The organism is Pseudomonas sp. CROZ-RG-20F-R04-15 (assembly GCF_022662375.1).
Lineage (GTDB): Bacteria > Pseudomonadota > Gammaproteobacteria > Pseudomonadales > Pseudomonadaceae > Aquipseudomonas.
This window is the reverse complement of the sequence record NZ_JAKNQL010000019.1, coordinates 1-107,487: the sequence shown is the minus strand read 5'-3', so window position 1 is coordinate 107,487 and position 107,487 is coordinate 1. Positions and strand designations below refer to the sequence as shown.

The 107,487-nt window shown below is 59.3% G+C and carries 82 protein-coding genes, 2 tRNA genes and 1 riboswitch; of the genes, 23 read left to right on the top strand and 61 right to left on the bottom strand.

The features are described 5' to 3' along the window. Positions 1-107: 107 nt before the first annotated feature. Together rlmB and rnr are read right to left on the bottom strand one after the other, a co-directional pair. Complete coding sequence (gene rlmB, locus L8H52_RS22910; RefSeq protein ID WP_242208805.1) at positions 108-875, bottom strand: 23S rRNA (guanosine(2251)-2'-O)-methyltransferase RlmB; 768 nt, start codon at positions 873-875, stop codon at positions 108-110. After that, positions 872-3,502: a ribonuclease R gene (rnr, locus tag L8H52_RS22905; RefSeq protein WP_242208806.1), complete on the bottom strand. Its 2,631-nt coding sequence runs from the start codon at positions 3,500-3,502 to the stop codon at positions 872-874. Before rnr ends, rlmB begins: the two co-directional genes overlap by 4 nt. Before the next feature lie 226 nt (positions 3,503-3,728). Here rnr and L8H52_RS22900 point away from each other — a divergent pair. From L8H52_RS22900 to L8H52_RS22885, 4 genes are all read left to right on the top strand, one after another. Further along, positions 3,729-3,815: transfer RNA gene (locus L8H52_RS22900), tRNA-Leu, on the top strand. Positions 3,816-3,995: 180 nt separating this feature from the next. Then, positions 3,996-4,082: transfer RNA gene (locus L8H52_RS22895), tRNA-Leu, on the top strand. Positions 4,083-4,274: 192 nt separating this feature from the next. After that, a complete protein-coding gene (locus tag L8H52_RS22890) occupies positions 4,275-5,285 on the top strand; it encodes an extracellular solute-binding protein (protein WP_038360376.1) in 1,011 nt (336 codons plus the stop codon). After that, positions 5,285-6,850, top strand: a complete 1,566-nt coding sequence (locus tag L8H52_RS22885) for an iron ABC transporter permease (protein ID WP_242208807.1) — start codon at positions 5,285-5,287, stop codon at positions 6,848-6,850. Before L8H52_RS22890 ends, L8H52_RS22885 begins: the two co-directional genes overlap by 1 nt. A gap of 115 nt (positions 6,851-6,965) precedes the next feature. Here the strand turns inward: L8H52_RS22885 and L8H52_RS22880 are convergent, their stop codons facing one another. From L8H52_RS22880 to L8H52_RS22825, 12 genes are all read right to left on the bottom strand, one after another. After that, complete coding sequence (locus L8H52_RS22880) at positions 6,966-8,900, bottom strand: methyl-accepting chemotaxis protein (protein WP_242208808.1); 1,935 nt, start codon at positions 8,898-8,900, stop codon at positions 6,966-6,968. 140 nt (positions 8,901-9,040) lie between these two features. Next, the gene (locus L8H52_RS22875) at positions 9,041-10,330 is read right to left on the bottom strand and encodes an adenylosuccinate synthase (protein ID WP_008078328.1); all 1,290 of its coding nucleotides are present in this window, start codon (positions 10,328-10,330) and stop codon (positions 9,041-9,043) included. Positions 10,331-10,384: 54 nt separating this feature from the next. Then, entirely contained in the window at positions 10,385-11,572 is a 1,188-nt protein-coding gene (locus L8H52_RS22870) for an ATP phosphoribosyltransferase regulatory subunit (protein ID WP_242208809.1), read from the bottom strand. A 313-nt stretch (positions 11,573-11,885) separates the two neighbouring features. Continuing rightward, positions 11,886-12,755 carry a protease modulator HflC gene (gene hflC, locus L8H52_RS22865; protein ID WP_242208810.1) on the bottom strand — a complete coding sequence of 290 codons (870 nt, stop codon included), beginning with the start codon at positions 12,753-12,755 and terminating at the stop codon, positions 11,886-11,888. Further along, entirely contained in the window at positions 12,755-13,927 is a 1,173-nt protein-coding gene (gene hflK / locus L8H52_RS22860; protein WP_034151640.1) for an FtsH protease activity modulator HflK, read from the bottom strand. Before hflK ends, hflC begins: the two co-directional genes overlap by 1 nt. A gap of 96 nt (positions 13,928-14,023) precedes the next feature. Beyond that, positions 14,024-15,325, bottom strand: a complete 1,302-nt coding sequence (hflX, locus tag L8H52_RS22855) for a ribosome rescue GTPase HflX (RefSeq protein WP_053116772.1) — start codon at positions 15,323-15,325, stop codon at positions 14,024-14,026. A 12-nt stretch (positions 15,326-15,337) separates the two neighbouring features. Next, positions 15,338-15,598 (bottom strand): RNA chaperone Hfq, encoded by a 261-nt coding sequence (hfq, locus tag L8H52_RS22850; RefSeq protein WP_007902656.1) that lies wholly within the window; start codon positions 15,596-15,598, stop codon positions 15,338-15,340. 94 nt (positions 15,599-15,692) lie between these two features. Continuing rightward, a complete protein-coding gene (miaA, locus tag L8H52_RS22845; RefSeq protein WP_242208811.1) occupies positions 15,693-16,664 on the bottom strand; it encodes a tRNA (adenosine(37)-N6)-dimethylallyltransferase MiaA in 972 nt (323 codons plus the stop codon). After that, the gene (mutL, locus tag L8H52_RS22840) at positions 16,664-18,565 is read right to left on the bottom strand and encodes a DNA mismatch repair endonuclease MutL (RefSeq protein ID WP_242208858.1); all 1,902 of its coding nucleotides are present in this window, start codon (positions 18,563-18,565) and stop codon (positions 16,664-16,666) included. The genes miaA and mutL overlap by 1 nt, the downstream gene beginning before the upstream one ends. A gap of 8 nt (positions 18,566-18,573) precedes the next feature. Further along, positions 18,574-20,004, bottom strand: a complete 1,431-nt coding sequence (locus tag L8H52_RS22835) for an N-acetylmuramoyl-L-alanine amidase (protein ID WP_016985708.1) — start codon at positions 20,002-20,004, stop codon at positions 18,574-18,576. Next, positions 20,005-20,475 carry a tRNA (adenosine(37)-N6)-threonylcarbamoyltransferase complex ATPase subunit type 1 TsaE gene (gene tsaE, locus L8H52_RS22830; protein WP_160055339.1) on the bottom strand — a complete coding sequence of 157 codons (471 nt, stop codon included), beginning with the start codon at positions 20,473-20,475 and terminating at the stop codon, positions 20,005-20,007. It abuts the gene before it with no gap. Continuing rightward, positions 20,463-21,962: an NAD(P)H-hydrate dehydratase gene (locus L8H52_RS22825; protein ID WP_242208812.1), complete on the bottom strand. Its 1,500-nt coding sequence runs from the start codon at positions 21,960-21,962 to the stop codon at positions 20,463-20,465. The genes tsaE and L8H52_RS22825 overlap by 13 nt, the downstream gene beginning before the upstream one ends. Before the next feature lie 63 nt (positions 21,963-22,025). On the opposite strand from L8H52_RS22825, the gene queG reads away from it, so the two are divergent. Then, positions 22,026-23,096 carry a tRNA epoxyqueuosine(34) reductase QueG gene (gene queG, locus L8H52_RS22820; protein ID WP_242208813.1) on the top strand — a complete coding sequence of 357 codons (1,071 nt, stop codon included), beginning with the start codon at positions 22,026-22,028 and terminating at the stop codon, positions 23,094-23,096. Between the two features lie 78 nt (positions 23,097-23,174). Here the strand turns inward: queG and L8H52_RS22815 are convergent, their stop codons facing one another. From L8H52_RS22815 to orn, 8 genes are all read right to left on the bottom strand, one after another. Continuing rightward, entirely contained in the window at positions 23,175-24,701 is a 1,527-nt protein-coding gene (locus L8H52_RS22815) for a hypothetical protein (RefSeq protein ID WP_242208814.1), read from the bottom strand. Positions 24,702-24,942: 241 nt separating this feature from the next. Next, positions 24,943-29,730, bottom strand: coding sequence for an RHS repeat-associated core domain-containing protein (locus tag L8H52_RS22810; RefSeq protein WP_242208815.1), 4,788 nt, complete (start codon positions 29,728-29,730; stop codon positions 24,943-24,945). A gap of 100 nt (positions 29,731-29,830) precedes the next feature. Further along, a complete protein-coding gene (locus tag L8H52_RS22805) occupies positions 29,831-30,775 on the bottom strand; it encodes a hypothetical protein (RefSeq protein WP_242208816.1) in 945 nt (314 codons plus the stop codon). 47 nt (positions 30,776-30,822) lie between these two features. Then, entirely contained in the window at positions 30,823-31,176 is a 354-nt protein-coding gene (locus L8H52_RS22800) for a hypothetical protein (RefSeq protein ID WP_242208817.1), read from the bottom strand. 417 nt (positions 31,177-31,593) lie between these two features. Then, a complete protein-coding gene (locus L8H52_RS22795; RefSeq protein ID WP_242208818.1) occupies positions 31,594-32,628 on the bottom strand; it encodes a hypothetical protein in 1,035 nt (344 codons plus the stop codon). 174 nt (positions 32,629-32,802) lie between these two features. After that, entirely contained in the window at positions 32,803-33,414 is a 612-nt protein-coding gene (locus tag L8H52_RS22790) for a trimeric intracellular cation channel family protein (RefSeq protein ID WP_137217697.1), read from the bottom strand. 222 nt (positions 33,415-33,636) lie between these two features. Beyond that, entirely contained in the window at positions 33,637-34,497 is an 861-nt protein-coding gene (locus tag L8H52_RS22785; protein WP_242208819.1) for a hypothetical protein, read from the bottom strand. Positions 34,498-34,839: 342 nt separating this feature from the next. Then, positions 34,840-35,382 carry an oligoribonuclease gene (orn, locus tag L8H52_RS22780; protein WP_242208820.1) on the bottom strand — a complete coding sequence of 181 codons (543 nt, stop codon included), beginning with the start codon at positions 35,380-35,382 and terminating at the stop codon, positions 34,840-34,842. Positions 35,383-35,489: 107 nt separating this feature from the next. Between orn and rsgA the strand changes: the two genes are divergently transcribed. Further along, the gene (gene rsgA / locus L8H52_RS22775) at positions 35,490-36,521 is read left to right on the top strand and encodes a small ribosomal subunit biogenesis GTPase RsgA (protein ID WP_038360332.1); all 1,032 of its coding nucleotides are present in this window, start codon (positions 35,490-35,492) and stop codon (positions 36,519-36,521) included. A 48-nt stretch (positions 36,522-36,569) separates the two neighbouring features. On the opposite strand, the gene L8H52_RS22770 is transcribed toward rsgA, so the two are convergent. From L8H52_RS22770 to motA, 3 genes are all read right to left on the bottom strand, one after another. Further along, positions 36,570-37,733: a sterol desaturase family protein gene (locus L8H52_RS22770; protein WP_141127342.1), complete on the bottom strand. Its 1,164-nt coding sequence runs from the start codon at positions 37,731-37,733 to the stop codon at positions 36,570-36,572. A gap of 91 nt (positions 37,734-37,824) precedes the next feature. Continuing rightward, positions 37,825-38,901, bottom strand: coding sequence for a flagellar motor protein MotB (gene motB / locus L8H52_RS22765; RefSeq protein ID WP_242208821.1), 1,077 nt, complete (start codon positions 38,899-38,901; stop codon positions 37,825-37,827). 3 nt (positions 38,902-38,904) lie between these two features. Then, on the bottom strand, positions 38,905-39,756 hold the full coding sequence (motA, locus tag L8H52_RS22760) for a flagellar motor stator protein MotA (RefSeq protein ID WP_007915795.1): 852 nt from the start codon (positions 39,754-39,756) through the stop codon (positions 38,905-38,907). Between the two features lie 166 nt (positions 39,757-39,922). Here motA and L8H52_RS22755 point away from each other — a divergent pair, with 166 nt between their 5' ends. Genes L8H52_RS22755 through asd form a run of 3 tightly spaced genes read left to right on the top strand, consistent with a single transcriptional unit; the run spans position 39,923 to position 43,199 of the window. Then, entirely contained in the window at positions 39,923-41,461 is a 1,539-nt protein-coding gene (locus tag L8H52_RS22755; protein WP_242208822.1) for an HDOD domain-containing protein, read from the top strand. A 42-nt stretch (positions 41,462-41,503) separates the two neighbouring features. Next, entirely contained in the window at positions 41,504-42,319 is an 816-nt protein-coding gene (gene rhdA / locus L8H52_RS22750) for a thiosulfate sulfurtransferase (protein WP_242208823.1), read from the top strand. Between the two features lie 19 nt (positions 42,320-42,338). After that, positions 42,339-43,199 carry an archaetidylserine decarboxylase gene (gene asd / locus L8H52_RS22745; RefSeq protein WP_008079215.1) on the top strand — a complete coding sequence of 287 codons (861 nt, stop codon included), beginning with the start codon at positions 42,339-42,341 and terminating at the stop codon, positions 43,197-43,199. 67 nt (positions 43,200-43,266) lie between these two features. On the opposite strand, the gene L8H52_RS22740 is transcribed toward asd, so the two are convergent. Beyond that, positions 43,267-43,668 (bottom strand): lectin OAA, encoded by a 402-nt coding sequence (locus tag L8H52_RS22740; RefSeq protein WP_242208824.1) that lies wholly within the window; start codon positions 43,666-43,668, stop codon positions 43,267-43,269. Between the two features lie 220 nt (positions 43,669-43,888). Here L8H52_RS22740 and L8H52_RS22735 point away from each other — a divergent pair, with 220 nt between their 5' ends. Then, a complete protein-coding gene (locus L8H52_RS22735; RefSeq protein WP_242208825.1) occupies positions 43,889-45,637 on the top strand; it encodes a molecular chaperone in 1,749 nt (582 codons plus the stop codon). 119 nt (positions 45,638-45,756) lie between these two features. Here the strand turns inward: L8H52_RS22735 and serB are convergent, their stop codons facing one another. Next, positions 45,757-46,971 carry a phosphoserine phosphatase SerB gene (serB, locus tag L8H52_RS22730; protein WP_008079219.1) on the bottom strand — a complete coding sequence of 405 codons (1,215 nt, stop codon included), beginning with the start codon at positions 46,969-46,971 and terminating at the stop codon, positions 45,757-45,759. Between the two features lie 134 nt (positions 46,972-47,105). Here serB and L8H52_RS22725 point away from each other — a divergent pair, with 134 nt between their 5' ends. Beyond that, positions 47,106-48,602 (top strand): AhpA/YtjB family protein, encoded by a 1,497-nt coding sequence (locus L8H52_RS22725; RefSeq protein WP_242208826.1) that lies wholly within the window; start codon positions 47,106-47,108, stop codon positions 48,600-48,602. Between the two features lie 318 nt (positions 48,603-48,920). Here the strand turns inward: L8H52_RS22725 and L8H52_RS22720 are convergent, their stop codons facing one another. The 10 genes from L8H52_RS22720 to L8H52_RS22675 all read right to left on the bottom strand — a co-directional run bounded on the left by L8H52_RS22720 (position 48,921) and on the right by L8H52_RS22675 (position 59,709). Continuing rightward, on the bottom strand, positions 48,921-49,631 hold the full coding sequence (locus L8H52_RS22720; protein ID WP_064117177.1) for an ABC-type transport auxiliary lipoprotein family protein: 711 nt from the start codon (positions 49,629-49,631) through the stop codon (positions 48,921-48,923). Between the two features lie 177 nt (positions 49,632-49,808). Continuing rightward, positions 49,809-52,073, bottom strand: coding sequence for a DNA topoisomerase IV subunit A (parC, locus tag L8H52_RS22715; protein ID WP_242208827.1), 2,265 nt, complete (start codon positions 52,071-52,073; stop codon positions 49,809-49,811). Positions 52,074-52,080: 7 nt separating this feature from the next. Next, on the bottom strand, positions 52,081-52,605 hold the full coding sequence (locus L8H52_RS22710; RefSeq protein ID WP_242208828.1) for a TIGR02281 family clan AA aspartic protease: 525 nt from the start codon (positions 52,603-52,605) through the stop codon (positions 52,081-52,083). Positions 52,606-52,607: 2 nt separating this feature from the next. Further along, positions 52,608-53,609, bottom strand: a complete 1,002-nt coding sequence (locus L8H52_RS22705; protein ID WP_242208859.1) for an esterase-like activity of phytase family protein — start codon at positions 53,607-53,609, stop codon at positions 52,608-52,610. A gap of 323 nt (positions 53,610-53,932) precedes the next feature. After that, complete coding sequence (locus tag L8H52_RS22700) at positions 53,933-54,922, bottom strand: esterase-like activity of phytase family protein (protein ID WP_242208829.1); 990 nt, start codon at positions 54,920-54,922, stop codon at positions 53,933-53,935. Then, positions 54,922-56,829, bottom strand: coding sequence for a DNA topoisomerase IV subunit B (gene parE, locus L8H52_RS22695; RefSeq protein ID WP_141128523.1), 1,908 nt, complete (start codon positions 56,827-56,829; stop codon positions 54,922-54,924). Before parE ends, L8H52_RS22700 begins: the two co-directional genes overlap by 1 nt. Before the next feature lie 41 nt (positions 56,830-56,870). Further along, positions 56,871-57,479 (bottom strand): YqiA/YcfP family alpha/beta fold hydrolase, encoded by a 609-nt coding sequence (locus tag L8H52_RS22690; protein WP_242208830.1) that lies wholly within the window; start codon positions 57,477-57,479, stop codon positions 56,871-56,873. Between the two features lie 254 nt (positions 57,480-57,733). Next, entirely contained in the window at positions 57,734-58,549 is an 816-nt protein-coding gene (cpdA, locus tag L8H52_RS22685; protein ID WP_242208831.1) for a 3',5'-cyclic-AMP phosphodiesterase, read from the bottom strand. Between the two features lie 99 nt (positions 58,550-58,648). Continuing rightward, on the bottom strand, positions 58,649-59,101 hold the full coding sequence (locus L8H52_RS22680) for a DUF1249 domain-containing protein (RefSeq protein ID WP_016985685.1): 453 nt from the start codon (positions 59,099-59,101) through the stop codon (positions 58,649-58,651). After that, the gene (locus L8H52_RS22675) at positions 59,092-59,709 is read right to left on the bottom strand and encodes an NUDIX domain-containing protein (protein WP_093430152.1); all 618 of its coding nucleotides are present in this window, start codon (positions 59,707-59,709) and stop codon (positions 59,092-59,094) included. The genes L8H52_RS22680 and L8H52_RS22675 overlap by 10 nt, the downstream gene beginning before the upstream one ends. A gap of 227 nt (positions 59,710-59,936) precedes the next feature. Here L8H52_RS22675 and L8H52_RS22670 point away from each other — a divergent pair, with 227 nt between their 5' ends. Beyond that, complete coding sequence (locus L8H52_RS22670) at positions 59,937-60,683, top strand: RsiV family protein (RefSeq protein ID WP_242208832.1); 747 nt, start codon at positions 59,937-59,939, stop codon at positions 60,681-60,683. Here L8H52_RS22670 and cytX read toward each other — a convergent pair. Then, complete coding sequence (cytX, locus tag L8H52_RS22665; RefSeq protein WP_242208833.1) at positions 60,652-61,944, bottom strand: putative hydroxymethylpyrimidine transporter CytX; 1,293 nt, start codon at positions 61,942-61,944, stop codon at positions 60,652-60,654. The genes L8H52_RS22670 and cytX overlap by 32 nt on opposite strands. Before the next feature lie 147 nt (positions 61,945-62,091). Further along, positions 62,092-63,981 (bottom strand): phosphomethylpyrimidine synthase ThiC, encoded by a 1,890-nt coding sequence (gene thiC / locus L8H52_RS22660; protein WP_007915736.1) that lies wholly within the window; start codon positions 63,979-63,981, stop codon positions 62,092-62,094. A 146-nt stretch (positions 63,982-64,127) separates the two neighbouring features. Beyond that, positions 64,128-64,233: riboswitch (TPP riboswitch) on the bottom strand. 206 nt (positions 64,234-64,439) lie between these two features. Between thiC and L8H52_RS22655 the strand changes: the two genes are divergently transcribed. Next, positions 64,440-65,873: a TolC family outer membrane protein gene (locus tag L8H52_RS22655; protein WP_242208834.1), complete on the top strand. Its 1,434-nt coding sequence runs from the start codon at positions 64,440-64,442 to the stop codon at positions 65,871-65,873. Between the two features lie 82 nt (positions 65,874-65,955). On the opposite strand, the gene waaA is transcribed toward L8H52_RS22655, so the two are convergent. Together waaA and L8H52_RS22645 are read right to left on the bottom strand one after the other, a co-directional pair. Continuing rightward, positions 65,956-67,230 carry a lipid IV(A) 3-deoxy-D-manno-octulosonic acid transferase gene (gene waaA / locus L8H52_RS22650; RefSeq protein ID WP_242208835.1) on the bottom strand — a complete coding sequence of 425 codons (1,275 nt, stop codon included), beginning with the start codon at positions 67,228-67,230 and terminating at the stop codon, positions 65,956-65,958. A gap of 11 nt (positions 67,231-67,241) precedes the next feature. Further along, positions 67,242-68,144: a LysR family transcriptional regulator gene (locus L8H52_RS22645; RefSeq protein WP_242208860.1), complete on the bottom strand. Its 903-nt coding sequence runs from the start codon at positions 68,142-68,144 to the stop codon at positions 67,242-67,244. 103 nt (positions 68,145-68,247) lie between these two features. On the opposite strand from L8H52_RS22645, the gene L8H52_RS22640 reads away from it, so the two are divergent. The 4 genes from L8H52_RS22640 to L8H52_RS22625 all read left to right on the top strand — a co-directional run bounded on the left by L8H52_RS22640 (position 68,248) and on the right by L8H52_RS22625 (position 71,761). Beyond that, positions 68,248-68,580, top strand: coding sequence for an SMR family transporter (locus L8H52_RS22640; RefSeq protein ID WP_007915730.1), 333 nt, complete (start codon positions 68,248-68,250; stop codon positions 68,578-68,580). Positions 68,581-68,782: 202 nt separating this feature from the next. Beyond that, positions 68,783-69,958 (top strand): FAD-dependent oxidoreductase, encoded by a 1,176-nt coding sequence (locus L8H52_RS22635; protein ID WP_242208836.1) that lies wholly within the window; start codon positions 68,783-68,785, stop codon positions 69,956-69,958. After that, positions 69,955-70,767, top strand: a complete 813-nt coding sequence (locus L8H52_RS22630) for an aldo/keto reductase (RefSeq protein WP_242208837.1) — start codon at positions 69,955-69,957, stop codon at positions 70,765-70,767. The genes L8H52_RS22635 and L8H52_RS22630 overlap by 4 nt, the downstream gene beginning before the upstream one ends. Before the next feature lie 31 nt (positions 70,768-70,798). Next, positions 70,799-71,761, top strand: a complete 963-nt coding sequence (locus tag L8H52_RS22625) for a hypothetical protein (protein ID WP_007915727.1) — start codon at positions 70,799-70,801, stop codon at positions 71,759-71,761. A gap of 4 nt (positions 71,762-71,765) precedes the next feature. Here L8H52_RS22625 and L8H52_RS22620 read toward each other — a convergent pair whose 3' ends face one another. From L8H52_RS22620 to msbA, 7 genes are all read right to left on the bottom strand, one after another. Continuing rightward, the gene (locus tag L8H52_RS22620) at positions 71,766-72,566 is read right to left on the bottom strand and encodes a hypothetical protein (protein WP_242208838.1); all 801 of its coding nucleotides are present in this window, start codon (positions 72,564-72,566) and stop codon (positions 71,766-71,768) included. 58 nt (positions 72,567-72,624) lie between these two features. After that, positions 72,625-73,311 (bottom strand): hypothetical protein, encoded by a 687-nt coding sequence (locus tag L8H52_RS22615; protein WP_242208839.1) that lies wholly within the window; start codon positions 73,309-73,311, stop codon positions 72,625-72,627. Further along, on the bottom strand, positions 73,312-74,286 hold the full coding sequence (locus L8H52_RS22610) for a glycosyltransferase (RefSeq protein WP_242208840.1): 975 nt from the start codon (positions 74,284-74,286) through the stop codon (positions 73,312-73,314). A gap of 130 nt (positions 74,287-74,416) precedes the next feature. Then, positions 74,417-75,838 (bottom strand): bifunctional D-glycero-beta-D-manno-heptose-7-phosphate kinase/D-glycero-beta-D-manno-heptose 1-phosphate adenylyltransferase HldE, encoded by a 1,422-nt coding sequence (gene hldE, locus L8H52_RS22605; protein WP_242208841.1) that lies wholly within the window; start codon positions 75,836-75,838, stop codon positions 74,417-74,419. A 64-nt stretch (positions 75,839-75,902) separates the two neighbouring features. Continuing rightward, positions 75,903-77,303, bottom strand: coding sequence for a PIG-L family deacetylase (locus L8H52_RS22600; RefSeq protein WP_242208842.1), 1,401 nt, complete (start codon positions 77,301-77,303; stop codon positions 75,903-75,905). 4 nt (positions 77,304-77,307) lie between these two features. After that, positions 77,308-78,204 (bottom strand): GNAT family N-acetyltransferase, encoded by an 897-nt coding sequence (locus L8H52_RS22595; RefSeq protein ID WP_242208843.1) that lies wholly within the window; start codon positions 78,202-78,204, stop codon positions 77,308-77,310. Then, the gene (gene msbA, locus L8H52_RS22590) at positions 78,198-80,024 is read right to left on the bottom strand and encodes a lipid A export permease/ATP-binding protein MsbA (RefSeq protein ID WP_242208844.1); all 1,827 of its coding nucleotides are present in this window, start codon (positions 80,022-80,024) and stop codon (positions 78,198-78,200) included. The genes L8H52_RS22595 and msbA overlap by 7 nt, the downstream gene beginning before the upstream one ends. Positions 80,025-80,149: 125 nt before the next feature. On the opposite strand from msbA, the gene L8H52_RS22585 reads away from it, so the two are divergent. After that, positions 80,150-80,803 carry a lipopolysaccharide kinase InaA family protein gene (locus L8H52_RS22585; protein WP_242208845.1) on the top strand — a complete coding sequence of 218 codons (654 nt, stop codon included), beginning with the start codon at positions 80,150-80,152 and terminating at the stop codon, positions 80,801-80,803. 3 nt (positions 80,804-80,806) lie between these two features. On the opposite strand, the gene L8H52_RS22580 is transcribed toward L8H52_RS22585, so the two are convergent. The 12 genes from L8H52_RS22580 to glnE all read right to left on the bottom strand — a co-directional run bounded on the left by L8H52_RS22580 (position 80,807) and on the right by glnE (position 95,814). Further along, the gene (locus L8H52_RS22580) at positions 80,807-82,246 is read right to left on the bottom strand and encodes a hypothetical protein (RefSeq protein ID WP_242208846.1); all 1,440 of its coding nucleotides are present in this window, start codon (positions 82,244-82,246) and stop codon (positions 80,807-80,809) included. A 74-nt stretch (positions 82,247-82,320) separates the two neighbouring features. Then, positions 82,321-83,229 (bottom strand): glycosyltransferase family A protein, encoded by a 909-nt coding sequence (locus L8H52_RS22575; protein ID WP_242208847.1) that lies wholly within the window; start codon positions 83,227-83,229, stop codon positions 82,321-82,323. Beyond that, positions 83,222-84,976 (bottom strand): carbamoyltransferase, encoded by a 1,755-nt coding sequence (locus tag L8H52_RS22570; RefSeq protein WP_077570529.1) that lies wholly within the window; start codon positions 84,974-84,976, stop codon positions 83,222-83,224. Before L8H52_RS22570 ends, L8H52_RS22575 begins: the two co-directional genes overlap by 8 nt. 171 nt (positions 84,977-85,147) lie before the next feature. Further along, positions 85,148-85,483, bottom strand: a complete 336-nt coding sequence (locus tag L8H52_RS22565; RefSeq protein WP_242208848.1) for a YceK/YidQ family lipoprotein — start codon at positions 85,481-85,483, stop codon at positions 85,148-85,150. Positions 85,484-85,607: 124 nt separating this feature from the next. Continuing rightward, positions 85,608-87,059 carry a lipopolysaccharide kinase InaA family protein gene (locus L8H52_RS22560; protein WP_242208849.1) on the bottom strand — a complete coding sequence of 484 codons (1,452 nt, stop codon included), beginning with the start codon at positions 87,057-87,059 and terminating at the stop codon, positions 85,608-85,610. Beyond that, a complete protein-coding gene (locus tag L8H52_RS22555; protein ID WP_242208850.1) occupies positions 87,059-87,811 on the bottom strand; it encodes a lipopolysaccharide kinase InaA family protein in 753 nt (250 codons plus the stop codon). Before L8H52_RS22555 ends, L8H52_RS22560 begins: the two co-directional genes overlap by 1 nt. After that, complete coding sequence (locus L8H52_RS22550; RefSeq protein WP_242208851.1) at positions 87,808-88,542, bottom strand: lipopolysaccharide kinase InaA family protein; 735 nt, start codon at positions 88,540-88,542, stop codon at positions 87,808-87,810. The genes L8H52_RS22555 and L8H52_RS22550 overlap by 4 nt, the downstream gene beginning before the upstream one ends. Further along, the gene (rfaP, locus tag L8H52_RS22545) at positions 88,542-89,348 is read right to left on the bottom strand and encodes a lipopolysaccharide core heptose(I) kinase RfaP (RefSeq protein ID WP_016985660.1); all 807 of its coding nucleotides are present in this window, start codon (positions 89,346-89,348) and stop codon (positions 88,542-88,544) included. Before rfaP ends, L8H52_RS22550 begins: the two co-directional genes overlap by 1 nt. After that, a complete protein-coding gene (locus tag L8H52_RS22540; RefSeq protein WP_242208852.1) occupies positions 89,348-90,469 on the bottom strand; it encodes a glycosyltransferase family 4 protein in 1,122 nt (373 codons plus the stop codon). The genes rfaP and L8H52_RS22540 overlap by 1 nt, the downstream gene beginning before the upstream one ends. Beyond that, positions 90,469-91,530 carry a lipopolysaccharide heptosyltransferase I gene (gene waaC, locus L8H52_RS22535; protein WP_064117144.1) on the bottom strand — a complete coding sequence of 354 codons (1,062 nt, stop codon included), beginning with the start codon at positions 91,528-91,530 and terminating at the stop codon, positions 90,469-90,471. Before waaC ends, L8H52_RS22540 begins: the two co-directional genes overlap by 1 nt. A gap of 1 nt (position 91,531) precedes the next feature. Continuing rightward, positions 91,532-92,566 (bottom strand): lipopolysaccharide heptosyltransferase II, encoded by a 1,035-nt coding sequence (waaF, locus tag L8H52_RS22530; protein ID WP_242208853.1) that lies wholly within the window; start codon positions 92,564-92,566, stop codon positions 91,532-91,534. Positions 92,567-92,874: 308 nt separating this feature from the next. Beyond that, positions 92,875-95,814: a bifunctional [glutamate--ammonia ligase]-adenylyl-L-tyrosine phosphorylase/[glutamate--ammonia-ligase] adenylyltransferase gene (gene glnE, locus L8H52_RS22525; RefSeq protein WP_242208854.1), complete on the bottom strand. Its 2,940-nt coding sequence runs from the start codon at positions 95,812-95,814 to the stop codon at positions 92,875-92,877. A gap of 384 nt (positions 95,815-96,198) precedes the next feature. Here glnE and aceE point away from each other — a divergent pair, with 384 nt between their 5' ends. The 5 genes from aceE (at position 96,199) to msrA (ending at position 106,315) form a co-directional block, all read left to right on the top strand. Continuing rightward, entirely contained in the window at positions 96,199-98,844 is a 2,646-nt protein-coding gene (gene aceE / locus L8H52_RS22520; protein ID WP_007915682.1) for a pyruvate dehydrogenase (acetyl-transferring), homodimeric type, read from the top strand. A gap of 11 nt (positions 98,845-98,855) precedes the next feature. Continuing rightward, the gene (gene aceF, locus L8H52_RS22515; RefSeq protein ID WP_242208855.1) at positions 98,856-100,832 is read left to right on the top strand and encodes a dihydrolipoyllysine-residue acetyltransferase; all 1,977 of its coding nucleotides are present in this window, start codon (positions 98,856-98,858) and stop codon (positions 100,830-100,832) included. Positions 100,833-101,109: 277 nt separating this feature from the next. After that, positions 101,110-102,513, top strand: coding sequence for an alkaline phosphatase D family protein (locus L8H52_RS22510; protein ID WP_242208856.1), 1,404 nt, complete (start codon positions 101,110-101,112; stop codon positions 102,511-102,513). Between the two features lie 246 nt (positions 102,514-102,759). After that, complete coding sequence (locus L8H52_RS22505; protein WP_242208857.1) at positions 102,760-105,456, top strand: GGDEF and EAL domain-containing protein; 2,697 nt, start codon at positions 102,760-102,762, stop codon at positions 105,454-105,456. 193 nt (positions 105,457-105,649) lie between these two features. Next, positions 105,650-106,315 carry a peptide-methionine (S)-S-oxide reductase MsrA gene (gene msrA / locus L8H52_RS22500; protein WP_093430120.1) on the top strand — a complete coding sequence of 222 codons (666 nt, stop codon included), beginning with the start codon at positions 105,650-105,652 and terminating at the stop codon, positions 106,313-106,315. Positions 106,316-106,445: 130 nt separating this feature from the next. On the opposite strand, the gene rlmJ is transcribed toward msrA, so the two are convergent. Beyond that, positions 106,446-107,285 (bottom strand): 23S rRNA (adenine(2030)-N(6))-methyltransferase RlmJ, encoded by an 840-nt coding sequence (gene rlmJ / locus L8H52_RS22495; RefSeq protein ID WP_064117137.1) that lies wholly within the window; start codon positions 107,283-107,285, stop codon positions 106,446-106,448. Positions 107,286-107,487 lie beyond the last annotated feature (202 nt).

Genomic DNA, 107,487 nt, shown 5'->3' with positions numbered 1-107,487 from the left:
ATCGAGTGGCATTCGCCCTGATGAAAAGTCAGGGCGAATACCGATTAGCCTGAGATTTTAGGGTTGCTGGGCAACATAGAATCTCCCACATTTGAATCGTGTACGACTCAGGACTTCTTCGCGGCAGCCTTGGCTTTGGCACCGCGCTGACGCTGGGCTTCGAACAGGCACACGCCCGTCGCAACCGAGACGTTGAGGCTGCTGACGCTACCAGCCATCGGCAGCTTCACCAGATAGTCGCAGTGTTCGCGAGTCAGGCGACGCATGCCTTTGCCTTCGGCGCCCATGATCAGGATGGTCGGGCCAGTCAGGTCCTGGTCGTAGATACTGACTTCAGCTTCGCCGGCAGTACCGACAATCCACAGACCGCGCTGCTGAAGTTTTTCCAGGGTGCGAGCGAGGTTAGTCACGGCAACCAATGGAATCACTTCTGCCGCGCCGCAAGCGACTTTTCGCACGACCGGCGTCAAAGTTGCCGACTTGTCTTTCGGCACAATCACCGCCAGCGCACCGGCCGCATCGGCCGAGCGCAGGCAAGCGCCGAGGTTGTGCGGATCGGTCACGCCGTCGAGCACCAGCAACAGTGGCGCGCCGTCAGTGCGATCAAGCAGCTCGTCGAGCATTGCTTCGCCCCAGACCTGACTCGGACTGACTTCCGCGACCACGCCCTGGTGCACACCTTCAACCCAGGCGTCCATTTCGCGGCGCTCGGCCTGGCCGACCTGGACGCGATTTTCGTTAGCCAGCTCAACCAGCGTCTGCACGCGCGGGTCGTTGCGGCTTTCAGCCAGCCAGATCTGCTTGACGCGTTTCGGGTGGTGACGCAGCAACGCTTCTACCGCGTGAACGCCGTAGATTTTTTCCAACTGACTCATGACTTCGCCTTCGGTTTACGTGCCCCGCCACTTTTGGCTGGAGCCGAACCCGCTTTTGGCGGGCCTTTACGGTGTTTGCTCGGTTTCGCTGGCTTGCCGCCGGAGGCCTTTTCAGGCGCCGACCGCCCGGTCTTTCCCCCAGGCGCCGCTTTACCACCGTTTTTGGCGTCGGAAAGCAGAGCCTTCTTCATTTCACGGCTTTTACGCAGCTCGGCGTTTTTCGCCACAGCGTCGCTTGGACGATAGGCTTCGGCAGCTTTCTCTTTGGCAGGACGACGGCCGGCGGTTTTTGCCGGGGCCTTGTCTTCCGAAGCCTTGGCAGCAGGCGCAGCGGTTTCAGCGCCACGCTTTTTCCGACCGATCGGCGCGCTGATGGTTTTTTCAGCCATCTCGAAGTCGATCTTGCGTTCGTCGAGGTCAACGCGCATCACGCGCACTTCAACGGTATCGCCGAGACGGAAGCTGCGGCCGGTGCGCTCGCCCGCCAGACGGTGATGCACAGGATCGAAGTGGTAGTAATCGCCCGGCAGCGCGGTGACGTGCACCAGGCCTTCGACGTAGATATCGGTCAGTTCGACGAACAGGCCAAAACCGGTCACTGCGGTGATCACGCCCGGGAACGATTCGCCCACGCGATCCTTCATGAACTCGCACTTGAGCCAGTTCACCACGTCGCGGGTCGCTTCGTCGGCACGGCGCTCGCTCATCGAGCACTGCTCGCCGAGTTGCTCCAGCGCCGCCTCGTCGTACGGATAGATGCGCGCCTTCGGAATGGTCATCGCACCGGCACGGCGAACGTGCGGGGTGTCCTGTTTCGAATGGATCACGCTGCGGATTGCGCGGTGCGTGAGCAAGTCCGGGTAACGACGGATCGGCGAAGTGAAGTGGGTATAGGCTTCGTAATTCAGGCCGAAGTGACCCTGATTGTCGGCGCTGTACACCGCCTGGCTCAGCGAACGCAGCATTACGGTCTGGATCAGGTGGAAATCCGGACGATCCTTGATGCTCGCCAGCAGTGCCTGGTAGTCCTTCGGCGACGGGCCGTCCTTGCCTTTGTGCAGGGACAGACCGAGCTCGCCGAGGAAGGCACGAAGTTTTTCCAGACGCTCCGGTGGCGGACCATCGTGGACGCGGTACAGCGCAGGAATTTCGTGCTTCTTGAGGAATTCGGCGGTGGCCACGTTGGCCGCCAGCATGCATTCTTCGATCAGCTTGTGCGCGTCGTTGCGGGTGGTCGGACGGATTTCGGCGATCTTGCGCTCGGTACCGAAGATGATCCGGGTTTCCTGCGTTTCGAAATCGATCGCGCCACGGACGTGACGGGCGGCCAGCAGAACCTTGTACAGCGCATAAAGCTGCTTGAGGTGCGGCAGAACATCGTTGTACTCACCGCGAAGCTGACGCGCCTCGGTGATTTTCGGCGTTTCCAGCATCGCGCTGACTTTGTTGTAAGTCAGACGAGCGTGGGAATGGATCACCGCTTCATAGAAGCAGTAGTCGGTCATTTCGCCGGACTTGGAGATGGTCATCTCGCAAACCATGGCCAGACGATCAACGTGTGGGTTCAGCGAGCACAGGCCGTTGGACAGCTGCTCAGGCAGCATCGGCACGACGCGCTCGGGGAAGTACACCGAGTTGCCGCGCACTTGCGCTTCGTTGTCGAGTGCCGAACCGATCTTCACGTAGCTGGAAACGTCGGCAATCGCCACGTACAACTTCCAGCCGCCGGAGAACAGGCGCAGTTTGCCCGGCTTGGCTTCGCAATAAACCGCGTCATCGAAGTCGCGAGCATCTTCGCCGTCAATGGTGACGAACGGCAGATGGCGCAGGTCGACGCGCTTCTCTTTGTCTTTTTCTTCGACTTCCGGCTTGAGCTTGGCGGCTTCTTTCAGCACGGCTTCAGGCCAGACGTGCGGAATATCGTAAGTGCGCAGGGCGACATCGATTTCCATGCCCGGCGCCATGTAGTTGCCGACCACTTCGACCACATCGCCTTGCGGCTGGAAGCGCGGCGTCGGCCAGTGGGTGATTTTCACCTCGACGAACTGACCGATCTGCGCGTTGGCGTTGCGGCCCGGGGTAACCAGCACTTCCTGCTGGATCTTCGGGTTGTCCGCGACGACGAAGCCGATGCCGCCTTCTTCAAAGTAGCGACCGACGATGGTTTCGTGAGCACGCGAGACCACTTCAACGATCACGCCTTCGCGGCGACCGCGACGGTCGAGACCGGAAACACGGGCCAGCGCACGGTCACCGTCGAATACCAGACGCATTTGCGCCGGGCTCATGAACAGGTCGTCACTGCCATCGTCAGGAACGAGGAAGCCGAAACCGTCACGGTGACCGCTGATGCGGCCGAGGATCAGATCAAGTTTATCCACCGGTGCATACGTGCCACGGCGGGTGTAGATCAGTTGAGCGTCGCGCTCCATGGCGCGCAGACGGCGGCGCAGGGCTTCGATCTGGTCTTCTGTGGTCAGACCAAACTCTTCGACCAGTTGCTCGCGGGCAGCAGGCGAACCCCGATCGGCGAGATGCGCCAGGATCAGTTCGCGGCTAGGAATAGGGTTTTCATATTTTTCCGCTTCACGAGCGGCCTCGGGATCGAGGGACTGCCAATCGGCCATTAGAGAGTTTTCACCTTGTCTATATGCGGGTTAGTTTGGCATAGGCGCCATGAAACGGGAAATTTCCGACTATATAAGGCCCAACAGAGGCCCTGTATCGACACTGAGAAGCCGTTTTGAACACCGCTGGTAAAAAAAATCATGTTTTTTGCTGACAGGGGTTTACAGTTGAAAAGACGCTCCGTATAGTGCGCGCCATCGACGACGTACAAGCGTTGCCGATACTGCCCAGATGGTGAAATTGGTAGACACGCCAGCTTCAGGTGCTGGTGACCTTACGGTCGTGGAAGTTCGAGTCTTCTTCTGGGCACCAATTTCGAGCTTGAGACTAGATCAGTTTCAAGGCTCATACAAAACCCGCGAAAGCGGGTTTTTTGCATTCTAAGCCCGGGTTTTCTTAAAACTGATTTATTAAAATTAAATCAGGGGTTTACAGATCAAAAGGCGCTCCGTATAGTGCGCCACATCAACAGCGGCAACGCTTGCGATGATTGCCCAGATGGTGAAATTGGTAGACACGCCAGCTTCAGGTGCTGGTGACCGCAAGGTCGTGGAAGTTCGAGTCTTCTTCTGGGCACCAATTCAAATTCAAGGTTAGGGCCTTGGATTTCACAGAAACCCGCGAAAGCGGGTTTTTGCGTTTCTGGCTTCCAGAAAACCCTCACCACTTCCGCCAATCAAAACCTCAACCCCACCGCAAGGCGCATCTGAGAAACAATATCGTTTATCATTGTTGCAAGTTTTTGCAATGCGACAGTGAGGAACCCTGCGAATGACGTTTCGAAATACCCTGCGCCGAGGCTTGACCTTTACCCTCCTCGGCCTGGCGCTCGCCACTCCCCTCACCCAGGCTGCCGATGCGGTTTCCCTGACTCTCTACAACGGCCAGCACAAGGAAGTCGGCGACGCGATCGCCAAAGCCTTCGAAGCCAAGACCGGCATTCACGTCAACGTGCGCAAGGGCAGCAGCAATCAGTTGGCCAGCCAGATCATCGAAGAAGGCGACCGCTCTCCCGCCGACGTGATCTACACCGAAGAGTCGCCACCGCTGAACAATCTCGGCGAACTGGGCCTGCTGGCCAAGACCGATGACGCGACGCTGGCCGTTCTGCCGGAAAAATATGTCGCCGGTAACGGCACCTGGATCGGTGTGACAGCGCGGGTTCGCGTGGTCGCCTACAACCCGAAACTGGTCGACGAAAAAGACCTGCCAAAATCGGTGATGGAGTTTTCCGATCCGCAGTGGCAGGGCAAGGTCGGCTTCGTACCGACCAGCGGCGCCTTCCAGGAACAAGCCGTAGCGATCATCAAGATGCACGGTCGCGATGCCGCTGAGGAATGGCTGACCGGCCTGCGCGCCTTCGGCAAGACTTACAGCAACAACATGGTCGCCCTCAAAGCTGTGGAAAACGGCGAAGTCGCTACCGTGCTGGTGAATAACTACTACTGGTTCGCCCTGCAACGCGAGAAAGGCAAACTGGATTCGAAACTGCATTACTTCACCGGCGGCGACGTCGGCGGCTTGATCACCGTGTCCAGCGCTGCCGTGCTGAAATCCAGCAAGCATCCAAAAGAAGCCCAACAATTTCTTGCCTACATGGCCAGCGAAGAAGGTCAGCGCGTGATCACTCAGACCACCGCCGAATATCCTTTGCACAAAGGTATGGAGTCGGATCGCGGACTCAAGCCGTTCAGCGAGCTGGAAGCGCCGAACGTCACACCAGCCGATCTGGGCAATGCTGAAGAAGCGCTGGAACTGGAACGCGAAGTTGGCTTGAACTGATGGCCGCATCGTTATCCGCCCCCGCCGCGCGCGGGGGTTACGTACCAAAGCGCAAGCGACCATCGATCTGGCTGGTGCTGCCGGTATTGCTTTTGGTGGTGATGAGCCTGTTGCCGCTGGCCTACGTCGGACTGAAAGCCTGGCAGGCCGGTTGGGCCGAAGCGCTGCACTTGTTGTGGCGTCCGTATGTGTTCGGCCTGCTGCGCAACACCTTGGCATTGATGGTTGGCGTAACCCTCACCTGCGGCGTGATCGGTCTGTCGCTGGCCTGGCTACTGGAACGCAGCAATTTGCCGGGGCGCCGTCTGTGGGGAGTGATTTTGTGCCTGCCGTTCGCGGTGCCGGCATTTGTCAGCAGCTTTACCTGGGTTTCTCTGAGCGCGCAGTTCGAAGGACTTGGCGGGGCGATTCTGGTGATGAGCCTGTCGAAATATCCGCTGATCTTTCTGCCGGTGGCCGCGACACTGCGCAATCTTGATCCCTCCCTCGAAGAATCGGCCCGCACCCTCGGGCAGAATCGCTGGGGCGTGTTTTTCCGCGTCACTCTGCCGCTGCTCTGGCCTTCACTACTGGCCGGTTCGCTGCTGATTGCCCTGCATATGCTGGTGGAGTTCGGCGCACTGTCGATCATCGGCCTGCAAACCTTCACCACAGCGATCTATCAGCAATTCGAACTGGAATTCAGCAACGCCAACGCAGCGATGCTTTCGGCCGTGCTGCTGGCGCTGTGTCTGGTGCTGCTGTGGCTGGAGTTGCGCGTACGCGGCAAGGGCCGCCATGTGCGCACCGGGCAAGGTGCAGCGCGGCAGGCTGAACAGGTTCGACTCGGACCATGGGCAGCGGTCGGCCAGTTGTACTGCCTGACGCTGGCGGTGGTTGGCAGCGGGATTCCACTGGGGATGCTGGCCTACTGGCTCGCAGTTGGTTCCTCGGCGGCATTCCCGGTGGCGGCGATCACTGAGGCACTGTTGTCGTCGCTGGCGCTGTCGCTCGGTGGCGCGGCGCTGTGTCTGGTGCTCGCGGTACCGGTCGGATTGCTGGTGGTGCGCTACAAAGGCCAATTGGCGATCTGGGCCGAGCGCCTGCCGTATCTGCTTCATGCTCTGCCAGGTTTGGTGATTGCGCTGACGCTGGTGTATTTCGCCCTGCACTACGTGCCGGCGCTGTACCAGACTTCGGGATTGCTGCTGATCGCTTATGCGTTGTTGTTTTTGCCGCTGGCGCAGGCGCCGATTCGAACTGCGTTGAACAAGGCTTCGCCGCAGCTGGAAGAGGCTGCGCGCACACTGGGCGCTTCGTCGTTCACGGCGTTTTGCCGGGTGACGCTGCCGATCATCTTCCCGGCATTGGGCGCGGCGTTTGCGCTGGTGTTTCTGGATGCGATGAAGGAATTGACGGCTACGTTACTGCTGAGTCCGACCGGGCTTAATACGCTTGCGACCGAGGTGTGGGCGCATACGGCGAATGTCGAGTTTGCGGCGGCGGCACCTTATGCGGCGTTGTTGATTCTGGTTTCCGGGTTGCCCGTGTATCTGTTGACGACGCGGATGTATCTGAGCCGCTGATACCGCTTTCGCGAGCAGGCTCGCTCCTACAATGATTGTTGGCGAACACAAAATCTGTGTACACCTCCAACCTGTGGGAGCGAGCCTGCTCGCGAAGAGGCCTGATCAGACAACATCAAGCCCGGAACTGCCCCAGACTCGCCTTGAGCTGCGCAGCCAATCCGTCCAGCACCTTGCCACTGGCCGTGGTTTCCACCACCGCCTGCGCCGCTTTCTCGGCCTGGGCATGAATCGTCTCGACCCGCCCACGCACTGCCTGCGCGCCTTGCGCTTGATGCGCCGCTGCCTGCGTTGCCAGACCAATCGCCGCATGCACTTGCTCGACCGACGTCTGCACCGATTGCTGCAACCGCGCACTGTCGCGCAACACCAGCAAACCTTCGCTGGCCTGGCGCCCGGCCTGACCGATCGCCTCGACAGCCTCACGTGCGCCCTGCTGTAGAGCGACGATGTGCGCCTGAATGTCGCCGGTAGAGCTTTGTGTCTTGCTCGCCAGTGCACGTACTTCGTCGGCCACCACGGCGAATCCACGCCCGGTCTCGCCCGCGCGCGCCGCTTCAATGGCAGCGTTGAGCGCCAGCAGGTTGGTCTGCTCGGCAATTCCGTGAATCACCGTCAACACCACTTCAATCTGCTCACTCTGCTGGGCCAGCCGCTCGATGACTTTCGCCCCGGTATCGACCTGCCCCGCCAGCGCTTCGATCAGGCTGCCGACCTTGGCGGAGGTGCGAGTGTTTTCGTCAGTCGCCTGGCGAATATCCACAACCTGCTTCAACGCTGCCTGCATCGCATGGCTTTCCGACTGCGCCTCATCAGCCATTTGCGACAGCGCGCGCAGGCTTTCCGCCACTTCATCACGCTGCATGCCCGCCGCCGCATCGGCACCGGCATTGCGCAGGGTCATCGCGCCGATTTCTACGCCGGTACGCTGCGCGACATCCCCCGCCTCGCGCACGATCGGCTGCAACTTATCCACAAAGCGATTGACCGCCGAGGCCATGTCGCCGATTTCGTCCTTGCTGTTGATCTGCACACGCTTGGTCAGATCGCCCTCGCCCGCCGCCAGGTCATCCATGGCTGCGTTGAGCATCTTCAGGCGATTGACCACGCGATGGCCCAACACTACCGCCAGCAACAACAGCACACCGCAACCGACCAGCGCCAGACCCAGGCCAATGCGCCAGCGCAAGGTTGCCGCTGCTTCCTGAACGGTATTGGCGGTATTGGATTTCATCTCGGTCGCGGTGGACTGCGCCGATTGCAGGCGCGACTGCATGGCTTTGGCACTGTCTGCGGCAGCGCCTTTGAGACTGTCGCCGACCAACTGATCACTGCTGGCGATCAACGCCGAGAAGCGCTTGTCCAGCGCCGCCAGATCGGTTTCCACCGAGGCCGTGGACACACCCATCAACACTTTGCCGATTTCCACGCCATTGGGATTGATCGAGGCTTCGAGGTAGTAAACCGACGGATCGTTTTTGGCCGCATCCAGCACTTTATCCAGCGCACGCTCGCCTTGGCCTTTTTCCAGCAAGGCCTTGTTGATCGGGTTTTCGCGGTTGAGATAGCGAGTCAGGTGCTGGCCGGTGGCGTCGTCGTAGACCACGAACAACACATTGGGATTGCGCTGGGCCCGGCGGGCGAACTCGGACAGGGTCGGCACGTCGCTGTCCCACATGGCGCGCGGCGCCACCGAGGCCAACAATTGCGCCATGTCATTGGCCGAATCCTTCAGATCCTTTTCCAGCGTCGCACGCAACTGCGCCTGCTCGTCCTTCAAACGCGCTGACAAACCAGCAGTCAGGCGCTGACGGGTACTGGCAGACAAGGCGTCGAGGCTCGACGTGACTTCACGCCCGGCCTGCTCCAGTTCGCCCGAGAGTTTCTGGCTGTCGGCGCCGAGGCGCACCGCCAGATCAGCTTCCAGCGCCGTGACGGTGCTCCGCGTCAGGGCAACGGCCACCAGCACCTGCACCAAAAGGGCGATACCAAGGGTAACGAACACTGGGCGCAACAAACGGCTTTGTAACAGTGAGAGAACGGCCGACACTGTGAATACCTCTACTTCTGACGCCATTAATTTGATGGCACTCTTGTAGACAGATTCACAGCAAAGGTCATGCCGTCCAACAGGCATAAACGACAAAGGCCCCGATGAAGGGGCCTTTGTGTTTTTACATCAACGACTTATCAAGCAAACGGATGACGCAGAACGATGGTTTCGTTGCGGTCCGGGCCCGTCGAAATAATGTCGATCGGTGCGCCGATCAACTCTTCAACGCGCTTGATGTAGGCACGAGCGTTAGCCGGCAGCTCTTCCAGGGTTTTTGCACCCACGGTCGATTCGGTCCAGCCCGGCACTTCTTCGTACACAGGCTGCAGGCCCACGTAGCTGTCAGCGTCGGTCGGAGCAACGGCGTTGCCCTGCGCGTCTTTGTAGCCGACGCAGATATTGATGGTTTCCAGGCCGTCGAGTACGTCCAGCTTGGTCAGGCAGATACCCGAGATGCTGTTCACATCGATAGCGCGACGCAGGATAACGGCGTCGAACCAGCCGCAACGACGGGCACGGCCAGTAGTGGCGCCGAACTCGTGACCTTGCTTGGCCAGGTGTGCACCAACGTCGTCAAACAGTTCAGTCGGGAACGGGCCCGAACCGACGCGAGTGGTGTAAGCCTTGGTGATGCCCAGGATGTAATCGAGGAACATCGGGCCAACGCCCGAACCGGTCGCCACGCCACCGGCGGTGGTGTTGGAGCTGGTCACGTACGGGTAGGTACCGTGGTCGATATCGAGCAACGAACCCTGGGCGCCTTCGAACATGATGTCTTTGCCGGCGCGACGCAGGTCGTGCAGCTCAGCCGTCACGTCGAGCATCAGCGGTTTGAGCAGCTCAGCGTATTCCTTGCACTCGGCGAGGGTTTTTTCGAACTCGATGGCCGGTTCTTTGTAGTAACCGACCAGCATGAAGTTGTGGTAATCCACCAGTTCACGCAGCTTGTCTTCGAAGCGCGGCATGTTCAGCAGGTCGCCAACACGCAGGCCACGACGAGCAACCTTGTCTTCGTAAGCCGGGCCGATGCCGCGACCGGTAGTACCGATCTTCAGCTCGCCACGGGCCTTTTCACGGGCCTGGTCCAGCGCCACGTGGAAGGACAGGATCAGCGGGCAGGAGGGGCTGATACGCAGACGCTCGCGCACCGGTACGCCTTTCTCTTCCAGCTTGGTGATCTCGCGCAGCAGGGCGTCAGGTGCAACCACCACGCCGTTGCCGATCAGGCACTGCACGCCTTCGCGCAGCACGCCCGACGGAATCAGGTGCAAAACGGTTTTTTCGCCGTCGATCACCAGGGTGTGACCAGCGTTGTGGCCACCTTGGTAGCGCACTACGGCGGCAGCATGTTCGGTCAGCAGATCAACGATCTTGCCTTTGCCCTCATCACCCCATTGGGTGCCCAGGACTACGACATTCTTACCCATAACACTTGTCCTCATTCGCGCAAACTTGGTGCCGGCGATGGCCGGCAGGAAAACTCAAGAAGCCAGTGGCGATACTTGCCAAAGCCCGTTCTGCTGAATCAATTGCCGGTCGCAGTCCGCATCACGGGCGGCGGCCAAAGGTTGTCCAGGCAAGGCCTGAACGACACGCTGACCCTCACTGCGCAACTGGCAAACCTGCTGCCAGAGTGCCGCATCCGTACTGTCAGGCATCCAGATACCGCCAGACGGTAGCTCGATCTCAGCACGCCCCAGGGTCACCAGGGTTTTCAAATCGGTGGAGAAGCCCGTTGCCGGACGCGCGCGGCCAAAATCCGCGCCGATGTCGTCGTAGCGACCGCCCTGAGCGATGGACTGGCCAACGCCCGGTACGAACACTGCGAACACCACACCAGTGTGATAGTGGTAGCCACGCAGCTCGCCCAGATCAAAGTACAGCGGCAGCTCGGGGAAGCGCGCCGACAGGCGCTCGGCGATCGCCAGCAAGTCTTCCAGTGCTGCCAGAACCGGCGCCGGCGCATTGGCCAGACGCTCACGGGCAGCGCTCAACACTTCACGGCCGCCACACAGATCAACCAGCGCCCGCAGCATGCCGGACAGGTCGGCCGGCAAGCCTTCGGTCAAGGTAATGACCTCGTCGATGGCCTTGCGTTGCAATGCATCGAACAACTGCTGCTCGACTTCACCGGACAGACCGGCGGCACGCGCCAGACCACGGTAGATGCCGACATGACCGAGGTCCATGTGCACATCCGGCACATCGGCCAGTTGCAGCATAGCCAGCATCAAGCTGATCACTTCAACGTCGCTGCTCGGGCTGGCGTCGCCGTACAACTCGGCGCCCAACTGGATCGGGCTGCGCGAGGACGACAGTGCACGCGGCTGCGCATGCAGCACACTGCCGGCGTAGCACAGACGGCTCGGGCCTTCGCGACGCAGGGCGTGCGCATCGATGCGCGCCACTTGCGGCGTGATGTCGGCACGGAAACCCATCTGCCGGCCCGACTGCGGGTCGATGACCTTGAAGGTACGCAGATCCAGGTCCTGGCCCGCGCCGGTCAGCAGGGATTCCAGGTACTCGATATGGGGAGTCACGACAAACTCGTAACCCCAGCTCTGGAACAGATCCAACACCTGACGACGCGCGACTTCAATGCGCGCCGCTTCCGGTGGCAGTACTTCTTCGATGCCATCTGGCAGCAGCCAGCGGTCTACCGTTGCCATTACGCCATTCCCCTTTGATCCGGGCGGCCAGCCTGCGGGCGAGCCTTGAGTGAAGCAGAAAATGACCGGTCCGTTCAAAACGCACGCGCATGAACGACGCGGCGAAAGGCCTGTTACCGGCTTCGCCCATCACTTTCCTCGAAATACTCTCGGGTCATTCAACCCGATGCCTGCAACAAAAAACAGCAATCAAACGTGCAGACGCAAAAAAGCCGGGAATTTCCCGGCTGCCGCATCATACACACGTTTTCCCAAAGGATCACCCCGCCCGAGGTATTAGCCGCCGGGCGGAATGATTCAGGTCAACGCCGTATCAAGGTTTGGCCTTTTCCAGGTAACGGAAAAAGTCGCTGCTCGGGTCGAGGACCAACACGTCGGATTTGTTCGCAAAGCTTTCACGGTAGGCGCGCAGGCTACGGTAGAAACCGTAGAACTCCTGATCCTGACCGTAGGCCTTGGAGTAGATCGCCGCCGCCTGGGCGTCGCCATCACCGCGAACCTCTTCAGATTCACGATAGGCTTCAGCCAGCAGCACGCGGCGTTGACGATCGGCGTCGGCACGGATGCCTTCAGCCAGTTCGTTACCCTTGGCGCGGTGCTCGCGAGCTTCACGCTCACGCTCGGTGCTCATACGTTCGAACACGCTGCGGTTTACTTCTTTCGGCAGATCGATGGCTTTGACCCGGACATCGACAACTTCGATACCCAGCTCTTTTTCCGCCATCTTGTTCAGCGATGCAGTGATGTCAGCCATCAGCGCATCACGTTCACCCGACACTACTTCGTGCAGGGTGCGCTTGCCGAACTGGTCACGCAGACCGGATTCCAGACGACGGGACAGACGCTCGTCGGCGATCTGCTTGAGGCCGGAAGTCGCGGTGTAGAAGCGCTCGGCATCTTTCACGCGCCACTTGGCGTAGGCATCGACCATCACGGCTTTCTTTTCCAGGGTCAGGAAACGCTGTGTCGGTGCATCCAGCGTCATCAGACGTGCGTCGAATTTACGCACCTGGTTAACGTAAGGCACTTTCACATGCAGACCTGGCTGAACATCGGCCTGAACCACACGACCGAACTGCAGCAGCACCGCACGCTCGGTCTGAGCGACGATGTAGAAGCAGTTCCAGCCCACCAGCACGACAACGACGCCAACAATAAGGGCGATCAGCGATTTATTGCTCATCAGCGGGTCTCCCTTGTACGCGACTGCGGCAGGTCAGTGACATGCGGCGCGACATCCGTGTTGTTACTGGCGGCGGCCGAACCGGTGACCGGCGCATTGCTGCCCGAACTGTTCTGAATCATTTTATCCAGCGGCAGGTAGAGCAGGTTGCTCTGGCCGTTCTTGTTACCGGTCACGAGTACCTTGCTGGTGCTGCTGAAGACTTCCTGCATGGTGTCCAGGTACAGACGCTGGCGGGTAACCTCAGGCGCCTTGCGGTACTCGGCGACCAGTTTGGTAAAGCGATCCGCTTCACCCTTGGCGCGCGAGACCGTTTCGTCGCGGTAACCGTTGGCATCTTCGAGGATGCGCTGGGCCTGACCACGGGCTTCCGGCACGACGCCGTTGGCGTAGGTTTCAGCCTGGTTGCGCGAACGCTGCTCGTCTTCACGGGCGCGGATCACGTCGTCAAAGGCTTCCTGCACTTCACGCGGTGCTGCTGCGCTCTGTACGTTGACCTGAGTGACGGTGATACCGGTGCGATAGGTATCGAGGAAACGTTGCAGACGCTCCTTGATTTCGCTGGCCATCAGTTCACGACCTTCGGTCAATACCTGGTCCATGGCGGTGGAACCCACCACGTGGCGCAGGGCACTGTCGGTCGCGTGCTGCAGACTGATTTCCGGCTGATCAACGTTCAGCACGAAATCCTGCAGGTTGCTGATCTTGTACTGCACGGTCAGCGGCACTTCGACGATGTTCTCGTCTTCGGTCAGCATCTGGCCCTGTTTGGTGTAGGCACGCTCACGCGTGACGTTTTCCATGTACTTCTTGTCGATCGGCGGGAAGTAGATGTTCAGGCCCGGGCCGACAGTCTCGTAGTACTTGCCGAAGCGCAGCACCACGGCTTGCTCCTGCTCGTCCACGACATAGACTGCGCTGTACAGCCAGACAGCCGCCAGCACGACGAGGCCGATGCCGAGCAGACCGCCGAAGCCGCCACTGCTCTTGCCCGAACCACCGCCGTCATCACCACGTTTCTTACCACCACCGAACAACCCGTTCAGGCTTTCCTGCAGCTTTCGGAAGGCCTCGTCGAGATCCGGTGGCCCCTTGCGGTCGCCGTTATTGCGGCGCTTGCCACCCCAAGGATCCTGATTATTCGAGTTGCCACCCGGCTCATTCCAAGCCATAGCGCTCTCCATCTGATAAAGCAAAGACGCACCCACGGCGCGCCGACCAATGCTACAGAATGCCTGCCGTTGCGGCACAACCGCTTTTTCAGGCTTTTATTGCAAAGTGTGTTGCTCGATGAATTCCATCGGCTGCAATCCTTCGCGGCTGACCAGTCGATTCAACTCGACACGGGGCAAACGAACGGCCAGCAGGCTGATGCCTTCTTCGTCATGCTCTTCTTTTTGCACCGCACCGAGTTCGAAAAACTGCGCACGCAGTCGCGCGAATCGTTGCGGCAAGCGCAGGGTACCGACAAACAAATCACTGCCGAGTAATTCGGCGATGGCTTGTTCAAGCAATTCCAGACCGCTGCCATCTCGCGCCGACAGCCAGACCCGCTGGGGCTTGCCGTTTTCGTCGCGCTGGATTTGTGGCTCAACGCCTTCAAGCAAATCGAGTTTGTTATAGACCTCGAGGATCGGCAAGTCCTGGGCACCAATCTCGCCCAGCACTACCATCACCTGCTCGATCTGCAACATGCGATCCGGTTCGGCCGCATCGATCACGTGCAACAGCAGATCGGAATTGCTCGACTCTTCGAGGGTAGACCGAAATGCTTCGACCAGCTTGTGCGGCAAGTGACGAATGAAGCCCACCGTGTCCGCCAGAACGATCGGCCCCAGGTCGTCAATATCGAGACGGCGCAGGGTCGGATCCAGTGTGGCGAACAATTGGTCAGCCGCGTAGACGTCGGATTTCGTCACGTTGTTGAAGAGTGTGGATTTACCGGCGTTGGTGTATCCCACCAGAGAAACGGTAGGGATGTCCGCACGGGAGCGACCACGTCGCGATTGCTCGCGCTGGCTGCGCACCTTCTCCAGACGACCCTTGATCTGCCGCAGACGAACCCGCAGCAAACGACGGTCGGTTTCGAGCTGGGTTTCACCCGGCCCGCGCATGCCGATGCCACCACCCTGACGCTCAAGGTGAGTCCAGCCACGAACCAGCCGCGTGCTCATGTGATCAAGCTGGGCCAGTTCGACCTGGAGCTTGCCTTCATGGGTACGGGCGCGTTGGGCGAAAATATCGAGAATCAGGCCGGTACGGTCGATCACGCGACACTCGAAAACACGTTCGAGGTTACGTTCCTGACTGGGCGTGAGGATGTGATTGAAAATCACCAGATCGGCTTCTTCAGCTTTGACCAGGTCGCGCAGTTCCTCGACCTTGCCGCTGCCGATCAGGTATTTGGCGGTTGGCCGATGACGCGGCACGTTAAAAAACGCAACGGTCTCGGCGCCGGCCGAATTAGCCAATTCCTGAAACTCCTGCGGATCTTCGCGCGCCTCAGGGTCCTGTCCATCCAAGTGAACGAGGATCACTCGCTCACCACCACCGTGGCGCTCAAAGAACAAAGGAGACTCCTATCAGGCGTTACCTGGCTCAGCGTCACCTGCTTCGGATTCGGTTGCGCTAGGCAGACGAATTGGACGAACCGGCACTACTGTCGAGATAGCGTGTTTGTAAACCATCTGGCTCACGGTGTTTTTCAGCAGGATCACGAACTGGTCGAACGACTCGATCGTGCCTTGCAGTTTGATACCGTTGACCAGGTAGATGGAAACCCCAACTTTCTCTTTACGTAAAGTATTCAAGTAAGGGTCTTGTAGCGAATGCCCTTTTGACATGTGCCGCACTCCTTTAAGGATTCAATAATAAAAATAGGTAATTCAGATGGCTTTGGCCGTCACACCCCCAAGGATAGACGGCAATTGCAAGGACTCAGCTCAATATGGAGATGGTCCCAAGGTATTTCAAGGCGCGTGGCAGATTGTCGCAATCAAGACTGTCCAGCCAGTGTATATCTTCCCAACTGCGCAGCCAGGTGAACTGGCGTTTGGCCAATTGGCGCGTGGCGATGATGCCGCGCTCCTGCATTTCGGCCAACGTCAGCTTGCCATCCAGGTAGTCCCAGACTTGGCGGTAGCCTACCGCACGTATAGACGGCAACCCCGAATGCAGGTCACTTCTTTTACGCAGGGCTACGACCTCGTCGATGAACCCCTGTTCCAACATATTTGTGAATCTTTGTTTAATGCGCTCGTGCAATACCTGACGATTTGCCGGGGCAATGGCCAAGTTCGCGACAGTATAGGGCAATTGTTGCAGTCCCGAAGCGGCTGCTTCAGTACTTTGCGCAGATTGTTGCTGGCGCAGTTCGGTCATGCTCTGACCACTGACCCGATAAACTTCCAGCGCGCGACTCAGGCGTTGCGGATCGTTCGGATGAATCCGCGCCGCTGACACCGGGTCGATGATTGCCAGTTGGTCGTGCAAGGCTTGCCAGCCAAGGCGTGCAGCCTCTTCTTCGATCTGCGCGCGGACTTCGGGGTCGGCGGCTGGCATGTCTGCCAGGCCTTCGACCAACGCCTTGTAATAGAGCATCGTGCCACCGACCAGCAGCGGAATTTTTCCGCGCGCGGTGATCTCGGCCATGGCTTGCAGGGCATCGCGACGGAAATCCGCAGCCGAATAGGCTTCAGCCGGATCGAGAATATCGATCAAACGGTGCGGATATTCGGCCAGCAACTCTCTCGACGGTTTGGCGGTGCCGATGTCCATGCCGCGATAGACCAGTGCCGAATCGACACTGATCAGCTCGCACGGCAGCACCTTGGTCAGCTCGATGGCCAGGTCGGTTTTGCCCGCAGCGGTCGGGCCCATCAGAAAAATCGCTGGAGGGAGCTGGCTCATCAACGACCGCGCAGGAACAGTTTGTCCAGATCGTCCAGGCCCAGTTGGGTCCAGGTCGGTCGGCCATGGTTGCATTGACCGCTGCGCTCGGTGTTTTCCATGTCGCGCAGCAGGCCGTTCATTTCCGGCAGGGCCAGGCGCCGGTTGGCGCGAATCGCGCCGTGGCAGGCCATGGTGCCGAGCAATTCGTTGAGATGCGCCTGAATCCGGTCGCTGGTGCCGTACTCCATCAGGTCCGACAGCACGTCGCCGACCAGACGGTTCGCTTCGGCCTGCTTCAACAACGCCGGAATTTGACGAATCGCCAGGGTTTCCGGGCCCAGACGCTGCAATTCAAAGCCCAGACGCTGGAACCACGCCGCATGTTCCTCGGCGCAATCGGCTTCACGCTGACTGACCGCCAGCGATTCCGGCACCAGCAACGGCTGACCACTGAGACCTTCGCTGGCCATGGCGATTTTCAGGCGCTCATACATGATCCGCTCATGGGCGGCATGCATATCGACCAGCACCAGACCTTGGGCGTTCTCGGACAGAATATAGATGCCTTTGAGCTGCGCCAGTGCGTAACCGAGTGGCGGAATGTCTTCCTGACCGGCCGGCAATGCGTTGGCATTGGCCTCAGGCAGCGGCGCGAAGAACTCACGATACGCGGCTTGCGCCTCGGCGGCCGGCGGCATCGCCGATTGTGGGCGCGGTGTGTATTGATACTGATAGGCGCCGCCAGCGCTGGCACCGGACGAGGTATTGAACGCCGGTTGCGCCTGCGGTTGCTCCAGCAGCGCATTGGCCGCCAGGCGCATTTCACCCTGCGGACCGAACTCACCGGCATCGAGGCCGGTCGGGCGAACGACGGCGGTGGTGACGGAACCGGCAAGCTGATCTTCAGGACGCACATCGCCCAACGCGCGGTGCAGCGTGCCGTAAAGGAAGTCATGCACCATGCGCCCGTCACGGAAGCGCACTTCGTGTTTGGTCGGGTGTACGTTAACGTCGACCGCCGCCGGATCAACCTCGAAAAACAGCGCAAAGGTCGGATGACGGCCGTTGAACAGCACGTCGCGATAAGCCTGCCGCACCGCATGAGCGACCAGCTTGTCGCGCACCGCCCGGCCATTCACAAAGAAATACTGCAAATCCGCTTGGCTGCGATTGAAGGTCGGCAGACCGACCCAGCCCCACAGGTGCAAGCCGTTGCGCTCGATCTCGATCGGCAACGCCTGTTCGAGGAAACCTGAGCCACAAATTGCCGCCACACGCCGCGCGCGGGCCGCATCATCGTGGGCCTCGTGCAGACTGAGGATGGTTTTGCCGTTGTGTCGCAGATGGAATGCGACGTCGAAACGCGCCAGCGCCAGACGTTTGATCACTTCTTGCAGGTGATCGAATTCGGTTTTTTCGGTTTTGAGGAATTTGCGTCGCGCGGGGGTGTTGAAGAACAGGTCGCGCACTTCCACCGAGGTGCCGACCGGATGCGCCGCTGGTTGAACCCGAGGCGCCATGTCACGACCTTCGGTTTCCACCTGCCAGGCTTGATCGGCATCGCGAGTACGCGAGGTCAGGGTCAGGCGCGCCACGGAGCTGATCGACGCCAGTGCCTCACCACGGAACCCGAGACTCATCACCTGCTCAAGGTCTTCCAGATTGCGAATCTTGCTGGTGGCGTGACGGGCCAGGGCCAGCGGCAGGTCGTCGGCGGAAATTCCGCTGCCATCGTCACGAACCCGCAGTAGCTTGACGCCACCCTGCTCGACGTCGACATCAATGCGTTTGGCGCCGGAATCGAGGCTGTTTTCCAACAGTTCCTTGATCACCGAAGCCGGGCGTTCAACCACCTCACCGGCGGCAATCTGGTTCGCCAGCCGAGGGCTGAGCAGTTCGATGCGGGCGGCAGCGCTCAACACTTCGTTCATTCTTTGGACGCCAGTTCGGTGCCTGGAATGGTCAAGTGCTGACCGACTTTCAACTCATCGCTTTTCAGGTTGTTGGCGGCACGCAGCGTGGCCGGCGACACCTGATAGCGCACGCCGATCATCGCCAGCGTTTCACCTGGGCCGACGCGGTGATCGCGCGGGCCCTGGGCGATCTTGCCGGAGTCACGCAGCCAGGCGATGTAAGTGCCCGGTGGCGGGTTCTGCTGGAAGAACTGGCGCACGCCGCTGCTGATCGAGCGGGCCAGCGCCTGCTGGTGGCTCGAGGCCGAAAGCTTGTTGGCTTCGTTGGCGTTGGAGATGAAGCCGGTTTCGACCAGGATCGACGGGATGTCCGGCGACTTCAGCACCATGAACCCGGCCTGTTCCACACGCTGTTTGTGCAGCGGCGTGACGCGACCGATGTTGGTCAGGACTTTCTGGCCGACGTTGAGGCTGGAGGTCAGCGAGGCAGTCATCGACAGGTCGAGCAGCACGCCGGCGAGCATGCGGTCCTTGTCGTCGAGACTGACGTTACCGGCACCACCGATCAAGTCGGAACGGTTTTCGCTGTCGGCCAGCCAACGGGCGGTCTCCGACGTCGCGCCGCGATCAGACAGCGCAAACACCGACGCACCGAAGGCCGCCGCTGATGGTGCGGCGTCGGCGTGAATCGAGACGAACAGGTCGGCGCCCTTCTTGCGGGCAATTTCGGTACGGCCGCGCAACGGGATGAAATAGTCGCCGGTACGGGTCAATTCGGCACGGAAACCTTTCATGCCGTTGACCTGACGCTGCAGTTCACGGGCGATCTGCAATACCACGTCTTTCTCACGCTGGCCGCGCGAGCCGGACGCACCCGGGTCTTCACCACCATGGCCGGCGTCGATCACGACAATAATGTCGCGCTTGCCGGCCGGCGCTGGCGGCAACTTGATGGCCGGTTCAGTCGGGGTCACCGGCACTGCCGGCACGGTCGCGACCTGCGGGGTTGGCGCAGGCGGCGGTGCGGCGTCGGCCGGGTTATCGAACAGGTCGACCACCAATCGGTTGCCGTACTGCGCGTTCGGCGCCAGCGAGAAGCTTTTCGGGGTGACGGCTTTCTTCAGGTCGATGACCACGCGCAGATCGGTCGGCGTGCGTTGGGCCGAACGCATTGCAGTAATCGGTGTGTTCGCGGTCTGCACATTCAGCGGCGCACCGAGGGTGGCGCCGTTGATGTCGATGACCAGTCGATCCGGAGCGGTCAGGGTAAACACGCTGTGCTGCACCGGACCGCTCAGGTCGAAGACCAGTCGCGTGTTATCCGGCGCCCGCCACAAGCGCACGCTGTTGACCTTTGAATCGGCCACAGCGTTGACGGTTACTGCCATCAACAACAGTCCAGCGGCAGCCACCAACGCGCGAAAGCGCATACCTAACCCCATCATTTAATTGGATTCCAATGCCAAAGCGGCACACCAGGCCTCGCCACGCGAGCCCTGGGATAAAATTTTCAGCGAACGCCCGCTGTCTTGCGGGCTAATGGTAATGGTCAGGTCAGGCTTTGGCAAAAAGCCTGCACCTTTATCGGGCCACTCGATCAGGCACAGGGCATCGTCTTCGAAATAGTCGCGGATGCCGAGAAACTCCAGTTCTTCCGGATCGACCAATCGATACAGGTCGAAGTGGAAGGCGCGGATGTCACCGATTTCGTAGGGTTCGACCAAGGTGAAGGTCGGACTTTTTACCGAGCCGACATGACCCAAGCCGCGAATGATGCCCCGTGAGAGCGTGGTTTTGCCCATCCCCAGGTTGCCTTCGAGAAAAATCAGGCCATGGCCCTGGGTCACGCGGGCGATCCGTGCGCCAAAGTCGCTCATGGCCTGTTCATCGGCCAGGTACAGGGTTACTTCAGACACGGTGCTTGCTCCTCCAACAACTGACGAATGGCTGGAATCAGATCACTGGCCGCCAGCCCACGGCCGAATTTTCCTTGCTGCATACCGGCATTGGCGTGCAGCCAGACCGCCAGACACGCGGCATCGAAGCCGTCCATGCCTTGCGCCAGCAATGCACCGGTCAAACCTGCCAGCACATCGCCGAGTCCGGCGCTGGCCATGGCCGGATGGCCCTGATGACACAACGCCAGGCGTCCGTCGGGATGCGCGATCAGGCTGCCAGCGCCTTTCAACACCACAACCGCTGTATATTTTTTACTCAATGCCAGCGCTGCCGCCGGACGATCGACCTGCACTTCAGCGGTGCTGATTCCCAGCAGACGCGCGGCTTCGCCCGGATGCGGCGTGATCACGCAATCCTTGGGCAACTCGACCAGACCACTGGCCAACAGGTTCAACGCGTCGGCGTCCCAGACTTGCGGCAGTGCTGCGTTGGCTGCCGCCGACAACAGCGCCCGCCCCCAACTGGCCTGTCCCAACCCCGGACCAACCACCAGTACAGAAACCTTCTCCAGCAAGCCCATCAACTGATTGGCCGACGAGGTTCCGAGCGCCATGGCTTCCGGCACTCGCGTCAGCGTCGCCGGGACGTGTTCAGGACGGGTTGCCAGCGACACCATGCCCGCGCCGCTGCGCAGGGCCGTTTCCGTGCTGAGCAAAATCGCCCCGCCAAACCCGTGATCGCCGCCGATGAGCAACACATGGCCTAGACGGCCCTTGTGTGACGTCGGTGCTCGCGGTGCCAGTCGCGGAAGATTAGCCGTGTTGAGCCGTTGGGCGATGACCGGAATGTCACGATAAATGTCGGCGCTGGCCTGCAGATCATTGAACAGCAACGAGCCGATGTGATCCGCCGCATCCCCGGTGAACAGGCCGAGCTTCAGTCCGATAAAGGTCACCGTCAGATCGGCCTGCACGGCGACACCCAGCACGTGTCCAGTATCGGCACACAATCCAGAAGGGATATCGACGGCGGTCACCGGCAAACCGCTGGCGTTGATGGCTTTGATCGCCGACACGTAAGGCTCACGCACATCCCCGCTCAGCCCCGTGCCGAGCAATGCGTCGAGAATGACCCCGCGCAGTTCACTTTGAACCTGCCAACCCTGCACCGCGACACCTTCCGCCAAAGCTTCGGCATGGGCCTGCGCGGCATCGCCCTGCAAACGCTGCGGATCGCCGACCGCCAACACCCGCACCGGCCAGCCTGCTCGTTGCGCCATGGCCGCGACCAGATAACCATCACCGGCATTGTTGCCATGCCCGGCCAGCACCGTCAGTTCAGTGGCTGCGGGCCATTGCCGAACCAGCGCGCGCCACGTTGCATGCGCCGCGCGCTGCATCAATTCGAAGCCCGGCGTACCGGCGGCAATCAGCCGTGCATCGAGTTCGCGCACCTGTGCGGCGCCATACAGCGCGTCGGGTAATTGATCTTTCGTGTGCGGCATGCGTCTTCAGGCTCCGATGTCTGGCAGAATTATACGCACCTCAGCTCCGGTTTCTCTCGTCTCATGTCCGCCACCACCACAGACCTGCCCGCCCTCGCCCAATCGATCAAGGATTGGGGCCGCGAGCTGGGCTTTCAGCAAGTCGGCATCAGCGGTCTCGATCTGGCCGAGCATGAGCAGCACCTCGCGCGCTGGCTCGAGGCCGGCTACCACGGCGAAATGGACTACATGGGCGCCCATGGCAGCAAACGCTCGCACCCCGAAGAGCTGGTGCCGGGCACGTTGCGCGTGGTTTCGCTGCGCATGGACTACCTGCCCGGCGATACGCAAATGGCGCACATGCTGACACAACCGGAAAAAGCCTACGTGTCGCGTTATGCCTTGGGCCGCGATTACCACAAATTGATCCGTAAACGTGTTCAACAATTGGCCGACAAGATCCAGGCCGAAATCGGCCCGTTCGGTTTCCGCGCGTTTGTCGACAGTGCCCCGGTGCTGGAAAAAGCCATCGCCGAACAGGCCGGGCTGGGCTGGATCGGCAAAAACACTCTGGTGTTGAATCGCAAGGCTGGCAGTTACTTCTTTCTCAGCGAATTGTTCGTGGATCTGCCATTGCCGGTAGATGAACCGCACAGCACTGAACATTGCGGGCGCTGCACAGCATGTCTGGATATCTGCCCGACCAACGCCTTCGTCGGCCCGTATGTACTGGACGCGCGGCGCTGCATTTCCTATCTGACCATCGAACTGAAAACCGCCATTCCCGAAGAGCTGCGGCCGCTGATCGGCAATCGTGTGTTCGGTTGCGATGACTGCCAGATTTGCTGTCCGTGGAACCGTTTTGCCAAGCCTTCCGGGGAAAGCGATTTCAAGCCACGGCACAACCTCGACAACGCCGAACTGGCAGAGCTGTTTTTGTGGGATGAAGAGAAGTTCTTGAGCAGCACTGAAGGTTCGCCGTTGCGGCGTGCGGGGTATGAGCGCTGGTTGAGGAATCTGGCGGTGGGGCTGGGCAATGCGCCTTCAACGATTCCGGTGCTGGAAGCGTTGAAGGCGCGACGGGATTATCCGTCAGAGTTGGTTAGAGAGCATGTTGAGTGGGCGTTGCGCCAGCATGTCCCTGACACACTGTAAAATCCTTTCGATCCACTTTTGCGGTGCGAACAATAGCCTGCACAGTCCGCTGACCCGAGCATGTTGCCAGCCAATGAGTCAGCCCTCGTCGGAACTCTCCAGCCCACTGTCCACGCCATCGAACACTATATTCTGTTGGGGCACCCAGACATCACCATCCACTTGAATCAGGACTTTTTTGTCTAAACCGGCGGCATCCATATAGTCAGTGACTCGTTGCAGGGTATCTTCATCCAGCGGATTGTTTCGAAAGTTATAGTTGACTTCCCAAACATCGGGCACGTCGGACAATTCCAGTGGCAAGTTCTTGATTCCATTACTCCCCAAATCTGCGTAGGCGAGACTCTCGATGTCAAACAGCCCGGCTGGAACTTCGGTCAGCCCTGTATTCGAAAGATAGAGGCTGTCCAGGCGCCGCATGAAACTGATATCAGGCGCCAGGCCAAGCGGGTTGTCGCTTAAATCCAGAAGCGTCAAGTTTTCAATATGGGCGAGGCCTTCGACGGTTGCTTCGGAGAGCCGAATGTCGCAGTTGTCCAGTGTTAATGTCGCCAGTTCTCTCATTTGAAAAATTTCAACGGGAAACGTTTTCAGCGCAAAACCCGAGAGGATCAGATACCGCACGCCCGGAAAAGCTTCGAGAAAAGCGCTGCCACTCAGTGGCGAAGTGCTGGAGAGACTCAGTTCACGGACATGACTGAAGTCAGCCGATAAACGCGGCAGGCTTCCCAGCATATCCAGATCGTAATCAAGCGTTGACGGGGTGTAAGGGTTTACGGTTGTTGCCTTGCGAGACCAATTGGCTTGTAACTCCAGTGCGAAAAACTCTCTGTGGGCTCGCTGAGACTCAATCTCGGTCTTTGTCAGCGACAGCCCCGTGACGGGGTGGAGAGGCGGCACTTCTGCCACCCACGCTCCAAGGTCTTCCACCAGTGTGGAGAATTCCTTCTCCAGGCGAGCCACCGCGAGCAACGGATCGCCGCCAAATCGCTCGTTAAGCATGGTTGATCGGGCCTCCTCGGTCATGGTCGGATACAGCTCGGCCAGACGCTCGTCTATCGTGGGAATCGACCCCTGCTGAAATTCCCCCTCACCGGACAACTCCCTGGCTCGTTCCACTGCTACCTGCCCGGGCAAGTCATCGTTGTCCGCCGGACGCCAGAACTTGCCCTCGGCATCCAGCTTCATCAGCGGGCCGGAAGCATTGAGTTCTCTGGCGACCGTGGCACGGTACAGACCGCTTTCGGCATCTTTGACCACTTGCACGAAATATTCATCGGCAACGGCGACATACTGACGCTGCTTGCATAGCCGAATGCCCAACGCGTCGGCCTCACCGAGATTGTTCCAGGCACGTACCCAGTAGTCCCGGAACGCAGGTGCCGAAGCAGCCATTGCAACTCCCATGTAGGAAGTCATCGGGGTCACGCTGACCGACTGCGCTACGGCTTCAGTCGCCGACATGAGAAGAGGAGATTGCGCTACCTGATGCGGGACATTCGACGGGTGGGGCGGGCTGGTACGTAGCTGACGATGGGAACCCCCAGCGCTGGAGTCGTTATTTTTTCCGAGGGAAGGTTTGATTTTTGGTGGTTTGCCAGACATAAACTCTCATCCTTGATTTGATTGCACTGATCCAGCAGCTCTGCACAAGCAACGCCGGACATCTACACAAGTCATCCCTCTGGATAACTTGCCGATTGAAAGGAGCAGTCTATCGGGATGATTGCTGCGTGAAGATATACATAGATCTTCACGCAGCCCCGTTTTACTCAAGTGCAGAACCGAGCTAAATTCGGCAAATCACACTATTCGCGTATTTGCGTCAAATTCGTTTACAGACCTTTCAACTTCCTTTCACCGTGTGCCCAAACGCATGCGCCGTCACCGTCCGAGTATCTCTGTTCGCATAAAATATAAAACGTTGGGCAGCACTTAGCTTGATTTCGGTTTGCCCCGTCCCGTTGAAGAAAGCAGGGTCGTTAAGCTCTTTGGAATTGGCGCTGCGGAACGGGATTAGCTCTCTATATTTAGTATGAGTTCCCAACATGCTAGCCGCGTCGGTTGGCGTCTTCCCCTCGTCGACGATCTCGGTCAGGAATGTTTTGGCCTTTCCTATTTCACGTTTATCTAATTTGCTAAAACCCTTAATGACACTCAAGTCGGCTTGCCCATCCACCTTCACGCCGTCAATCTCGAAAGTCCAAGGTTCTGGAGCCGCTCGCTGAGGGGTTTTTTTGCCCCCCGGCTTGGTGAATATACCGAATTCCTTTTCAACGATTTTGACTGGTGGCTCGTCCGCAACCGTGGCGATGTAAGCACGGGCTCTACTGGTCTGTGACAAGGCCTTCTGGACCGCAAGCGCTCCCGCTGCTATCGAAGCGATTCCAAGACCAAGACTCACCCATCCAAGTATCGCTCCTGCCTGGGATTGTGAGTCGTAGGCATTTGCCACCTCACTGCCGATACCGGCAGCTCCCGATGCGACACCCAACCCCATGGCGAACAGGCCCAGTGGCGTGGCAGCCCCCATGGTCACAATACTCAATACAATCCCGATGAACCCCAATGCGATCCCGGCAATCGACTGCCAGGAAACATGGCCCGTTGGGTCAATTCTATTGATCGGGTCGCCCAGGCAGTAAGCGTACGCATTCAAACCACCCGCACGGAACGGACTCATGCTGTCGGGACTGGTGAAACGCATCAGCGTAGGGCTGTAGGCTCGGTAGCCGTTACCCAACAGATACAAGCCTGTGACCACATCGAGTTGCTCGCCATTGAAACCGGCCAGACTGAACAGACCACCGTCGACAGGACGATGCCCGTAGGGACTGTAGGTGCTGTCGACCCATTGCTCGCCATGCAAACGGGTCAACACGCTGTTCTGTTGATCAGTGCCAAAAATCCGGCTCCCCGCATCGGTCCCAAGCTGTTGATCCCCCAATATCAAGCCGTCATGGCGCACGACACTGCGCGAGTCATTGCCACGGACCTCGCTGCTGACTCTGGCGTTGTGGTAGTAGCGCTGCACATCCAGCATTCGCGGTTGCGACAACTCGACGAGCCGATCAAAGCCGTCGTAATGGTAACCACGCACCACTTCCCCTCGCGCATTGGTCACCTGCACCAAACGTCCAAAAGCGTCATATGTCAGGGCGCGTGCCTGATCATCCTTGATCATCCGACCGTCGGCGTCGTACTCCAGAACGATCGACGCCGGATAGTCGGCATGGGAGTGTGAGACGCCGATGAGCTGAGCCGGGTCAATCGTGCTGAAACTGAAGGTGGTTACATTGACCCCCTGAGGAAACGTGGTTTGTAGCGTGAGAATGTTATCCAGAGCGTCGAAGGTAAAGATCTGCTGAATAATTTCCTTTCCGTACGGATCTCGCGGTCGCTGGCTGCCGCCGCAATCGTACTGAACCAGTCGCCCGCGCACGTCGTAAGTAAATTGCTCATCGCGCAACACGGCAGCGCCACGCGTCAACACCTTGCGCGCCAGTTTGCCGGTCATGTTGTAGCTGGAGGTCAGCGTCTGAGTGGGCAGCCCATTGACTTCGAAGCTGCGGTTGGCTTCGCGCCCGATATCGTCATAAGTCAGACGCGTCTTCATTTGTCGCTTGGAGGAGGTATCGCGAGTTTCAATCGTTTGCAGCAAACCACGCTTGTCATAGGCGTAATCAGCCTGCACCGCACCTTGCTTGAACGTAGTTCTGCGCCCCCACTTGTCGTAACTGGTGTGGTGCTTTACACCCAGCACGTCCGTGTACGTCAGGGGTAGCCCGGCAAATGAGTAAGTATGGGAAACGGTACGGCGCTGTTCGCCATATCGAGTGGTTTCCGATTTCAGACGTCCGGAGGGAAAGTACTCGAAATGACTCTCGCGATCTTCTTCGATACAGCTTTTGGTTCTTCCGCTCAGGGCTTCGTAGGTGAACCGCGTTTTCAACCCATCTTTGCCCTCCGCGGTCACGGCTTTGCGCTCAGTCAACACCCCCCCCAGTTCAGGCGCATGAACGAACTCGATTTTCTGACCCGTGGCGTCGGTGGTGAACTTGGGCAGACTGCGACCAGCCTCGAAACTGGCAACCGATTTACGCCCCCCCACTGAAATCTCCGTCACACGGTTCAAAGCATCGAAACTCTGTTGCCCCAATGACAAACCGGCCACTTTGATTTCCACTGGTAACTCATCGCAGCTATGGGCGGCAAACGTGGTTTCCACGGCATGCCCGTCCGGGAGAACACTGCGAACCAGCCGGGAGAACACGTCATATTCGTAGCGGGTCTTGTTACCTGCAGGATCGGTCTGGCTCAGGGTTCGGCCCAACCCATCGTATTCAAAAACGGTTTTACCCAGGCTCTGATCCTTGAGATCGAATACCTCGATACTGTCCGGCTTGCTGAAGTCATTGATGATCGTCACGGTCTTGCCAAAACCGTGCTGCCAGGCCTTCTGCTGCCGGCCCACCGGATCAAACTCGATATGTTCGATTCGACCGTCGCCATGACGGGTTTCCCTGACATTCCCCCAGTCATCGTAAAGCGATTGGGTTTTAACCGGTCGTGCAACGCCTTCCCACCAATCCGAGTGGGTTTGCTCCACCAACCGCCCGACCTGATCATGGACAGCGGCAAAGACTGTACGCATTGGACTTCCCCCCGAATGATCCGGGTTGTCGCAGTCCTTTTCCTGAATGCCGATCACCCGCCCCAGCGCGTCATAGCTGACAACCTGCCTGCCGCCCGAGGAATCCGTCATGACCACCATCGCCGGCGCGGTAGCGCTTGCAGCGTGATAAACCCAATGGATCGATGACGCGTTGGTCGCACCCGGGGACATGGTCTTGCGCAACTGCCGGCCGATTTTGTCGTATTCATACTCGACAACCTGGCCATCTGGGTCACGCTCGGACAAGATCAGCGCATTGAGTGTCGACAGCGCTTGTTCGGTCGTCGCGCTCGTACCGTCAAAACCCTGGAAGATTTTCTTCAGCACAAGCGTATTGTCGTCAAGCACATAGGAATACTCGACTCGCGACGTCTTGCTATCACGCGAGACACTTCGTTGCTGCAATACACCATGCTTAAGCGAGTCGTGGGGTGCATTCACATAGGTCAGGCTGACGGTCGACAGCAGCACTTCACTGTCTGCCACACACTCGTACAGCTGTTCTTCGACGGGCATCACATTTGCCAATGTCGAACCTTTAACACCCGGCTGCAACGCATAGCGAAAGCGTTTAACGGTGGACGCTCCACCACCTGAAGCCGGGATCACGGTCTGCTGTTTAAGGAATCGGACAAAGCCTAGTGGGTCTGTGGGGCAGTCCGGGCTTTGGAAGGAGGGGAAGTATTCAAACAGCGTCGTCACGCCATCGATTCCGACCTGTTTACGCAGATTACCGGTGGCATCGAACTCAGTGGTCGACGCCTCGGAACGGATCTTCTTGGTTAGTCGGTTCTCGTAGCTGCGGGTCTGCGTCTTGGGCATCCGGAATTGAGCCGGCTGCTGGTCGAGTGTTTTTTTGACATCACCGTGATATTCGGTGGCAACTGTCACTACCGCATCACCACAAGTGGTGACTTCAGAAACCAACAGGTGGAACTTATCGTAGGTGCGTTTGACCTGGGTATGAACTTTCTCACCCATCATCAGACGCTCGACACTGCTGTATTGGTAAATGCTGGCCGCCCGGTAAAGCGGGTCGCCGTCATCCGAAGGATCCGCCGCCACGCCGTGCCCCAGAAAGTTCCAGTCCGAATAGGTGTAAGCCTTGACGACCCTGGGCTGCCCTTGCTTTGGATAAATATCGTGAGCAATCACGTAAGGCAGACTCTGGACACCCTGCAAGGTGGGTAACAGATGACCGATTTCCTTGTAGCGGATATTTTCCACAGCCCCCAGCGGCGAAACCACTCGCTTCAAATAACCGGTGCCATTGATGTCCTCGTACTGCAGATCCCAGCCCCTGCCGACAGGCAAGCTGATGGTGCTGACCCGATCATTCCTGAGCTTTAAGGTAAATCCGGCGCTGGCTGGCGTATCGGGATCGCGAGTCAAGGTGACGCGGCTACGCGTGCTGCCAACTTTCAACAAAGTCCTTTTGTCGTCCGCGATTTCGATGAGCATCGGCTGCTCATTGAACAACGCGTATTTCAGGCTGATGCTCACGCCGTTCGCTGCGAAGATTCGAATGGGTACGGCAATCTGTGTAGCACCGAAGACCTTTAGCTCTTCGCGCCGACCATCCTTGTAACGTACTTCGTAGTGTCCGTCGCCGTGCTTCAGCACCTTGGCGCTCTCCAGCTTCATTTCTTTAAAATGAAGCGCATTTCGTGATTCAACTGCCCGATAGGTTTCACCGGTGAATAGCGTCATGACCTTGTTACGAACGTCATAACGCGTCAGGGTCAGCGACCAACCAAGGCCATAACCTGTGTTGCGCGAATTAAGCGGATTGAAGTTCAGCACAAGATTAAACGAGGGGCCGTTCAAATCTGCGGAACGAATGGCACCCAGGGACAACGAGCAGGTATATATACCTGTTCGAGGATCAACGCCACCGCTCACAAATTCGCTAAAATTAAATGCATTCGAATGCACGGGCTCTGGAAAATGACTACTCATAAACAACTTCCTGTTATTTTAAACAATGCATCCATACAAACATCAACCGTCGACCTGAGACTCAGCAACAAGAGCAGGCCGACGAACGAAATAAAAGGAATCAGCTTATAAAGAAGCTGCGAAGAGCTGTGTTTGAATTAATACGCAAACGGTGATCAGTACCGAACTCGTCAAAAACTTTCAGCTCGAAGGTTTCGGTACGCGCAGGTTTATTTGCAGGTTCCGCACTGGCATAGACGAATATGGAAATCCGACCGGCTTCCTGAGGTAGCGTCCTAGAGCCATAGTGCGTCTTTACTGTGACTGATTCGCCATAGACCGGAGCAATGAAACCAAAGTAAGTCCTCAGGTTATTCACACCATCATTAAGATTGCCGGAGAAAAAGAATTCACCAGCGTAGTCCGGGTCATATTTCACCTGATCACTGGACCAGTCGAGCAAGTGAATAACCCGCCCCTCCGAAAAAAGCGAAAGACTGAACTGTTCAAGCCTGTCGTAACTACTTTTCTGCTCGACACTCCTGATTCCACCGAACAGGAAACTGGCAGCCGGATATCGCTTGGGAGCAACGGCGTCCAGGCTAACGCTGCTGTCGTAGCCATTTTGCCCATTGCTTCGATACCGCTTGCCGTCCAACATTAATTCTGCGGCAATCTGCAACGATCCCACTCGCTTGCTAGACACCCAGAACTCGAACACTTGAATGGTTTCGGAAGGGTCGGATATACGATTGTCGGAAGCGGGTATCAGCGGCGTAATGCTCGCTTCGCGGCCTGACATGTCATGGGCATAGCGGTTCTCTTGGCGACTGGAAATCCAGTTACCCTCGAGAGGTGTGCCGTCGTTATAGCTGATGAGTTTAAGGGTCTGCAGCGCCGGATGCCCATGCAGAGAGACTTCATTACCTTGCGCATCCGCTGCGGAGACTCGCACCAATACCCGAATTTGCATACGTCCGTTGGCATATAACGTCCGACGGCGATCAGCGGCCGAAGAATCAAACTTAACTTCAAAGTGCTGAATACTTAGATCTTTCTCAAACATATATTTAACCTGATAAAAAATAAAAAGTAGGATTAACACAGGGCCATTTACACACAACCAAAAAACCAAATAAACCAGGGATAATTGACAAATTGTAATTGCAACACTGAAGCAAACCATTCAAACAAATCGTCGCCAGACAACACGCAAAAGATAACCTGCGCAGGAATCACCAGAACACGAAATCCGATAAGCAGATTGTAAACTTTCTTAAAATCCAAAACGGAGCACATGAAGCGGCAGATAGCTACACCGGCGTGCTCTTGATTCTCACGCCGAACCTTTTGCCACCTGAAACTCTTGATGGAATAAGCGTCGAATTGCTTGGGAATCAGGGGCGCACTGCTGTCGTGGCTACTGTAAAGGGTCGTCCCATTACTGCGAATGAATTGCTGGTTCACTGTCAGGCGAACGACAATCTGGGGCTCCTCGGTACAGGAGGACGATACTCAGAAAGTGCGCAATTACGGGCGTACTTTGTAGTCACCATCCGAATGCCTGGTCCATCGTTTTTGGCAGGTTGCCTTACGCATCGGTCCCGACGAGGCTTTTGGGTAGGGGATCCAGAAATCTTTCAATGAAGACTTCGCAGCATGCTTGGCGAACTCATTGATCGCGGAAGATCTCGGCAGTCATCAATACTCATCCTTGAAGTGAGATGGCGTTGACCCCGCATAACTTCAGGGTCAGCGCCGGACATCAGTAAAAGCACTTTGGGTGCGAATACCGGGCAATTGAACATCACAGCTTATCGGTAATCACCCTATCAAAAGCATATATAACTGCATCCACAGAAATTGAATCAGTGACGATGAGACCTAGCCACGTTCGAGGTATAAATTACGCTCATGAAAATTCGTGCGAATAGCCAGTTTATTCTCGGTACCGTGCTGATCAATGGCACGAAAGTGAAGCACATTGCCGACTTTGTATTTTCCCGCATCTTTCGAATACTCGGACAGTGCTTGAACCACGGTCAGATAACCTTCACGATCATTGACGGTTACGCTATATCGCTTCTCTTGCCTTGTTATAGCATCAGCAGTAAAAGTATGCAGATTACTATTCCCGGCAAAAGGCAAGTACGTTATGAACTCAGTTCGTTCGCGACGAACAAGTGTAATCTCCATATAATTTGTTTTTGATTCATTAAGTTTGTTACCGCCCGCAAAGATATCATCAGCGCTTGGCTCTACTCCATCTACAATCCAGTCGACCAGCCTGATCTGCTGCCCCTTCGGAAACAACCCTAGATAGTAGTTCCAGATACGATTGCCGGGTTCTTCATTGCCCCGCCGCGTCTGAAACCAATCGAACAGTCCAATCGAATAGGTCTCAGGTGTTTGTGCTTCGAGCGTTACGCTGCTGTCATGAACATTGGAAAGCGTGGTCGCGTTACTGGCGATCCTCACACCGTTCAGAGACAAACGTGCACCGATCTGGGTCGTACCAGCGCTCGATGAGGATACCCAGAACGTACGTACCTGAGGATGGATGCTGTCATTTTCCAGATCATCGTCTTGAACCTCTCCTGCAGCGGCTGAGGGGGGCGCCTCGATAGTAAACCGCCCTTGCACGATATTCGCGGCCCAGCCGTCGCGCAACGTTTTGCCAGAGCTGTAATGAATCAATTCGATGCTTTCCATCACCTCTGTCGGTACGTGCACAACATCACCATCGGCATCAACCCCGGAAACCAGAACTTGCACTTTCACCTGCATCCGTCCATTAGCGTACAGCGATTTACTGCGAGTACTGTCGCTGGCATCAAACTTGATTTTGAAACTGCCAAGTCCAGCAAGAATGGCCGGACTGGCTTGCTGATTGGGTGTAGCGTCCATGCTTTCACTCATGATGTATTCCTTTGAAGAGTTATATTTAAATATTGGCACCGAAGAAATGCCAACAAAAAAACTACAGACCTTTCAAATAAACAGCAAAGCGAAAAATGTAAGAAACATACACTTGCAAGCTTCGGCGGCTCACAGGCTTTTATCCGGAAAACCACCATCTTCCAGCAACGAGGGTTAATGCTCGTCGTTATAAACAAACTTTGGCATTTCCCAATGAAAACGAATTGCCAGCAGTCGTAACAAGAATCCGCCGAACAGCGTAATCAGTATGGCTTGTTCGCCAGGGACATTCAGATAAAGACACAGCATGTAGCACCATGCTGCAGCAAACGACACGCTCGCATACAGTTCGCGTCGAAAGATCAATGGAATGTCGTTGCAGAAGATATCGCGAAGAATGCCGCCGAATACCCCGGTGATCACCCCGCTGACCGATGCCACCAGCATGCCGTGGCCCATTTCCAGAGCGGTCATGCAGCCGATCAGGGTGAACGCCACCAGACCGACTGCATCGAGGACCAGAAACAGCGAGCGCAGATGGCGCATCCAGCGCGCGGTGAACACGGTGAACATCGCCGCGACCGAGGTCAGCACCAGGTATTCCGGATGTTTGACCCACGTCAGCGGGTAGTGCCCGAGCAGTACGTCACGCACCGAACCGCCACCCAACGCCGTGACGCAGGCAATCAGCACCACGCCAAACCAGTCCATGCCGCGACGGCCGGCAGACAACGCGCCTGTCATGGCTTCAGCAGTAATGGCAATCAGATAGAGCATCAGCAACATGGTGGCGATCCCGGCAGAGAGGCGCGCAGTCTAGCCACTTCGCGCCGGTATCTAAAGAGAGACGTTAACCTCGTTCCAGCCTGAAGCTTCGTTCTTTGAAGTCTGTGCGGATAGCCAGTTTATGTTCAGTGCCAAATTGGTCGAGAGCGGTGAAGCGGAAAACTTCCGATCTGTCGACCGGCGGTTGATCGCGTGCAGCTGGAGACAGTAACTGGACAACCGTCAGTTCTCCGATGCGGTCGTTGACTCGAACCTCGTATTCCTTCTCATGATAAATATCTCTGATGGCGTCCAGCCGACGACGTCGGTAAACGGTAACGACACGTCAATACTTTGCCGGTCAGGGCGGATCATAATGCCTGCCTGGAACGCTGCATTCCATCCTTTGGTTTTATTACCGAAGGCAAAAACAACGTTCTTGTCAGAGCCCTCAGCAATCCAGTCCACCAACTTGACTTGCTGCGCATGGGGATACAGGCCGAGGTAGTATTTGTAAATACGCTGATTTCTAAACCCGCCGTCATACCAGACATCTTCCCAATGGAATTGCTCAACCGCATAGGTGACCGGCAGGATGGCCTCAATGCTGATGCTGCTGTCATGCCTGCTCGACAGAGTTGTACCGTTACTGCGGATGATTGTGTTATCAAACTTTATGGACGCAGCGATCTGGATGGTTTCAACATTTTCGCTGGAAACCCAGAATGTGCGTACGCGGTGCTGGCCCGAAGAATCTTCGTCTCCATCATCCTCATCTTCCATAACCGTGGCGGTGTGCGCTACTGCCAAGGTGAAACGGCCCTGCTCGGTGCTGGCTCGCCAGCCATTGCGCAAGGTTTTGCCGCTGTCATAGTGAACAAGACGAATACTCTCCATGACCTCGTCGGAAACAGCAACGACGTTACCATCGCGATCCACACCCGCCACTACAACCTGGACCTTAACCTGCATGCGCCCATTGGCGTATAGCACTTTGCTCCGACTGGATGCACCCGCGTCAAACTTGACGGCAAAACTACCAATGCTTTCTGCCGCAACTGACTCAACAGATTGCCCCTGTGATGCACTCAACGTTTCACTCATGAACTTCTTCCTTGATAGACATCAAATCGAACACTCCGAGTGTTCGAAAATACAGAGCGCCAGTAATAACATGCGCTGGGGGAAATCCTTTTCTCAGAAGTGTAAGAAAAAACAAAAAGCTGATTACAACAGCAATTCAAGCGGGGACACTTAATTGAAACTCGTCAAAGCCATTACTTTGTTCACCCGCAGGATAACAGCACAACATTCAACATCAGAATATTGCAACAATAATTTCGGGATTAAATTCACTTCGAAAGATTAGCGGGATGTCATAGCAACAGATGCGACCGCCACATTCCAATACAGGAGCAACCTGTGGCCGCTCCTGCACACACCACATCAAAACTTGATGAAATGCTTGCGGTAGTGCTGCAACTCGGCGATCGACTCGCGGATGTCGTCCAGCGCCAGGTGCGTACTGCCCTTCTTGAAGCTGTCGCGCACGTCCGGCGCCCAGCGCGCGGCCAGCTCTTTGAGCGTGGAGACGTCGAGGTTGCGGTAGTGGAAATAGCTTTCCAGCGCTCTCATGTGGGTATAAAGAAAGCGACGATCCTGGCAGATGCTGTTGCCGCAGATCGGCGATTTGCCCTTCGGCACCCACTTTTCCAGGAAGGCGATGGTTTCGGCTTCTGCCTCGGCCATGCTGATGCGGCTGTCGCGCACACGCTGGGTCAGGCCGGAGTTACCGTGGGTGCGGGTGTTCCACTCATCCATGCGCGCAAGCACTTCGTCGCTGTGGTGGATAGCGATCACCGGGCCTTCGGCCAGCGTATTGAGATCGCTGTCGGTGACGATGGTGGCCATCTCGATGATGACGTCGTTTTCCGGATCCAGACCGGTCATTTCCAGGTCGATCCAGATCAGGTTCTGCGGGTTTGGCATATTTCGGCTCCTAGGCAATGCTGCGCAGTTTAGCCTAGGGCGGTGCCCGGGCGTGCTAAACTCGCGGCCGTTTTACCTAATCGCTGCATTCTTCAGACGGAACACCCATGGCCAAACGCCAACTCAATCGTCGTCAAAACTGGCGCATCGAAAAGATTCAAGGCGAACGCGCTGCACGCGCCGCCAAACGCGAGTCCTCGGCTGTCGAAGCGCTCGAGGGTGGCGACCTGGGCCCGGAACAGACCGGCCTGGTGATCGCCCACTTCGGTGTGCAGGTCGAGGTCGAAGCTGTTGACGGTGATCAGGCCGGCCAGGTGTTCCGCTGCCACTTGCGCGCGAACCTGCCAGCACTGGTGACCGGCGACACCGTCGTCTGGCGTGCCGGCAACCAGGGCATCGGGGTGATTGTCGCGCAACTGCCGCGTACCACCGAACTGTGCCGTCCGGACAGCCGTGGCCAGCTCAAACCGGTAGCGGCCAACGTCGACATGATCGTCATTGTCTTCGCGCCACTGCCCGAGCCGCATGCCAACCTGATCGACCGCTATCTGGTCGCGGCCGAACACGCCGGCATCCGCCCATTGCTGCTGCTGAACAAATTCGACCTGATCGACGAACAGAACGCCCCGGCGCTCAACGCATTGCTGGCGGTGTATCGCACGCTGGGCTATCCGGTGCTGGAAGTGTCGGCGCACCACGGCAACGGCATGGAACAGTTGCAACAGCAACTCGATGGCCGCATCAGTGTGTTCGTCGGTCAGTCCGGTGTCGGCAAGTCATCGCTGGTCAACAGCCTCCTGCCTGAAGTTGAAACCCGTGTCGGGCCGTTGTCCGAATTGTCCGGTCAGGGCACACACACAACGACTACCGCGCGACTGTTCCACTTCCCTGGCGGCGGTGAACTGATCGACTCCCCGGGTATTCGTGAATTCGGCCTGGGCCACGTCAGCCGCGCCGATGTCGAAGCCGGTTTCATCGAATTCGATGACTTGCTCGGCACTTGCCGCTTCCGCGACTGCAAGCATGATCGCGAACCGGGTTGCGCCTTGCTCAAGGCACTCGAGGACGGACGCATCCAGCAGCAACGGATGAACAGCTACCGCTCGATCATCGCCAGTTTGCCGGAGAACGGCTACTGAGTAGCCAGACACAAAAAAGCCGCGATCATCTCGCGGCTTTTTTTTGCCTCAAACGCTGGCAGGCGGTTTTGGCACGACCACTTTCGGCTCAGGTTTCTGAAACGCATACAGATGCTGGCGCACAATCCCGCCCGGCAACTCCTTGCCGAACACGCCGTAACGTACCGGCCATTCTTTGGGCGGCAATTTGAAGGTGCCGAACAACATGTCCACCAGTGGCGTGTGGATCGCGTAGTTCTTGTAGATGTAATCCTTGTGCCGGGCGTGGTGCCAATGGTGGTAGCGCGGCAGCACGATCAGGTAGTTCAGCCAGCCACCATTGATCCGCACGTTGGCGTGCGCCAGTACTGCCTGTACGCCGACCAGAATCACGTAGGCGTTGAGTGCCTGAGGCGCGAAGCCCAACAACATCAGAGGCACCAGCACGCCAGTGCGGGTCAGCAGGATTTCGATGAAGTGCACGCGCGAACCCGCGAGCCAGTCCATGTGCGTGCTGGAGTGATGCACTGCGTGGATGCGCCACAGCCACGGCACCACATGGTAGAGCCGGTGCAGCCAGTATTGGCCGAGATCGGCGACCAGTATCGCCAACAAAAACTGCACCACCAGCGGCAGACTCTGCACACTTGCCTGCAAGCTCGGCGACATCGCCCAACCGGCAATGTAACTCGACGAGGCGGTGATGAAGATCAGGATGAATTGCACCAGCATGTGGCTGACGAAGAAATAGGTCAGGTCGGTGCGCCAGTGCGGGCGCAGGATGTTTTGCTCAGGGTCCTTGGAGTAGAGCTTCTCCAGAGGAATGAACACGATGGCCGATACCAGCAACGCCAGCACAAACCAGTCTAGGCCTAGCGAGTAGGGAGTCTGTCCGATCGAACTGACCTGGACATTGGTGCCACCGAGGAACACTGCTAACCCCGATGCAACCAGACCGGTAATTCCCAGGCGTTTACGTTTGTTGAGCAGGATATTCAGGGTGCCGAGGCTAAACGACAGCACCAGACCGAGCAACAGCGTGGTCCGCGCGAACTGCTCGTCATAGACCTTGCGCAGTTCGGCCGTGGTCAGCCACTCGGGAAACAGGAAGCAGAACACTGCCAGCAGGCTCAACAGCCCGAGGGTGGCGGAAATATAGCCACTGACCCGCCCCTCGCCAAATTTAAAGGGTGCGTTGCCATGCCGTTGAAAATAGGCTTTGAGTCTTTCCATTAACTGATCTTCCGTGATTGCGAAAACTGCGACTGGTCATTGCGACGCAGGCAGATACAAAAAAGCCACGGTGACCGTGGCTTTTTGTGGATCACTGCTTCGGCGCGGGGGCCGGGGCAGTGGCCGTCGGAGCAGCGGAGGCAGGCGCCGCACTCCCCGGTTCAGCCGGTTTCGGCGCCGCGTCGTCGAACAGGTTCAACCGTTCGCGCAACTCGTGTGCCGGCACTGGCTGCTGATCCGCCGGCAGCGCATTCGGGTCAACCGGCGTCGCCGGAGCGGCGCCATTCTGACCTGGATCCGCCGGTTTCGCCGGATCCGCGCCTTGCGAACCTTCAATCGCCGCTTGGGCTTTCTTGGTCAGCACCACAATGTCGATGCGGCGGTTGACCGGGTTGAACGGGTTTTCCTTGTCGAACAGCGCCGACGAGGCATAACCGACGACCCGCGCCACTTGCGCATCCGGATAGCTACCGGCGACCAAGGCACGACGGGCAGCGTTGGCACGGTTGGCCGACAGTTCCCAGTTACCGAAATCGCCGGTGCCGGTGTATGGCTTGGCGTCGGTATGGCCGCTGATGCTGATCTTGTTCGGCACCGCTTTGATGGTGTCGGCCATGGCCAGCAGGATATCTTCGAAGTACGGTTTCAGGCGTGCAGAACCGGAGTCGAACATCGGCCGGTTCTCGGCGTCCATGATCTGGATGCGCAAGCCGTTCGGCGTGATTTCGAAGAGAATCTGATCCTTGAATTTCTGCAGTTGCGGGTTCTCGTCGACCTTGTTTTGCAGTTCTTGCAGGAGCAGTTCCAGACGCTCTTTCTCGACCTGTTCGGCCATGCCTTCAACCTGCTCGGTGTCGACCGTAACCTTGTCGGGCTGCGGTTGCGATTTCACTTCGGGGTTGAGGGTATTTTCCGGGGCCAGGGTCGGCGTACCACCGAGGTCAATGATGTACGGCGTGCCGCTTTCGGAAAAGCCGACCGGGTCTTTGAAGTAACCGGCGATGGCGATCTTCTGCTCAGGCGTGGCGGTGGACAGCAGCCACAGCACCAGGAAGAACGCCATCATCGCCGTGGCGAAGTCAGCGAAGGCGATTTTCCACGCCCCGCCGTGATGCCCGCCGGCTATGCGCTTGACGCGCTTGATGATAATCGGCTGATTATTTTCCATGACTTAGCGACCGCGAACGGCTTGTTCCAGCTCGGCAAAGCTTGGACGGTGGGCCGGGTACAGAACCTTGCGACCGAACTCGACCGCCAGCGATGGCGGCATGCCGGAAGCCGAAGCGACCAGCGAGGCCTTGATGGCTTCGTAGACGTTCAGTTCTTCCTTGGCATCGTGGGCCAGGGAATGCGCCAACGGGCCGAAGAAACCGTACGCCGCGAGAATACCGAAGAAGGTACCGACCAGTGCCGCACCAACGTGCAGACCGATCGACTTCTGGTCGCCTTCACCCAGCGATGCCATGGTCACTACGATACCGAGTACCGCCGCGACGATACCGAAACCGGGCATGGCGTCGGCGATGCCGTTCACGGCATGCGATGGGTGCTCAAGGTCTTCCTTCAGGCTGTACAGCTCCATGTCGAACAAGCCTTCCAGCTCGTGCGGGGCCATGTTGCCGGACGACATGATGCGCAGGTAATCGCAGATGAACGCGGTCATGCGTTCGTCTTTGAGCACCGCCGGATACTTGGCGAAGATCGGGCTCGCGGCGGCATCTTCGATGTCGCCCTCGATGGCCATCATGCCTTCGCGACGGCTCTTGTTGAGGATCTCGTAAATCAGCCCGAGCACTTCCAGATAGAACGTGTGGCTGAAGCGCGAACTGAACATGCTCAGGGATTTCTTGAGCACGTGCATGGTCATGTAGCCAGGGTTGGCCTGCAGGAAAGCACCCAGTGCAGCACCACCGATGATCAACACCTCGAAAGGCTGGATCAGGGCGGCAATCTTGCCGTGGGAGAGCACGTATCCGCCGAGCACGCTCGCGAATACGACGATGATGCCGATAATTTTAGCCATAGGTAGAAAGTACTTATTTAAGTCGGGTTCAAGGTCATATTCGGAAGTTAAAAAATCTCTTCTTCTACTTATCGGCAAAACTGCGCCAGACTATAGCCAGTTCAGGCGAAAAGCCAATTTAGCCCATGCCGGGCGCGTCTACAGTCAGTGAAGATCCCGTCCAGACATGGCTAATGAAACGAACGTCCCACACGCAAAACCGACCACGATCGAGGGCTGGGTCAAGTTGCTCGATGGCGTGCGACTGCCCGTGCCACAAGAGGCTCACGACAAAGTCTGCCGGGCGATCCGTGACAATCGCAGCTCGCTGCGCGACATCGCCGACCTGATGCAGGACAGCCCGGCGCTGGCCTTGAGCATCATCCGTGAGGCGAATCGTCACACCCACGGCACCATGGCCACGCCAGCGGAAAATCTTGAAGTGGCGATCAATCGCCTCGGCCTCGCCCGCACCGAAGAGTTGCTGGCGCGGCTGCCCGCCGAACCGCAGATGCAGATCCCCAAGGCCCTGCGCCAGTTGCAAATGATCAGCCAGCACGCGACACAACAGGCCAACGGTTTTTTTGCCAGTCGCCTGGCGCGGCTATGGCAGGACATTCATTGGGGCAGCCTGCTGTTTCTGTCGCCGCTGTGGCCGTTGGCGCTGACGTATCCGCAATTGCTCGAAGAATGGGAACTGCGGGTTATCCACAAGGGCGAATCGGCGCGCGTGGTCGAGAAGCAATTGTTCGGCGTACGCCTGCTGAAAATCGCTGAAGCGTTGGTGCAGGCCTGGCATCTGCCGATCTGGGTGCAGCAGGGTTATAAACTGCTGCTGAGCGAGCAACGCGAACTGGTGAAAGTGCTGCGTATTGCCCGCGACAGCGAACATCCGCTGCGTCAGCAAAACCGTCTCGACGATGACCCGACCCTGCGCCGCTGGCTCAATCAACCGGCCAATACCGTGTTGCTGGCCAATGGTCTGGCGCTGTCGGCGCAACAGGCCTGGGACAGTCCGCACAGCGAACGCTGGCAGTACCTGACCAGCCTTTATCTGCAAATTTCTATGGACGAAGTGCAACAACAGTTGCACCAGCAAGCCGCGAACAGCGCGCGTCATCACGCGATGCCGGACTTGTGGCACCCGGCGGTTTCGCTGCTGTGGCCGTGGGGCACCCATCGTTTGCCGGCCGGCATGCTGCCCGCCGCCGCGCCAAGTGCAGAAGACTTGACCCAGTGGCGCAAGCAGTGCGCCGAGCTGTTGGCAGAGCCGAGCCGCTTCACCAATGCGATGAGCCTGACCGTCGCCGCCCGCGACGCATTGGCCGCCAGTGGCATGCGCCGGGTGCTGATCCTGATGGCCGACCGCAGCCAATCCAGCCTGCGCGTGCAGCAAACGTATGGTTTGCCAAAAGAAGCCGCTGCGCTGACGTTCGTCGTCAGCCAAAGCAGCGTGCTGCAACGCTTGCTCGCGCAACAGGCACAAGTGCGCATCAATCCGGACAACAACGCCCAGTTCTCCGCCCTGCTGCCGCCAGGCCTGCGCACGCTGTTCCGTGGCGAGCACTTGTTCCTGCGTTCACTGGTCAATAACGGCCGGGTGATCATGATCGTCGTCGCCGATCAGGGCGGCGGGCCGTTCGCTGACATCACCGTGCAAGCCTTTGGCAAAACCGCGCAGTGCATCGAAAAGGCCCTGCACAGCTTTAGCAGCCGTGCCCGATGAGGCTGCGCTACAATCCCCCCCTTTGTGCTCTGGAGACCTCACATGTCTGACTTCTCTGGCTTGCCGCTCGTCATCGAACCGAGCGACCTGCTGCCTCGGCTTGAGTCTGAAGAGCTGATTCTGGTGGATCTGACCAGTGCCGCGCGCTATACCGAAGGTCATCTGCCCGGTGCACGCTTTGTCGACCCGAAACGCACTCAGCTCGGCCAACCGCCGGCGCCGGGGCTGCTGCCGGCCAAAGCCGATCTGGAAGCCTTGTTCGGTGAACTGGGCCATCGCAAAGACGCGGTCTACGTTGTTTACGATGATGAGGGCGGCGGCTGGGCCGGGCGTTTTATCTGGCTGCTCGACGTGATCGGTCACGACAAGTACCACTATATAGACGGTGGTCTGCCGGCGTGGCTGGCGAATGGCATGCCGATGTCGATCCAGGTTCCGCCGATTGTCGGTGGGCCGCTGGCATTGACCCTGGACGAAGCGCCGACTGCCACGCGCGAATACCTGCAAAGCCGTCTCGGCGCTGCCGATCTGGCGATCTGGGATGCGCGCGGGCCGCTGGAGTATTCCGGCGAGAAAGTGCTGGCGGCCAAGGCCGGGCACATTCCCGGCGCGGTCAATTTCGAATGGACAGCGGGCATGGACAAGGCGCGTCAGCTGCGCATCCGCACGGACATGCCGCAGATCCTCAAAGATCTCGGGATCACCAAGGACAAAGAAATCATTACCCACTGCCAGACCCATCATCGGTCGGGTTTCACTTATCTGGTGGCCAAGTCCCTCGGTTATCCGCGGGTCAAAGGCTACGCCGGTTCCTGGGGCGAATGGGGCAACCACCCTGACACGCCAGTCGAGATTTAAGGTTTTTTAAGGACAACCAATGAAAGAGCGTCTGTTTATCCTCAGCCAGTACCTGCTGCCTCATCACCTGCTGTCGCGCCTGGCTGGCTGCGTTGCCGAGTGCCGTGTGCGCTGGTTCAAGAATGCCTTCACCCAGTGGTTCGCCAAGCGCTATCAGGTGGACATGTCGCAAGCGCTGGTCGAAGACCTGACCGCTTACGAGCACTTCAACGCCTTCTTCACCCGTGCCCTGAAAGACGGCGCGCGTCCACTGGACGAAACCCCGGGCGCGATCCTCAGCCCGGCCGACGGTGCGGTCAGCCAGCTCGGCCCGATCGAACACGGTCGCGTGTTCCAGGCCAAGGGTCACAGCTTCAGCGTGCTGGAACTGCTCGGTGGCGATGCCGCCAACGCGGCACCGTTCATGGGCGGCGACTTCGCTACCATCTACCTGTCGCCGAAGGACTACCACCGCGTGCACATGCCGCTGGCCGGCACCCTGCGCGAGATGGTCTACATCCCGGGCCGGATCTTCTCGGTCAACCAGACCACTGCGGAAAACGTGCCGGAGCTGTTCGCGCGCAACGAGCGCGTAGCGTGCATCTTCGACACCGAGCGCGGCCCGATGGCCGTGGTGCTGGTCGGCGCGATGATCGTCGCGTCGATCGAAACCGTGTGGGCCGGTCTGGTCACTCCACCGAAGCGCGAACTGAAAACCTTCCGCTACGACGAAGCAGCGCGTGCGCCGATCCATCTGGAAAAAGGTGCCGAACTGGGTCGCTTCAAGCTGGGTTCGACCGCGATCGTGCTGTTCGGGCCAGATCAAGTGAAGTGGGCTGAAGAACTGGTCGCGGGTTCGCCAGTGCAGATGGGCCAAGGCCTGGCCCTGCCAAAAGCCTGAATGCTGTGAGCCACTGATCCGCCCCTTCGCACGTCTGCGAAAGGGCGGATACGACTCGGTGGTGCCGTTACTCTATCTGCCCACGGAAGCCGATCGGGCCTTCGTTGACATAGGTATTGGTGCCACTGAGGTTTTTCCCGCCATCACTGGACGTGACGCTCAACGCGATAACGTTCTGATTGTCCCGGCCGCCAATCACCCACTTGCCGCCCGGATGCCATGGGGCATCATTGCCGCCCCACTGATTCTCGACGTTGTACTGGTTCTGACCAGTGCGTTGAGCCTTGAAGCCAATGGGACCCTCGCCGGCGTACGTCATGGTGCCGGTGAATGTTTTGCCGTCGTCGCCTGACTTGATGTCGATAGCGACGACATTCTGGTTGTCCCGCCCGCCCAGCACCCAGGTTCCACCCGGATGCCAAGGCGCCGAACTACCGCCCCATTGATTTGCCACTGCATATTTAGACATGAACCTCATCTCCTTGAAGTTACCAAGAGACCTGCCCGACATAGGCGGCAGGCCGTACGACCGTGCGTATCCGATCGCACGACTGAGAGCCTAGTAGCGCCTGCAACATGGCAACGAGCCAGCAGACAAACGGTAAAAAAGCTCACAGAAACCAGCGAAACAGACCACAGCTGCTAGAGTTTCGGGCATTGCCCAATTCGCCGCCGGAGCTTGCCACGGCATGAGTGAGCCTCGATTTCAGCTACACCTGAACGCCCCTGTTCCTGCACAACTGCGCCTGTCGTTTTGCGACCCCACCCCGCGCGACCTCAAACGCTGGATTGCCGGGCTGCCCAAGGCCAATATCGGCGAAACGGCGCGCCAGCTCTACCAAGGCCTGGGCGAACTCAACCATTTGCTGACGCCCAGCGACAATCGCCTGCAACTGCTGGAACTGCTGCGCCCCGAGGTTTACTTCGTCTGCCAGCATCTGGAGCGGCACTTTTTGCATCAGGCAATCATGCTCGACATACGCTCGCGCAAGGTCAGCAACCTCTGCCAGGCACTGCAAAGTCATCTGGCGACGGGCTACAAACAGATCATCCTGCGCATCGCGCCCAAGTACAGCAAGGATCGCGCGACGCTGGTCAGCACGGCCCTGCAACGGGCGGCTCATGCGCTGAAAGGACAAATGGTGCGCGCAACGCAACTGTACAGCCAGGCGCCGGAACATCTGTGGTTCGAGCTGCATCAGCTGTATCGCTGCGCCTGTGAATTACAACTGCAACAGCGGCGCGTGCCGGATGGTCTGGCCAGTCTCACCGCAGAGCTGAGCCTCGAACAGACCTACATCGCCGCCATGCTGATGGGGAGCGCACGCTGCAATCAGTTGCGCCAGAACCAGATCGCCCGGCTCGCCGAAGTGCTCGAACCGTGGAGCGCCCTGCTCAAACTGCATCCCGCTCGCCCGGACGATGGTCTGTTTGCGGTCAGCGCACAAATCGACGCTGGGCCGCGTTATCGCGATATGTTTCGCAGCGAGCAGCAGGCCGGATTGCTTGGCTTCGATCCACAACCGCTGGTGAATGCCATCGAAGCGCATTTGCTGCACCAGGGCACGTCGACATCCTTGCCGATCCCGACCGGGCTCAGCTTCGACACCTTGCAACACTTGCATGCCGCGTGGGGCCAGGCCGCCAAACGCAGTTTTCAGCGCACCGTGGGCCAGGGCAGTCTGACCGTGTGCGTAGGCATGAGCGCCCTGCACTTCTACCTCGGCGGCGAGCGCAGCTTCAGCGACATGCTCAAACATCCCGGCGCCCGCGCAGCGAATTTCAGCAACGTCGCGGCCAACGGTGAAAAGGATAGCTGGAGCCAGGCTTTCGACGCGGCACCGCAAAACAATGAACAGTTTTTGCCCTACGAAGAAATCCAGTACGAGCACCTCGTCGAAGACGAAAGCAGCGCCGAAGCAGCGCCGCACTATCCGACCTACGCCCTGCCGGTGATCAATCACAGCCCCGGCGGTTATTGCCTGGCGTGGCCAAACGAAGTCCCTGCCGAATTGCAGGCCGGCGAAATGCTCGGAATTCAGGATAGTGTCAGTCTGGGCTGGAGCATTGCGGTGATCCGCTGGATTCGTCAGGTGCGCGACGGCACGCAAATGGGCATTGAACTGGTGGCGCCACATGCGCAGCCTTGCGGCTTGCAACTGGTGCGTTCGCGGGACGACCACAGCCAATATCTGCGTGGATTGTTGCTGCCGGAGATCAGCGCGATCGATGTCCCGGCAACCTTGCTGGCGCCGCGCCTGCCGTTTCAGGAAGGCAGCAAGGTGCTGATCAACACCCAGGGCGAAGAGCACCGCGCCGGGCTCGATCGACGGGTGGCGAGTACGCACAGTTTCAATCAGTTTGCTTATCGCTCGCTGGAGGCCGCGCAGAATGGCGGTAGCGAGGAGGATTTTGATTCGTTGTGGAAATCGCTTTAAGTGCCCGCCGATGGATCGGCGGCGCTACCTTCGCGAGCAGGCTCGCTCCCACGTTGGAATGCATTTCAACGGTGGGAACGAGCCTGCTCGCGAAGAGGCCAGGTCAGGCGATAGAAATTTCAGAGCTGTCCGTCACGATCGCGGAAGCCCAGCAGATACAACACGCCATCCAGCCCCAACGTCGAGATCGCCTGCTTCGCCGACTGCTTGACCAGTGGCTTGGCACGGAACGCCACGCCCAGCCCGGCAATTGCCAGCATCGGCAGGTCATTCGCGCCGTCGCCGACCGCAATGGTCTGCTCCAGACGCAACCCTTCCTTGTGCGCCAGCTCTTTCAGCAGATCAGCCTTGCGCTGCGCATCGACAATCGGCTCGATCGCCACGCCGGTGCACTTGCCATCAACCACTTCCAGCTCGTTGGCAAACACGTAGTCGATGCCGAGTTTAGCCTGCAATTGCTTGGCGAAATAGGTGAAGCCGCCGGACAGGATCGCGGTTTTGTAGCCCAGACGCTTGAGCTCGGCGAACAGCGTTTCGGCGCCTTCGGTCAGACGCAGCGAGGCGCCGATCGAATCCAGCACGCTGACGTCCAGGCCTTTGAGCAAGGCCAGACGTTCTTTGAAGCTGGCGCGGAAGTCCAGTTCGCCGGCCATCGCCCGCTCAGTGATTTCAGACACCTGCTCGCCAACGCCGGCAGCCTTGGCCAGTTCGTCGATGACTTCGGCTTCGATCAGCGTTGAGTCCATGTCGAACACCGCCAGGCGACGGTTGCGACGGAACAGCGAATCTTCCTGGAAGGCGATGTCGACGTTCAGTTCCTGGGCAACGCTGAGGAATTCGGCACGCAGCGCCTGCGGATCGGCCGCTTCACCACGCACGGAAAACTCGATGCAGCCCTTGCCTTTGTCAGCCGGCGTATCCAGCGGCATGCGACCCGACAGGCGGTCGATGTGATCGATGTTCAAGCCGTATTTGGCAGTAATCGAACTGACCGCCTGCAATTGGCCGGCGGTCACTTTGCGGGTCAGCAGGGTAACGATGTGGCGCTTCTTGCCCTGATTGCCCACCCATTGCTGGTAATCCTCTTCGGACACCGGAGTGAAGCGCACCTGCTGGTCGAGCTCGTAGCCCTTGAACAGGATGTCCTTGAGCACGGATTTACCCTGCTCCGAATCGGGAATTTCAACCAGGATGCCGAACGACAGGGTGTCGTGGATCACCGCCTGACCGATGTCGAGAATGTTCACACCACCTTGTGCCAGAACACCGGTAATGGCTGCCGTCAGACCCGGACGGTCGACTCCCGTGATGTTAATCAGGACGATTTCGCGCAACGCGCACCCCCGCAACTGGAAAAAAACCGCATTCTACCCACTTTCAGTGACCATCGGGCACCGCGAGCGCTTTGCCGGTCTAGGGCCTGTCGCTATACTGCGCGTCAACTTCACGGACAAAAGAGCCGAGCTCAGTGAACCGGCCCACGCCAGTTAAAACCGATAACTTCTTCCTGCTGATCTTCCGTGCACTGCGTCACCGCCGTGTACCGATTGCATTGCGCATTGCCAGCCATAACGTGATCCTGGTCGCTCTGGCCCTGGTGATCTACGCCGGCGTGATGGGTTTGCAATTCAAGCAGGCCATGCACCAGCAGGCCGATGCGCTGGGCGAAAGCCTGACCACGCAGACCGCGACCTCGGCCACCGAGCTGTTGGTGTCCAACGACATCCTCAGCCTCAACGTGCTGCTCAACAACCTGACCAAGAACAAACTGGTGGCCCACGCGGCGATCTACAGCGTGGATAACCGCATCCTCGCCGAGTCCGGTCAGCGCCCCAAGCACAGCCTGCTGGGCGAAGCAGAAGGCATGTACGAGAGCAAGATCACCTTCCAGGACGTGACCGCCGGGCAACTGCGCATCAGCCTGGACATGGATCAGTTCCAGCAGCCGATGACCATCAGCCTGCAAAGCATGGGCATTCTCAGCGGCATCCTGCTGGCGCTGTCGCTGGCCTTGAGCCTGCGCATGGGCCGCTACCTGTCGACGCCGTTGCTGCAACTTCGCGTCTGGTTACGCCGCATCGACGAGCACACGCCGGGCATCGATCGTCAGGATGAAATCGGCGATCTGGCGCGTCAGCTGCACGCCAACTACGCGCCGGAGCCTGCACCGGAACCGGAACCCGAGTTCGAGGATGAAGAAGACGAGCCGGAATTCGAAGTGCGCAACTTGCGTGATCCGAGTTTCGACGAAACCCGTCCGATGGCGGCACAGAAGCCTGCACCGCGACATCTGGTCAGTACCGTCGAAGACGATGATGCATTCGCCGACCTGCGCGACGAGTCGCTCAATGGCGCGCCGCAACCCGTCGTTCGCCAACCGTCGCCAAGCGTGCCGCAGCACACCGCCGTACTGGCCGTGCAACTGGGCTCGCAGGAGCAACTGCGCCGCTTGCCACGGGCACGTCTGGAAGAATTGCAGGAGCGTTATCGCGATTGCCTCGATCAGGCCGCTTCCTTGTATCAGGGCGAAATCGAAACCCTGAACGATGGCAGCACATTGATGCTGTTCCACACCGAAGACAGTGGCGACGACTACCTGACCAACGCGATCTGCTGCGGCGAGTTGCTGCGGGCACTGGGTCATCAATTGCAGATTGAAGTCGCGGACAGCGGCATCACCCTGCAGTTGCAACTCGGCCTGACCCTGGGCGATGAGTTGTTCGGCTTGAGTCAGATCGATCTGCTGCTGACCGATTCGGCGCAGGATGCCTTGGCTCTGTCCCAACACAGCCGCAATCTGCTGCTGGTTGAACGCAAGATCGGCGACGATGCGCTGATTCGCCAGCGTGCACGGATCCGCCCGATCGCCAGCCCTGAGGGGGCTTGCTGCGTGGAGCGGTTGATGGAGCCGTATCCGTCGATGCTCGAGCGGCAACTGGCGCGGATGCATGAGCGTCGGGCTTAAGCCTCAGGCCTGATGTGAAGAAGCCCGCAGACAAGCGATTGTCTGCGGGCTTTTTTGTTGCCTGCACTTTCCCCCTCACCCTAGCCACTCCCAGAGGGAGAGGGGACTGACCGAGGTGTCTGACGCTATACATCGACCTGACCAATCGAGTCGATTATGGATTCACAGCAGGACGATCAGGTCGGCGTAACTCTGCAATATCCCCCAATCGGTCCCCTCTCCCTCCGGGAGAGGGTTAGGGTGAGGGGCTTTTGATCTTCTAGCCGCCAGACACGACAAAGCCCGCACAAGGCGGGCTCTGTTCAACTCGATCCAGCGTTAGAAGCGGAACACTTCCATATCCGTACGAATCGGCGAAGCCATCGGAATCTTCGGCTGTTTCTCGGCTTCCGCTGCCGGCGCGGCCGGTTTTGGTGCCGATTTACGCGGTGCCTCAGCCACCGGTGGCTGATTGGCCAACGGCTTGAGCGCCACCGACAATTGCTCGGCCAGACGCTGCAACAAAATCCCCTGCGCCTGAACCTGCGAAGCCGTACTGCCGGCATGCAGCTCTTGCAGATGCACGATGCGGTTATCACGCACCTGACCACGGCGGTCGATCAAACGCCATTGCGCATCAAGAATCGCCGGTTGTTTCTCGCCGGAGTCCAGACGCGTAATGGTCAGCAGCACTTGCACATCCGGAGTGAACCCCGTGGTTGCCGGTGCCAGCACCACACGCTGGCTGTCCAGGTGACCCGCCACCTGGCGCATCAGCAATTGATCAATATCCGACGAAAGGCTACCTGCCCAACGACCGTCGGTCGCCGCTTGCAGACTGCCATCCGGTTGACGTTGCAGCAAAGTCTCACGTTGCAGGTAATCGGCTACGACTACCGGACCCAACAAAACTGCCATGCCCGCGCTTTGCGCAGGCTGAACCGGACTTCCGCTGTCCAGTTGATACAGCGACACCGGCTGGTGAACGCTGCAACCCGCCAGGCCCAAAACGCCGGCGAGCAGGAAAATAAGGGGGCGCAGAGCAGTCATCATCCCGTCCAGGTGGCCGCCACAAGGCTGACCACAGTGAAAATACTCAATAAATATGAAGAACGCTCGGCCACGCCGGCGCTTGGAAAGGCCATATCATCCGTGAATATGCGTTCCGACTCCAGCGCCAAAGCGTCGATCTACGCGTTAAATCGTGGATCGAACGCTCTAGGGCGCCTAATTGAGGTTTTCGACGAGCAGCGCATCCACTCTCTGGAAGCCCCTTGGAAGCTTATTGCCACGACGTCCACGCTCACCTTTGTAGTGTTCGAGGTCGTCGGCCTTCAGCGACAGGGTCCGTTTTCCGGCCTGCAGCACCAAGGTGGCGCCTTCCGGAATGACGGCGATGTCCGTGACATATTCTTCGCGACTGGCCACGCGCTCACCGGGAATACCGATGATCTTGTTGCCTTTGCCCTTCCCTAATTGTGGCAGATCGCTGATTTTGAAGATAAGCAGGCGACCTTCGGTCGTCACCGAGGCCAGCCAGTTATGCTCGCGGTCAGCCACTGGTCGCGGCGCGATCACTTTGGCGTTGTTAGGCAGGCTCAAAAGCGCTTTACCGGCCTTGTTCTTGGCTTGCAGGTCTTCGCCTTTGACGACGAAACCGTACCCGGCGTCGGAGGCGATCACGTACAACGCTTCGTCTTCAGGCATCAGCACGCATTCGAAGGTCGCACCCGGCGGCGGCGTCAGACGACCGGTCAACGGTTCGCCCTGGCCACGTGCCGACGGCAGCGTATGCGCGGCAACCGAATAGCTGCGGCCGGTGGAGTCGATCACCACGGCAGACTGGTTGGAGCGCCCCGCTGCCGAGGTCTTGAAGCCGTCGCCCGCCTTGTACGACAGGCCGGTGGCGTCGATGTCGTGACCTTTGGCCGAACGGATCCAGCCTTTTTCCGACAGCACGACGGTGACTTTCTCGTTCGGCAGCAGATCGTGCTCGGTCAACGCTTTGGCTTCGGTGCGCTCGACAATTGGCGAACGGCGATCGTCGCCATAGGTTTCGGCATCCTTGATCAGCTCGGTGCGCACCAGCTTCTTCAGCTTGGCTTCGCTGCCCAGCAGGGCTTGCAGCTTGGCTTGTTCCTTGAGCAGTTCGTCCTGCTCGTCGCGCAGTTTCATCTCTTCCAGACGCGCCAACTGACGCAGACGGGTGTCGAGAATGTAGTCGGCCTGAATTTCGCTGAGGGCAAAACGCTCGATCAGCTTGGCTTTCGGGTGTTCCTCGGTGCGGATGATGTGGATCACTTCATCCAGATTGAGGTAGGCAATCAACAAACCGTCCAACAGGTGCAGACGACGCTCGACTTTATCGAGGCGGAATTGCAGGCGGCGACGTACGGTCTGCACGCGGAATTCCAGCCACTCGACCAGCAACGCACGGAGGTTTTTCAGTTGCGGCTTGCCGTCCAGACCGATGATGTTGACGTTGACCCGGTAGGTCGACTCCAGCTCGGTGCTGGCGAACAGGTGCTGCATCAGCGCGTCATGATCGACGCGGCTGTTGACCGGAATGATCACGATGCGGCACGGGTTCTCGTGGTCGGATTCGTCGCGCAGGTCAGCGATCTGCGGGGCTTTCGACGGTTTCGCCTGCATCAGCGCGGCGATCTGCTCCAGCACTTTCGCACCGGACACCTGGTGCGGCAGCGCGGTGACGATGATGTCGCCGTCTTCGACGTGGTACACGGCGCGCATGCGCACCGAGCCCTTGCCGGTTTCGTACATTTTCAGCAGGTCGGCGCGCGGTGTGATGATTTCCGCTTCGGTCGGATAATCCGGACCTTGAATGTGTTCGCAGAGCTGCTCGACCGTGGCTTTCGGCTCATCGAGCAGGCGCACGCAAGCGGTAGCGACTTCGCGCAGGTTGTGCGGCGGCACATCAGTGGCCATGCCCACGGCGATACCGGTGGTACCGTTGAGCAGAATGTTCGGCAGGCGCGCCGGCAGCACCAGCGGCTCCTGCAGCGTGCCATCGAAGTTCGGGCCCCAGTCGGCAGTGCCTTGGCCCAGTTCGCTGAGCAGCACTTCGGAGTAACGCGACAACCGCGCTTCGGTGTATCGCATGGCGGCGAAGGACTTCGGATCGTCCGGCGCACCCCAGTTACCCTGACCGTCGACGAGCGTGTAGCGATAGCTGAACGGCTGGGCCATCAGCACCATGGCTTCGTAGCACGCCGAGTCGCCGTGCGGGTGGAACTTACCGAGCACGTCACCGACGGTACGCGCCGATTTCTTGTGCTTGGAATCGGCGTCCAGGCCCAACTCGCTCATGGCGTAGACGATACGCCGCTGTACCGGTTTCAGGCCGTCGCCGATATGCGGCAGAGCACGGTCCATGATCACGTACATGGAGTAATTGAGGTAGGCACTTTCGGTGAAGTCAGCCAGCGACCGGCGTTCTACACCGTCCAGGCTGAGATCAAGGGGATTGCTCATGCAGGCCTCATCGGTTCGTTGTCTGGCGCAGCAGCATGGTGCCACCGCGCTGAGTAAATTCAAGTTTGTTCAGGGCGCTCATGCCAAGCAGCACCTGATCGCCATGCAGCCCCGGCGCCACCAGTGCGCGAACATCCCGCAGCACGATGTCGCCCAGTTGCAGGTGGTCGATTTTGGTCCGATAGCCCTGGCTCAGACCATTGGCCGTGCTCAGGGTCACACCGAAACCTTCTTCCAGCTTCAAACGCTTGGCCAGATCCGCCGGGATCGCCACATCGGTCGCACCAGTGTCGAGCATGAACTCGACCGGCTCACCGTTGATCTGACCGCTGGCGACAAAATGCCCCTGGGCATTGCCGGCCAGCTTCACTTCGATAAAACCTTCACCCTGCTCCGAACTGACCACCACGTTCGGATTCTGCTGGCGCTGTTCCCACTGACCGAAAAACCGCGTGGCCAGAAACAAAGCCGCGCACCAGGCCAGAATCATAAAAATCCGCCCGGCGCGCTTGCCCGGTGGTTGTTCACTCATGCTCATTGACTCCAGCCACCCTCAGGCGCTGAAAAGCGCCACACAATTGGGCGAGACTCGCCATCGGCACGGGTTGCAAAATTGTTGTCGACGCCAATCCACGCACCTTGCGCATCGACCAGCAACGCTTCAGTCATGCCATGCCGGGCGGAATATTGACGGCTTGCAATCAGCGCATCTGCTGCGAATGACCAGCAGCGCTCCTGCTTGCCTGTAAGCATTTCATGGCGACAGATTTTGAAAGCATTACGATCCAGCAGGAACAACTTGTTATTGAACAGTGCGATATCCGAAAAATCCTTGTCCACCCATTTGGGATCTGGAAATTGGGGCGGCTGCGGGGCCAACCCTTCCTCAGTCATGACTACACAAACCGAAAAGCAATTCCAGACGACATTGAAGGGGGGAAAATAAAGCCGCTCGATTTTAACCAAACCTCTTTTTTGCCTCTCCGCTGCCAACCAGATTTCGGTGTCAAGAAATCCAGTAATTACCAAGCCTTCAAACAATGCATTGGCATGTACCAATAACCCGTTTTCCCGCGCCATAGTTAACATTTGCGGCGAGACGCGCAACCAGGATGATTTCCCGGTTGGTGAAATTTTGAGAATGGCTGAATACGTTTCACTGAGAATGTAGCGATTCTGGCTAGCGTCGCAGGTGATCCCTTCAAAGTCCAACGCACCATTACCCGCTAGCGACCTGAAAAAGCTATGGGTTTTCATGGCCAGGGTTCGCCCGGGATCTTCCGGCACCGGTGGAACATTAATCAAAACAGCCTCGGCCTTCCACACCTTGTCTTGCGTATCGAGCCTGTAGATCCGATCATCATCTCGATCCGACACAGTCCACAGTTGCTCGCCACACTTGGCCAGCCCGGACAGATTACCTCCGCGCATCCCATCAACCGGATGCTCTGAAAGCATCCGCAGTTCAGGGTCTGCGGCCAGTCCCAGCGAACTCCAGACAAGCAAAAATCCCGCAATAAAGAGGTTGAGTTTCATCATTGAATCTCCCGCAGTCGGCGTTTCAAGTTTCCCCGAGCCTTGCACGACATGTCGGAATTCAACGACCACACAACTCTCTCGACAGCATTGCTTCAGAGCTTCAGTGCCTGCTCACCATGGCTCGGACCTCAACCACCGGCCAGCGCAGCAAACGTGTCCATCATCCAGCGCGCCTCATTTTTCATAGCCAGCCCGACTGAACCGCCTCAGGCGTGCTCAACAATGACGGGGCGACCATTACCAATTGAAGTATTGCAGCAGTTTCCTGATCTGCTCACAGATCGGCGAAAACCCTTGCGCAATGCTCCGACACTGCGCGCCTAAGGCTTTGCGCTCCAGCCGCCATCAGGCGCGGCGAAGCGCCAGACGATCGGGCGTTTCTCGCCGTCGGCACGCACGCCATCGTTGTTGTCCAGGCCAATCCATGCACCTTGCGCGTCCACGATAAGCGCTTCCGCCAGGCCATAGGCCTGTGAATAAAGACGCTGTGGTTGCAAGGCATCTTCGGCGTACGACCAGCATTGTTCGACTTTGGCAGTCACCGCATCGCGGCGGCAGATCTGAAACGCGTTGCGCTCAAGGGTGAACAACTTGCCGTTGAACAGCGACAGATCAGCAAAGTCGCGAGTCACGGCGCGCGCCTTGGGAAACTGCGGCGGCTGCATCTCGACGCCAGCCTCGCTGAGCAGTACGCAGGCGCCGTCGCAATCCCAGACCGTTTGCTGACGCTTGATCTTCAGCAAGCCACGGCGCTCACGCTCCGCCGCTAGCCACAACTGATCGCCTGCCGGGTTGATCGCCAGCCCTTCGAACAGCGCGTTGAAGTGCAGCAACATGCCACTGGCCCGGGCTTCTTTCACCAGCATCGGCGAGATTTTCAGCCACGACGCCGGGCCTTGTGGCGGCACCTGTAACACGGCCGCATGGGCCTCGCTGACAATGTAACGATTGCCAGCGCTGTCGCAGGTGATGCCTTCGAAATCCAGATCACCGCCACGGATGAACGACGCCGCCCACGTGCGTGAACTCAACCCCCACGGCAAGCCGCTGTCGGGCACTGGCGGTACGTCGATGTGCACGGTTTCGGCCTGCCAGACCTGATCAGCGGTTTTAAGCCGGTAGATCTGGTCATCATCGCGGTCGGACACCGTCCACAGTTCGTTACCGCACAGCGCCAGCCCCGACAGATTACCGCCGCGCATGCCGTCGACCGGATGCTCGGAGAGCAAGCGCAATTCCTGTAACGGCTCAGCCGATACGGTCATTGCACTCAGCAGCAAGGCACCCGCGAAGGCCCAGCCAAACCGCATCAGGCCAGCACCTCGGCGAGGTTGCCTTTGGATTCGAGCCAGGTCTTGCGGTCACCGGCGCGTTTCTTCGCCAGCAGCATGTCCATCATTTCCGAGGTTTCGGCGAAGTCTTCGCCTAGCGTCAGTTGCACCAGACGCCGAGTGTTCGGGTCCATGGTGGTTTCACGCAGCTGCGGCGGGTTCATTTCACCCAGACCTTTGAATCGGGTGACCTGTGGCTTGCCGCGCTTCTTCTCGGCGACCAGACGGTCGAGAATGCCGTCACGCTCGGCTTCGTCGAGGGCGTAGTAAATCTCTTTGCCCAAGTCGATGCGGTACAGCGGCGGCATCGCGACGTAGACGTGACCGGCATCCACCAGCGGGCGGAAATGCTGGACGAACAGCGCGCAGAGCAGCGTCGCAATGTGCAGACCGTCGGAGTCGGCGTCGGCGAGGATGCAGATCTTGCCGTAGCGCAGCTGGCTCATGTCCGCGGCGCCCGGATCGACACCGATGGCCACGGCGATGTTGTGCACTTCCTGGCTGGCGAGCACTTCGCTGCCGTCGACTTCCCAGGTGTTGAGGATCTTGCCGCGCAACGGCAGGATCGCCTGAAACTCTTTGTCCCGCGCTTGTTTGGCGGAGCCGCCGGCGGAATCACCTTCGACCAGGAACAGCTCGGAACGCATCGGATCCTGACCGGCGCAGTCTGCCAGTTTGCCCGGCAATGCCGGACCTGCGGTGACGCGTTTGCGTTCGACTTTCTTGCTCGCCTTGAGACGACGGCCGGCGTTGTTGATCGCCAGTTCGGCCAGTGCCAGGCCGGTTTCCGGGTTGGCGTTGAGCCACAGGCTGAACGCATCCTTGACCACACCGGAGACAAACGCCGCCGCTTCACGGGACGACAGACGTTCTTTGGTCTGGCCGGAGAATTGCGGCTCCTGCATTTTCATCGACAGGACGAAAGCAATGCGCTCCCAGACGTCTTCCGGCGCCAGCTTCACGCCGCGTGGCAGCAGGCTGCGGAATTCGCAGAATTCACGCATGGCATCGAGCAAGCCCTGACGCAAACCGTTGACGTGGGTACCGCCCTGCGCCGTCGGGATCAGGTTGACGTAGCTTTCCTGCACCGCGTCGCCACCTTCCGGCAACCACAGCAGCGCCCAGTCGACGGCTTCTTTATTACCGGCGAAAGCGCCGCAGAACGGCTCGTCCGGCAGACGTTCGAATTCGCTGACGGCATCGACCAGATACGAGCGCAGACCGTCCTCATAATGCCACTCGACTTTCTCGCCGGTGCCTTTGTCTTCGAAGCTGACCAACAGACCGGGGCACAACACAGCCTTGGCCTTGAGCACATGCTTGAGGCGGCTGATGGAAAATTTCGGTGAATCGAAGTATTTCGGATCCGGCGCGAAGTACACGCTGGTGCCGGTATTGCGCTTGCCGACGGTGCCGACGATTTCCAGTTCCGAGGCTTTGAAGCCGTCGTTGAAAGTCATCTGGTATTCGTTACCGTCACGCTTGACGCGCACCCGGACTTCGGTCGACAAGGCGTTGACCACGGAAATACCTACACCGTGCAAACCGCCGGAGAACTGGTAATTCTTGTTCGAGAACTTGCCGCCTGCGTGGAGCTTGGTGAGGATCAGCTCGACGCCGGACACACCCTCTTCCGGGTGGATGTCGACTGGCATGCCACGGCCGTCGTCGCTGACTTCCAGCGAGTGGTCGGCGTGCAGGATGACCTGTACCGATTTGGCATGGCCGGCCAAGGCTTCGTCGACGCTGTTGTCGATGACTTCCTGGGCGAGGTGGTTCGGCCGACTGGTGTCGGTGTACATGCCGGGGCGTTTGCGCACCGGGTCGAGGCCCGAGAGGACTTCGATGGCGTCGGCGTTATAAGAGCTAGCGCTGGGAGTGGCCATAGGGTCTCGTCGTCAGTCATTCATGAAATAGGGGCAAGACTTCACAGTGCGGTGAAATCGATTGCCTGATACAAATCAGCGCCAATGCCGGCAAAACTCAGCAACGCCGGCAATTGCCCGGCAAAACCCTGAAAACTGTGGTCGCCGCCGGCCTGAATGCGCAAGGCACAGGCGCGGTAATACTGCTGGGCGAGGCGATAATCCAGTGTTTCATCGCCGGTCTGCAACCATACCTGATAGCGCTGGGCATCCTGAGGCGCCGGCACTTCCAGTTCGGCCAGGGCCGTGACGTGGTCGTGGGTCAATTCCCAAGTTTCATCGGTATACAGGTTTTTCTGCGTGCCCAGATAGCCGTCGAACATCCGGTGCGGGCTGACCGCCGGGTTGACCAGCAGGGCTTTCAGGCCATGGCGCTCGGCCAAGTGAGTCGCATAGTAGCCGCCGAGGGAGCTTCCCACCAGCAGCGGGCTGCCCAGTTCGGCAATCGCTTGTTCCAACTGACCGATGGCCTGGCGCGGATGGTGATGCAGAGCCGGAACTCGCAGTTGATCGCTCAAACCCAGTTGCTCCATCACCGTTACCAGCTGACAGGCCTTTTTCGAGGCCGGAGCGCTGTTGAAACCGTGGATATAGAGGATCGAACCGGACATTTGAGCTCCCTGGGTGTCGGCGAAAGATAGCGGAGTTTACAGGGAGAAAGCCCCTCACCCTAGCCCTCTCCCGGAGGGAGAGGGGACTGAATGGGGGATATTCAAGAGCTACACCGACTTGAGCGAGCTTCAGCGAATCCATAATCGAAACATGCTTTCAGGTCGATGGATGACGCCAGACACCTCGGTCGGCCCCCTCTCCCTCCGGGAGAGGGCTGGGCGGGCGGCGTTCCGATGAGGGGCTTTTGATTTGATCAGTAGCCGTTGGAACCGTAATCGACAGTAAAGGCGAATCCAGTCACTCGCTCCACGCCCGTTTCCAACCGCCCATCCGGCAACAACCGCAACCACCGATACCCCGGCGCCTGCTCGCCCACCTTGAAATCCTCACTACCCGGCTCAAACTGAATGCACGTCGAAGGCGAAGCCATCAGTCTCACGCCATTACGCTCGCGATCAATCTCCTGATGCACATGCCCCCACAACACCGCACGGGCCTGTGGAAAACGATCCAGTACCTCGAAAAACGCCTCGGGATTGCGCAAGCCAATCGGCTCCATCCACGCGCAACCGATCGATACCGGGTGATGGTGGAAGCACACCAGGTGGTGGCGCTCCGGCGCTTCACTCAGTGAACGGGCCAGCAGCTGCAGTTGGTCGTCCTGCAAATACCCCGGCACCGAACCCGGCACTGCCGAATCGAGCATCGTCACTCGCCAGTTGCCGATATCGACCACCGGTTCCAGCAGCGTGCTCTGCACGGTGGCCTGGGCCATGATCATCGGCTCGTCGTGATTGCCGGGAATCCAGCGCGCCGGCGCAGCGATCTGCGCGCTCATCTGGCGAAACTGCTGATACGACTGCAGCGTGCCGTCCTGCGAGATATCGCCGGTGGCCAGAATCAGGTCGATCTGCGACTGCTGCCCCAGCACCAGCTCGATGACCTTTTGCAGGCTCTCGCGGGTGTTCATGCCCAGCAGTGCGCCGTCCGCTTCAGCGAACAAATGGCTGTCGGACAACTGCACCAGCAGCGCCGCATCGGCGGTGGTCAACGTGGATACGCTCGGCAAGGCGTTCTCCCAAGGCAAAAGCACGGAATCGATCGAGTGCCGCAATTATGCTGGGGGATCACGCAAAGAGGAAACCGGCGAACCGGACACAGTTCACAACTAGCGTACGACTTCGTACTCGTGCCCCAACGCCAGGCAATGACTCAGCCATTCCCCCAGAAACAGATTGAGCTGAGCCTTTTCGTCCGGCTGATGCATCGCCGCGTTCGGGTAAGGATAGATGCCGCGAAAGCGTCGTGCATGTTCGGCGCTGACCACTTCGGCCATACGCGCGTCGTGATAGACCTGCACTTCCAGCTGCGGCACCGGCAGCCACGGCAGGCTGTGTTCCTGACGCACTTGCAGTGTCGTGGTGTACGGACAGGTCTGCAGCACTTCAAGGGCCAGCACGCCGAGCATCTGCTCGCCCTGGGTCACGGCGATGCGCCGCGCTTCGGGTTCGTTGCGCATGTCCGGCAGCAGTCGCATCAGGCGCGCATAGTTGGCCTCGCAGGCGGCTTGCAGCCCCACGAGGTCGACTCGATAGCGATCGCGCAGCTTGTTTACGACCATAACCCCCTCACTTCGGCGCGGTTCAGCGCCAGCCACTGCAAAGCGATGATGCTCGCCGCGTTGGCAATGCGTCCGTCACGGACGGCCTGCAAGGCATCTTCAAAGGCCCAGACCGTGACGCGGATATCTTCTGCCTCTTCTTCCAGGCCATGCAGGCCGCCAACGCCTTCGGTGCTGCAACGCCCCAGATACAAATGTACGAACTCGTTGCTGCCGCCCGGCGACGGGAAATACTTGGTCATCGGCCACAGGGCCTTGATGTCCAGTCCAGCTTCCTCCTGCGCCTCGCGGTGAGCAACTTCTTCCGGTTGTTCATCCTTGTCGATCAGACCAGCGACCAGTTCGACCAGCCACGGGTTGTCGGTCTTGCCCATGGCGCCGACGCGGAACTGTTCGATCAACACCACTTCGTCGCGCTGCGGATCGTACGGCAGCATGCACACGGCATCGTGGCGCACGAACACTTCACGATTGATCTCGCGGCTCATGCCACCAGCGAACAATTCGTGGCGCAGGTGCAGACGGTCGAGCTTGTAAAAGCCCTCGTAGCAACGTTCACGCCGCACGACGTCAACGGTGGTCGGAATGGCGTTGGCAAAATCAGTCATGAGCATCCTCTTTACTGCAGATCCATTACGAGCTTGCTGCTTGTTACTGGCAACCTCGACTTCGCGCCATCCTAACGCGCCCGCACCGTTTGATGCAGCCCCTTTACCGTCAGCGGGATGGACGGTGAAGGCGAAACGCACTCTAATTAGCTTAGTGGCGAACTGACTGCTTCGTTGAGAGTCGAAGCGGTAACTTTTTGCCTTCCCTTGCTTTCGAAAGGACGCCCATGTCGCTTTTCAAAATTGCCTCCGTGGCCGCCATCGCCCTGACACTCGGCGCGTGCGCAAGCCTGTTCCAGCCCAACTACCGCACGCCGCTGGAAACCACCCGCGATGCGTCGGAACAACTGAAACCGGGCTGTTCCAACCCTGATTGCCCATTAGTGAACATCGACACTCTGCGCTTCCCGGCCGAACCTGCGCTGGACGGCATCATCGAAAAACGTCTGCTGCAGATGACCCGCACCGAGAAGAACGCCCCGGTGGCGCCGACCCTGGCGGCCTATCGCGAGCAGTTCCTGGCCAGCGCCGGCCCGCGCAACAGCAGCTACCTGCAAGCGAAAGTACGCGAGCAGCATGACGGCTTGGTGATCATCGAGGTGTCGAGCTACCTCGACACTGGTGGTGCGCATGGCACCCCGGGTCGCGGCTTCATCAATTATTCGCGCCAGCAGCACAAAGTGCTGAACCTGTCCGACATGCTTGTGCCGGGTCAGGAAGAGGCGTTCTGGAAGGCAGCGCAGGTCGCGCACAACAGCTGGTTGATCAGTACCAAGCTCGACCAGGAAGCGGACTTTGTGAAGAGCTGGCCGTTCGTGAAAACCCCGAACGTGGCGCTGACCTATGGCGGCGTGATCCTCAAGTACGACGTGAGCACCATTGCGCCTTACGCGCTGGGCCACGTCGAACTGAAGATTCCTTACCCGCGTCTGAACGGCATTCTCAAGCCCGAGCTGTTTCCCGGCCGTAACTGAAGGCCCGGCCCAGCACTAGCTGCAGCAGCCCTGCCAGCACCAGCGCCGGCAGGGTTGCGCCGACATCCGGATACAGATTCGCCAGCAAGTGGTAGGTGCTCACACCACCCAGCCACGCCAACAACGCCGGCCAGCGCAATGCGGCCGACGCGACCTGAGCACTGCGCTTGCGCAGGATGAAGTGATCGACCAGCACCACGCCAAACAGCGGCGCAAACACCGAGCCGATCAGCAGCAGAAAATTCTGGTACTGCGCCAACGGCGCCAGCAGTGCGATCAGCGTGCAGATCACGCCGATGGCCAAAGCCAGATGCTCGACTTTCAGGCGCAACAGGATCCCGCTCGATACCGCTGCCGAGTGAATATCGGCGAAAGCGTTTTCCGACTCATCCAGCAGAATCAGCAACAGTGGAATGCCCAGACCGGCGCCGGCCAATGCGAGCAACAGTGCATTGACTTCACCGCTCGGCGCGAAGGCCAGCGTGTAGGCAACGCCGAGGCTCATCAGCCAGAAGTTGCCGATGAAGAAACCGACGGCTGTACCGCCGAACACATTCTTCGCCCGCTTGCCGAATCGCGAGTAGTCGGCGATCAGCGGCAGCCACGACAACGGCATCGCGATGGCAATGTCAAAACCCACGGCGAACGGCATCGAACCGTCACCGGCACGCGACCAGAGGTCGGCCAGATCGGCTTTGGCAAACAGGTTCCAGGTCAGCCAGAGGCATGCAGCCAGCAGCAGCCAGATGCCCCACTTGCGCAGGATCTGCCGGACGAAAGTCAGCGGGCCGCTGACCGCGAGCAAGGTTGCCAACGCACCGAAAAGCAGTGTCCACAACACCGGGTTCGACCACAGCGAACCTTCGCTGAACGCGCGAGTACCGAGCAGGCTGGCGGCGTCGCGCATGACGATGATTTCGAACGAGCCCCAACCGATCAGTTGCAGCAGGTTGAGTAGCGCCGGCAGGCTCGCGCCTTTGCTGCCGAGGCTGAGTTTCAGCGCGGCCATCGACGACAGACCGGTGTCGCTGCCGATCACGCCGACGGCCGCCAACAGCAGAACGCCGACCAGCGTGCCAAGGAAAATTGCCAGTAGCGATCCAGACAGGCCCAGGCCAGGCGCGAGCAATGCGCCGGTCTGCAACACCATCAGGCCGATGCCGAGGGAGAACCACAGGGAAAACAGATCACGACCGCCGAATACACGCTTGTCGGCGGGCACGGCGAGGTCGGGAGAATAGGTGCTGGGTTGAATGCTCAAGGGTGTTATCTCAGAGGGACATTTTTGTTGTGTTGTGATCGTTCCCACGCTCTGCGTGGGAATGCCTCTAGGGACGCTCCGCGTCCAGTGATGCGGAGCGTCACGGGCTGCATTCCCACGCGGAGCGTGGGAACGATCAGTACGGGGTCAAACCTTTTTGTACAGCTGACTGCCTTCCTTCTTGAACCGCTCGGCCTGTTCCGCCAGGCCTTGGGCGACGTCCACGTCGACCGCGTCGATCCGCTGGTTGGCTGCGTATTCGCGGACTTCCTGAGTGATCTTCATCGAGCAGAATTTCGGCCCGCACATCGAACAGAAGTGCGCGACCTTGGCCGAATCCTTCGGCAGGGTTTCATCGTGATACGAACGCGCGGTGTCCGGGTCCAGACCGAGGTTGAACTGGTCTTCCCAACGGAATTCGAAACGCGCCTTGCTCAAGGCGTTGTCGCGAATCTGCGCGCCCGGATGTCCTTTGGCCAAGTCCGCCGCATGCGCCGCGATCTTGTAAGTGATGATCCCGGTCTTCACGTCATCCTTGTTCGGCAGGCCCAAGTGTTCCTTCGGCGTCACGTAGCAAAGCATCGCGCAACCGAACCAGCCGATCATCGCGGCGCCGATACCCGAGGTGATGTGGTCATAGCCCGGTGCGATGTCGGTGGTCAGCGGGCCGAGGGTGTAGAACGGCGCCTCGTCGCAGCACTCCAGTTGCTTGTCCATGTTCTCTTTGATCAACTGCATCGGCACGTGGCCCGGGCCTTCGATCATGGTTTGCACGTCGTGCTTCCAGGCGATCTTGGTCAGTTCGCCGAGGGTTTCCAGTTCGCCGAATTGCGCGGCATCGTTGGCGTCGGCAATCGACCCCGGACGCAAGCCATCGCCCAGCGAGAAGCTGACGTCATAGGCTTTCATGATTTCGCAGATTTCTTCGAAATGCGTGTAGGCGAAGTTTTCCTTGTGATGCGCCAGGCACCACTTGGCCATGATCGAACCGCCACGGGAAACGATACCGGTCACGCGTTTAGCGGTCAGCGGCACGTAACGCAGCAGCACGCCGGCATGAATGGTGAAGTAGTCGACGCCCTGCTCGGCCTGCTCGATCAGCGTGTCGCGGAACAGCTCCCAGGTCAGGTCTTCGGCCGCGCCGCCGACTTTTTCCAGTGCCTGATAGATCGGCACCGTGCCGATCGGCACCGGCGAGTTGCGGATGATCCACTCGCGGGTTTCGTGAATGTGCTTGCCGGTGGACAAGTCCATGATGTTGTCCGCGCCCCAGCGAATGCCCCAGGTCAGTTTCGCCACTTCTTCTTCGATGGACGAACCCAGCGCGCTGTTGCCGATGTTGCCGTTGATCTTCACCAGGAAGTTACGGCCGATGATCATCGGCTCCAGTTCGGTGTGGTTGATGTTGGCCGGAATGATTGCGCGGCCACGGGCGATCTCTTCACGGACAAATTCCGGGGTGATGATTTTCGGCACGCTGGCGCCGAAGCTGTGGCCCGGGTGTTGCTGATCCAGCAGGCCGGCGGCGCGGGCCACTTCAAGTTTCATGTTTTCGCGGATGGCGACGAATTCCATCTCGGGCGTGATGATGCCCTGACGCGCGTAGTGCATTTGCGTGACGTTGGCCCCGGCCTTGGCGCGGCGCGGGTTGTTGACGTGGGCAAAGCGCAGCTTGGTCAATTCAGGATCGGCGAGGCGCTCGCGACCGAAGTTGGAACTCAGGCCGGCCAGACGCTCAGTGTCGCCACGGTCGTCGATCCACGCCGAACGCACATCGGCCAGGCCTTTGCGCACGTCGATCACCACGTTCGGATCGGTGTAGGGCCCCGAGGTATCGTAAACGGTAACCGGCGCGTTGATTTCGCCGCCGAAGTCGGTCGGGGTCACATCGAGGGTGATTTCGCGCATCGGCACGAGGATGTCCGGGCGCGAGCCCTGAACGTAGACTTTTTGCGAACGGGTGAACGGCTTGACCGATTGCTCGTCGACCTTGGCCGAGTCACTCAGGTTGATCGCGTTTTTTGATTTTGTAGTCATCACGGGCTCTCCAGACAGCATCCAGGCAGTGGATTGTCGGAGCAGAACCTGAAAGGCACGGACGCACCAGGACCGGTGCTGTGCATCGTCGTCGAGCGTTCGATTGTCGAACAATTTCCCGGACGAAGCACAAGAGGACTCGCCGGGTGACGAGAAATCTTGTTCCCTACGCAGGCGCTAACCTGATCAGGTTCAACGGGATCCGAAATTATTCGATCTCAGCCTCATAGCAAGGCACCCCGACAAGAACCCGGCCAGTCTAGACACAACCGGCAAAGAACGCCAACACCGCAGCAATCACCATGATGAATGGCGCAAATACAGGGGCTTGGCTGATTGTTGTCATGCAAATGCGCAACTACACTCGCTTTGCCCCGCCACGCCTTGACGCTGTGGGGCCTGCGCCTTAACGTTGGCGCCCGGATTATTTCCATAATATTAATGCTAGGGATCGCCTCATGCTGCGCAAACTCTCACTGGCTGTTGCCGTGTCTTGTGCGTCCAACGCAATGGCCTGGGCAGCAGAAGCGCCCTTGTCGACCAAAACCGATCTGGTCAGCGTCTATCAGGAGGCCGTCGACAACAACGCCGATCTGGCCGCCGCCCGCGCCCAGTACGGCGCACAAAAAGAAGTGGTGCCGCAGGCTCGCGCCGGGCTGCTGCCAAACCTGTCCGGCGGTGCCGAGACCGCCAATGTGCGCACCTCGATCGACCAGCCTTCGGCCGTGGCCAACCGCAGCGCTCATTCGTATCAGGCGACCCTCGCCCAACCGTTGTTCCGCGCCGATCGCTGGTTCCAGTACCAGGCCGCCAAGGACGTCAACGAGCAAGCTGCGCTGCAACTCTCGGCGACCGAGCAGAACCTGATCCTGCAATCGGCCGAAGATTACTTCAACGTCCTGCGCAGCCAGGACAACCTGGCGTCGACCAAGGCTGAAGAAGCGGCGTTCAAGCGCCAGCTCGACCAGTCCAACGAGCGCTTCGATGTCGGCCTGTCGGACAAGACCGACGTCCTGCAATCGCAAGCCAGTTACGACACCGCGCGCGCCAACCGCATCGTTGCGCAGCGTCAGGTCGATGATGCGTTCGAAGCGCTGATCACCCTGACCAACCGTCAGTACAATTCGATCCAGGGCATCGTCCACACGCTGCCGATCCTGCCGCCGGCGCCGAACGACGCCAAGGCCTGGGTCGATACCGCAGCGAAACAGAACCTCAATCTGCTGGCGAGCAACTTCGCCGTCAGCTCGGCTGAAGAGACCTTGAAACAGCGCAAGGCCGGCCACTTGCCGACCCTCGACGCCGTGGCCAAATACGAAAAGGGTGACAACGATGCGCTCGGGTTTGCCAACCCGAACTCGTTCGGCACGCCTTACCACGGCAACGTCGAACAGAGCACGGTCGGCCTGCAACTGAACATCCCGATCTACAGCGGCGGACTGACCAGCTCGCAAGTGCGCCAGTCGTATGAGCAACTGAATCAGAGCGAACAGCAGCGCGAATCGCTGCGTCGGCAGATCGTCGAAAACACCCGTAACCTGCACCGCGCAGTGAACACCGATGTCGAGCAGGTGCAGGCGCGGCGCCAGTCGATCATTTCCAACCAGAGTGCTGTCGAAGCGACGGAAATCGGCTATCAGGTGGGCACGCGCAACATCGTCGACGTGCTCGATGCGCAGCGTCAGCTGTACACCTCGGTGCGCAACTACAACAACACGCGCTATGACTACATTCTCGACAACCTGCGTTTGAAGCAGGCGGCGGGGACGTTGAATCCGGGGGATCTGGAAGATCTGCGGCGTTATCTGAAAGCCGACTACAACCCGGACAAGGATTTCCTCCCGCCGGATCTGGCCAAGGCGGCCGAGGCGCAGCTCAAGGCCCGCCCCTGAAATCAAAAGATCGCAGCGTGCGGCACGCCTACAGGGAACGTAATCCAATGTAGGAGCTGCCGCAGGCTGCGATCTTTTTGCCTTACTTGATCAATCTGCCCAAGCCATCCAGCAAACGCTGCAACGCCCCTTGATTACGGCGCATCACTGCCAGCCCGGCCTCCGCCATGCGCTGCGCATCACGCGGCAATTCGAACAAGCGCTGCACTTCCACCGCCAACCCTTCGGCATCATCCACTTCAGCCAACGCCCCGGCTTCACGCAACTGCGCGGCGATGTCGAGGAAGTTGAACAGGTGCGGGCCGCTGATCACCGGTTTGGCCAGCGCGGCCGGCTCCAGCAGATTGTGCCCGCCGTTCGCCACCAGGCTGCCGCCAACGAACGCGCTGTCCGCCAGTGCGTAGAGAAACAGCAACTCACCCATGGTGTCGCCGAGCATTACGCTCGTCTGCGCATCGACATGGGTTCCGGTCGAACGTCGCACCGTGGCAAAGCCTTGGCGCTGGCACAGTTCGAACACTGAATTGAAGCGTTCCGGGTGACGCGGCACCAGAATCAGCAACGCATCCGGGTGATTTGCCAACAGGCCACGATGGGCATTGAGCACCACTTCGTCCTCGCCTTCATGGGTGCTCGCGGCGATCCACACCGGACGCTCCAGCGCCTGCCATTGGCGACGCAGTTCGGCTGCGCGCTGCAGCAACTGCGGGTCGATGGTCAGGTCGAACTTGATCGAACCGGTGACCTCGACCGTTTCCGGGCGCGCACCCAGATCGCGGAAACGCTGGGCTTCGGCTTCGGTCTGTACGGCGAACAGGCTCATTTCGGCGAGCATCGGCGCGGTCAGTTTGCTGAAGCGGCCATAGCCGCGTGCCGAACGCTCGGACAAGCGCCCGTTGGCCAGCGCCACCGGGATTCCACGCTTGGCACACTGATGAATGTGGTTAGGCCACAGTTCGGTCTCCATGATCACCGCAAGCCTGGGCTGCACGCGATCAAGAAACCGCGCCGCCGCACACGGCAAGTCATACGGCAGATAGCAGTGCTGGATGCGCGGTTCGTTGGCGAACAGCGCCTGAATCCGTTCCGAACCGGTCGGGGTCATGCAGGTCACGGTGATCGGCAACTGTGGATAACGTTGCAGCAAGGCGCGGATCATCGGCGCCGCAGCGATGCTTTCGCCCACCGACACTGCGTGCACCCAGATGCCGCCGGGTTGCAGCGTCGGCATGCCGTAGGAGAAACGTTCGCCAATCCGCTTGGCATACGCCGGCGCCTTGCGCGCCCGCAGCCATAGCCGAATCGCCACCAATGGCAGCCCCAGGTAAAACAGCGCGGTGTAGAGAGTTCTATTCATGGCGGCGGAGTTTATCGACTTTTCTCGCCGATCGCGCGCAAGTGCACGGCAAAACGTTCGGCCAGCCAGCGCGCGGCCGGGCCAAGGGGTTCGTCGCGGCGCCAGACCAGTTCGACCACCAGCGCCGGTGGCGTCCATTCGCTGTCCAGTTCAACCATCAAACCTTGATAGGCCGAGTACTGCACCACATGGCGCGGCAACCAGGCCCAGCCGAGATCGCGCACCAGCCATTCGGACATCACGTAGAAACTGTCAGCGCGCCACACCTGCGGACTGGCCGGCTCGTTGCCGGGATAGACACTGGTTTGCGTCGACATCAGCAACTGCCGGTGTTGCGCCAGTTGCTGGCAGGTCACGTAGGACTGCGTCGCCAGTGGATGATTGATCCCGCAGACGGTAACCATTTCCACGCTGCCCAGCACCCGGCGCTCCAGCGCTTCGGGAATTTCATCGTGATAAAACAGCAGGCCAAGGTCGGCGCGGCGCTCGACCAGTTTGCGCGCAACCTCACCTTGAGCGGCGCTGGTCAGTTGCACTTCCAGGCTGGGGAATTGCTCGGCCAGTTCACCGAAACTCTCCACCAGTGCCTGATACGGCATCGCCTCATCCTGGGCCACGCGCAGTTGCGCTTCCTGGCCGCGCATCATCGCCATGGCCCGACCGTTGAGACGCTCGCATTGGCGCAGGACTTCTCGTGCTTCTTCCAACAGCGCTTCGCCCGCTTCGGTGAGCGTCGGCTGCCGACCGCTGCTACGCTCGAACAGGCTGACACCCAGATCATCTTCAAGCATGGCAATAGCGTTGCTGATCGCCGATTGCGCCTTGCGCTGCTGGCGCGCCACGGCGGAAAACGAGCGATGTTCGGCCACATCGACAAACACCCGAAGTTGATCCAGATTCCACTGCATGCTGATTCGCCAACCCATCTCTGTAACAGATAGGTAATGACTTTACCCCATCTGGCGAATCACTAGAATGCCGCCTCAGCAAGCAACGTTTCACATTGAGGATTTGAACATGAACGCCTACGCCTACCTGGCCATTGCCATCTGCGCCGAAGTGATCGCCACCGTGTCGATGAAAGCCGTCAAAGGCATCAGCACGCCGCTGCCACTGGTGCTTGTCATCGTCGGTTACGCGATTGCGTTCTGGATGCTGACGCTGGTGGTGCGCACCGTGCCGGTCGGCGTTGCCTATGCAGTGTGGGCGGGTATGGGGATTGTGATGGTCAGCGTCGCGGCGCTGTTCATTTACGGGCAGAAGCTGGATATCCCGGCGATGCTGGGGATGGCGTTGATCGTGCTCGGCGTCGTCGTGATCCAGCTGTTCTCGAAAACTGCCGGCCATTAACCGCTAAACCCGATCCCCTGTGGGAGCGAGCCTGCTCGCGAATGCGGTGCGCCAGTCACCACATATGTCGACTGATATTCCCTCTTCGCGAGCAGGCTCGCTCCCACATTTGGATTTGTGTTCGGCCTGTTGATCATCGACAAATCCCGCGCTTTCCCGAGTCTGTATACTGCGCCCTCGTCTTGAACACTGAGGTCGCTGCATGCCATCCGTTATTTCCACCGACGTTCTGATTGTCGGCGCTGGTGTCGCCGGCCTCTGGCTGAATGCGCGCCTGCGCCGTCAGGGGTTTTCGACCGTGCTGGTGGAAAGCGCCAGCCTCGGCGGCGGGCAGACGGTGAAGTCCCAGGGCATCATCCACGGCGGCGCCAAATACGCGCTGCACGGTGCCCTGACCGGCGCCTCGGAAGCCATCGCCGACATGCCGCGCCGCTGGCGTGAAGCGCTGGCCGGTGACGGTGAGCTGGATCTGTCCGGCGTGCGCCTGCTCTCCGAAGCTCACTATCTGTGGTCGCCCGGCACCCTCGCCGGCAACCTCACCAGCTTCTTCGCCAGTAAAGCCGTGCGTGGCCGCGTTGATCAGGTCAAGGGCGAGCAACTGCCGCCGGCCCTGCAAGACAAACACTTCAAGGGCAAGGTCTACCGTCTCGCCGAACTGGTCGTTGATGTGCCGAGCCTGGTCCAGCGTCTGGCCGATCTGGCCGGCGATGGCCTGCTCGCCGGGCAGACCATCGAGCCGCTGCTGGAAGCGGGCGTGCTGGTCGGTTTGAAAGTCGACGGCCGCGAAATTCGCGCCCAACGCATCGTCCTCAGCGCCGGCGCCGGAACCGCCCAACTGCTCGAAGACCTCGGTTTGAGCCAACCGGCCATGCAACGCCGGCCGCTGCACATGATCATTGCCAAAGGCCCGGGCCTGAAGCCGCTGTACGCGCACTGCCTGGGCGGCGGCACCAAACCGCGCATCACCGTGACCACGCATCCGGCCGCTGACGGTCAGTGGGTCTGGTACATGGGCGGCGACATCGCCGAAAGCGAAGGCGTGCATCGTGAGCCGGCCGAGCAGATCGCCACTGCGCAGAAAGAGATCGCACAGTTGTTGCCATGGATCGACCTCAGCACCACGCAATGGGCGACCTTGCGCGTTGATCGTGCCGAGCCGCTGCAAACCGGTCTGACCCGCCCGGACAACGCCTTCCTAGCCGAACAGGGCCGTTTGCTGGTCGGCTGGCCGACCAAACTGGCGCTGGCGCCGGACTTCGCCGATCGCGTGATCGCCTCACTCGAGCGCGACGGTATCCAGCCGCAAACCAGCGAGCCTTTACCGGCCCTGCCAAAACCACCGATGGGCATTCCCGCCTGGGAGCAACTGCTGCCATGACCATTGCCAGCCTGCATGACTTTCATCGCCCGCTGGGCAGCACCGGCCTGACGGTTTCGCCACTGGGCCTGGGCACGGTCAAACTCGGCCGTGACCAAGGGGTGAAATACCCCAACGGCTTTCAGATTCCAGGTGATGACGAAGCGCGGATGCTGCTGCGTCAGGCGCGGGAATTGGGCATCAACCTGATCGACACCGCCCCGGCCTATGGCCGCAGCGAAGAACGCCTCGGCCCGCTGCTGCGCGATCAGCGTCAGGACTGGGTGATTGTCAGCAAGGTCGGCGAAGAGTTTGCCGATGGCTTGTCGCACCACGACTTCAGCGCCGCACACACGCGCATGTCCGTTGAGCGCAGCCTGCAACGTCTTGAAACCGATTTTATCGACCTGGTGCTGGTGCACTCCGACGGCAACGACATGGCGATCCTCGAGCACACAGAGGTGTACACGACACTCGCGGCGCTCAAGGCCGAAGGCAAGATTCGCGGCTTCGGCTTCTCCGGCAAAACCGTCGAAGGTGGCTTGAAAGCTCTGGAGCAAGGCGACTGCGCGATGGTCACCTACAATCTGAACGAACAAAACGAGAAGGCTGTCATTGACTATGCTGCTGCCCACGACAAAGCCATTCTGGTGAAAAAAGCCCTGGCCAGCGGTCACGTGTGCCTGAGTCCGGGCGTGGATCCGGTACGCGCCAGCTTCGAATTGCTGTTCGCCCAGCCTGGCGTGGCCAGTGCTATTGTCGGCACGATCAACCCGCTGCACCTCGCCCACAACGTTGCGACCGTTGCCCAGGTCCTACGTGGTCACTGACGCCGCCTCGCGGCCTTAAGCAGGAGCCGATATGCCGCGCACGCTCATCAGAAAGAACCCGAGCAACTTCAAGACCCTGCCGCTGTTCGTCGAAGCTACCCCGGAAGGCCTGACTTACCAGAGCGTCGGCATGCCGCTGAACTTCGCGCAGACCTTGCAGCGGCGCAAACCGGTGAGCGTGGCCGACACCGAGCGCTTCTCGCTGGAACTGGCCAACCTCGGGGTTTCCGTGCGCCTGACCCTGCACTGGCAGAATCGCGATTATTGGGTGCTGGTGCGCCAGCGCCGGCAGGATCGTGGCGACGTCGTCCTCAAGTTGATTTCCGGTTACGTGCCGGCCCACGAACTGAATATTCCGCTGCACACGGCGATTCAGGAAATTGCCGAAGAGTGCTTGCTGGAAACCCCGGAGGGCTGGCTCGGCGGACGCTTCAACGACACCTGGCTGCCGGCGCCCTACTCCGCTGCATTGCATTATCGCGAGGCCCTGCCGTTTCGCCTGACCCCGTTGTCCGGCTCGGCGCGGCCTATACGCAGCGCCAATCTGCAGTTGCTGGAACGGCCACGGGCCTATGTGCACCTGCCGACCGCATCACTGCAATTGATCTACGACTTGCGCCTGGACGTGCCCAAGGAAGCCAAATCCCTGAGCCTGTTCCACGTCGACGAGCGGCTGGAAGGTGATCAACTGGTGGCCCGGCTCGACCGCAAGCGCCCCGATCTGTACTTGATGCCACTCAAGGACGGCGCGCCACTGGCCGAGTTGTACACGCTCAAGCGCGACAAACTCGTTCCTGCCAGTACTCGTGGTCTTTATCTGGCCGAGAGTTTTGCCACACAAACCGGCTGGGTCGTGCGCGAGGAGCGGATTCGCTGGAAGGACTGGCTGGTGCAACAGGGCCTGCAACCAGCGAAAGCCCCGCGTCAGGGGCTCAAGCAGTTGAGTATCAAGGCGCTGCGATTGGTCGGGCTAGGCAAAAAAACCGCCAAATAGCGGTTTAACGGCGGCGATCCCACCACGTGCGCATCGCGGCGAAGAAATGGAAGTAGCGGTTTTCACGCTTGCCCATGCCGCGCTTGGGCGAGAACGACTCTTCGGCAAATGCACCGGTAATGCGCACCCGTGATGCCTGAGTCGGCAGCGTGCAGACTTTGGCGTTGACCTGCTGCAGGGCATATTTGAGCAAGCGCTCGGAATGCAGCTTTCGGCCTGTTGCCTTGCAGAAATCGAAAATACGCTCGATGCGCTTGCCGTACGCGACATAAGTATCGCGCCCGCACACCGCAAAGCGATCGTTCAACCCGCCCCACCACTGCCAGTCGGGAATATAGGCGTTGTGCTTGCGAGCCTCGGGGTGAGCGAAGACGTAGCCAGGCAATGCGCTGTGAAAGAAATTGTCCGGGCGCACGAACACGACGAAATCCGGATCGAACGGCTCGATCATGCTGGTCACGGTGTGCAATGAGTTGAGCTGAAAGATCAGATTGCGCAATGACGCGAAGTCATCTGCCCAGGTATCACCCTGTGCTTTGACCTGTTCGAAATCCCAGCGCTCCAGCACGCCCTCGGTCGAGGTGAGTGTGCCGGTCATCGATTCGAATGGCTGGTAGTTGTCCGCCTTCAGTTCGCCTTTCTCGCCGGATCGCGTGTTTTGCACCTCATCGATCTTGTACAGATGGTAGAAGCACTTTACATCGCTGCCCGCAGGCAACTGCGCCAGCACGTTCTGCTCGATGGAGGGGAAACAGATTTGCGAATTTCTCGGGATTCCGAAAAAAGCCACGGCAATTTTCAACACTCAACAGCACCTTTTGAAAGTAGTTCGGGCCTGCTGGCAACCGGATAGACGATATCGCTTACTTTGGCCGAAACAGCTTTTGCCACCAGCGACGGGGTTGCAGTGGCACCACGATGATGTCCGACTTCTGCAACCAGTCACGCTCATAGTCCCAGGCATGGCCACCCCACAGTTTTCCTGCTTCGTTGGAAAAGCCCAGGGTCATGAGCTGATAGGTATAACCGGCATGAGCGCGCAACCAGTCGAACAACACCAGCGTGTTGAAACCGGTGGAAGGCCCGACGTAACGCTTGCCACCCGGGCGATCGACCGGGTAGTTCCATAGTGGCGGCAGTGGAATGCGATCCCAATACATGGCCACGCGAGACAGTGGACACATCGGTGCGGCGCAGCCCACCAGCATGCTGAAACAACGTTCGCTCGCCTGTTCGAACATCTGCTGTACCGGCGGCGCGTAAGGCAGACCAAAAAAATACGCGTCCGGCGCGTTGTAGCCATGCACAAAGACATTGACGCTCTGCTGGTTGAGCAGCGTCGCTTTGATGCAGGTATTGAAGCTGACGACGACGTCATCGGCGCCAATGTTCAACGCCTGAAAGTCCGCAGGGGTGATGGCCGGGTTGTTGGCAATCAACACAACCCGAGGTGCACGGCTCAGACAGTCGAGAAGATCTGTCGGTAAAGCACCCAGTACGGACTGATCACCACCGGGCAGCGCATCCAGCGCCATGTGTTCGTCCTTCATTCAGACCGGCACCTTCATCCCGTAACGCAGCTTCACCCAGAAACGTGTGAACGCAGACGGCGGCTGCCATGGGCGCATCTCACGCTGGATTTCCGTGGCCAGTGCCTGACCGACCCGGGCAAAGGAATAGTGGCTTTGCGCGAATTCCTGGCCGTTGCGGGCAATGCGCTCTGCCAGTTCCGGATCGCTTTGCAGCAGCTTGATCTTTTCCACCGCCTCTTCTTCGCTGCGATAGAACACGGTGTTGTGCATGTCTTCAAAGCCGAGCAAGCGGTCTTCTTCGCCCTGACTCCAGGCCAGCAGCACACAGCCGCAGGCCATGGCTTCATAGTTCTTGATCATGAACTCGTTCATGCCGATGTCGGCGCTGACGAAGATCCTGATGCGATTGAGCGTCTGCAGGTATTCCTCACCCGACTGGGTACGGGTCACCAGCATCCCGGTACGCTTGGAGAGCGATTCGAGCATGGCTTTGCGCTCGGCATACTCGGTGCTTTTCAGGCTGCCAAGAAAACCGATGGGAATGTCCCGCTCAACGCCAGTGTTGTGCAGCATCTGTTCGTCATAACCCTTGGAGACGAACACCGTGTCGATACCTTCCGCCTGCATCTTGCGCGCGACAACAGCACCGGACACCAGCGCCCGACAACTCGGCAGACGCCGATAGAGCCGTGAATACACGCCGCGGTACTTACTCGCGGACATGTAGTTCTGGTACGCGTCGTGCTCGAGAAAGACCAGCCCGGGGATGCACTTGAGCACCTGCAGTTGCGTGGCCAGACGCTTGACCCGGGAGAAAATCACCACGCGATCAAAGGTCTGGTAATCGACCGAGGCGAGAAACGACCCCAGATTCAACTGCTGCTGTTTGCTCAAACGATAGATGAAACATTCATCACAGTTCTGCTGCACGATGTCGTAGAGCCGGTCGAGAATGACCCGCTGCTCGTCCATCACCAGGAGCATGACTTTCATAGGCTAATTGACCACGCGACGTAGGCAGGCAAGCGCATCGGATTCAAAGCTGCCTACATCAACGGAAACGGTAAAATCCCCAAGGCAAAATCCGTTCACACGCAGTACACAACGGTAAAAGTTCATCTGATCAACGACTGCGGATCTTCTCGACAATCGCAGTTGTCGAGCTGTTTTCCACAAGCCCCAAGACCTTCACGGTGCCGCCATAAGCCGTGACGATATCTGCGCCGACCACCTGATCGATGCCGTAATCGCCGCCCTTGACCAGCACGTCCGGCTTGACCTCGCGCAGCAGATTTTCCGGGGTGCCCTCAGGGAAGCTGATCACCCAGTCCACCGCGCCGAGGCCGGCGAGAACCGCCATGCGCCGGTCAACACTGTTGATCGGTCGGCCAGGCCCTTTCAGGCGGCTCACCGATGCATCATCGTTGACCGCGACAATCAGACGATCGCCCTGTGCCCGCGCCTGTTCCAGGTAGGTCACATGTCCGGCATGCAGAATGTCGAAGCAGCCGTTGGTGAATACAATCTTTTCGTTGTGCGCACGGGCATCGGCCACGGCGAGCAACAATTGCTCCAGCCCCAGAACACCACGCTCGGAACCTTCTTCACGCTGGATGGCGCGACGCAGTTCCGGGGCACTGATGGCGGCTGTACCGAGTTTGCCAACCACGATGCCGGCGGCCAGATTGGCCAGCGCAACGGCGTGGGGCAGGTCTTCACCGGCAGCAATCGCTGCGGCCAGAGTCGAAATCACGGTGTCACCGGCACCGGTGACGTCGAACACTTCGCGGGCACGGGCCGGCAGGTGCAGTGCCGGCTGGTCCGGACGCAGCAGGGTCATGCCGTGCTCGCCACGCGTTACCAGCAGCGCGCCGAGTTCGAGGTCGTGCATCAATGCAGCGCCCTTGCTCACCAGTTCATGCTCATCGACGCAACCGCCGACGATGGCTTCGAATTCGCTGAGGTTCGGGGTGATCAGGCTGGCGCCGCGATAAATCGAGAAATCCTTGCCCTTCGGGTCGGCCAGCACCGGAATGTTCTTCGCGCGGGCGGCTTGGATCAGCGTCTGATGGTTTTTCAGGGCACCTTTGCCGTAGTCGGAAAGTACCAGCACCTTGATGCCTTCGAGCAGGTCGTCGACCTGCGAGCCAAGGGCCAGTGCATCGGTGGCGAACGGTTCTTCAAAGTCGATACGCAGCAGTTGCTGGTGCCGGCTCATGACCCGCAGCTTGACGATGGTTGGCTGGTGCGCAATGCGCTGGAACAGGGCACGTACGCCCGCGCCTTTGAGACTGTTGCTCAGGCTGTCGGCGGCTTCGTCGTCGCCGGTCACACCGACCAGCGACGCCGGCGCACCCAGCGCGGCAATGTTCAAGGCAACGTTCGCGGCACCGCCCGGACGATCTTCGATCTGCTCGACCTTAACGACCGGCACCGGCGCCTCAGGGGAAATCCGTGAGGTTCCGCCATGCCAGTAACGGTCGAGCATGACATCGCCGACTACCAAGACCGGGGCTTGATCGAAACGCGGCATGGACAACTTCATGGAGCAACCCACATACAAAATGAACAGGGGCGCGATATTAACACAGGGTAAAGCGCCGTCCGCCTCAATCTGAAAGGTCGCGTACCCAGAACAATTCATGACGCCGGACCGCTTTGCGGAAAAACTCGTTACTGCCTGTTTCAGGCCAACGACGGCCCGCCAGGCCTTGCTGGATCCAGCGGCGCAATTGCCGCTTGAACGCCTGCCCCCCCTGCAGATCGTGCTCCATGGCCAGGGCCATGGCTTTGTCCAGTTGCACGTCCGCCGACAACAGCGGGCTCCACAGCCGATCCGCCGGCAACGGCTCGATCGCGGGCGGCAGCGCAATACCGGCACCGGCGGGCCCCATCGGCCAGCGATCGTTGTCGTGCAGGTGATTGGCGTACATCAGCAGGGTGGCCGGTTTCCAGCTACTCAGCTTGATAGCCTCAAGCAGCGCTTGGGTAGACGCCACATGATCACTGTGGGGATCGAGTTCAGGGTGTGGCGTCACCACGACTTCCGGGCGATAGTGCTCAAGCAGCGCCGCCAGGTCGCCCAGAAGATTGTCCCAGGTCGGTCGTCCATCAACGTCGGCGGGCAGGGTCAACGGGTTGTGCCGGCGCACACTGCGCACGTCGCTTTCCTGCGACTCACGTGAGCCGAACGCCTGGCTCGGCTCTTCGGCCATCGACGGCAGTTGCAGGCAGTAATAACCCAGCTGCACGCAGCGATCGGCAGGCACGCCCCCCCACAACGGAATCACCAGACTGTCCCAACTGCGCAAACGGCCCTTCAAGCGTGCCGCGGCGGCTTGATCAAGACCCAGGCGCTGAAAGTCTTCGGCCTCTATTTCGCCCTGGGTCAGGGTGACGACACTGACGTCTTCACATCGGCTATAAAGGCCAAATGCAGCGAGTTCGGCATCGTCGGCATGGGGGGCGATGACCATCACCCGCTGGCGGCTGTAGTCAGGGTTGGCCATGACCCACAACACCCCCGTCACAGCCGGTACGCAATATCGGCCACGCAGGGCCAGAGCACCTTGCGCCAGCGCATCGGCCTGACCGGACAGGTTAAGGAAACGCCGGCCTTTGACGCCACGCTCGAAGTCCTGGCGATCATCGCCCACGTCAACATAGGGGTCGAACCAGCGCCCCAGCCAAGTGGACTTCACTTCAAGTTCAAGCAGCAAAGTCTCGCCCTGCGCCAGCGACTCGCTCAGGCGCAAAACGCCGCCCTCAAGGCTCACGACCTGCCGCGCGGTTTGTGCTGGAAAGTTGTACTGGTAGTCGTCAGAAGGGCGATAGAACAAGTGATCGGCAAACCAGGCCTCGTGAGCGACCCAAGCCAGCACCAGTAATACCGGCACCAGCCACCAGGCGATCAGGAAGCCGATCAACAACAGCACCACCATAAAAGCGATCAGGAACAGACGCTTGTTGCGTCGATGGGCCTTGAGAAGCTGTTGCTTGCGAGCGCTCATGGATTCAGACCTTGTAGACCGGCACCGTGTGGCACCAGCGATCCTTGTACTCACGGTCGGCACGACCGAATGAATAGCGCAGAGGCTTGCCCAGCGCTTGCGCGTGCGCCCAGGCCTCTTGGGTATTGACGAAACTCAGCACACTGCCAGGACTGAACTCGCGGCTCTGTGGGTCGACGCCACCGTTGATGTATTCCAGCGAAACCCATTGCGGGGCTTCGACGCGGTACAGCACCTGAATGGCAACGGGCGCCGAATCGAGCATCGCCACGGAACCGGTCATGAATTCACGCAGTAAGGTGAATACTTCAACCAGCCCCGCCTTGCCCGGCACCTCAAAACCCCAGCGACGCTGAAACAGATCACCGTAAGCGGCAGCCTGCTCCTGCGGGGTAAAGTCGGACATTGGCACCAGCGATCCGCCCGCCTCTTCCAGCAGGCGCTGCTCGCGACGCTGGTTGTAGCGGAACTTCTTCGAATACTCTTCTGGCAATCGCGCCAGCGCCAAGCCCTCAGGTTGCGGCTTCAACGTGCTGATCTGCTCGGCATTGAGCTGAGACACATACGCCATGCGCTGGCGCACCGGCACGACGACTTCGGGAGCGATCGGCAGGATGATTTCCGCATTGCCCATATCGAGCAATCCGCGTTTGCCCTCACGCTTGAGGACTTCCTTGGACAAGGCAACATGCCGCCCCCAGCAGGGAATGGCGGCAAGCACCTCACCGCCAACGACCCAGCCCAGGTAGCGCAACTCGATGCCCAGAAATATCGACAAGCGCTCGACGACCTCGGGATGCGTGGCGAAGCTGCCACCAAAACGCTGCCAGGCCTGGGCGTAGCTGTCGCGGTCGATTTCGGTCCAGCCACGCTCGCGAAAGCTGCGAAACATCCTCAGCATACGTTGGTCACGTGCGCCGGCTGTGGCTCGTCACCCTCTTCGAACTCTTTGGCGTGCAAACGCGCGTAATAGCCATTTTGCTCGAGCAATTGTGCGTGAGAGCCGCGCTCGACGATGCGGCCCTCGTCCATGACCAGAATCAGGTCGGCCTTTTCGATGGTGCTCAAACGGTGAGCGATCACCAAGGTCGTGCGGTTTTTCACCACATGATCCAGTGCAGCCTGAATATGTCGCTCCGATTCGGTATCGAGAGCCGACGTAGCCTCGTCGAGAATCAGCAGCGGCGCATCCTTGAGCAGCGCCCGGGCAATGGCAATGCGCTGACGCTGGCCGCCGGACAGCAGCACGCCGTTTTCGCCAACCATGGTTTCATAGCCTTGCGGCATCTTGATGATGAATTCGTCGGCATAGGCCTCTGTCGCCGCGCGCTTTACTTCATCGAACGGCGCGCCGGCCAGATCGCCGTAAGCGATGTTGTTGGTCACCGTGTCGTTGAACAGCGTGACCTGCTGGGTCACCAGAGCAATCTGCCGACGCAGGCTGCGCAGGGTGAAGTCCTGCACCTGCACGCCATCGAGCAGGATCTGGCCCTGAGCATGATCATGTTGGTAAAAACGCGGAATCAGGCTGGCCAGGGTCGACTTGCCGCTGCCCGAGCGGCCAACCAGAGCGACCATCTGCCCCGGTTCGACGACGAAGCTGATGTCGTTGAGCACCGCTTTGTCGGTGTCGGGATAATGGAAGCTCAGATTGCGCACTTCCAGACGACCTTCGAGACGATCCTGCTCGACCGTGCCCTGATCCACTTCCGCCGGCTCATCCAGTTGCTCGAAAATACTTTCGGCACCGGCGACGCCTTTCTGGATGGTCGAACTGACTTCCGACAATTGACGGATAGGCTTGGGCAGCAGGCCAGCCATGGTGATGTAGGCCACCAGGTCGCCCGGCGATGCGTCGCCGCGAAGGTACAGCACGAGGAACATGACCACGGCCATGGCGCTGTACGTGACCAGTTGCAGCATCGGCGTGTAAACCGCGCCGGTCTTGGTCATCGTCAACTGCTTGTCGGTATTGCTCTGGCTGGCATCGCGAAAGCGATCCTTTTCGTACTGCTCGCCACCGAAACTGCGCACAACGCGGTAGCCATGAATGGTCTCGGACGCGACGTGCGTGACGTTGCCCATCGAGACCTGGATCTTCTTGCTTTGCTTGCGGAATTTCTTGCTGGTGCTGTTCACCATCAAACCGATCAACGGCAGAATCGCGACCATCACCAAGGTCAGTTTCCAGTTCATCCACAGCAGCGTGCAGAACAGAAAAATCACGGTCATGCCTTCACGGATGACGACTTTGATCGCATCCGTCGCGGCACCGGTAACCATGGTCACGTTGAAAGTGATGCGGGAAATCAGGTGGCCGGAATTGTTCTTGTCGAAGAAGCGATTGGGCAACTCGAGCAATTTGTTGAACAGCACGACACGCAAGTCATGCACCAACCCCAGCGAAACCCGCGCCAGGAAGAAGTTGCCCAGGTACGAGCCCACACCCTGCCACAGTGCAATGAATACGATCATCAGCGGCACGGTTTCGAGCAACTGCAGCTTGCCCAGATAAGGGTTGCCCGGGAACAGACTGGCTTCAGGATTGGCCAGACCGTCGACAAAGTACTTGAGGATGTAGGCGAGCATCGGTTGAGTCGATGCGAAAATCAGAAACCCGACGATGCTGAGAAGGAAAAGGCCGGCATAAGGCCGCACGTAAGCCAAAAGGCGGAAATAGATCGCCAGCGTGGACTGGGCTTTCGGTTCAGGACTGCTCATGGTGATCCGCGCAATTCAGTGAGGCGCCGATGATATCACACGCGTTTTTGCCCCGATAAACATGACTTCGAACCAGCCTTCGGCCAAGTCGGTTAAGATACCCCGCTAATGATGGGGAGCCGGATATGCAATCGATTGATCACAGCACTTACGAGGCACTGCGCAAAGGTGCACACGTACTGGAGGCCGACGGTTCCGGCGACAAAGTGCTCAGATTGGCCGATGGACGCATGCTCAAGCTGTTCCGCCGCAAGCGGCTGCTCAGTTCGGCGCTGTTCTATCCCTATGCACAACGCTTTGCCGACAATACCCGGGCACTCGAGCAACGCGGCATCCTCTGCCCGAAAGTCATTGCGGTCTATCGTATTCCGAGCATCGAACGTGACTGCGTGTATTACAGCCCGCTGGAAGGCAATACGGTGCGTCAGCTGCAGAGTTCTCGCGATGAAGCTGACTCATTGCGATTCCAGCTGGGCGGGTACTTCGCCCTGCTGCACGAAAAAGGCGTGTACTTTCGATCGCTGCATTTCGGCAACGTGGTGCTGACGCCAGACCACCATTTGGGCCTGATCGATATCGCCGACCTGCGCTGCCAGAAACGCGCACTCAGTGACAGCAAACGCCTGCGCAACTTCGCTCACTTGCTGCGTTATAAAGAAGACCGCCAATGGCTGCTGGGCCAGGATGCTGGCGACACGTTTATCGAAGGTTATCGGCAGGCGCTGCCGAGCAACCGGCAAGCGCCGCTGATCTCGCGCCTGCGTCCTCTGCTCGGTTAAATCTCAGCGACCGATGACCACCACGGTGGCCCCTTTGCGATTGGCGAAATGCTCGATGATGCGCAGCTTGTGCGCCACCAGCCACTCATTCAGCCATGGCTCGTCACCCTTGGCCTCGATGAGGAAGTACTGATAGTCGCCAGCGTGCGCTGCCGACATCGCTTCCTCTGCGGTCAATACCGGCATCACGTAGCCGCGACCGGCGTAATAGCTGATCCGTCCATCCTCGAAATAGGTCTTCGCCCCTGGCTCGACATGGGCCGACATCCAGCGGCCGGCCTCGACGTAATGCGTTTTGCCGGCTCCGGTGGAAATGACATTTGACAGCATCACCAGCAACCCCAGAGCCACCAGCCATTTGCCGCAACGCGGGAACTCGCGAACGAACGCTGCCAACCCCATGGCCAGCACGGGCACGAACAACAGATTCAGAAAGCTCAGATAACGCGTGTTCATGAACTGTTGCTTGATGAAAAACAGCACCAGCACCACCAGATACAACACGGCCGCCCAGGCAAACGGACGATAATCACGCCAGTAAGTGCCTAGAACTCCCCAATTGCGCCGCAGCACGAAGGGAACGGCGAACGGGCCCATCAACTTCACGAAGGTGATGGCCATGGTCGCCAGAATGCCAAAGAAAATGATCCGGCCGGCTTCATCCTGGGAGTACTTGTTGATCAATGAATTGGCAAACTGATCGCACAGCAGCTGGAAGGAAGCAAACACGCTGTGCGGCGCAATCATGTCCAGATATAGCATCACCCGCGCCGACATCAGCACACCCGACACCGAAACGGCCAGCAGCCCCAAAATCGGTAGCAGCGAAAACTGGAAGAATTGCATCCGCCTGCTCGACGACCACAAGCTGGGCAACTGCCACAGCGCCAAGGCCGGCACCAGCAGCAAGGCTTCCAACCGGAACAAGGCCGCCGCAACGATTGCCAAATGAATCAATGCCGCCCGCAGCCAGCCGCCACGGGCTTGCCAGCGCAGCGCGAGCCAGAGCGTCAGTGTGCAGAAGAACCAGAAACCGCATTCGCGAATGATGTCGTTGCGAAAGGCGTTAACCGCCGGCATTGCCAGTACCACAAGACATGCCCAACTGGCGAGATGCGCAGACCGCTGGCGGACGCAATCCACCATCAACGCGCTGGTACCGGCAAAAAAAAGACCGCACCAGAGATAGGCACTCAGCTCGAACGGCAAATGCAGGACCGTGTGCGTACCGGCCAGAAGAAAGGAAAACCATGGCCAGTCGAAAGTGGCCCAGGCCACATTGGGCCCGTGTTCGGTGACCTGTTGCGCAATATCAATGTACAGCGCGGCATCACGCCCCACTGTCGCGGTGCCCAGGACGGCGATCAGTGACAGCAGCACACTGCCCAAAAACGCCAGCAAAACCGGGTATTCGTCGATGACTCTGGAGACTCGAGTTGCCACGCTACCGCCCGTACCTTTCACCCAGCCACCTCACCGACATCCGTTACAAGGCCCGCGTCATTTCCGCGACCCGTTTACCGAAACAGCAACCGCAATGCCTTACGGGTGTAGGACCAACGCGAAAACGTCCGCCAGTCCGCACGCAAGGCCTGAAAGTAGAATGACTTGGCCAGCTTGTACTCGCCATGGGAATAACAGTCACGAAACAACGACAAGCAGCGCTGAGCCAGAAAGGCCTGGCGCAAATCACTCATTTCGTCGGGCATTCGTCGACTGGAAAAGACTTCACTGACGACCTGCTCCGTACCGGCGGCAAGGCTTTGGCGCAAATCATGGCGCATGCTGTCGGCATGCTTGTAGATCAGCGCCAAAGGCTTGTCCAGAACGGTGCAGGGATAGCGCGCCAGCACTTGGGCAAACACTGGCAAATCCTCGACGTTGCGCAAATGTTCCGGGTAATTGCCCAGAACGAACACATCACGATGCATCGCGCAGGCGCCATTTGAAATCGATACCGTTTTGCTCAACAGGTAGCCCTGCAAGCGCTGCCGCGGCGTCACAGGCAACGGCTTGGCCGCCTGCAAGCTGCGTCGCCCGTCAGCGAACACCGACCAGTGTGCACCGATCACCATCAGGCTGTGCGGATGACTGGCAATATGCTCAGAAAGCGCAGCCAGTGCGCCGGGAGCCATTTCGTCATCGGAGTCGAGGAATACCAGATACTGCCCGGTCGTCTCCTCAAGCCCACGATTGCGCACCGACGACAATCCGCCATTGGCTTTGCGCAGCGCGCGAAAACGCCCGCCATGTTTGAGCAGGAGTTGTTCGACCACCTCAGGCGTATCGTCCGTCGACCCATCGTCGATGACCAGCAGATCCGCCGTCGTTTCATCCAACTGCGCCAACACCGACTCCACTGCACGTGGCAGGGTTCGCGCATAGTTGTAAACCGGAATGACGACGCTGATCAGTGTTTCAGTCAAGTTCGTATCCTTTTACACCCTCTTTAACGACCAGAATATCTTCCATGATCAGGTATTCCAGGTCAGAACCGAAAAACATGTTCAGCGCGTCAGTCGGCGAGCAGATCATCGGTTCGCCACGACGGTTGAGCGAGGTGTTCAGCGATACGCCGTTACCGGTCAGGTTTTCCAGCGCCTTCATCATGTCGTAGTAGCGTGGGTTGTATTCACGCTTGAGCACCTGGGCACGTGAGGTGCCATCTTCGTGGACAACTTCCGGTACGCGGGTCTTCCACTCTTCCGCCACTTCGAAGGTGAAGGTCATGAACGGTGCCGGATGATCGATCTTGATCATCTGTGGTGCAACGGTGTCGAGCATCGACGGGCAGAAAGGCCTCCAGCGCTCGCGGAACTTGATCTGGTGGTTGATGCGGTCAGCCACGCCAGCCACGCTCGGGCAACCGATGATCGAACGACCGCCCAATGCACGCGGGCCGAACTCCATGCGCCCCTGGAACCAGGCCACCGGGTTGCCATCGACCATGATCTTGGCGATCTGCTCAGGCATGTTGTCGAGCTTGCGCCAGGTCGGCTTGCTCTCGTGACGCGCGCAGGCGGCAATCACGTCTTCGTTGCTGTACGACGGGCCGAGGTAGACGTGCTCCATCTTCTCGACCGGTACGCCACGAGCGTGCGACACGTAGGCCGCGGCGCCGACCGCAGTGCCGGCATCGCCGGATGCCGGTTGCACGAACAGCTCTTTGATGTCGTCGCGGGCGATGATTTTCTGGTTCAGCTTGACGTTCAACGCACAGCCACCGGCGAATGCCAGCTTGCCGGTTTCCTTGAGCACGTCGCCCAGGTAGTGGTCGATCATCTGCAACGCCAGTTTCTCGAACAGCGCTTGCATGCTCGCGGCGTAATGAATGTACGGTTCGTCAGCGATGTCGCCTTCGCGCTTCGGACCCAGCCATTCGATCAGCTTCGGCGAGAAATAGAAGCCTTTGCCCTTCTCTTTGTAGCGACGCAGGCCGATGACATTGGCGTAGTCGGTGTTGATCACCAGCTCGCCATTTTCGAATGAGGCAAGACGCGAGAAATCGTACTTGCTGGCGTCGCCGTACGGCGCCATGCCCATGACCTTGAACTCACCGTCGAGCATCTCGAAACCGAGGAACTCGGTGATCGCGCCGTACAGGCCGCCGAGGGAGTCCGGATCGAAGAACTCCTTGATCTTGTGAATCTTGCCGTTTTCGCCGTAGCCGAAGAAAGTCGTGGCGTACTCGCCTTTGCCGTCGATACCGAGGATCGCGGTTTTTTCTTTAAAACCGGAGCAGTGGTAAGCGCTGGAGGCGTGAGCGAGGTGATGTTCGACCGGTTCGATCTTGATCTTTTTCGGATCGAAACCCAGTTGCTCAAGGCACCAGACGATCTTGTTGCGATAGCGCTTGTAGCGACGGTTGCCCATCAGGATCGCATCAAGGGCACGATCCGGTGCATACCAGTAACGCTTGGCGTAGTGCCAGCGCGCCTTGCCGAACAGGCTGATCGGGGCAAATGGAATCGCAACCACGTCAACATCGGACGGCTTGATGCCGGCCTGTTCAAGACAGAACTTCGCCGATTCGTAGGGCATGCGGTTCTTTGCATGCTTATCACGTACGAAACGCTCTTCTTCAGCCGCCGCCACCAGCTTGCCGTCGATGTACAAGGCTGCTGAAGGGTCATGGCTAAGGGCGCCGGACAGGCCAAGAATCGTCAATGCCACAGGGGTCTAGCCTCTTTAGTCTGCGTGCAGGCGCGATGCGCCTTGAATATTGATGTGCCCTCGCACACGGCGAGTGACAGCTAAAGGGCGGGATTATAGCGTAAACGAGTGGGGAATTACCCTGCACGATTGCCCCAGGGTGAATGGTTTGGAGAAACCTTGCCCTGTGCCTCAATAACCGCCCTTTCGCCAGTAAATACCAAGGTTGCCGTCGGTGACCTGACGATAAACCGTATAGGGCAGCGCTACTGTATCGAATACACCGGACAATGGCAGGTCCAGCAGCACGAATGGCAGCAGAAATCCGCTGGGATCAGGAGGCGCATTCAATACGCAGAAATCAAAGGCCAGACCGCTGTAAATCCGCGGAATGGATTGGCAGTAGGTTTTTTGCTTGCGCATGTCCCGCGCCGCGTCGGCATCGTCCTGCAAGACGGTCATGGCGCTGCCACAACCCGCCAGAACCCATGAAAATACGCCCAGCGTTACAGCCTGTTTGATGGTCAAGATTCGCCCTCCAATGTCGTCGGGCAAATTAGCATCGGGGCTGAACGGGGCACAGTTCATGGCTTCTGGAGAGGCTGTAGGACAAGTCGCTGAATCTTGTCCTCCACTGCTGTAGTGGTTTGACTCAGGCCGCGCTGGAAATGTCTTTCGGCAAGCGCTGATCAATAATCTGATACAGCGCGCTGCTTTCAGGCCAGTTGCGCATGAATCGCGCGCGGTCTCGGGCATAGGCCGGAGCGAAACTGCCGATAGATCCATGCTGACACATCGAATCCAGGTCAATCAGCGCCCAGCGATCCTGCTGCCAGAACAGGTTGTGCCCCTTGAAGTCGCCATGACTGATGCGCTCGTCAATCAATCGCGCGAACAACAGGTCCAGCGCCTGCAACTCTGCTTCCGGCGCATCGCCATGTTCCACATACGGCGCAAAGCGCTCGATGATATCCGGCCCCGGCAGGAACTCGGTCACCAGATACGCACGACTGCGCAGCCACAAAAAGCGCTTTTCCAGCACCGCCAGCGGTTTGGGCGTGGCGATACCAAGGAACGCCAGGCGATTGCCTTCGCGCCACGAATGCCAGGCCCGACTCGGCCGCCAGAAACGCTTGAGCCAATGCGCAAAGCCCTTGATGTTGTAGCGTTTGATCACCAGCGTGCGCTCACCGGCCTGAACCTTGCCGACGCTTGCCGCACCACCGGTCTTGTACAGATGGCCCTGATCGAGCAATGCATCGGCCTGCTCCAGCACCGGCACCATGGCTGATTCTTCTTCGCGACGGATCGCGCGCAGCGCGAACGCCCCACGCTGCACACTGAACAGCGTGCACTCGCGACCGACCTTGATCAGGAAGTCTTTCAAACGCCAGCGGCGCACTTTGTCGATCTGTTTCTGCAAGGCTTCCAGCGGCAACGCGTGCTCGCTGTTGCTCAACAGGTAATACACCAAAAGCTCTTCGGTAAAAGGCTCCAGCGCTTTGGGCAACTGGGCGAAAAACACCCCGAGGTTTTCCAGGACTTTTTGTCGCGACAGCGGCTGGCCGGCAGTCTCGGCACAAATACCGGCACCGTCGATCAAGTACAACTGACCACCGTGGCGCAGCAGATTGTCCAGATGCAGGTCTTCCTGCCAGAGTCCTTTGCCGTGCAACCGGGCAATGGCGCCGAGCGCCTCGGCCAATACCGCCGATTGCTCGTCGGCCAGTACCGGCAGCGACTCGACCTTCGCCCAGGCATCGCCAAGACTTTCGGCACCTTCAAGGAAATCGAACAGCAGCCAGCCGCCCTCGCCATTCTTCAAACCATCGGCCAGCAGCAACGGCGTCGTCATGCCTTGCGCAGCCAGCAAGCGCACACCTTCCAGCTCACGCTGAAAGTGCCGGGCAGCCTTGCCGCCAACGAGCAATTTGGCCAGCACCGGACGGCCGCGCCAGACACCGGCGCCAACGTAACGCTGCCCCGGCAGGACTCGCAGCAGACTCAGCAACTGCAAATCCGCACTCCCGGCGGCATCAGCCAGAGTCACCGTCAGCGGCAGTTGCGGGGCTCGCCCGACAGTGGCCAGCTCGGACAATTGCATCAACGCGTCTCCTTGTGACTGCGGCGCGCGGTCAGCCGGCCGAGCCAGCTGTCGAGCAGCGTGCTATCGGTCGCCTGATCGAGATAAGCCGCCAGCAACTCACGCAGTTGTGCCTCGTTCCATTCCGGCGCGCGGCGTTGCAGCGGCTCCAGATCCTTGATCCGGTCGCGCATGCCGAACAACAGAGGCCGGGTTTTTTCCAGGTCGATCAATTGCGCTTGATACCCGTCACCGGTTGCCCGCAGAAAAATATGCTTGGGATAGAAGCAGCCGTGCACCTGACGCACACCGTGCAGATGCCGAGCCAGCAATCCACAAGCCTTGAGGATGGCTGAATGCTGTGCAGCACTGAGTTGCGCCCAACGCTGCAACAGCGACTCCAGATCGCTCCAGCCATCGAGCGCGCGGGTCAGCAGGATCGCGCGGACTTCGCCGTCGACTTTGCGCTCACCGAAGAACGCTGCTTGCAGCGCCGGGATACCGAGCTTGCGATAGCGGCTGATGTTGCGAAACTCGCGGGCAAAACTCGGTTCGCCGAAAGGTGCATGCAAGGTACGCGTCAGGTAGTTGCTCTGACGTTTGAGGTAATAACCCTGCCCTTCCAGGTCCAGACGGAAAACGCTGCTCCAGCCGCCACGGGCGGTATTGGGCTCGTCCACAGCTTCAAGCTGCTTGGCCCACAGTGCGTCGAAAGTGCCGAGCCCGTGGCGTTCAAGCAGTGCGCGGTCTTCAGCAGCGAGAAAATCAGTCATTCGCGTCCCTCGAAAAATCTCACCACGTGCCGAATCCGTTTCTTGTCGGCGCTATCAAGCCGATCGCACTGGCGGTATTGCTTGTAGAAGCGCAGGCGTTGGGTATTGGACAGGTGGTATTTGGCGAGTTTATCGAGACAGGCCAGATCCTTGGTGATCCGATACTTGAGCCAGAAGCCGCGCCAGAACTCGCCGTTAGGGCAATCGATCAGAAATATCCGCGCCTGGTCATCGATCAACAGGTTGCGCCATTTCAGATCGTTATGGGTAAATCGGTGATCATGCATCGTCCGGGTATAACCGGCCAGTTGCCGACTGACAGCGTCGACCCAGGCGCCATCCTTGAGCTTCGGATCCTTGCGCTCGGCGAGCGCCGAGAGGTCTTCGGTGTGCGGCAGTTCGCGGGTGATCATCGCGCCTCGATCATACGCCGCACCCCGACGCTCCAGGCCCCAGGCCACCACTTCAGCGGTAGGAATGCCCCACTTGGCGAAACGCTTGAGGTTCTGCCATTCCATTTTTACGCGCGGCTTGCCGAGGTAACGACGCAAGCCTTTACCGGCGCCGACATAGCGTTTGACGTAATAGTTGACGCCATTGCGCTGCACGCGGATGACTTCGGACAGCGGGTCGCGGGTCAGGCGTTCGCCTTGCAATGCGAATACGGCTTCGAGGCTGCCAAAGTCTTCGGCGAGTTCGCTGTATTGCGGCTCAAGCGTCCAACCCGCCATCAGAGCGCATCCCCGTAACGCTGCTTACGCGCATAGAGCTTGTTGGCCTTGCCTTCCAGCCAGCTCAGCAGCGGCGCTTCTTCAGCCAGAATCTGGCGCAGCGGTTGCTGGAAATAACCCTTGAGGAAACGCAGTTTGTCGCGACGGGTCAGGCCGATATCCAGCGCAGAAAAGTACAGCGCCGCCAGATCCTTGTTGCGCCAGCGCTGAGTAATTTTCGCGCGAGTCTGGGCGCGGTGCAGGTCGATCACCGACAGTTTGAAATCTTCCGGCGTCACCGGTTTATCGGTGTGCAGCAAGAAGTGGCAGATGTAGCAGTCGCGGTGATTGACGCCGGCGCGGTGCATCATGCCGGTCATGCGCGCGACCTCAGCGATCAGCGCGCGCTTGAGTTTCGGCTCGGGCGGCTGCTTGATCCAGTCGATGCTGAAGTCTTCGAGGCTGATGGTCGGCGCCAGTTCTTCGGTGACGATGAACGAGTGCTGATCCGCCGGGTTGCTGCCCTTCTCGCCGTACGCGACGGCAGTCATGGTCGGCACGCCGACTTCTTGCAGACGCTGGATGGCTTGCCACTCCTGGCCTGCGCCGAGTACCGGCAGCTTGGCAGTCAGCAGGTTTTTGAAGATTTCGCCCCAGCCGATGCCGCGGTGAATCTTGACGAAAAAGCCGTTGCCGTCGACTTCCGTGCGCAGTGTCCGACGCGCTTCCAGCTCGCGGTATACCTCGCCCTGCAAGCCTTCGACTTCGGCGAACGGATCGCGCCCGGCCCAAAGGCTTTTGAACGGTTCAGCCAGCATCAACTTCATTAAGCGTGCTCCGCCAGAATCACATCGGCCGCGTGCTGCGGCATGCTGTAAAGGTCGGCCGTCTCGGCGAAGGCCAGACCATTGCGGCTCCAGGCCGCGCGTGCAGCGTCGTCATGCAACATTTCGGTCAGGTATTGCGTCAGTTGCGCTTGCTCGAACGGTTCGTCCAGCACTCGCCCGGCGTCTGCCTCGGCAATGTAATGGGCGTAACCGCAGACCGCGCTGACCAGCACCGGCAAACCGGCGACCAGCGCTTCGAGCAATACGGTGCCGGTGTTTTCGTTGTACGCCGGGTGGATCAACAGATCGGCACCGAGCAGGAAACGCGGAATATCGCTGCGGCCCTTGAGGAACGTCACAGTGTCGCCCAGACCTAAAGTTGCACTCTGCATCTGGAACAATTTGGGGTCATCCTGGCCGATTACAAACAGCCGGGTGCGTTTCTTCAGTTCGGCGGGCAAGGCGGCCAGCGCTTTCAGGCTGCGATCAACACCCTTGGTCTTGAAGCCAGAACCGATCTGCACCAGCAGCAGTTCATCGTCCTTCAGGTTGAATTCGGCGCGGAAACCGGCGCGGATTTCGTCAGCATCTGCCGGACGGCGACGATCCTGCGCGATGCCCGGCGGCAGCAAATGGAAGCGCTCGAGCGGCGTGTCGTAATGCTTGATGAACAGCGGCTGCTGCACTTCGGAAATCATCAGCACTTCGGTCTTCGCGTCTTTGGCGAACACCGCGCGCTCGTACTCGGCGAAGTGGCGATAACGGCCCCAGCGACGGTACAAAGAGTTGCGCAGGTTCTGCGCCTTGTCTTCGAAGCAGCCGTCGGCGGCGTAATAAACGTCCAGCCCCGGCATCTTGTTGAAACCGATCAGGCGATCAACCGGGCGCTTGGCCAGATCCGCTTCCATCCACGCACTGAGCTTTTCGTTGCGACGGTGATTGAAGAACGCTTTGACCGGCGCCACCAGCACTTCGAAACCGGGCGGCACGTCGCCTTCCCAGATCAACGTGTAGACGCGGATCTGGTGACCGCGTTTCTGACATTCGAGGGCGATGCGCATGAAGTCGCGCTGCAAGCCACCGAACGGGAAATATTTGTACAGGACGAATGCCAATTGCATCAGCGCAGCTCCTCAGCCATTAACAACGTGCTCAGTCGGCTGGCGACACGCTCGGGGTTCAAACGCGTGAAGCACAGCGGCTGTTCACGCTTCAGGTCAAACTGACGGGCATCCTGCGCGGTCGGTTGATAGGTACATTTCTTTTGCAGGCACGGCGCGCACGGGAAGTCGCTGGCCAGGTGAATCTGCAATTTGCCGTAGGCGCCGGTCAGGCCCGGATTGGTCGGGCCGAACAACGAGATGGTCGGCACGTCCAGTGCAGCGGCCAGATGGCCGAGACCGGTGTCCACCGCGACGCACGCCTGCGCCCCGGCGAGGACTTTGCCGACGCCGGCCAGATTGAGTTTTGGCAGCACTTCGGCGTGCTTGAAACCGGCGGCGATGCGTTCGGCACGAGCCTTTTCCTGCGGGTTGCCCCACGGCAGTTTGACGCCGACGCCGAGATAGCCGACGCGTTCGGTCAGTTCACGCCAGTAACTTTCCGGCCAGTGTTTGGTGTCCCACGTGGTGCCGTGCAGGAACACCACAAAAGCATTTTTGCGCGGCAACTCGACCAGACGTTCGACGTTGAGGCCGTAATCACCGAGGCCTTTGGGCAGGTCGTATCCGAGGGCAATGGCGAACAGTTGGCGCACGCGTTCGACGGCGTGTTGACCACGGGCCACGGCCAGTTTGCGATCGTAAAAACGCGCGGCCATCGGCTCGCGGGCCGAACCTTTATCGAGGCCTGCCACCGGTGCTTTGACGTAACGGGTCAGCCAGGCACTTTTCAGCAAGCCTTGGGCATCAATCACCAAGTCATATTTGTTCGCGCGCACGCTTTGCTTGAAGCGTTTCCACTCGCCGCTGGTGATGGTCTTCCAGAGGTTCTTGCGCCAGCGGCGGATCGCCACCGGAATCACTTTGCCAACGGCCGGATGCCAAGTCGGAATCTCGGCGAAGCCTTCTTCTACCACCCAGTCGAATTTGATCCCGGGAATGGCCCGGGCGGCGTCAGTCAGCGCCGGCAACGCATGAATCACGTCGCCCAGCGATGAAGTCTTGATCAGCAGTACCCGCAACTTAATGAACCTCGACCACGGAGCCCTGCAATTTCTGCAAGGCATCGTTGACCGCGTCCGGCATCAGCTGGCGCAGGCAGTTGTAATGGCCGAAGCGGCAGGTACGATCGAAGCACGGACTGCAATCGAGGCCCAGACGGACCACTTCGACGTGTTCGGCCAGCGGCGGAGTGAAACCCGGCGAGGTCGAGCCGTAGACCGCCACCAATGGACGGTTCAGCGCAGCGGCAACGTGCATCAGGCCGGAATCGTTGGACACCACCGAGTCGGCACAGGACATCAAGTCGATGGCCTCGGCCAGCGAGGTGCCGCCGCTGAGGTTGACCGATTCTTCACGCAGGCCCGGAATCAGCCGTGCACGAATGTCTTCACCGACCGAGTGATCGTTTTTCGAACCGAACAACCAGACCTGCCAGCCTTCGCGGATACGTGCTTCGGCGACTTTGGCGTAGTGCTCGGACGGCCAGCGCTTCGATTCGCCGAACTCGGCGCCGGGGCACAGGGCCAACACTGGGCGGTCGAGCGTCAGGCCAAACTTGGCCAGCGCCGCTTCGCGGGTCACCGGATCGATTTGCAGGCTCGGACGCGGATACGGTTTCGGCAGCTCGGCGTTGGCTTCATAGGCCAACGCCATGAAACGCTCGATCATCAGTGGATAGCGTTCTTTGTCGAGGGTGCGCACGTCGTTGAGCAGACCGTAGCGGAATTCGCCGCGCCAGCCGGTGCGTTTCGGGATGCCAGCGAAAAACGGCACCAGCGCCGATTTCAGCGAGTTCGGCAGCAGGATCGCCTGGTCGTACTGACCACGCAGGGACTTACCGATGCGCCGACGTGTCGCCAATTCCAGCGCGCCGTGACCGAGCGGGAAGCTCAAGGCCTTGCGCACTTCAGGCATGCGCTCAAGGATCGGCCGGCTCCACTCGGGGGCCAGCACGTCGATTTCGCATTGCGGGTGGCGTTGCTTGAGACACTGAAACAGTGTCTGCGCCATCACCATGTCACCGACCCAACTGGGCCCAACGATCAGAATATTCATGTGGTTTCCATAAACGAACCGGGGAGGCATTTACGCCTCCCCGCCTCGATAATCACTGTGGGAACACCGGCGGCTTGCGATGGGTCATTACCTTCAACATGACTGTCGACTGTTACTCCGCTATCGCGAGCAGGCTCGCTCCTACATGGTTTGTTCGTCCTGCTTCAGATCTACAGACACTGTAGATCCCCTGTGGGAGCGAGCTTGCTCGCGAAGGGGCCATCACATCCGACATCGGTGTCGCCTGACACTCCGTCTTCGCGAGCAAGCTCGCTCCCACAGGGTATTGGGTGCTGCACAAACCGGTTTCAGCTTAGCCCCATCTCTTTCCAGATCCGCAAAACCTGCCGCCGTTCTTCGGCAAACTGATCGCCCGGTATCACCCCGGCGTCCTTCTGCAAGGCCTGCCGGTGGGCGGCGGAGCGGTAGGCTTTGTAGGCCTCGCGCAACAGGCTGGCATCTTTGGCCGGCATCAGCCCTTCGTGTTCCAGCTCTTCCAGAATGCGGATGTTATCGGTCCAGCGCAGCAGTGGCGGGTGGCTTTGCGACCACGCCAGAGCCGCGTATTGCACCATAAATTCAATATCGACGATACCACCGGCGTCCTGCTTGAGGTCGAACGGCGCCGTGGCGTCAAAGGCATTTGCCGCTGTACCGGCTGCGGTGCTCTTGGTGCCAAGGTTATCGCGCATCTTCGCACGCATCTCGCTGACTTCCTGTTGCAGCTTGGCCAGATCACGCGGTTTGCCCAATACCTGGGCGCGAACTTTCTCGAACGCCTGGCCGACGTCCTGACTGCCGACCAGTACCCGCGCACGCACCAAGGCCTGATGTTCCCACGTCCAGGCTTCATTTTCCTGATAGCGGGCAAACGCCCCCAGCGAGCTGACCAACAAACCCGAGGCACCGGATGGCCGCAGACGCATGTCCACTTCATAGAGCTGACCGGAGTTGGTCTGCGCCGTCAGCAAGTGAATGATCCGTTGCCCGAGCCGCGTGAAGAACTGCGCGCCATCGATCGACTTCGGCCCGTCGGTTTCCGCCTGCGGATCGCCGTCGTGGATGAACACCAGATCCAGATCGGAACCATGCCCCAGTTCCAGACCGCCGACTTTGCCATAACCGACAATGATGAAGCCCGGCTCGCACAAGGTGCCGTCGGTGCGCAACGGCGTGCCGTATTTGGCCACGGTCTGGCGCCAGGCCAGGGCCAGCACTTGCTCAAGAATCGCCTCGGCCAGCCAGGTCAGGTAATCGCTGACTTTCATCAGCGGCAGGCTGCCGGCGATTTCCGAAGCGGCGACGCGCAAACGGTGCGCCAGCTTGAAATGGCGCAGCGCTTCCATTTGTTGTTCGAGGTCGTCCTCGGGAATCCGCGTCAGGCGCTCGCGCAATTCGGCAGCCAGCTCCGGCGCCAATGGCGGCTTGAACAGGCGACCTTCGTTAAGCAATTCGTCGAGCAACAGCGGGAAGCGCGTGATCTGCTCGGCAATCCACGGGCTCGCCGCACACAGCGTCAGCAAGCGTCGCAAGGCACTGGGGTTTTCCGTCAGCAAGACCAGATAAGCCGAACGCCGGGCAACTGCTTCAACCAGCGGCAAAACCCGCTCAAGCACCAGATCCGGATTGGCGTGTTCAACTGCCTGCGCGAGCAAACGCGGAATAAAAGCATCAAGGCGCTCACGCCCCAACCGCTGCATCGCGCGCAATTGCGGGCTGCTGCGCAATCCGGCCAACGCTTTCAGGGCTTTGCTCGCGTCAGCAAAACCGCCCTCTTCCAACTGCCGGCACGCGGCCTCCTCGTCCTGCGCCTCTTCCCACAGCGGCAACCATTCACCGCCGACCACCACTTCGCTTTCGGCGCCTTCATCTTCATCGGGATCGGCAATCACCTGGGCGAAGTGCCAAGCGACGCGACCGCGCCAGAACATCAGTTTTTCATGGAAAGAATCCCAATCGGCAAAGCCGAGCATGAAGGCAATGCGCGCTTGATCCTGCGCGCCATCCGGCAGCATCTGGGTCTGGCGGTCGGCAATCGCCTGAATCGCGTGCTCGGTGTAACGCAGAAATTCGTAACCCTCGCGCAACTCGCTGATCACCGCCGGCGGTAGATAACCCTGCCCCTCCAGCGTGCTCAACACCTTTAATAGAGGACGCTGCTGCAGGCTCAAGTCGCGACCGCCGTGGATCAACTGAAAGGCCTGAGCAATAAATTCGACCTCGCGGATACCGCCGGAGCCCAGTTTGATGTTGTCGGCCATGCCCTTGCGCCGTACTTCCTGCTGGATCAACTGCTTCATGGTGCGCAGCGCTTCGATCGCCGAGAAGTCCAGGTAACGCCGATAAACAAATGGCCGCAGCATGTCGAGCAGCTGTGCGCCTGCGACCTGATCGCCGGCCACCACCCGCGCCTTGATCATCGCGTAGCGTTCCCAGTCGCGGCCCTGATCCTGGTAATACTGCTCCAGCGCATTAAAGCTCAGCACCAGCGCGCCGGACGAACCGTACGGGCGCAGGCGCATGTCGACGCGGAACACAAAGCCGTCGACGGTCATCGGGTCCAGCGCTTTGATCAGGCGCTGGCCGAGGCGAATGAAGAATTCCTGATTATCCAGCGAGCGCTTCACGCCGACCGTTTCGCCGCCCTCGGGGTAAGCGAAAATCAGATCGATGTCCGAAGACAGGTTCAACTCGACAGCGCCGAGCTTGCCCATGCCGAGGATGACCATCTGCTGCGGCTCACCGCTGCGGCGGCCGGTTGGTGTGCCGAATTGTTCGCAATGGCGGCTGTACAACCATTGATAAGCCTGGTCGATGGTGGCGTCGGCCATGTCCGAAAGATCGCGGCAGGTCTGCACCAGATCGGCCTGCCGGGTGAGATCGCGCCAGATGATCCGCACTTGATGACGAGCGCGCTGACGACGCAGGGCGCGACCGAGTTCGTCTTCACTCTGGGCGGCGTTCACCGCAGCGGCAATCTGCGCACATAATTCACCCGGCGCGAAAGCCCGGTCGAGTTCGCCAGACTGCACCAGCGCAAGCAACATCAAAGGGTCACGAACGCTCTGTTCAATGACGAATTCGCTGGCGGCGGTGACGCGGGCGAACTGCGCCCAGCGCTCTGGTGTCCAGTTGGCGAAGCCGTGATCGTCTTCCAGCGCGGCGACGGCCGTACGGAACGACTGCTCGGATCGAGTGACCAACGGCAGGAGAATGGCGGGCAGTTCGGCAAGCACGGGCAGGGTCATGGTCTATCCTTGATCGGCGTGTAAATGGCCGCTTGTAGTGATTGGTGAAAAGCCGCTACCCAGAGGACTGTCGAACAAAAGTTAGAAATAGCTGAAATTTCTTTCTCTTTGGCAGCGAACATCAAAGTTTCACCTTTTTCGGATGGTAAAAGACCAACCTTAACGATTATTCTCACAACGCAGCCGGAGGCCACAAGCCATTCTTCTGTAGTTTTACTACTCGTCTATACATTCGAAAGGCTGAAATGCCGGAAGATTTGTAGTAAAACTACACGCCGCCGGAACAACCTATCGGCAATCCAAGAATTTTAAATCGTCTGCCCACAAGGCCAGTCGCAAACTCAGGCAACCGATTCTGGAAGCCTTTCCGCCCTGGAGCAAGCCATGCAAGACCTCGATCCCGTCGAAACCCAGGAATGGCTGGACGCCCTGGAATCGGTTCTCGACAAAGAAGGCGAAGACCGTGCTCACTATCTGATGACCCGTATGGGCGAACTCGCGACCCGCAGCGGCTCGCAGCTCCCTTACGCCATCACCACGCCTTACCGCAACACCATCCCGGTAACCCACGAAGCACGCATGCCTGGCGACCTGTTCATGGAACGCCGCATTCGCTCGCTGGTGCGCTGGAACGCGATGGCCATGGTAATGCGTACGAACCTGAAAGATTCTGACCTGGGTGGTCACATCTCCAGCTTCGCTTCCAGTGCGACCCTGTATGACATCGGCTTCAACTACTTCTTCCAGGCCCCGACCGACGAACACGGCGGCGACCTGATCTACTTCCAGGGCCACACCTCGCCAGGCGTTTACGCCCGTGCGTTCATGGAAGGCCGCATCACCGAAGACCAGATGAACAACTTCCGCCAGGAAGTCGACGGTCAGGGCCTGTCGTCCTACCCGCACCCTTGGCTGATGCCTGACTTCTGGCAGTTCCCGACCGTATCGATGGGTCTGGGTCCGATCCAGGCGATCTACCAGGCCCGCTTCATGAAGTACCTGGAACACCGCGGTTTCATCCAGCCGGGCAAACAGAAAGTCTGGTGCTTCCTGGGCGACGGCGAGTGCGACGAGCCGGAATCCCTGGGCGCAATCTCCCTGGCCGGCCGCGAGAAGCTGGACAACCTGATCTTCGTCATCAACTGCAACCTGCAGCGCCTCGACGGCCCGGTTCGCGGCAACGGCAAGATCATCCAGGAACTCGAAGGCGTGTTCCGTGGTGCTCAGTGGAACGTGACCAAAGTCATCTGGGGCCGTTTCTGGGACCCACTGCTGGCCAAAGACGTCGACGGCATCCTGCAACGTCGCATGGACGAAGTCATCGACGGCGAGTACCAGAACTACAAAGCCAAAGACGGCGCGTTCGTCCGTGAGCACTTCTTCAACACGCCAGAACTCAAGGCGATGGTTGCTGATCTGTCCGACGACGAGATCTGGAAACTCAACCGTGGCGGCCACGACCCGTACAAGGTCTATGCGGCTTACCACGAAGCGGTCAACCACAAAGAACAACCTACCGTTATCCTGGCCAAGACCATCAAGGGTTATGGCACCGGTGCCGGCGAAGCGAAAAACACTGCGCACAACACCAAGAAAGTCGATGTCGACAGCCTGAAGTTGTTCCGCGATCGTTTCGACATCCCGGTCAAGGACGAAGAGCTGGAGAACCTGCCGTTCTTCAAGCCAGAGCCAAACAGCGCCGAAGCCCGCTACCTCAGCGAGCGTCGCACTGCACTGGGCGGTTTCGTGCCTCAGCGCCGCGCACAAAGCTTTAGCGTGCCAACCCCGGACCTGGACACCCTCAAGGCGATCCTTGACGGCTCCGGCGACCGTGAGATTTCCACCACCATGGCCTTCGTGCGAATCCTCGCGCAACTGGTCAAGGACAAGGAAATCGGCCCGCGCATCGTTCCGATCATCCCGGACGAAGCCCGTACCTTCGGTATGGAAGGCATGTTCCGTCAGCTCGGCATCTACTCCTCCGTCGGCCAGCTCTACGAGCCAGTCGATAAAGACCAGGTGATGTTCTACAAGGAAGACCAGAAAGGTCAGATCCTTGAAGAAGGCATCAACGAAGCAGGCGCCATGAGCTCGTTCATCGCCGCCGGTACTTCGTACTCCAGCCACAACCAGCCGATGCTGCCGTTCTACATTTTCTACTCGATGTTCGGCTTCCAGCGTATCGGTGACCTGGCCTGGGCCGCTGGCGACAGCCGCACCCGTGGCTTCCTGATCGGCGGCACCGCCGGCCGTACCACCCTGAACGGTGAAGGTCTGCAACACGAAGACGGTCACAGCCACCTTTTGGCTGCAACCATCCCGAACTGCCGCACCTACGATCCAACCTACGGCTACGAGCTGGCGGTGATCATTCAGGACGGCATGAAGAAGATGACCGAAGAGCAACAGGACATCTTCTACTACATCACCGTGATGAACGAGTCGTACCAGCAACCAGCCATGCCGGCCGGTGCCGAAGAAGGCATCAAGAAAGGCATGTACCTGCTCGAAGAAGACACCCGCGATGCGGCGCACCACGTACAGCTGATGGGCTCCGGCACCATCCTGCGTGAAGTCCGTGAAGCGGCGAAGATTCTGCGTGAAGAGTTCAACGTTGGCGCTGACGTCTGGAGCGTTACCAGCTTCAACGAACTGCGTCGCGACGGCCTCGCTGTCGAGCGCAGCAACCGTCTGAAGCCGGGCCAGAAGCCTAAGCTGAGCTACGTCGAAGAGTGCCTGAACGGCCGTAAAGGTCCGGTCATCGCCTCCACCGACTACATGAAGCTGTTCGCCGAGCAGATCCGTCAGTGGGTACCGTCCAAGGAATTCAAAGTCCTCGGCACCGACGGTTTCGGCCGCAGCGACAGCCGCAAGAAACTGCGTCATTTCTTCGAAGTTGACCGTCATTTCGTGGTGTTGGCAGCCCTGGAAGCACTGGCTGACCGTGGTGATATCGAACCTAAGGTGGTGGCTGAGGCCATCGTCAAGTTCGGCATCGACCCGGAAAAACGCAACCCACTGGACTGCTGAGGAGACATTTTGTGAGCGAACTCATTCGCGTACCTGACATCGGCAGCGGTGAAGGTGAAGTAATTGAACTGTTTGTGAAGGTCGGCGACCGCATCGAAGCCGACCAGAGCATCCTGACCCTGGAATCGGACAAGGCCAGCATGGAAGTGCCAGCCCCGAAAGCCGGTGTCATCAAGAGCCTGAAAGTGAAGCTGGGCGACCGCCTGAAAGAAGGCGACGAACTGCTTGAGCTGGAAGTCGAGGGCGCCGCTGAAGCGGCCCCTGCTCCTGCCGCTGCGCCGGCTGCAAAAGCTGAAGCCAAACCGGCTGCCGCTCCTGCTGCCGCTCCTGCTGCCGCTGCACCAGCCGCTGCCCCTGCTGCCGCTTCGGTTCAGCAAGTGCACGTGCCGGACATCGGCTCGTCGGGCAAAGCGCAGATCATCGAGATTCAGGTCAAGGTCGGCGACACCGTCGAAGCTGATCAATCGTTGATCACTCTGGAATCCGACAAGGCGAGCATGGAAATCCCGTCGCCTGCCGCTGGCGTGGTCAAGGCCATCAGCGTCAAGCTCAACGACGAAGTCGGCACTGGCGACCTGATTCTGGACCTGGAAGTGGCGGGTGCTGCGGCCCCTGCGGCTGCCGCTCCGGCTCAGGCTGCTGCACCGGCCGCTGCCGCTGCGCCTGCTCCGGCAGCCGCGCCAGCAGCACCGGTTGCTGACAGTGTTCAGGACATCCACGTTCCGGACATCGGTTCGGCTGGCAAAGCCAAGATCATCGAAGTGTTGGTCAAGGCTGGCGACAGTGTTGAAGCCGACCAGTCGCTGATCACTCTGGAATCCGACAAGGCGAGCATGGAAATCCCATCGCCTGCCGCTGGTGTGGTGGAAAGCGTTTCCATCAAGCTGGATGACGAAGTCGGTACCGGCGACCTGATTCTGAAGCTGAAAGTCAAAGGCGCGGCGCCTGCTGCTGCCCCGGCTCCAGCTGCCGCCGCTGCTGCTCCGAGCGCTCCGGCACCTGCCGCTGCTGCTCCGGCTGCCGCTGCACCTGCTGCCGCTCCAGCCGCCGCACCGACCAAGCCGGGCGCGAAAGTTCACGCCGGCCCAGCCGTGCGTCAACTGGCCCGTGAGTTCGGCGTCGAGCTGAACGCTGTCGGCGCCAGCGGCCCGCACGGTCGTATCTTGAAAGAAGACGTGCAGGTTTACGTCAAAGCGATGATGCAGAAGGCCAAGGAAGCACCGGCCGCTGCTGCTGGCGCAACCGGTGGCGGGGGCATCCCGCCGATTCCGGTCGTCGACTTCAGCCGTTTCGGCGAAATCGAAGAAGTGCCAATGACTCGCTTGATGCAGATCGGCGCGTCGAGCCTGCACCGCAGCTGGCTGAACATCCCGCACGTGACTCAGTTCGATTCGGCTGATATCACCGAGCTGGAAGCCTTCCGCGTTGCACAGAAAGCCGTTGCAGAGAAGGCTGGCGTCAAGCTGACCATCCTGCCGCTGCTGCTCAAGTCGTGCGCGCACATGCTCAAGGAGCTGCCGGACTTCAACAGTTCGCTGGCACCAAGCGGCAAGGCGATCATCCGCAAGAAATACGTGAACATCGGCTTCGCCGTCGACACCCCGGATGGCCTGCTGGTACCGGTCATCAAGAACGTCGACCAGAAGAGTCTGCTGCAACTGGCAGCCGAAGCCGCTGCGCTGGCCGCCAAAGCCCGCGACAAGAAGCTCACCGCTGACGACATGCAAGGCGCCTGCTTCACCATTTCCAGCCTCGGCCACATTGGCGGCACCGGCTTCACGCCGATCGTCAACGCGCCGGAAGTGGCGATCCTCGGTGTTTCCAAGGCAACCATCCAGCCAGTCTGGGACGGCAAAGCCTTCCAGCCGAAACTGATGCTGCCGCTGTCGCTGTCCTACGATCACCGTGTGATCAACGGCGCCGCTGCCGCACGCTTCACCCAGCGTCTGGGCAGCCTGCTGGCGGACATCCGCACGATCCTGCTGTAACTCGATCGGCCCTCCGGCGACGGAGGGCCGATTGCTGCACCCTTTCGAGCGCCACACGCTCGTACTTCAACCCCGTCAGTTTGGCGGGGCTTTTTTTTGCCTGAAGAAAACCCGGGCCGTCTTTTTCCCACAACCTGCGCTGATTTCGGCCACAGCACTGGTCGACTTGACCCCGATCTTTTTTATTCGATACGCAACTAACCTAGGCGCAACCAATTTAACTAAGCAACGTTTACAAACTTCATCACTTATTCAAATTCATTCGAATGGATTCGACATGTTAAAACCAACTATCGGCCCAATTATCGGCCACGTTACAACTAATCACGCACGCCTGTTCATACGTGGCAACCGGCAGAACAATGCCTTGGTATTTGCCGGCATACGTTATCGCGTCGCCGGTGCACAACAGTGGTCAAACGGTAACTTCGCACGCCTGAGCGAGTTGCGTGATATGTCGCATGTGTTCGCCCTCAACAACTTGAGCAGCGACACCGAGTATGAATATCAGACTGGCTGGTTCAGTCCGATGAGTCCCGTGCATACCCCGGACAGCGTCGCCGAACTGCCGCTGCAATGGCCACGCGAGATCTATCGCCTGCGCACCCGCTCCAGCAAAGCCCGGCAGCCCAGAGCCTACATCGTCGGCTCCTGCCGCTATCTGCGCATGACCGCCGGCATCGCCTCCCTGCCACAACTGGGCGACCGGATCTTTGCCTCCATCAACCAGGTGATCGAAGGCATACAACCGCCAATCAGCGCAGTAATGATGACCGGCGACCAAATCTACGTCGACGATTTGAATCTGATCGCACCCGATCGCGAATACAAAGACATCCTCAACAAATACCGCGCCGCGTTTTCCCAACCGAACATTCAACGTTTGATGTCGGGCACTTCGACTTACATGATTCTCGACGATCATGAAATCGAAGATAACTGGCCCGCCAATGCTGGCAAGTCTGACGGTGATTTATACCGTAATGCCATGGCCGCTTATGATTTGTATCAGGCCAGTCATAGTCCGGCACATCCGCTGACAACTAAAGGTGAAGTAGATCACTCGACACTGGAACATTACTGGTATCAATTCAGTGACGGCGATATCGAATGGTTTGTGACTGATAGTCGCACCCGCCGTAACTTGTCAGCCGATGACCGACGCATCCTCGACGAGGCACAGGAACAGGCTCTGCTCAAATGGCTGATCAACAGCACCGCGCGGGTCAAGTTCGTGGTGACCAGCGTGATGTTCTATCCGGATCGCAAACTTCACGGCGATGATGCCTGGAAAGCCTTTCCCGAGCAGCGTCTGCGCCTGCTGGAAACCATCCGCACCCGCCGTATCAAGAATGTCGTGTTCATCTCCGGGGACGTGCATGGTTCGCTGACCGCCCGCCTGAGTCACAGCGAAGACCCGGACTTCGAAGTCCACACCGTGGTGTCCTCGCCGCTGTGCAACAGCAAACTGTTGCCGTATGCCAAGGCATCGACGTTCATTCTCGACCAGCCACTGGTGCAAACGGCAGCGGGCGATTACCGGCATGAGCTGACCAGCACGGTGGTCAGTGAAGACAATTTCGCCCATATGGTGGTCGAGGCTGAACGGATTGTGGTCAATTACCATGATCGCGATGGCAAACAGTTGCAGTCGATTGCCATAAAACTGCGCCAAGCCTAAATGATCGCAGCCTTCGGCAGCTCCTACGGAGGACGCATTGCCCTGTAGACACTGGTGAAGGCTGCAATCTTTTGCTCATTTCAACGACGTGCTGGAGAAATGTTCAGCGCAGCCGACACATTCTTATAGCACTTGGCCTTCATGTCTCTTGTCAGTCGGTGCCGCAATGATGCAACCTTGCCGCAGGCAACAGTAAAGAGGGCGAGAGCCCAGCGCGTTCAGCATATTTCCAAGCGAGTTCCCTTCATGAAGAGCCAACCCGATGCCGCCAGCCGTATGGCGGCCGAGGTAGTGACGCAGTTGCCTGTGCCCTCGCGGCTCGGCATGCTGCGTTTCGAGCGCTTGAATGAAGCCAGCTGGGCCATGCTGTTCCTCGATCCAAACTGTGAACGCCAGTTCGGCCAGCCGGCTGTCGAGCTTTGCGCGCTGGTCGGCTCCCCCTACGCCAGCCTGATGGAACCGGAAGCGCGTTATCAGTTGCACGACGCGATCCAGCAACAGCTGACCGCCAGCCCGCATTATCTGGTGCGTTACACCCTGCATACCGCAGCCGGTGCGCTGAGCATTCTGGAACTGGGCGAAGCCTACAAACAACACAACCGTCACCTGCTGCGCGGCTATCTGCTGGCGGTCGATCACATATTCGATGAAGTGCCGCTGCCGCCCTCCGTCGACCTCGAAACACAGAATTCGCGCCTGCAAATTGCCCTTGAACTCAATCAACGCGCGCAGCAGGAACAACTGCAACACCTGGAACGCGTACGCGCTCAACAGGACTTGATTCTGCTGCTCGCACGTCAGCGCTACAGCACGCACAACTCGCTGCAGGAAGCCGCCGAACTGATCACCCGCTGTGCCTGCGATATTTATGAGATCGACTGCGCCAGCCTGTGGAACCTCGAAGGCCAGCAACTGGTGCCGATCTCCGCGTATCACCGCGCGACCCAGGAGTACATTCTCCCGGACGTGATCGATATCAGCAGCTTCCCCGATTACATGGAAGCTCTGCACGGCAGCCGTGCCATCGACGCGCACAATGCGATGCGCGACCCGCGCACCCGTGAAATGGCCGAAGCTCTGCGCCCGCGCGACGTCAACGCGATGCTCGACGCCAGTATTCGCGTCGATGGCCAGGTGGTCGGCGTGCTGTGCCTGGAGCAGACCGGCGTCACCCGCGCCTGGCAGTCCGACGAAATCGCCTTTGCCGGCGAACTGGCCGACCAGTTCGCGCAAGTCATCAACAACCACAACCGCCGCACCGCCACCAGCGCCCTGCACCTGTTCCAACGTGCGGTCGAGCAAAGCGCCAACGCGTTTTTGCTGGTCAATTGCGACGGCGTGGTCGAGTACGTCAACCCGAGCTTCACCGCGATCACCCAGTACACCACCGAAGAAGTCCACGGTCAGCGCCTGTCCGAGCTACCGGCGCTGGAAAACCTCAGCGAGCTGCTGTTCGACGCGCCCTCGGCGCTGGCCAAAAGCAACAGCTGGCAGGGCGAATTCAAGAGCCGCCGGAAAAACCTCGAACCGTACTGGGGCCAGTTGTCGATCTCCAAGGTGTACGGCGACAACCGTGAGCTGACGCACTACATCGGCATCTATGAAGACATCACCCAGACCAAACTGGCGCAGCAGCGCATTGAACGTCTGGCCTACACCGACAACCTGACCAACCTCGGCAATCGCCCGGCGTTTATCCGCAATCTGGACGAACGCTTCGCCCGCGATAGCGATACGCCGATCAGCCTGTTGCTGGTGGACATCGACAACTTCAAGCGGATCAACGACAGCCTCGGTCACCAGACTGGCGATAAACTGCTGATCAGCCTTGCTCGGCGCCTGCGTAATAGCCTGAGCCCAAGTGGCAGCCTGGCGCGATTCGCCAGTAACGAGTTTGCGGTATTGCTCGACGACACCGACCTTGCCGCCGGCCAGCAGATTGCCAACCAGTTGCTGGCGACTCTCGACAAACCGATGTTCGTCGACAACCAGTTGATCAGCGTCACCGGCTCCGTGGGCCTGGCCTGCGCGCCGCTGCACGGCCGCGACCCGCAAACGCTGATGCGTAACGCCGGTCTGGCGCTGCACAAGGCCAAGGCCAACGGCAAACATCAGGTGCAGGTCTTCACCGAAGCGTTGAATGCCGAGGCCAGCTACAAACTGTTCGTCGAGAACAACCTGCGCCGCGCCCTGACCCAAAACGAACTGGACGTGTTCTACCAGCCCAAGCTGTGCCTGCGCAGCGGTCGTCTGCTGGGCATGGAGGCACTGTTGCGCTGGAACCACCCGGAACGCGGCATGATCCGCCCGGACCAGTTCATCAGCGTCGCCGAAGAAACCGGCCTGATCATTCCGATCGGCAAGTGGATCGCGCGCCAGGCCTGCCGCATGAGCAAAGCGCTGACCGCTGCCGGGATGGGCAATCTGCAAGTGGCGATCAACCTGTCGCCGAAACAGTTCTCCGACCCGGATCTGGTCGCCTCCATCGCCAACATCCTCAAGGAAGAAGCGCTGCCGGCCAATCTGCTCGAACTGGAACTGACCGAAGGCCTGTTGCTGGAAGCCACCGAAGACACGCACTTGCAGCTTGATCAGCTCAAGCGCCTCGGGCTGACGCTGGCCATGGACGACTTCGGCACCGGTTATTCGTCGCTGAGCTATCTGAAGAAATTCCCGATCGACATCATCAAGATCGATCGCAGCTTCATCCATGAAATCCCCGACAACCAGGACGACATGGAAATCACCTCGGCGGTGATCGCCATGGCGCACAACCTGAAACTCAAGGTCGTGGCCGAAGGCATCGAGACCGCCGAGCAGTTGGCGTTCCTCCGTCGGCACCGCTGCGACGTCGGCCAGGGTTACCTGTTCGACCGGCCGATTCCGGGCGGCGAGCTGATCCAGGCCCTGAAGCGCTACCCGCGTGGCCCGCTCTGCCTGTAAATCCCATCTGCCGAAGATCTCCTGTGGGAGCGAGCCTGCTCGCGAAGGCGGTGTATCAGCCAACATTTCTCCCGCCTGACCCACCGCTTTCGCGAGCAGGCTCGCTCCCACATTTGGATAGTGCGAAGTCGGGCATCATTGGGCACACTGGCGGTCTGACTTTTTACATCCAACCTGACTGAGAGGAACGATCATGGTTCTGCGCTCGGAAATTCTGGTGAACAAAAACGTGCTCCCGACTAAAGAACAAGCTCTGCCCGGCCGCGAAACCGCGATGACCCTGCCTGAAAAGCACTTCGTCTTCGAAGAAACCCCGCTGCTTGGCCCGTTTTTCCAGGACGTCGATTTTGCGATTTTCGGTCTGGGCTGCTTCTGGGGCGCCGAGCGCCGTTTCTGGCAGCGTGAAGGCGTAGTCAGCACGGTCGTCGGTTATGCCGGCGGCTTCACACCGAATCCGACTTACGAAGAAGTCTGCTCGGGCCTGACCGGTCACGCCGAAGTGGTGCTGGTGGTGTATGACAAGGCCAAAGTCAGCTACGAAGAGTTGTTGGCGATGTTCTGGGAACTGCACAACCCGACGCAGGGCATGCGTCAGGGCAACGACATCGGCACGCAGTACCGTTCGGTGATCTACGCGACCTCGCCTGAGCATCTGGACGCGGCGCTGAAAAGCAAAGCGACCTATCAGGCCGAGCTGTCGAAAGCAGGTCTGGGGGAAATCAGCACCGAGATCGAACAGGCGCCGACCGTGTACTTCGCCGAGGCGTATCACCAGCAGTATCTGGCGAAGAATCCTGAGGGTTATTGCGGGATCGGCGGCACCGGCGTGTGCATGCCACCGAGCCTGGCGGGTAACTGACCCCGTCGACGGATCGTTCCCACGCTCTGCGTGGGAATGCCTCAATGGACGCTATGCGTCCGCTGTTGGGACGCGGAGCGTCCCGGCTGCATTCCCACGCGGAGCGTGGGAACGATCATCTTGCCGTTGATCAACTCTCGGCAATCAACCAATCCATCTGCCAGCCACCCTGAGTCTGCCCCAGCTTCTTCGACAACCACGGCAGCAGCTCACGCAATTCTTCCTCCAGCCCCCACGGCGGATTGGCAATCGCCATGCCCGAACCGTTCAGGCTGTTCGGCGTATCCAGCGGATGCACCAGCAGCTCCACGCGCAACAACTTCGGCGCACCGGTGCCGGCCAGATCCTGATAGAACCGACGCAACGCACGCTGATCCTTCACCGGATACCAGATCGCCGCCACGGTTTGACGCATACGGCCAATCGCCTCTTTCAACGACGCTGCGCAACGCTGCATCTCGTCGAGCTGTTCGAACGGCGGGTCGATCAACATCACCGCGCGTTTTTCCTGAACCGGCAACATCGCCCGAGCGACGTGCCACCCTTCGCCGAGATGAACCTTGACCCGCCGATCGCCGGCCATGTTGTCCTTGAGCAGCACGCCGTCTTCCGGGTGCTTCTCGTTGAGCATCACCCGATCCTGCGGGCGGGTCAGACGCCGCGCCAGCTCCGGCGAACCCGGGTAGTAGCGCAACTGGCCATCCGGGTTCATCTCGTGCAGCACCTTCATGTAGTCGGCGGTCAGCGCCGGCAGATCCGGCTGCTCCCACAAGCGCGCGATGCCTTCCAGGTACTCGCCAGTGCGATTGGCCTGATCGCCCTGCAAGTCATACAGACCGATGCCGGCATGCGTGTCGAGATAGGCAAACGGCTGCTCCTTGCGCGACATCAGGGCGATGAGGCGGGTCAAGGTCAGGTGTTTGAACACATCGGCGTGATTGCCGGCATGGAAGGCGTGACGATAATTCATGGTTGCTCCTGCGAAGGGCGCAAAGTTTACCTTTTACTGGGCGGCAAGTCAGGGGTTCACAGCCGAGCGGACAAAAGCCTGCCCTCACCCTAGCCCTCTCCCGGAGGGAGAGGGGACTGACGGTGTTGATCCTGCGAGTTACATCGACCTGAAAGATCGACGTGATCTCAGGTTTGGCCAAGCGAAGATCAGCACAGAAGTT

Coding starts and splice junctions, on each gene's coding strand:
- waaA (WP_242208835.1), bottom strand. CDS start 67,230: ATGAATAGAACTCTCTACACCGCGCTGTTTTACCTGGGGCTGCCATTG.
- rlmB (WP_242208805.1), bottom strand. CDS start 875: ATGAGTCAGTTGGAAAAAATCTACGGCGTTCACGCGGTAGAAGCGTTG.
- L8H52_RS22635 (WP_242208836.1), top strand. CDS start 68,783: ATGCCATCCGTTATTTCCACCGACGTTCTGATTGTCGGCGCTGGTGTC.
- L8H52_RS22870 (WP_242208809.1), bottom strand. CDS start 11,572: ATGGCAACGGTAGACCGCTGGCTGCTGCCAGATGGCATCGAAGAAGTA.
- L8H52_RS22690 (WP_242208830.1), bottom strand. CDS start 57,479: ATGTCCGGTTCGATCCTCTATATCCACGGTTTCAACAGCGCTCCGGCC.
- L8H52_RS22810 (WP_242208815.1), bottom strand. CDS start 29,730: ATGAGTAGTCATTTTCCAGAGCCCGTGCATTCGAATGCATTTAATTTT.
- L8H52_RS22675 (WP_093430152.1), bottom strand. CDS start 59,709: ATGACTGATTTTGCCAACGCCATTCCGACCACCGTTGACGTCGTGCGG.
- L8H52_RS22835 (WP_016985708.1), bottom strand. CDS start 20,004: ATGATGGGGTTAGGTATGCGCTTTCGCGCGTTGGTGGCTGCCGCTGGA.
- L8H52_RS22735 (WP_242208825.1), top strand. CDS start 43,889: ATGAGTGAGCCTCGATTTCAGCTACACCTGAACGCCCCTGTTCCTGCA.
- asd (WP_008079215.1), top strand. CDS start 42,339: ATGAAAGAGCGTCTGTTTATCCTCAGCCAGTACCTGCTGCCTCATCAC.
- rlmJ (WP_064117137.1), bottom strand. CDS start 107,285: ATGAATTATCGTCACGCCTTCCATGCCGGCAATCACGCCGATGTGTTC.
- L8H52_RS22785 (WP_242208819.1), bottom strand. CDS start 34,497: ATGAGTGAAACGTTGAGTGCATCACAGGGGCAATCTGTTGAGTCAGTT.
- motA (WP_007915795.1), bottom strand. CDS start 39,756: ATGGCTAAAATTATCGGCATCATCGTCGTATTCGCGAGCGTGCTCGGC.
- rfaP (WP_016985660.1), bottom strand. CDS start 89,348: ATGAAGTTGATGCTGGCTGAACCGTTCAAAAGCCTTTGGGCCGGGCGC.
- glnE (WP_242208854.1), bottom strand. CDS start 95,814: ATGACCCTGCCCGTGCTTGCCGAACTGCCCGCCATTCTCCTGCCGTTG.
- thiC (WP_007915736.1), bottom strand. CDS start 63,981: ATGACTACAAAATCAAAAAACGCGATCAACCTGAGTGACTCGGCCAAG.
- L8H52_RS22625 (WP_007915727.1), top strand. CDS start 70,799: ATGCCGCGCACGCTCATCAGAAAGAACCCGAGCAACTTCAAGACCCTG.
- L8H52_RS22720 (WP_064117177.1), bottom strand. CDS start 49,631: ATGACTGCTCTGCGCCCCCTTATTTTCCTGCTCGCCGGCGTTTTGGGC.
- L8H52_RS22510 (WP_242208856.1), top strand. CDS start 101,110: ATGTTAAAACCAACTATCGGCCCAATTATCGGCCACGTTACAACTAAT.
- L8H52_RS22875 (WP_008078328.1), bottom strand. CDS start 10,330: ATGGGTAAGAATGTCGTAGTCCTGGGCACCCAATGGGGTGATGAGGGC.
- aceE (WP_007915682.1), top strand. CDS start 96,199: ATGCAAGACCTCGATCCCGTCGAAACCCAGGAATGGCTGGACGCCCTG.
- motB (WP_242208821.1), bottom strand. CDS start 38,901: ATGGAAAATAATCAGCCGATTATCATCAAGCGCGTCAAGCGCATAGCC.
- L8H52_RS22540 (WP_242208852.1), bottom strand. CDS start 90,469: ATGCAATTGGCATTCGTCCTGTACAAATATTTCCCGTTCGGTGGCTTG.
- L8H52_RS22630 (WP_242208837.1), top strand. CDS start 69,955: ATGACCATTGCCAGCCTGCATGACTTTCATCGCCCGCTGGGCAGCACC.
- rnr (WP_242208806.1), bottom strand. CDS start 3,502: ATGGCCGATTGGCAGTCCCTCGATCCCGAGGCCGCTCGTGAAGCGGAA.
- waaF (WP_242208853.1), bottom strand. CDS start 92,566: ATGAATATTCTGATCGTTGGGCCCAGTTGGGTCGGTGACATGGTGATG.
- L8H52_RS22505 (WP_242208857.1), top strand. CDS start 102,760: ATGAAGAGCCAACCCGATGCCGCCAGCCGTATGGCGGCCGAGGTAGTG.
- L8H52_RS22655 (WP_242208834.1), top strand. CDS start 64,440: ATGCTGCGCAAACTCTCACTGGCTGTTGCCGTGTCTTGTGCGTCCAAC.
- hfq (WP_007902656.1), bottom strand. CDS start 15,598: ATGTCAAAAGGGCATTCGCTACAAGACCCTTACTTGAATACTTTACGT.
- orn (WP_242208820.1), bottom strand. CDS start 35,382: ATGCCAAACCCGCAGAACCTGATCTGGATCGACCTGGAAATGACCGGT.
- L8H52_RS22795 (WP_242208818.1), bottom strand. CDS start 32,628: ATGAGTGAAAGCATGGACGCTACACCCAATCAGCAAGCCAGTCCGGCC.
- L8H52_RS22555 (WP_242208850.1), bottom strand. CDS start 87,811: ATGACTGATTTTCTCGCTGCTGAAGACCGCGCACTGCTTGAACGCCAC.
- rhdA (WP_242208823.1), top strand. CDS start 41,504: ATGTCTGACTTCTCTGGCTTGCCGCTCGTCATCGAACCGAGCGACCTG.
- L8H52_RS22790 (WP_137217697.1), bottom strand. CDS start 33,414: ATGTTGCTGATGCTCTATCTGATTGCCATTACTGCTGAAGCCATGACA.
- queG (WP_242208813.1), top strand. CDS start 22,026: ATGTCCGCCACCACCACAGACCTGCCCGCCCTCGCCCAATCGATCAAG.
- L8H52_RS22740 (WP_242208824.1), bottom strand. CDS start 43,668: ATGTCTAAATATGCAGTGGCAAATCAATGGGGCGGTAGTTCGGCGCCT.
- L8H52_RS22890 (WP_038360376.1), top strand. CDS start 4,275: ATGACGTTTCGAAATACCCTGCGCCGAGGCTTGACCTTTACCCTCCTC.
- parE (WP_141128523.1), bottom strand. CDS start 56,829: ATGGCCACTCCCAGCGCTAGCTCTTATAACGCCGACGCCATCGAAGTC.
- hldE (WP_242208841.1), bottom strand. CDS start 75,838: ATGAAGTTGTCCATGCCGCGTTTCGATCAAGCCCCGGTCTTGGTAGTC.
- L8H52_RS22680 (WP_016985685.1), bottom strand. CDS start 59,101: ATGGTCGTAAACAAGCTGCGCGATCGCTATCGAGTCGACCTCGTGGGG.
- L8H52_RS22770 (WP_141127342.1), bottom strand. CDS start 37,733: ATGGAAAGACTCAAAGCCTATTTTCAACGGCATGGCAACGCACCCTTT.
- L8H52_RS22600 (WP_242208842.1), bottom strand. CDS start 77,303: ATGAGCGCTCGCAAGCAACAGCTTCTCAAGGCCCATCGACGCAACAAG.
- rsgA (WP_038360332.1), top strand. CDS start 35,490: ATGGCCAAACGCCAACTCAATCGTCGTCAAAACTGGCGCATCGAAAAG.
- L8H52_RS22595 (WP_242208843.1), bottom strand. CDS start 78,204: ATGCTGAGGATGTTTCGCAGCTTTCGCGAGCGTGGCTGGACCGAAATC.
- parC (WP_242208827.1), bottom strand. CDS start 52,073: ATGAGCAATCCCCTTGATCTCAGCCTGGACGGTGTAGAACGCCGGTCG.
- hflK (WP_034151640.1), bottom strand. CDS start 13,927: ATGGCTTGGAATGAGCCGGGTGGCAACTCGAATAATCAGGATCCTTGG.
- L8H52_RS22825 (WP_242208812.1), bottom strand. CDS start 21,962: ATGCCGCACACGAAAGATCAATTACCCGACGCGCTGTATGGCGCCGCA.
- L8H52_RS22705 (WP_242208859.1), bottom strand. CDS start 53,609: ATGAAACTCAACCTCTTTATTGCGGGATTTTTGCTTGTCTGGAGTTCG.
- L8H52_RS22615 (WP_242208839.1), bottom strand. CDS start 73,311: ATGAAGGACGAACACATGGCGCTGGATGCGCTGCCCGGTGGTGATCAG.
- L8H52_RS22640 (WP_007915730.1), top strand. CDS start 68,248: ATGAACGCCTACGCCTACCTGGCCATTGCCATCTGCGCCGAAGTGATC.
- L8H52_RS22710 (WP_242208828.1), bottom strand. CDS start 52,605: ATGAGTGAACAACCACCGGGCAAGCGCGCCGGGCGGATTTTTATGATT.
- msbA (WP_242208844.1), bottom strand. CDS start 80,024: ATGAGCAGTCCTGAACCGAAAGCCCAGTCCACGCTGGCGATCTATTTC.
- L8H52_RS22670 (WP_242208832.1), top strand. CDS start 59,937: ATGTCGCTTTTCAAAATTGCCTCCGTGGCCGCCATCGCCCTGACACTC.
- L8H52_RS22755 (WP_242208822.1), top strand. CDS start 39,923: ATGGCTAATGAAACGAACGTCCCACACGCAAAACCGACCACGATCGAG.
- L8H52_RS22610 (WP_242208840.1), bottom strand. CDS start 74,286: ATGAAAGTCATGCTCCTGGTGATGGACGAGCAGCGGGTCATTCTCGAC.
- L8H52_RS22560 (WP_242208849.1), bottom strand. CDS start 87,059: ATGCAATTGTCCGAGCTGGCCACTGTCGGGCGAGCCCCGCAACTGCCG.
- L8H52_RS22700 (WP_242208829.1), bottom strand. CDS start 54,922: ATGCGGTTTGGCTGGGCCTTCGCGGGTGCCTTGCTGCTGAGTGCAATG.
- msrA (WP_093430120.1), top strand. CDS start 105,650: ATGGTTCTGCGCTCGGAAATTCTGGTGAACAAAAACGTGCTCCCGACT.
- L8H52_RS22815 (WP_242208814.1), bottom strand. CDS start 24,701: ATGTCTGGCAAACCACCAAAAATCAAACCTTCCCTCGGAAAAAATAAC.
- L8H52_RS22885 (WP_242208807.1), top strand. CDS start 5,285: ATGGCCGCATCGTTATCCGCCCCCGCCGCGCGCGGGGGTTACGTACCA.
- L8H52_RS22550 (WP_242208851.1), bottom strand. CDS start 88,542: ATGGCGGGTTGGACGCTTGAGCCGCAATACAGCGAACTCGCCGAAGAC.
- L8H52_RS22805 (WP_242208816.1), bottom strand. CDS start 30,775: ATGTTTGAGAAAGATCTAAGTATTCAGCACTTTGAAGTTAAGTTTGAT.
- hflC (WP_242208810.1), bottom strand. CDS start 12,755: ATGAGCAATAAATCGCTGATCGCCCTTATTGTTGGCGTCGTTGTCGTG.
- L8H52_RS22585 (WP_242208845.1), top strand. CDS start 80,150: ATGCAATCGATTGATCACAGCACTTACGAGGCACTGCGCAAAGGTGCA.
- miaA (WP_242208811.1), bottom strand. CDS start 16,664: ATGAGCCAGCTCCCTCCAGCGATTTTTCTGATGGGCCCGACCGCTGCG.